Source organism: Acidovorax sp. Leaf78, from assembly GCF_001422735.1.
GTDB lineage: Bacteria > Pseudomonadota > Gammaproteobacteria > Burkholderiales > Burkholderiaceae_C > Acidovorax.
This window is the reverse complement of record NZ_LMLZ01000012.1, coordinates 455,193-555,952: the sequence shown is the minus strand read 5'-3', so window position 1 is coordinate 555,952 and position 100,760 is coordinate 455,193. Positions and strand designations below refer to the sequence as shown.

The 100,760-nt window shown below is 65.9% G+C and carries 93 protein-coding genes and 1 pseudogene (1 of these 94 only partly in view); 60 read left to right on the top strand and 34 right to left on the bottom strand.

The annotated features are described in order from the left end of the window. Positions 1 to 43: 43 nt before the first annotated feature. Complete coding sequence (locus ASF16_RS10955) at positions 44 to 1,138, bottom strand: IS5 family transposase (RefSeq protein WP_082516853.1); 1,095 nt, start codon at positions 1,136 to 1,138, stop codon at positions 44 to 46. Between the two features lie 305 nt (positions 1,139 to 1,443). On the opposite strand from ASF16_RS10955, the pseudogene ASF16_RS10950 reads away from it, so the two are divergent. The 3 genes and pseudogenes from ASF16_RS10950 to ASF16_RS25440 all read left to right on the top strand — a co-directional run. Beyond that, a pseudogene (locus tag ASF16_RS10950) lies at positions 1,444 to 2,610 on the top strand (pyridoxal phosphate-dependent aminotransferase); the annotation flags it as partial. Positions 2,611 to 2,694: 84 nt separating this feature from the next. After that, a complete protein-coding gene (locus ASF16_RS10945; RefSeq protein WP_156372024.1) occupies positions 2,695 to 3,411 on the top strand; it encodes a hypothetical protein in 717 nt (238 codons plus the stop codon). Between the two features lie 62 nt (positions 3,412 to 3,473). Continuing rightward, positions 3,474 to 4,064: a MalM family protein gene (locus ASF16_RS25440; protein WP_082516852.1), complete on the top strand. Its 591-nt coding sequence runs from the start codon at positions 3,474 to 3,476 to the stop codon at positions 4,062 to 4,064. A 77-nt stretch (positions 4,065 to 4,141) separates the two neighbouring features. Here ASF16_RS25440 and ASF16_RS10940 read toward each other — a convergent pair whose 3' ends face one another. The 4 genes from ASF16_RS10940 to ASF16_RS10925 form a co-directional block, all read right to left on the bottom strand. Then, positions 4,142 to 7,999: an EAL domain-containing protein gene (locus ASF16_RS10940; protein ID WP_056166403.1), complete on the bottom strand. Its 3,858-nt coding sequence runs from the start codon at positions 7,997 to 7,999 to the stop codon at positions 4,142 to 4,144. A 157-nt stretch (positions 8,000 to 8,156) separates the two neighbouring features. After that, the gene (locus tag ASF16_RS10935; protein WP_056166400.1) at positions 8,157 to 9,083 is read right to left on the bottom strand and encodes a DMT family transporter; all 927 of its coding nucleotides are present in this window, start codon (positions 9,081 to 9,083) and stop codon (positions 8,157 to 8,159) included. Then, the gene (locus ASF16_RS10930) at positions 9,080 to 9,679 is read right to left on the bottom strand and encodes a methylated-DNA--[protein]-cysteine S-methyltransferase (protein WP_082516851.1); all 600 of its coding nucleotides are present in this window, start codon (positions 9,677 to 9,679) and stop codon (positions 9,080 to 9,082) included. Before ASF16_RS10930 ends, ASF16_RS10935 begins: the two co-directional genes overlap by 4 nt. Before the next feature lie 64 nt (positions 9,680 to 9,743). Further along, complete coding sequence (locus tag ASF16_RS10925) at positions 9,744 to 11,369, bottom strand: DNA-3-methyladenine glycosylase 2 family protein (protein WP_235507332.1); 1,626 nt, start codon at positions 11,367 to 11,369, stop codon at positions 9,744 to 9,746. 158 nt (positions 11,370 to 11,527) lie between these two features. Between ASF16_RS10925 and ASF16_RS10920 the strand changes: the two genes are divergently transcribed. The 3 genes from ASF16_RS10920 (at position 11,528) to ASF16_RS10910 (ending at position 15,159) form a co-directional block, all read left to right on the top strand. After that, the gene (locus ASF16_RS10920) at positions 11,528 to 12,916 is read left to right on the top strand and encodes a phosphomannomutase/phosphoglucomutase (RefSeq protein ID WP_056166396.1); all 1,389 of its coding nucleotides are present in this window, start codon (positions 11,528 to 11,530) and stop codon (positions 12,914 to 12,916) included. 72 nt (positions 12,917 to 12,988) lie between these two features. After that, the gene (locus ASF16_RS10915; protein ID WP_056166394.1) at positions 12,989 to 13,780 is read left to right on the top strand and encodes a carbon-nitrogen hydrolase family protein; all 792 of its coding nucleotides are present in this window, start codon (positions 12,989 to 12,991) and stop codon (positions 13,778 to 13,780) included. Beyond that, positions 13,777 to 15,159, top strand: coding sequence for a 3-deoxy-D-manno-octulosonic acid transferase (locus tag ASF16_RS10910; protein ID WP_056166389.1), 1,383 nt, complete (start codon positions 13,777 to 13,779; stop codon positions 15,157 to 15,159). The genes ASF16_RS10915 and ASF16_RS10910 overlap by 4 nt, the downstream gene beginning before the upstream one ends. A gap of 112 nt (positions 15,160 to 15,271) precedes the next feature. Here ASF16_RS10910 and ASF16_RS10905 read toward each other — a convergent pair whose 3' ends face one another. The 6 genes from ASF16_RS10905 to ASF16_RS10880 all read right to left on the bottom strand — a co-directional run bounded on the left by ASF16_RS10905 (position 15,272) and on the right by ASF16_RS10880 (position 22,936). After that, a complete protein-coding gene (locus ASF16_RS10905; RefSeq protein ID WP_235507331.1) occupies positions 15,272 to 16,579 on the bottom strand; it encodes a TolC family outer membrane protein in 1,308 nt (435 codons plus the stop codon). Positions 16,580 to 16,705: 126 nt separating this feature from the next. Continuing rightward, positions 16,706 to 17,047, bottom strand: coding sequence for a rhodanese-like domain-containing protein (locus tag ASF16_RS10900; RefSeq protein ID WP_056166381.1), 342 nt, complete (start codon positions 17,045 to 17,047; stop codon positions 16,706 to 16,708). 35 nt (positions 17,048 to 17,082) lie between these two features. Beyond that, on the bottom strand, positions 17,083 to 17,796 hold the full coding sequence (locus tag ASF16_RS10895; RefSeq protein WP_056166378.1) for a protein-L-isoaspartate O-methyltransferase: 714 nt from the start codon (positions 17,794 to 17,796) through the stop codon (positions 17,083 to 17,085). A 41-nt stretch (positions 17,797 to 17,837) separates the two neighbouring features. After that, the gene (locus ASF16_RS10890; RefSeq protein WP_056166373.1) at positions 17,838 to 21,032 is read right to left on the bottom strand and encodes an efflux RND transporter permease subunit; all 3,195 of its coding nucleotides are present in this window, start codon (positions 21,030 to 21,032) and stop codon (positions 17,838 to 17,840) included. Between the two features lie 15 nt (positions 21,033 to 21,047). Continuing rightward, positions 21,048 to 22,223 carry an efflux RND transporter periplasmic adaptor subunit gene (locus ASF16_RS10885; protein WP_056166370.1) on the bottom strand — a complete coding sequence of 392 codons (1,176 nt, stop codon included), beginning with the start codon at positions 22,221 to 22,223 and terminating at the stop codon, positions 21,048 to 21,050. 2 nt (positions 22,224 to 22,225) lie between these two features. Beyond that, positions 22,226 to 22,936 (bottom strand): TetR/AcrR family transcriptional regulator, encoded by a 711-nt coding sequence (locus ASF16_RS10880; protein WP_056166367.1) that lies wholly within the window; start codon positions 22,934 to 22,936, stop codon positions 22,226 to 22,228. A 347-nt stretch (positions 22,937 to 23,283) separates the two neighbouring features. Here ASF16_RS10880 and ASF16_RS10875 point away from each other — a divergent pair, with 347 nt between their 5' ends. From ASF16_RS10875 to ASF16_RS10755, 25 genes are all read left to right on the top strand, one after another. Next, positions 23,284 to 24,084 carry a GntR family transcriptional regulator gene (locus tag ASF16_RS10875; RefSeq protein WP_056166567.1) on the top strand — a complete coding sequence of 267 codons (801 nt, stop codon included), beginning with the start codon at positions 23,284 to 23,286 and terminating at the stop codon, positions 24,082 to 24,084. Between the two features lie 43 nt (positions 24,085 to 24,127). Further along, entirely contained in the window at positions 24,128 to 25,330 is a 1,203-nt protein-coding gene (locus tag ASF16_RS10870) for an ABC transporter substrate-binding protein (RefSeq protein WP_056166363.1), read from the top strand. A 98-nt stretch (positions 25,331 to 25,428) separates the two neighbouring features. Further along, a complete protein-coding gene (locus tag ASF16_RS10865; RefSeq protein ID WP_056166360.1) occupies positions 25,429 to 26,301 on the top strand; it encodes a branched-chain amino acid ABC transporter permease in 873 nt (290 codons plus the stop codon). Next, positions 26,298 to 27,269 carry a branched-chain amino acid ABC transporter permease gene (locus ASF16_RS10860; RefSeq protein WP_056166357.1) on the top strand — a complete coding sequence of 324 codons (972 nt, stop codon included), beginning with the start codon at positions 26,298 to 26,300 and terminating at the stop codon, positions 27,267 to 27,269. Before ASF16_RS10865 ends, ASF16_RS10860 begins: the two co-directional genes overlap by 4 nt. After that, positions 27,259 to 28,032 carry an ABC transporter ATP-binding protein gene (locus ASF16_RS10855; protein WP_056166355.1) on the top strand — a complete coding sequence of 258 codons (774 nt, stop codon included), beginning with the start codon at positions 27,259 to 27,261 and terminating at the stop codon, positions 28,030 to 28,032. The genes ASF16_RS10860 and ASF16_RS10855 overlap by 11 nt, the downstream gene beginning before the upstream one ends. After that, on the top strand, positions 28,029 to 28,745 hold the full coding sequence (locus ASF16_RS10850; RefSeq protein ID WP_056166353.1) for an ABC transporter ATP-binding protein: 717 nt from the start codon (positions 28,029 to 28,031) through the stop codon (positions 28,743 to 28,745). The genes ASF16_RS10855 and ASF16_RS10850 overlap by 4 nt, the downstream gene beginning before the upstream one ends. Positions 28,746 to 28,760: 15 nt before the next feature. Next, positions 28,761 to 29,720 carry a tripartite tricarboxylate transporter substrate binding protein gene (locus ASF16_RS10845; protein ID WP_056166350.1) on the top strand — a complete coding sequence of 320 codons (960 nt, stop codon included), beginning with the start codon at positions 28,761 to 28,763 and terminating at the stop codon, positions 29,718 to 29,720. Beyond that, positions 29,717 to 30,994, top strand: coding sequence for a 3-isopropylmalate dehydratase large subunit (locus tag ASF16_RS10840; protein WP_056166347.1), 1,278 nt, complete (start codon positions 29,717 to 29,719; stop codon positions 30,992 to 30,994). Before ASF16_RS10845 ends, ASF16_RS10840 begins: the two co-directional genes overlap by 4 nt. Then, on the top strand, positions 30,991 to 31,494 hold the full coding sequence (locus ASF16_RS10835; protein ID WP_056166340.1) for a 3-isopropylmalate dehydratase: 504 nt from the start codon (positions 30,991 to 30,993) through the stop codon (positions 31,492 to 31,494). Before ASF16_RS10840 ends, ASF16_RS10835 begins: the two co-directional genes overlap by 4 nt. Next, positions 31,487 to 33,193, top strand: coding sequence for a hydantoinase B/oxoprolinase family protein (locus ASF16_RS10830; RefSeq protein ID WP_056166338.1), 1,707 nt, complete (start codon positions 31,487 to 31,489; stop codon positions 33,191 to 33,193). Before ASF16_RS10835 ends, ASF16_RS10830 begins: the two co-directional genes overlap by 8 nt. Then, positions 33,190 to 35,232 (top strand): hydantoinase/oxoprolinase family protein, encoded by a 2,043-nt coding sequence (locus ASF16_RS10825; protein ID WP_056166335.1) that lies wholly within the window; start codon positions 33,190 to 33,192, stop codon positions 35,230 to 35,232. The genes ASF16_RS10830 and ASF16_RS10825 overlap by 4 nt, the downstream gene beginning before the upstream one ends. Further along, on the top strand, positions 35,229 to 35,867 hold the full coding sequence (locus tag ASF16_RS10820) for a cysteine hydrolase family protein (RefSeq protein ID WP_056166332.1): 639 nt from the start codon (positions 35,229 to 35,231) through the stop codon (positions 35,865 to 35,867). The genes ASF16_RS10825 and ASF16_RS10820 overlap by 4 nt, the downstream gene beginning before the upstream one ends. After that, positions 35,864 to 37,270: an FAD-dependent oxidoreductase gene (locus ASF16_RS10815; protein ID WP_056166330.1), complete on the top strand. Its 1,407-nt coding sequence runs from the start codon at positions 35,864 to 35,866 to the stop codon at positions 37,268 to 37,270. The genes ASF16_RS10820 and ASF16_RS10815 overlap by 4 nt, the downstream gene beginning before the upstream one ends. A 5-nt stretch (positions 37,271 to 37,275) precedes the next feature. After that, a complete protein-coding gene (locus ASF16_RS10810) occupies positions 37,276 to 38,139 on the top strand; it encodes an oxaloacetate decarboxylase (RefSeq protein WP_056166564.1) in 864 nt (287 codons plus the stop codon). A gap of 93 nt (positions 38,140 to 38,232) precedes the next feature. Beyond that, a complete protein-coding gene (gene msrA, locus ASF16_RS10805; RefSeq protein WP_156372023.1) occupies positions 38,233 to 38,775 on the top strand; it encodes a peptide-methionine (S)-S-oxide reductase MsrA in 543 nt (180 codons plus the stop codon). 102 nt (positions 38,776 to 38,877) lie between these two features. After that, positions 38,878 to 39,141, top strand: a complete 264-nt coding sequence (locus tag ASF16_RS10800; RefSeq protein WP_056166325.1) for a DUF1778 domain-containing protein — start codon at positions 38,878 to 38,880, stop codon at positions 39,139 to 39,141. A gap of 14 nt (positions 39,142 to 39,155) precedes the next feature. Beyond that, positions 39,156 to 39,635 carry a GNAT family N-acetyltransferase gene (locus ASF16_RS10795; RefSeq protein ID WP_056166561.1) on the top strand — a complete coding sequence of 160 codons (480 nt, stop codon included), beginning with the start codon at positions 39,156 to 39,158 and terminating at the stop codon, positions 39,633 to 39,635. Between the two features lie 213 nt (positions 39,636 to 39,848). Beyond that, positions 39,849 to 40,274 carry a hypothetical protein gene (locus ASF16_RS10790; RefSeq protein WP_056166323.1) on the top strand — a complete coding sequence of 142 codons (426 nt, stop codon included), beginning with the start codon at positions 39,849 to 39,851 and terminating at the stop codon, positions 40,272 to 40,274. After that, on the top strand, positions 40,271 to 40,951 hold the full coding sequence (locus tag ASF16_RS10785; RefSeq protein WP_056166318.1) for an ABC transporter ATP-binding protein: 681 nt from the start codon (positions 40,271 to 40,273) through the stop codon (positions 40,949 to 40,951). The genes ASF16_RS10790 and ASF16_RS10785 overlap by 4 nt, the downstream gene beginning before the upstream one ends. Continuing rightward, the gene (locus tag ASF16_RS10780) at positions 40,948 to 42,183 is read left to right on the top strand and encodes an ABC transporter permease (protein WP_056166314.1); all 1,236 of its coding nucleotides are present in this window, start codon (positions 40,948 to 40,950) and stop codon (positions 42,181 to 42,183) included. Before ASF16_RS10785 ends, ASF16_RS10780 begins: the two co-directional genes overlap by 4 nt. Positions 42,184 to 42,257: 74 nt before the next feature. Continuing rightward, positions 42,258 to 42,515, top strand: a complete 258-nt coding sequence (locus ASF16_RS10775) for a hypothetical protein (protein WP_056166311.1) — start codon at positions 42,258 to 42,260, stop codon at positions 42,513 to 42,515. 218 nt (positions 42,516 to 42,733) lie between these two features. Beyond that, on the top strand, positions 42,734 to 43,330 hold the full coding sequence (locus tag ASF16_RS10770) for a DUF3299 domain-containing protein (protein ID WP_056166310.1): 597 nt from the start codon (positions 42,734 to 42,736) through the stop codon (positions 43,328 to 43,330). 78 nt (positions 43,331 to 43,408) lie between these two features. After that, a complete protein-coding gene (locus ASF16_RS10765; protein ID WP_235507330.1) occupies positions 43,409 to 43,960 on the top strand; it encodes a hypothetical protein in 552 nt (183 codons plus the stop codon). 318 nt (positions 43,961 to 44,278) lie between these two features. Then, positions 44,279 to 46,417, top strand: coding sequence for a TonB-dependent receptor domain-containing protein (locus ASF16_RS10760; RefSeq protein ID WP_056166560.1), 2,139 nt, complete (start codon positions 44,279 to 44,281; stop codon positions 46,415 to 46,417). An 874-nt stretch (positions 46,418 to 47,291) separates the two neighbouring features. Then, complete coding sequence (locus ASF16_RS10755; RefSeq protein WP_056166557.1) at positions 47,292 to 47,654, top strand: hypothetical protein; 363 nt, start codon at positions 47,292 to 47,294, stop codon at positions 47,652 to 47,654. A 99-nt stretch (positions 47,655 to 47,753) separates the two neighbouring features. On the opposite strand, the gene ASF16_RS10750 is transcribed toward ASF16_RS10755, so the two are convergent. After that, positions 47,754 to 48,536: an SDR family oxidoreductase gene (locus ASF16_RS10750; RefSeq protein WP_056166306.1), complete on the bottom strand. Its 783-nt coding sequence runs from the start codon at positions 48,534 to 48,536 to the stop codon at positions 47,754 to 47,756. Continuing rightward, positions 48,533 to 48,862 (bottom strand): nuclear transport factor 2 family protein, encoded by a 330-nt coding sequence (locus ASF16_RS10745; protein WP_056166304.1) that lies wholly within the window; start codon positions 48,860 to 48,862, stop codon positions 48,533 to 48,535. The genes ASF16_RS10750 and ASF16_RS10745 overlap by 4 nt, the downstream gene beginning before the upstream one ends. A gap of 101 nt (positions 48,863 to 48,963) precedes the next feature. On the opposite strand from ASF16_RS10745, the gene ASF16_RS10740 reads away from it, so the two are divergent. From ASF16_RS10740 to ASF16_RS10710, 7 genes are all read left to right on the top strand, one after another. Next, positions 48,964 to 49,896, top strand: a complete 933-nt coding sequence (locus ASF16_RS10740) for a LysR family transcriptional regulator (RefSeq protein WP_056166301.1) — start codon at positions 48,964 to 48,966, stop codon at positions 49,894 to 49,896. Between the two features lie 95 nt (positions 49,897 to 49,991). Then, entirely contained in the window at positions 49,992 to 50,414 is a 423-nt protein-coding gene (locus ASF16_RS10735) for an MAPEG family protein (RefSeq protein WP_056166298.1), read from the top strand. Between the two features lie 13 nt (positions 50,415 to 50,427). Then, positions 50,428 to 50,736, top strand: coding sequence for a hypothetical protein (locus tag ASF16_RS10730; RefSeq protein WP_156372022.1), 309 nt, complete (start codon positions 50,428 to 50,430; stop codon positions 50,734 to 50,736). Between the two features lie 132 nt (positions 50,737 to 50,868). Next, positions 50,869 to 51,570 (top strand): response regulator transcription factor, encoded by a 702-nt coding sequence (locus ASF16_RS10725; RefSeq protein ID WP_056166292.1) that lies wholly within the window; start codon positions 50,869 to 50,871, stop codon positions 51,568 to 51,570. Next, entirely contained in the window at positions 51,567 to 53,045 is a 1,479-nt protein-coding gene (locus ASF16_RS10720) for a HAMP domain-containing sensor histidine kinase (protein ID WP_235507329.1), read from the top strand. Before ASF16_RS10725 ends, ASF16_RS10720 begins: the two co-directional genes overlap by 4 nt. Before the next feature lie 13 nt (positions 53,046 to 53,058). Further along, entirely contained in the window at positions 53,059 to 54,165 is a 1,107-nt protein-coding gene (locus ASF16_RS10715) for an ABC transporter ATP-binding protein (protein WP_056166284.1), read from the top strand. A gap of 31 nt (positions 54,166 to 54,196) precedes the next feature. After that, positions 54,197 to 54,883 (top strand): HAD family hydrolase, encoded by a 687-nt coding sequence (locus ASF16_RS10710; RefSeq protein ID WP_056166274.1) that lies wholly within the window; start codon positions 54,197 to 54,199, stop codon positions 54,881 to 54,883. 383 nt (positions 54,884 to 55,266) lie between these two features. On the opposite strand, the gene ASF16_RS10705 is transcribed toward ASF16_RS10710, so the two are convergent. Continuing rightward, positions 55,267 to 55,809 (bottom strand): DUF1697 domain-containing protein, encoded by a 543-nt coding sequence (locus ASF16_RS10705; RefSeq protein WP_056166272.1) that lies wholly within the window; start codon positions 55,807 to 55,809, stop codon positions 55,267 to 55,269. A gap of 307 nt (positions 55,810 to 56,116) precedes the next feature. Here ASF16_RS10705 and ASF16_RS10700 point away from each other — a divergent pair, with 307 nt between their 5' ends. Next, positions 56,117 to 57,073 (top strand): AEC family transporter, encoded by a 957-nt coding sequence (locus tag ASF16_RS10700; protein WP_056166555.1) that lies wholly within the window; start codon positions 56,117 to 56,119, stop codon positions 57,071 to 57,073. Between the two features lie 71 nt (positions 57,074 to 57,144). On the opposite strand, the gene ASF16_RS10695 is transcribed toward ASF16_RS10700, so the two are convergent. Further along, a complete protein-coding gene (locus tag ASF16_RS10695) occupies positions 57,145 to 57,705 on the bottom strand; it encodes a hypothetical protein (protein ID WP_056166268.1) in 561 nt (186 codons plus the stop codon). A 230-nt stretch (positions 57,706 to 57,935) separates the two neighbouring features. After that, the gene (gene pdxH, locus ASF16_RS10690) at positions 57,936 to 58,577 is read right to left on the bottom strand and encodes a pyridoxamine 5'-phosphate oxidase (RefSeq protein ID WP_056166266.1); all 642 of its coding nucleotides are present in this window, start codon (positions 58,575 to 58,577) and stop codon (positions 57,936 to 57,938) included. Between the two features lie 115 nt (positions 58,578 to 58,692). On the opposite strand from pdxH, the gene ASF16_RS10685 reads away from it, so the two are divergent. The 3 genes from ASF16_RS10685 (at position 58,693) to ASF16_RS10675 (ending at position 62,228) form a co-directional block, all read left to right on the top strand. Then, positions 58,693 to 59,265: a TetR/AcrR family transcriptional regulator gene (locus tag ASF16_RS10685; RefSeq protein WP_056166258.1), complete on the top strand. Its 573-nt coding sequence runs from the start codon at positions 58,693 to 58,695 to the stop codon at positions 59,263 to 59,265. A gap of 189 nt (positions 59,266 to 59,454) precedes the next feature. Further along, positions 59,455 to 59,916 carry a (2Fe-2S)-binding protein gene (locus ASF16_RS10680; protein WP_056166251.1) on the top strand — a complete coding sequence of 154 codons (462 nt, stop codon included), beginning with the start codon at positions 59,455 to 59,457 and terminating at the stop codon, positions 59,914 to 59,916. Positions 59,917 to 59,939: 23 nt separating this feature from the next. Continuing rightward, positions 59,940 to 62,228, top strand: coding sequence for a xanthine dehydrogenase family protein molybdopterin-binding subunit (locus ASF16_RS10675; RefSeq protein WP_056166249.1), 2,289 nt, complete (start codon positions 59,940 to 59,942; stop codon positions 62,226 to 62,228). A 174-nt stretch (positions 62,229 to 62,402) separates the two neighbouring features. Here ASF16_RS10675 and ASF16_RS25430 read toward each other — a convergent pair whose 3' ends face one another. After that, entirely contained in the window at positions 62,403 to 65,390 is a 2,988-nt protein-coding gene (locus ASF16_RS25430) for a TIGR03032 family protein (RefSeq protein WP_082516848.1), read from the bottom strand. Between the two features lie 85 nt (positions 65,391 to 65,475). On the opposite strand from ASF16_RS25430, the gene ASF16_RS25425 reads away from it, so the two are divergent. After that, positions 65,476 to 67,023: a CSLREA domain-containing protein gene (locus tag ASF16_RS25425; RefSeq protein ID WP_162241069.1), complete on the top strand. Its 1,548-nt coding sequence runs from the start codon at positions 65,476 to 65,478 to the stop codon at positions 67,021 to 67,023. A gap of 224 nt (positions 67,024 to 67,247) precedes the next feature. Then, positions 67,248 to 67,802 carry an NTP transferase domain-containing protein gene (locus ASF16_RS10655; RefSeq protein ID WP_056166226.1) on the top strand — a complete coding sequence of 185 codons (555 nt, stop codon included), beginning with the start codon at positions 67,248 to 67,250 and terminating at the stop codon, positions 67,800 to 67,802. A 134-nt stretch (positions 67,803 to 67,936) separates the two neighbouring features. On the opposite strand, the gene ASF16_RS10650 is transcribed toward ASF16_RS10655, so the two are convergent. Both ASF16_RS10650 and ASF16_RS10645 read right to left on the bottom strand, forming a co-directional pair. Then, the gene (locus ASF16_RS10650) at positions 67,937 to 68,464 is read right to left on the bottom strand and encodes a superoxide dismutase family protein (protein ID WP_056166223.1); all 528 of its coding nucleotides are present in this window, start codon (positions 68,462 to 68,464) and stop codon (positions 67,937 to 67,939) included. Positions 68,465 to 68,589: 125 nt separating this feature from the next. Then, complete coding sequence (locus ASF16_RS10645; RefSeq protein WP_056166218.1) at positions 68,590 to 69,183, bottom strand: gamma-glutamylcyclotransferase; 594 nt, start codon at positions 69,181 to 69,183, stop codon at positions 68,590 to 68,592. Positions 69,184 to 69,312: 129 nt separating this feature from the next. Here ASF16_RS10645 and ASF16_RS10640 point away from each other — a divergent pair, with 129 nt between their 5' ends. After that, on the top strand, positions 69,313 to 69,864 hold the full coding sequence (locus ASF16_RS10640) for an OmpA family protein (RefSeq protein ID WP_056166216.1): 552 nt from the start codon (positions 69,313 to 69,315) through the stop codon (positions 69,862 to 69,864). A gap of 151 nt (positions 69,865 to 70,015) precedes the next feature. Here ASF16_RS10640 and gloA read toward each other — a convergent pair whose 3' ends face one another. Together gloA and ASF16_RS10630 are read right to left on the bottom strand one after the other, a co-directional pair. Then, the gene (gene gloA / locus ASF16_RS10635) at positions 70,016 to 70,429 is read right to left on the bottom strand and encodes a lactoylglutathione lyase (RefSeq protein WP_056166212.1); all 414 of its coding nucleotides are present in this window, start codon (positions 70,427 to 70,429) and stop codon (positions 70,016 to 70,018) included. Beyond that, positions 70,426 to 70,977: a PaaI family thioesterase gene (locus ASF16_RS10630; protein WP_082516846.1), complete on the bottom strand. Its 552-nt coding sequence runs from the start codon at positions 70,975 to 70,977 to the stop codon at positions 70,426 to 70,428. The genes gloA and ASF16_RS10630 overlap by 4 nt, the downstream gene beginning before the upstream one ends. An 82-nt stretch (positions 70,978 to 71,059) precedes the next feature. Here ASF16_RS10630 and ASF16_RS10625 point away from each other — a divergent pair, with 82 nt between their 5' ends. The 4 genes from ASF16_RS10625 to ASF16_RS10610 are packed head-to-tail and all read left to right on the top strand — an operon-like array spanning position 71,060 to position 74,822. Further along, positions 71,060 to 71,542 carry a MarR family winged helix-turn-helix transcriptional regulator gene (locus ASF16_RS10625; RefSeq protein WP_056166208.1) on the top strand — a complete coding sequence of 161 codons (483 nt, stop codon included), beginning with the start codon at positions 71,060 to 71,062 and terminating at the stop codon, positions 71,540 to 71,542. After that, entirely contained in the window at positions 71,532 to 72,812 is a 1,281-nt protein-coding gene (locus ASF16_RS10620) for an MFS transporter (RefSeq protein WP_056166205.1), read from the top strand. Before ASF16_RS10625 ends, ASF16_RS10620 begins: the two co-directional genes overlap by 11 nt. A 55-nt stretch (positions 72,813 to 72,867) precedes the next feature. Then, positions 72,868 to 73,392, top strand: a complete 525-nt coding sequence (locus tag ASF16_RS10615; protein WP_082516845.1) for a MaoC family dehydratase — start codon at positions 72,868 to 72,870, stop codon at positions 73,390 to 73,392. Continuing rightward, positions 73,389 to 74,822 carry an MATE family efflux transporter gene (locus ASF16_RS10610; protein WP_056166203.1) on the top strand — a complete coding sequence of 478 codons (1,434 nt, stop codon included), beginning with the start codon at positions 73,389 to 73,391 and terminating at the stop codon, positions 74,820 to 74,822. Before ASF16_RS10615 ends, ASF16_RS10610 begins: the two co-directional genes overlap by 4 nt. 127 nt (positions 74,823 to 74,949) lie before the next feature. Here ASF16_RS10610 and ASF16_RS10605 read toward each other — a convergent pair whose 3' ends face one another. Then, positions 74,950 to 75,753 (bottom strand): SDR family NAD(P)-dependent oxidoreductase, encoded by an 804-nt coding sequence (locus ASF16_RS10605; RefSeq protein ID WP_056166198.1) that lies wholly within the window; start codon positions 75,751 to 75,753, stop codon positions 74,950 to 74,952. Positions 75,754 to 76,274: 521 nt separating this feature from the next. On the opposite strand from ASF16_RS10605, the gene ASF16_RS10600 reads away from it, so the two are divergent. Next, positions 76,275 to 76,607, top strand: a complete 333-nt coding sequence (locus ASF16_RS10600; protein WP_235507328.1) for a helix-turn-helix domain-containing protein — start codon at positions 76,275 to 76,277, stop codon at positions 76,605 to 76,607. Here the strand turns inward: ASF16_RS10600 and ASF16_RS10595 are convergent, their stop codons facing one another. Further along, complete coding sequence (locus ASF16_RS10595; protein ID WP_056166191.1) at positions 76,608 to 77,603, bottom strand: DNA-binding protein; 996 nt, start codon at positions 77,601 to 77,603, stop codon at positions 76,608 to 76,610. Between the two features lie 130 nt (positions 77,604 to 77,733). On the opposite strand from ASF16_RS10595, the gene ASF16_RS10590 reads away from it, so the two are divergent. Then, positions 77,734 to 78,786 carry a site-specific integrase gene (locus ASF16_RS10590; protein WP_056166188.1) on the top strand — a complete coding sequence of 351 codons (1,053 nt, stop codon included), beginning with the start codon at positions 77,734 to 77,736 and terminating at the stop codon, positions 78,784 to 78,786. Positions 78,787 to 79,112: 326 nt separating this feature from the next. Here ASF16_RS10590 and ASF16_RS25420 read toward each other — a convergent pair whose 3' ends face one another. The 3 genes from ASF16_RS25420 to ASF16_RS10575 form a co-directional block, all read right to left on the bottom strand. Next, positions 79,113 to 80,030 carry a hypothetical protein gene (locus tag ASF16_RS25420; RefSeq protein WP_082516844.1) on the bottom strand — a complete coding sequence of 306 codons (918 nt, stop codon included), beginning with the start codon at positions 80,028 to 80,030 and terminating at the stop codon, positions 79,113 to 79,115. Beyond that, the gene (locus tag ASF16_RS26115; RefSeq protein WP_056166183.1) at positions 79,993 to 80,265 is read right to left on the bottom strand and encodes an ATP-binding protein; all 273 of its coding nucleotides are present in this window, start codon (positions 80,263 to 80,265) and stop codon (positions 79,993 to 79,995) included. The genes ASF16_RS25420 and ASF16_RS26115 overlap by 38 nt, the downstream gene beginning before the upstream one ends. Positions 80,266 to 80,858: 593 nt before the next feature. Then, entirely contained in the window at positions 80,859 to 81,761 is a 903-nt protein-coding gene (locus ASF16_RS10575; protein WP_056166180.1) for a LysR substrate-binding domain-containing protein, read from the bottom strand. Positions 81,762 to 81,925: 164 nt separating this feature from the next. Between ASF16_RS10575 and ASF16_RS10570 the strand changes: the two genes are divergently transcribed. From ASF16_RS10570 to ASF16_RS26110, 4 genes are all read left to right on the top strand, one after another. After that, positions 81,926 to 82,909, top strand: a complete 984-nt coding sequence (locus ASF16_RS10570; RefSeq protein WP_082516843.1) for a tripartite tricarboxylate transporter substrate binding protein — start codon at positions 81,926 to 81,928, stop codon at positions 82,907 to 82,909. Positions 82,910 to 82,931: 22 nt separating this feature from the next. Continuing rightward, on the top strand, positions 82,932 to 84,092 hold the full coding sequence (locus ASF16_RS10565; RefSeq protein ID WP_056166174.1) for a PLP-dependent aspartate aminotransferase family protein: 1,161 nt from the start codon (positions 82,932 to 82,934) through the stop codon (positions 84,090 to 84,092). Positions 84,093 to 84,134: 42 nt separating this feature from the next. Further along, a complete protein-coding gene (locus ASF16_RS10560) occupies positions 84,135 to 85,448 on the top strand; it encodes an aminotransferase class V-fold PLP-dependent enzyme (protein ID WP_056166171.1) in 1,314 nt (437 codons plus the stop codon). A 110-nt stretch (positions 85,449 to 85,558) separates the two neighbouring features. Further along, positions 85,559 to 85,831, top strand: a complete 273-nt coding sequence (locus ASF16_RS26110; protein WP_156372021.1) for a hypothetical protein — start codon at positions 85,559 to 85,561, stop codon at positions 85,829 to 85,831. Between the two features lie 137 nt (positions 85,832 to 85,968). On the opposite strand, the gene ASF16_RS10555 is transcribed toward ASF16_RS26110, so the two are convergent. Next, positions 85,969 to 86,445 (bottom strand): GNAT family N-acetyltransferase, encoded by a 477-nt coding sequence (locus ASF16_RS10555; protein WP_235507327.1) that lies wholly within the window; start codon positions 86,443 to 86,445, stop codon positions 85,969 to 85,971. Positions 86,446 to 86,904: 459 nt separating this feature from the next. On the opposite strand from ASF16_RS10555, the gene fusA reads away from it, so the two are divergent. The 4 genes from fusA (at position 86,905) to ASF16_RS10535 (ending at position 92,425) form a co-directional block, all read left to right on the top strand. Continuing rightward, positions 86,905 to 88,950 carry an elongation factor G gene (fusA, locus tag ASF16_RS10550; protein ID WP_056166168.1) on the top strand — a complete coding sequence of 682 codons (2,046 nt, stop codon included), beginning with the start codon at positions 86,905 to 86,907 and terminating at the stop codon, positions 88,948 to 88,950. Between the two features lie 254 nt (positions 88,951 to 89,204). Continuing rightward, positions 89,205 to 89,606, top strand: a complete 402-nt coding sequence (locus ASF16_RS10545) for a hypothetical protein (protein WP_056166165.1) — start codon at positions 89,205 to 89,207, stop codon at positions 89,604 to 89,606. Positions 89,607 to 89,860: 254 nt separating this feature from the next. After that, positions 89,861 to 90,532 (top strand): DJ-1/PfpI family protein, encoded by a 672-nt coding sequence (locus ASF16_RS10540; RefSeq protein ID WP_056166162.1) that lies wholly within the window; start codon positions 89,861 to 89,863, stop codon positions 90,530 to 90,532. A 54-nt stretch (positions 90,533 to 90,586) separates the two neighbouring features. Then, positions 90,587 to 92,425 carry a bifunctional diguanylate cyclase/phosphodiesterase gene (locus ASF16_RS10535; RefSeq protein ID WP_082516841.1) on the top strand — a complete coding sequence of 613 codons (1,839 nt, stop codon included), beginning with the start codon at positions 90,587 to 90,589 and terminating at the stop codon, positions 92,423 to 92,425. A 134-nt stretch (positions 92,426 to 92,559) separates the two neighbouring features. Here the strand turns inward: ASF16_RS10535 and ASF16_RS10530 are convergent, their stop codons facing one another. The 4 genes from ASF16_RS10530 to ASF16_RS10515 form a co-directional block, all read right to left on the bottom strand. Continuing rightward, a complete protein-coding gene (locus ASF16_RS10530) occupies positions 92,560 to 92,979 on the bottom strand; it encodes a cupin domain-containing protein (protein ID WP_056166542.1) in 420 nt (139 codons plus the stop codon). Positions 92,980 to 93,017: 38 nt separating this feature from the next. Next, positions 93,018 to 93,890, bottom strand: a complete 873-nt coding sequence (locus ASF16_RS10525; protein ID WP_056166159.1) for an AraC family transcriptional regulator — start codon at positions 93,888 to 93,890, stop codon at positions 93,018 to 93,020. Between the two features lie 237 nt (positions 93,891 to 94,127). Beyond that, positions 94,128 to 94,610 carry a GreA/GreB family elongation factor gene (locus ASF16_RS10520; RefSeq protein WP_056166156.1) on the bottom strand — a complete coding sequence of 161 codons (483 nt, stop codon included), beginning with the start codon at positions 94,608 to 94,610 and terminating at the stop codon, positions 94,128 to 94,130. 232 nt (positions 94,611 to 94,842) lie between these two features. Further along, positions 94,843 to 95,907 (bottom strand): YihY/virulence factor BrkB family protein, encoded by a 1,065-nt coding sequence (locus ASF16_RS10515; RefSeq protein ID WP_056166153.1) that lies wholly within the window; start codon positions 95,905 to 95,907, stop codon positions 94,843 to 94,845. Between the two features lie 260 nt (positions 95,908 to 96,167). Here ASF16_RS10515 and ASF16_RS10510 point away from each other — a divergent pair, with 260 nt between their 5' ends. Further along, on the top strand, positions 96,168 to 96,776 hold the full coding sequence (locus tag ASF16_RS10510; protein WP_235507326.1) for a hypothetical protein: 609 nt from the start codon (positions 96,168 to 96,170) through the stop codon (positions 96,774 to 96,776). A gap of 183 nt (positions 96,777 to 96,959) precedes the next feature. Here ASF16_RS10510 and paoC read toward each other — a convergent pair whose 3' ends face one another. The 3 genes in view from paoC to paoA are tightly spaced (at most 4 nt apart) and all read right to left on the bottom strand, a layout consistent with a single transcriptional unit that may run on beyond the window. After that, positions 96,960 to 99,212 carry an aldehyde oxidoreductase molybdenum-binding subunit PaoC gene (gene paoC / locus ASF16_RS10505; protein ID WP_056166147.1) on the bottom strand — a complete coding sequence of 751 codons (2,253 nt, stop codon included), beginning with the start codon at positions 99,210 to 99,212 and terminating at the stop codon, positions 96,960 to 96,962. A gap of 4 nt (positions 99,213 to 99,216) precedes the next feature. Beyond that, entirely contained in the window at positions 99,217 to 100,167 is a 951-nt protein-coding gene (locus ASF16_RS10500) for a xanthine dehydrogenase family protein subunit M (RefSeq protein WP_056166143.1), read from the bottom strand. Then, positions 100,164 to 100,760, bottom strand: the 3' portion of a protein-coding gene (gene paoA / locus ASF16_RS10495) for an aldehyde dehydrogenase iron-sulfur subunit PaoA (protein WP_056166541.1). It continues 48 nt past the right edge of the window; 597 of the gene's 645 nt are visible here — the last part of the coding sequence; its start codon lies beyond the right edge, outside the window; the stop codon is at positions 100,164 to 100,166. Before paoA ends, ASF16_RS10500 begins: the two co-directional genes overlap by 4 nt.

The following is a 100,760-nucleotide window of genomic DNA, read 5'->3' as shown; positions in this document are numbered from 1 at the left end:
GCCCTTTCTTTRGTGACTTTCTTTCGGAGGGTGTAGAAGAAATCTACTTCAGCCGGCTCAACAGCATCCTGGACTGCGCGAGCCATACCCATGCCTGCGCATAAAACGGCTTGCGATCATGGTGCATCACAAGCCTTCGGTTGCGCTCCAGCCATGCGTGGGTGCGCTCCACCACCCAGCGCTTCTTAGGCATGACTACCGGTTTCTCTTCGCTCCACAACGATTGCTGCGCGTCATCCCAACGGTGCCGTGCGCTGTGGCGCACGATCTGAACCCGCACACTGTGCGCCTTTTCGATCTCTTGAGCACATTGCCCAGCGTACGCGCTGTCGGCCCACAAAACCTTCAACGAGCCGCCCGTGCGTGCGCATGCCTGTGCCACTGCCTGCCCAGCCGCTGCCCGGTCCTGTACAGCGGCACTGGTAACCACCACGGCCAGCAGCAAGCCCAGCGTATCCACCACCAAGTGGCGCTTACGCCCTCGGACCTTCTTGCCAGCATCAAAGCCCAGCGTTCCGCCTTGAGGGCTGCCACGGTTGGACTGGGAGTCGATCACGCCTTCGCTCGGTTGTGCGGCACGCTCCACACGTAGGCGCCACTGCTGGCGCAGGCGCTCGTGCAGCGCTTCAAACTTGCCCTGCCGAGCCCAGCGTACAAATGCCTTCTGCACCGATTGCCAAGGCGGATAGATCTGGGTGGGCAGGTTGCGCCAGGAAGAGCCTGTACGCAGCACATAGCAACACGCTTCGACAACGCTACGCCGGCTGTAGGTTGCGGGCCTTCCGCGCAAGCCTGGCTCTGGCTCGAACAGGTCCTGGGCCAGCGCCCATTCGGCGTCGGTGAGCGCACCCGCCATGCCCGAGGAACTGCCGGGGCGATGTTGGGCGGTGTAGCCGTAACGCGTGCCCAACTGTTGGGGCTGGGCGCGAGCGAGCTGTTGCTTGGGTCGTGTCCGTTGCAAACCAGCAGCCTTCAAAGCAGCGCGCATGGTCACAGTGCTGGGGGCATTGCGGCCCATGCGCTCACCCCACGCCAGAGCCAGTTCGGGAAGGGTCGCCTGCGAGTTATCGCGCACCACTTCTCGCAGGGCTGCGTACTCCCCAGGAGATATCACTGGGGGCCGGCCAGTCTTTGCCATCGTATTGCTCCTGTGGAATCGGCACGATGGGATCATAATTTATTTCTTCTACACCCTCTTAAAGAAAGTTACTCGCACGCCGGGCGACTCCCGGCCTCCGCCCTCAACAAGGGCATGCGGCCAATCAGCGAGCCTGCGAGCAGCGCCCAGGTTTCGACAGGCTCAACCCAAACGGCCGTGGGTCCAAGTACGCAGGTTTCGACAAGCTCAACCTAAACGGTTGGGATCGGCAGGCGCCAAGGCGCCATTCCCATCGCACCTGAAGCTATGCTCAACCATCCTCCTCCCCCAGCCCGCCCAAGGACCCCTCCATGCGCCCAGCCGTACAAAACCTAGAAGCCTCCAAAATCCGCGAAGTCGCCAACGCCGGCATGGGCCGCGCCGATGTCCTGGCCTTCTGGTTCGGCGAGAGCGACGAAGTCACCCCTGAACCCATCCGCCAAGCTGCTATCGAATCCCTGCAACGCGGCGAAACCTTCTACTCCCACAACCTCGGCCTGCCCGACCTGCGCCAGGCCATAGCCAGCTATGCCAGCACATTGCACGGCCCCATCACTGCAGACCGTATCGCAGTGACCTCCGGCGGAGTCAGCGCGCTGATGATCGCCATGCAGGCGCTACTCGATGCGGGCGACGAGGTGGTGGCCGTCACACCCGTGTGGCCCAACCTCACCGCTCAGCCCGCCGTGCTGGGTGCGCGTGTGCATTGCGTGCCACTGCGGGCCGAAAGCGGTGCGTGGACGCTGGATCTGCAGACGCTGCTCGACGCCATCACACCCGCCACTCGGCTGCTCATCGTCAACGCGCCCAACAACCCCACGGGCTGGACGCTCACTCGGGCGGAGCAGCAGGACATCCTGGACCACTGCCGCCGCACCGGCACCTGGATCCTGGCCGACGAGGTGTACGAGCGCCTGTACTACGAGCCCACGCCCAACGGCTGCGCGCCGAGCTTTCTGGACGTTTCTGACGCCGAAGATCGGCTGATCGTGGTGCAGAGCTTTTCCAAAAGCTTCCTCATGACCGGCTGGCGTCTTGGCTGGCTGGTGCTGCCGCCCACGCTGGTGGATGCCGTGGGCAAGCTGATCGAGTTCAACACCTCCTGCTCCAGCGTGTTCACCCAGCGCGCGGGCCTGGCGGCACTGGAGCACGCGGGCGAGATCACGCCGCCCCTGGTGGCTCACATGCGCCGCTGCCGCGACACGCTGCTGCCCCGGCTGGCTGCACTGCCGCAGGTAGAGGTGGCAAGCCCGCTGGGCGGGATGTATGCCTTCTTCCGCCTGCACGGCTTCGATGATTCGCTGGCAGTGGCGCAGCGGTTGGTCAGCGAGGCCGGGCTGGGCCTGGCGCCCGGCAACGCGTTCGCCCCGGAAGCCCAGGGTTGGCTGCGCTGGTGTTTTGCGTCCAAGGAACCGGCGCGACTGGAGGCCGGTGTGCAGCGCTTGCAGGGTTGGCTTCAGTCCCAAACGTGACTTGTTAAGGCACCTAAATCGACATTTTGTGCTTGCAATTTGCAATACAATAATTATTTGGTTTCAAATAAGAGAGGGGTTCGCGTGTTCAGAAAAATCAGCGTAGCAGGTTTGGTTTTGGTAGCCACGTTATTAACAGGTTGTATTCAGGCGCCAAAAAAGACGGCTTTCAATCAGGCAATGGCCACTAATTTGAAGACGGTCCTCATTGTTCGCGATCCTGATCAAGACCGGTATGAAGCAGTCATGATTGGCCACCCGGGTGCGGGCTTCGGCCTGATAGGCGCACTGGTCGCCACGGCGGACATGCATGCGAAAGGTTCACGATTGACTGAAGCGATCGACGTCAACAAGACAACCCTCAGAGATCGTTTCGAAAAGGTTCTGGCCGAAAAACTGCAAGCACAGGGCTACACCACTGCACGTTTGGTCTTGCCGAAAGACGTAAAAGAAGAGGATATGCTGGCCACGGCACGGAAAATGGGCGTTCAAGCAGATGCTGTTTTATGTTTTCGCTTGAATGGAGGATATGTGGCTGCGGGACCCACTTCTGATTATTTTCCATCTGTAGGTGTAAAGGTTGTCCTCTCCGATCAACTCGATAAAGAGCTTTATGCCGATACCTTCAGCTATGGGTACACTGCGCCCCAATCCAAGGCGATTCATTTCACTTCGGACGAACAGTATCGGTTCTCCAACATAGATACTTTGATCAGCGATCCCCAAAAAACGCGGCAAGGTCTTATCGCAGGGCTTGATGTGCTGGCAACGCAAATCTCCCTGGATCTGAAGCGGCCGTGATACACCAGAAAAGTCGCCTTGTAACCGCTGGCATTGCGTTGTCTCTGGCGGGCTGCCAGACCATGCAGACCGGCGAAAAGATTGTGAGCGATGGCGTTGCTGCCTTGGACAAAACGCCGTTGTGTTGTTCCGATCTGAGTGAAGCCAAGCGAATTCCGCTTCCGCTATTGCCCACGGATATTGCTGTGGATGCAAAATCTCAGGCCCGCAAGTTTGATGGCACAAAAGCATTCTTCGTGCTTTTGGAACTTCCAGTTTATGAAAAGCCCTATGCCCTCACACTGACCAGCAGTGCAAAAGGTGTGGTCAACGACAACGCACTTTTTATTCCCCGAGTGACGGTGTATGACGCTGAGTACACAGCGACTAGAACCTTTGATGAAAAAAGCTTGCGTAATCGAGGTAATGACTTAGAGCGAACCATCTTCATCAATCCGCAGAACAACAGCGAACGATACATCGCCATTTACGGATCGGATCTTTCTGCCTCCATCGTGCGGCCATACTCCGAAGTGACCTACAACACCGTGGTTGTCGGGACGATCATGTTCAATGTCGTTGGCGGTCGTGATGGAAAATCAACGCTACGCTCTTCGCCCACCGGAAGCCTGCACATAGAGGTTTCGGGGCTCGACAAGCCCCAGAAAAAATGAGCGACAGAATCCAGCCAGCCCCAGCCGCTTAACAACAAGCGATGAGGTGGCTGGGTTATCCACTTACCCGTGCCACGTCAGGGTTGAACGAGACGATGCCGCTGCCACCCTGGAGGCGGCTGCCACTCCGACGCCCAGCTCAGAAAATCGCCCAGCGGCATTGGCCGCGCAATACAGTACCCCTGCGCCTGTGTGCAGCCCAGCTGCAGCAGCATCTGTCCCTGCTCGACGGTTTCCACGCCTTCGGCGATCACGCGATAGCCGAAGGAGCGGGCGAGGCCGATCACGCCTTGCACGATGGCCAGGTCGCCGGGGTCGCCCATCATGCCGTGCACGAAGCTCTGGTCGATCTTGAGCGTGTCCATGGGCAGGCGGCGCAGGTAGGTGAGGGACGAGTAGCCGGTGCCGAAGTCGTCGAGCGACACTGCCATCCCCAGGGCGCGCACTGCGTGCAGGGTGTGCGCCACGGCGGCCAGGTCGTACAGCGCGGCGCTTTCGGTGATTTCGATCTCGACCAGGCGGCCGGGCACGCTGGGGTGACGCTCCAGGCATTCGGCCATCCATTCCGCAAACCGCGGGTGCTGCAGGTGCTGTGCGGCGATGTTCACGCTGATGGGCAGGCCTGGCGGGTTCTTGCGGGCCTGCATCTGTTCGAGCACCTGGAAGGCGGCTTCGATGACCCATTCCCCAAAGCCGATCTCAAGCTCGGTGCCTTCCAGCATGGGCAGGAACTCGCCGGGCGAGACCACGCCGCGTTGGGGGTGCTGCCACCGGGTGAGCGCTTCGGCACCCACCACGGTGCCGCTTTTCATGTCGACCTTGGGCTGCAGGTACAGCGTGAACTGGGCGTCCGCCAGCGCGCCTTGCAGGTGGCGCCCCTGTTCGCGCAGCAGCTGCAGCGCGCGCTCCTGGGCGGCGTCGAACTGGTGGAAGCGGTTGCGCCCGGCCTGCTTGGCCGCGTACATGGCCTGGTCGGCGTGGCGCAGCAAGGTGTCGGCGTCGGCGTCGTCCTGCGGGAACAGGGTGTAGCCGATGCTGGCGGTGACCACCACGCGCTCGGTGTCCAGCGTGTAGGGGGCCGAGATGCTGTCCATCACCTGGCGCAGCATGCGTTCGCAGTGCTGCACGGACTCCAGCTGGGGCATCAGGATCACGAACTCATCGCCGCCCAGCCGGGCCACCGTGTCCAGCGGGCGCAGTGCGCGCGTCAGCCGGCCGGACACCACCACCAGCAGGCGGTCGCCCGCGCCGTGACCCAGGCGGTCGTTCACGGGCTTGAATCCGTCCAGGTCGAGGTAGGCCACGCCCAGCTGGGTGCCGCCGCGGCGTGCCTGGACCATGGCGTCCTGCAGCTTGCGCGCCAGCAGCACGCGGTTGGGCAGGCCGGTGAGCGCATCGAACAGCGCCAGCCGCTGCAGCAACACCTCTTGCTCGCGCTGCGGGGTGACGTCGATGGCCACGCCCAGCATGCGGTCGGGGCGGCCGGTGGCATCCACGCCGACGATCTTGCCCAGGCTGCGCACCCAGCGCACGGCGTCGCCCGCTTGGTTCACGCGCCAGGTGGCGTCGAACGGTGTGCCGGGGTGGGCGATGTGGCGCGCCATCTCGGCGGTGATGCGGTCGATGTCGTCGGGGGCGATGCCGCTCGTCCACTGGATGGTGGCTGGCGTCGCTTCGTGGGATTCGAGCGGGGGCAGCCCGCGCATGGAGCGCCAGCGGTCGTCGCCGCTCACGGTGCCGGTCGGCAGGTTCCAGTCCCACAGGCCCAGCGATGCGGCCGAGATGGTGAGCGACAGCAGCTCCTCGCGCTCGCGCACCTGCTCTTCGCTCTTCTTGCGGTCGGTGATGTCGTGCACCGAAAACAGCCAGCAGGGCTCGCCGTCGAACTCGGTCGCGCGCATGGACTGCAGCACGGTGCGGGGCGTGCCGCCGCGCACTTTCAGCGTGATTTCGTGGCTGCTCAGGTGCCCGGTGCCACCCTCGGCCTCCAGCAGGCGCGCGCGGTCGGCTTCGGTGAAGATGCCCAGCTCGATGGCGGTGCGGCCGATGGCTTCTGCGCGCGGTATGCCCAGCATGTCGACCCACGCGGGGTTGATGTCCACATACCGCCCGTCGCTTCGGTGCGACAGGCCCATGGGGTAGGGCATGAGGTGAAAAATGCGCGAGAAACGCTCTTCGGACTGCCGCAGGCGCTGGTCGGACCGCTTGGCCTCGTCGATGTCCTGCATCACGCCGCGCACGCGGGCGACGCGGCCGTTCTCGACCACCGGCTCGCCGCGCGCGCGCACCCAAACCAAGCGGCCGTCGGTGTGCAGCACTTCCATCTCCATGCTCCACTCGGTGCGCTCAAGGATGCTCTGGCGGATGCGCTCGCGCAGCGGCTCGCGGTAGTCGGGTGCCACCAGGCGGTCGATGTAGTCGTGCGGCAGCGGCGAGCCCGGGGGCAGTCCGTGGATGTCAAAGCACACGTCCGACCAGTAGACGAGGCCTTGGCCGCGTTCGTCCTCCCAGGCGCCCAGGCGCGCCATGCGGCCCGCCTGCTGCAGCAGGCTGTTGAGGGCCCGCAGCTCGTCGCTGGTGCGATGGGCTTCGGTCATGTCGTGGAAGATGAAAACAAAGCAGTTCTCGCCATCCACAAGCACGGAGCGTGCCGACATGAGGCCCGGGATGCGCGCACCGCGGCCCTGGGCCACCAGCGGCAGGCGGTCCACCCGGCCATCGCGCCGGAAGGTGTCGACCAGCCGGGCGCGCTCTTTGTCAGAGGCCCAGATGTCGAGCTCGGTGGATGTGCGGCCGATCACGTCCTCGCGCGGGCGGCCCAGTACTTCGCAAAACGCCGGGTTCACGTCGATGTAGCGCCCGTCCGAGATGCGCGAGATCCCTGCCGGGTCGGGCAGCGTCTGATAAAAAGTCGTGTACTTGGCCTCGGACGATCGCAGGGCGTCTTCCACCTCGCGGTGGGCGGTGATGTCCACGTCCATGCCGATCAGGGCAGTAGGCTTGCCCTCGGCGTCGCGCCGGGCCACGGTGCCGCGCGACATCAGCCAACGCCAGCGGCCGTCGGTGTCCAGCACGCGAAACTCGGCCTCGTAGGTTTCGTCCAGCCCGTCCATGGCACGGGCCAGCCGGGCGGCATTGCGTTCGGCGTCCAGCGGGTGGCGGCGCTGGTACCAGCGTTCCCACAGCCCCTGGGCATCGGCCTCGTCGCAGCTCACGCCGAAGGCCTCGTAGAACTTGCCGTGGCAGCGGAACTGGCGCTCCACCACGTCCCATTCCCACCGACCTCCGCCCAGGGAGTCCATGGCCAGTTGCAGCTGCTGCTCGCGCTGCACAAGTGCCTCCTGGGTGCTGGTGCGCGCCAGCTCTGCCCGGGCCTTGCCGGCCAGCAGCAGGCGGCCCACGCCCAGCATCAAAAAGCCCGCGCCGTGGTGCCAGGGCAGGGTGGTGGGCCACGGCCCCAAGGTGGCGGGCGCCTGGTTGGCTAGCCACAGGCAGGCCGATACCGTCACCGGCAGCGTCACGGTCATGCCCGCCAGCGATATCCACGCCGCAGAGCGCAGCGGCAGCCGCCGTGACGTCCGCCGCCAAGCCCAGGCCAGCGCCCATGTGGCGCCCAGCACCATCACCGCGGGCGGTGTGGCCGCCGGCGCCATCAGCACAACGGCCAGCAGCGCCGCCAGGGCCGTGATGGCCGCAGGCAGACCGCCAAAGTACATGCCCATGAACGCGACGACGGTGGGGTAGGCGACGATTCCCAGCTCGGGTGCGTTCCAGTGCAGGGCGGTGAACGCCGTTGCCGACACCGCGCCGCCTGCGGCGCCCAGCAGCCAGAGCGATCGGCGCGAGGGGCGCAGGGCCTCTTTGGGCGGCAGCCACTCCAGCACCAGCAGGAGCGTCATCAGCACCGTGCCCGCCATCAGGGTGTTGTTACCCATGGCGGTATGCGGTGGTGTGGCAGATCGGGAGGGAGCAGATGGCTGTGCCGGCTGTCAGGGCCGGTGGCCTGGGGCAGCCTGCGTCGGCGCCGCAGCCTGCGCTGTCAAGCACAGGGGTCGGATCGCAGCAGCCCAAAGAAAAAACCATTCCCCGAGTTTATGGCCGTTCCGGCTGGGCGCGCCCGGGGCGCAGCGTCCTGATAAGCCCCGTTGACAGCAGCGTGCCGCAAACGATCACCAGCGCGCAGCCCACCATCCACGGCGTGATGCGCTCGCCCAGGAAGACGGAGCCGTACAGCACGGCAAACACCGGCGCGATGAAGGTCACCGCCAGCGCCCGGCTGGGGCCTGCACTCGCGATGAGGCGGAAGTACAGGATGTACGCAATGCCGGTGCACAGCACCGCCATGGCCACGATGGCGCCCCAGGCGCGCAGGCCTGGCAGTTGCGCCGGCCACAGCCACAGCGTGGGCAGCGCCAGGCCCAGCGCCGCGCCGAGCTGGCTGCCGGTGGCCGTGGCCAGCGGCGGGATGCCGGTGAGGTGGCGCCGCGCGAAGCTGGCCGACACCCCATAGAAGCACGACGCCAGTAGGCAGGCGGCAATGGCCCATTCAGCGCTGTCGGTCTTGAAGCCCGTGCCCGCCGGCGCGCGCCAGGCCAGCAGCGCAACGCCCACGAAGCCGAGCGCCAGGCCCGCCCATCGCAGCCGGTTGATGCGGTCACCCAGCCAGGCCCAGGCGATCAACGCGCCGAAGAGCGGCACCGTGGCGTTCAGGATGGACGACAGCCCGGTGGCGATGTGCAGCACCGCCCAGGAGAACAGCGCGAACGGGATCGCCGAGTTGATGACGCCCGCGAACATGATGGGCCGCCAGTGCTGGCGGAAGGCGGGCCAGTGGCCCTGGCGCAGCATGATGGGCCACAGGAACACCGTGGCCAGCGCCACGCGCAGCCCGGCGGTGGGCAGCGGGCCGAACTCCGAGGCGCCCAGGCGCATGAAGAGGAAGGATGACCCCCACAGCGCCGCCAGCAGAGTGAATTCGCCGATCCAGGCGGTGACGGGTTGGGTTCCCGGGCTGTTCATGCGTGCTCTTTCAGGGTTTGAATGTCGTGGTCGTCCGGCAGCCAAGGCTGCTGCCGCAGGTGCAGTGGCTGCGGGTGGTCGTGCCGGTGCGGCGCATGTTCCAGCGCCAGCAGGGCCGTTTTGCGGTCCAGCCCTCCAGCGTAACCGGTCAGGCTGCCGTCTGCACCGAGCACGCGGTGGCACGGCACGATCACGCTGACCGGATTGCGCCCCACGGCCGCGCCCACGGCGCGCACCGCCAGCGGCCGGCCCAGTTGCTGGCCGAGGCGCCCGTAGCTGGTGGTGCCACCGCGGCCGATGACCAGCAGCGCGCGCCATACGTCCCGCTGAAACGCCGTGCCGCCCGACAGGTCGAGCGGCAGGTCGAAGCCGTCGCGCTCGCCCCGCAGGTACTGCTGCAGCTGGCCTGCGGCCTCTTGCAGCAGGGTGTGGCCGGCCGCCTCGGCCCAGGCGCGATCGCCGTGCAGCAGGTGGACGGGCTCGTGCCGCTGGCCCTCGAACCAGACGCCGCACAGGCCCGCGGGCGACGCGGCTAGGCGCACCGGCCCGAGCGCTGTGCTGGCACGTGCCTGCACGGTGTGGGGATGAAAGAGCATGGGGTTGATCCGATAAGTTCTGAAGAAAATAGGCCGCTACCGCTTGCCAGGTGAGCGACAGTAGCTATTGTTTTGGTAGCGTTTCGATGGAGGCGCCAGCCACGGGTTGCGGCATCTGCGCGGTGGTGCCTGCCGACCAGGCCCGAAGCACCGCATAGCTGCGCCAGGGGCGCCACGCCTCCGACGCCCCGCTGGCTGCGCGTGCCGGATTCTTTTGGCCCTGCACGTTGAGCGCCTTGTGCAGCGCCACATCACCGGCAGGGAAGGCATCCGGCCAGCGCAGCACGCGCATGGCGATGTACTGCGCCGTCCAGTCGCCGATGCCGGGCAGGGCGCACAGCGCGGCGGTGGTAGCGGCCACGTCGGCGCCCGCCTGCAGCGCCAGGCCCCCGCCGTCCACCGCGCGGGCCAGCGCCACGATGGCGGCCTGCCGCTGGCGCACGATGCCCAGTTGGCCCAGGGTGTCGCCATCGGCCATGGCGAGCGTGGCGGCGGTGGGGAACAGCCGGTTCAGCGCAGGCCAGGGCGTGTCGATGGGCTCGCCCAGCCGCTCCACCAGGCGCTGCCCCAGCGTGCGCGCCGCGGCCACGGTGATCTGCTGGCCCAGCACGGCGCGCACGGCCAGCTCGAAGCCGTCGAACGCGCCGGGCACGCGCAGGCCGTCGCCGTCCGGAAAGTGCGGGTGCAGCACCGCGTTGATGGCGGCCGGGTCGGCATCCAGGTCCAGCATGGCGCGCACGCGGCGGATGACGAGCGGCAACACCGGGTACAGGCTGTCGCTGGTCTGCAGCAGCACGTGGTGGCGGGCTGCGTCGAAGCGTGCGCTGAACCAGCCGGTGGTCTCCTGCGCCATGCCGGTGCAGGCGGCCGGCAGCCGCACGGTGCGCCGCAGCGTGGCCTCGTGGGGCAGCACCCATTCGACGCCATGGAACTGCCGCCGCTCGAAGAACGCCAGCAGAGCCGCCACATCGAACGGCGGGCGCCAGGCCAGGCGCAGTGTGCTGCCTGCGCCGTGTGACCCGGTTGTGCCTCCCTTGCTGGCTGGTGTGCCGCTGCGCCGCAACTGGGTGGGGTTGAGCCCGTAGTGCCCCACAAAGGCCGCATTGAAGCGGCGCACGCTGGCAAAGCCGCTGGCCAGCGCCACCTGGGTCACGGGCATGCAGGTGTCGGTGAGCAACTGCTTGGCGGTCAGCAGGCGGCGGGTCTGCAGGTACTGCAGGGGCGACACGCCCAGGGCGGCTTCGAAAATGCGGCGCAGGTGCCGGTCGCTCACGCCCAGCCGCTCGGCCAGGCGGGCCACCGTGGCGCCGCTGTCGGCTTGGGTGGTGGTTGCGGGCTGGGCGGGCCAGAGGTCCGGCGCATCCAGCAGCCTTACCGCCTGCTGCACCAGGATGCTGCTCGCATCCTGCACCGACCACACCAGGGCCTGGGGCGCCAGCTCGGGCCGGCAGCGCAGGCAGGGGCGAAAGCCCGCATGCTCGGCCTGGGCGGCCAGTGCGAAAAAGCGGCAGTTCTCGCGCCGCGGCGTGCGCACCGCGCACACCGGGCGGCAGTAGATGCCGGTGGAGGTCACGCCGGTAAAAAAATGCCCGTCGAAACGCGCATCCCGCGCCATCACCGCCAGGTAGCGGCCTTCGTCCAGGGCGGGATCGGCGGCGGCAGCAACTGAGGGCGGGGCAGGGGAGGTCATGGGCCCGATCATAGGCAGTGGGCGCGTGCGCACTGGCCGTTTTCGGACATGTGCCTCCCGGGGCGGTTTTGGGGCGTGGGGGTGATTACCCTAGGGCACGGAATGCCCCGCCTACAATGTGTCGGACTCCCTCTTATCCCTTCGCGAAAGGCCCTTACGTGCAACCCACGCCCGCCATTTTCAAAGCCTACGACATCCGCGGCATCGTGCCGTCCACCTTGAATGAAGAAGTGGCCCTGGGCCTGGGCCGGGCCTTTGGCACCGCCGCCCGCGCCGAAGGCCAGACCACGGTGGCCGTGGGCCGCGACGGGCGCCTGTCGGGCCCCGCCATGTCGGCCGCGCTGATCCAGGGGCTGGTGGAAGCGGGCATCGAGGTGATCGACGTGGGCCTGGTGACCACGCCGCTTTTGTACTTTGCGGCCAGCACGCTGTGCCACAGCGGCATCCAGGTCACGGGCAGCCACAACCCCAAGGACTACAACGGCTTCAAGATGGTGCTCAACGGCCGCGCCATCTACGGTGAAGAGATCCAGGGCCTGCGCCGCACCATGGAGCAGGAAAGCTGGCAACTCCAGGCCGGCGGCTCCGTGCGGCACGTGGACGTGCTGCCGGCGTACACCGAGCGCATCGTGGGCGACATCAAGCTGGCCCGCCCGCTCAAGGTGGTGGTGGACTGCGGCAACGGCATTGCCGGCGCGTCGGCCCCCGGCATCTTCCGTGCGCTGGGCTGCGAGGTGGTCGAGCTGTTCTCCGAGGTGGACGGCAACTTCCCCAACCACCACCCAGACCCCAGCAAGCCCGAGAACCTGCGCGACCTGATCGAGGCCCTGAAGACCAGCGACGCCGAACTGGGCCTGGCCTTCGACGGCGACGGCGACCGACTGGGCATCGTGACCAAGGACGGCACCAACATCTTCCCCGACCGCCAGATGATGCTGTTCGCCCAGGACGTGCTCTCGCGCGTACCCGGCGGCGAGATCATCTTCGACGTGAAGTGCACCCAGCGCCTGGCGCCCGCCATTGCGGCGGCCGGCGGCGTGCCGGTGATGTTCAAGACCGGCCACTCGCTCATCAAGGCCCGCATGAAGGAGACGAATTCTCCGCTGGGCGGCGAGATGAGCGGCCACATCTTCTTCAAGGAGCGCTGGTACGGCTTCGACGACGGCACCTACGCGGGCTGCCGCCTGCTGGAGATTCTGAGCAGGTCGCAAGACCCGAGCGCCGTGCTCAACGCCCTGCCCACCAGCTTCTCCACGCCCGAGCTCAATGTCTCGTGCGCCGAGGGCGAGCCGCACCGCCTGACGGCCGAGCTGCAGGGCCTGGCTGCAGGTACCTTCTCGGCGCCCGCCACGGTGAGCACCATCGACGGCCTGCGGGTCGACTGGCCAGACGGCTTTGGCCTGATCCGCGCCAGCAACACCACGCCGGTCCTGGTGCTGCGCTTTGAGGGACATACCGAAGAGGCGCTGGCGCGCATCGAGGCGGCCATGCTGGCGCTGCTGCACAGGGTCAAGCCCGACGCCCATGTGGGCGCTGCCAGCCATTGATGGGCACCCTGGCTGTGGCTTTCACTGCCACTGCCACCTTCTTTCACCGTTGATTTTTAGCGAGTTGCCTGCGTGAACCCACAGTTTTCGACCCCCTTACGCGTTGCCGCCGCACAGTCGCCGTCCGTCCCTGGAGACGTGGCGCGCAACGTGCAGACCCACCTGGCCTTTGTGCGGGTGGCGGCGAGCCAGGGGGTGCAGGTGCTGGTGTTTCCGGAGCTCTCGCTCACCGGCTACGAGCCGTCCGTGCTGGCCGCCAACGTGCTGCATGCCGACCACGCGGCGCTGGCGCCCCTGCGCCAGGCTGCACGCGACCATGGCATGGCCCTGGTGGTGGGCGGCCCTGCCGCGCCGGTGCAGGACGGCGCACTGCCCGCCATCGGCGCCTGGGTGCTGAATGGGGACGGCAGTACCGCGCTGTACCGTAAGCGCCACCTGCATGCCAGCGAAGAGTCCTTTGCCAGCCCGGGCACCGACGACGCGCAGGTGCACCTGCTGGCGGGCGAGCCCACGGGCATGGCGGTGTGCGCCGACATCACCCACCCCGAGCACGCCCGTGCCGCGCACGCTGCCGGTGCCACGCTGTACGCCGCCGGGGCGCTGGTCAGCCACCAGGGCTACGGCCCTGAATCCGAGCTGCTGCAGGGCTATGCGCGCGACCACAGCATGGCCGTGCTGCTGGCCAACTACAGCGGGCCGTCCGGCGGCTACGTCAGCGCGGGCGGCAGTGCCTTCTGGGAGGCGGGTGGCCGCTGCGTGGTGGCGGCCGATGGCGATGTGCCCTGCATCGTGTGGGCGGCACGCGGCGACAGCGGCTGGAGCGGCGGTGTGGTGTCGGTCGACCTGCACCTCGCCGCGGCATGAACCCCGCCCGCGCGCTCTATTCAGTGGTCACCTGGGGCGCACAGCCCCTGCTGCGCCGCAAGCTGCGCCGCCGCGCCCAGGCCGAGCCCGGCTACGGCCACGCGATCGGCGAGCGCTTTGGCCGCTACCCGGCGCCCATCGACAGCCTCATGCCGCACAGCAGCTCCGACCCGCTGGGCCGGTTCGTGTGGATCCATGCCGTCTCGCTGGGCGAAACCCGCGCCGCCGCCATCCTGCTGGCCGCGCTGCGCCAGGAGCTGCCCGGCATGCGCCTGTTGCTCACGCACGGCACAGCCACCGGCCGCGCCGAGGGCGAAAAGCTGCTGCTGCCCGGCGACGTGCAGGTCTGGCAGCCCTGGGACACGCCCGGCGCGGTGGCGCGATTTCTGCGCAGGTTCCGCCCGGCCATCGGCATCCTCATGGAAACCGAGGTCTGGCCCAACCTGGTGGCCGGCTGCCGCCGGCGCGGCGTGCCGCTGGTGCTGGCCAATGCCAGGCTGAACGCCAAGTCGCTGCGCAACGCCCAGCGCCTAGCCCCGCTGGCGCGCCCCGCCTACGCAGGCCTGACGGCGGTGTGGGCCCAGACCGAGGACGACGCCGACCGCCTGCGCGCCATCGGCGCCAAGGTGCGCGGCGTGTTCGGCAACCTGAAGTTCGACGTGGTGCCAGACGCCCGGCAGCTCTCGCAAGGCCGCACCTGGCGCGACCAGGCCGCGCGCCCGGTCGTCATGCTGGCCAGCAGCCGCGAGGGCGAGGAAGCCATGTGGCTGGAGAATTTCAAGCAAAAAACGGCGCTACCGCTGGCTGGGAAAGCGCAAGGCGCTATCAATAATGAAGCATCGGGCGATGGTGACGCCACCGCCCGCAGCGTGCAGTGGCTCATCGTGCCGCGCCACCCGCAGCGCTTTGACGAGGTGCACCAGTTGTTGCTGCACGCTGGCCTGACTGTGTCCCGCCGCAGCACCTGGGCAGGTGCCCCCCCGGCCGCCGACGTGTGGCTGGGAGACTCACTGGGCGAGATGACGCTGTACTACGGCCTGGCCCACGTGGCGATGCTGGGCGGCAGCTACGCGCCGCTCGGTGGGCAAAACCTCATCGAAGCCGCCGCCTGCGGCTGCCCGGTGGTGCTGGGCCCGCACACCTTCAATTTTGCGCAAGCGGCAGAGCAGGCATGCGCAGCAGGTGCTGCCCGCCGGGTGCCGGACATGGCTGGCGGCGTGGCACAAGCAGTTGAGCTGGCGCTCGACCCCGAGCTGCAAAAGAGCGCCAGCTACCGCGCCAGCCGCTTTGCCGACGACCACCGGGGCGGGGCGTTGGCCACGGCGCAGGCCGTGCTGGGCATCGTGTTGCCCGCCAGGTCCGTGGCCGCTGGCGGCTGACACGACCGTGCGCGCCACCGCTGTGGCTGTCGCTGCCGGCTGCTGCCGGTGCCTGCCCGTGAAGACGATCTTCGGCGGGCGACGCGGCGGCTTGACTTATGCGACCAGCGACTTAGCGGACCAGCAACGCGTTGATCGCCTCGACATCCTGCTGCGTCAGCGTGCCGGCCGCCTGGCGCAGCTTCAGTGTGCCCAGCAGCACGTTGTAGCGGGCCTGGGCCAGGTCGCGCTTGGTCTGGAACAGCTGGCTTTGGGCGTTCAGCACGTCGATGTTGATGCGCACCCCCACCTGGTAGCCCAGCTTGTTGGCGTCCAGCGCGCTCTGGCTGGAGGCCTCGGCGGCTTCGAGCGCCTGCACCTGGCCCTGGCCGGACTGCACGCCGAAGAACGCTGCGCGCGTGGCCTGGGCCACGTTGCGGCGGGTGGTTTCCAGGTCGGCGGCGGCCTTGTCTTCCAGCGCCAGGGTTTCACGGATGCGGTTTTGCACCGAGAAGCCCGCGAACAGCGGCAAATTGAACGCCACGCCCACGCTGGCACTGTTGGTGCGGCTGTTCACGCCCGGAGAGGTGACCGTACCGTTGGGGTTGCGCGTGACGTTGTAGCCCGCCTGCAGGTCCACCGTGGGCAGGTGGCCGGTCTCGGCCTTTTTGGTCTCCAGCCGCGCGATGTCGAGCGCGATGACCGCCTGGCGCACGCCGGGCTGCTGGTCGCGGGCCGTGTCCACCCACAGGGCGACGTTGTCCGGTTGCACGGTGGGCAGCGGTGCGGGCAGGGCCAGCGGCTTGGGGGTGGTGCCGGCTATGCCGACGAGCTGGTCGAGCGCCAGGCGCTTGACGCGCAGGTCGTTCTCAGCCGCGATCTCCTGCGCGATCACCAGGTCGTAACGGGCCTGGGCTTCGCGTGAATCGGTGACGGTGGTGGTGCCCACCTCGAAATTGCGCTTGGCAGACGCCAGTTGCTCGGACACGGCGGCTTTTTGCGCCTGCACGAAGGTCAGCGTGTCCTGTGCGGCCAGCACGTCGAAGTACGCCTGGCTCACGCGCACCAGCAGGTCCTGCGTGGCGGCGTCGAGCTGCGCCTGCGCCACATCGATACCGCGCTGGCTCTGCTGCAGGTTGATGCGGTTGGCGGGGCGGAACAAGGGCTGCGATGCCTGCACACCCAGCGTTTGCTGGGTGCCGGTGTTCTCGACCGGGGGCCGGTTCAGTTCCACATTGGCCCGGTTCAGGCCGGCCGTCAGCCCGGCGGTGGGCAGCAGGCCCGCGCGCGCCTGGTCGGCACGGCGCGCTGCCGCGTCCAGCTGCGCACGGGCCGACTGCCAGGCCGTGTCGTACGTGCGGGCCGACTCCACCACTTCCAGCAGGCTCTGGGCGTGCACGGGTGCACACAGGGCCGTAACCAGCAAGGTTCCCAGCGCCATGGACAGGGGTGACAGAGGATGTGGCCGTAGCGGGGTCGTCATGAAAGTCCTTCGGAGATAGAAGTCTGCGGATCGATGGGTGGGAGACGGAACAAACAGGGAGCGTCGGTGCGGTGGCAGCGGGCTTCAGTACCGGGGCACAGCCGGGTCGGCTTCATGCGACCACACGTCGATGCCGCCCGTGATGTTGGCCAGGCGCTCGAACCCGTGGTGCTCCAGAAAGGCCGCCACGCGCAGGCTGCGGGCGCCGTGGTGGCACAGGCAGGCAATGGGGCGCGTGGGGTCCAGTTCGTCCAGGCGTCCGGTCAGCTCACCCATGGGGATGGCGACCAGCTCGAATCCATCGGCGCGCACGCTCGCGGTTTGCAGCTCCCACGGCTCGCGCACGTCCAGCACCACGGGCTGGCTGCCTTCGGGGGCCGAGGCGAACCAGGCAGACAGCTGGGCGGGGCGGACGTGGTCGATCATGCAGAACTCCGAAAGGAAAAATCAGACGCTGAAAATCAGAACGTGAAGCCGGATGGCTCGGGGAAGCCGACCAAGCGCGGCGCGATGGTGTCCCAGGGCGACGTGGTCTCGAACCGGTCACCGGTGCGGCGCGTCAGGGTGAAGCGCATCACGGGCTCGCTGCCCACGATGGCGCCCAGGCGGCCGCCGTCGCGCAGTTGGGAGAGCAGGGCGGCAGGCACTTCGGCCACGGAGCCGCTGAGCACGATCACATCGAACGGGCCATCAGGGATGGGGTCGCGGGCGCCGTCGGCCTGGCGCACGTCGGCGTTCTGGATACCGGCATCGCGCAGGTTCTCGCGGGCCATCTCGGCCAGCTCTGCGTTGATTTCGAGCGACACCACGCGCTCGGCGCGGTGGGCCAGAAGGGCGGCCATGTAGCCCGAACCTGTGCCGATCTCCAGCACGCGGTCGGTCGGCTTGATCTGGAGGTCCTGCAGGATGCGGGCTTCCACGCGGGGCTGCAGCATGCTGTGGCCCAGGCGCACCGCCTCTTCTGCGTCGTTGCCCAGCAAGGGCACTTCGATGTCCATGAACGCCATGCTGCTGTAGGCCGGCGGCACGAACTGTTCGCGGCGCACCACGGCCAGCAGCTCCAGCACGTCGAAGTCGAGCACGTTCCACGGACGGATCTGCTGCTCGATCATGTTGTAGCGGGCCTGGGCGACGGGGTCGCTGATGTTGGCAGAGGTGTTCAGGGGCATGTTCATGGGATTTCTCCGTGGGGCGGGTGCAGGGCCGATCGGAACGATCAGGACAAACCCTCGATTTTAGGGGGCGTTGCGCGGGCGTTGCCGAATTTGCGGCGTGCCCAGCCTGCGAGGTCGTCCATGTAGCAATAAACCACCGGCACCACCACCAGCGTGAGCAGCGACGAGGTGATGACACCGCCGATCACCGCCTGGCCCATGGGGGCACGCTGCTCGGAGCCCTCGGACAGCGCAAATGCCAGCGGCACCATGCCGAAGATCATGGCCAGCGTGGTCATGAGGATGGGGCGCAGCCGCACGCGGGCGGCCAGCAGCAGGGCGTCTGCACGGGGCAGGCCAGGCACGGTGCGGCCCTCGTCGTTCACGTGTTCCTCGCGGGCACGGATCGCAAAGTCCACCAGCAGGATGGCGTTCTTGGTCACCAGGCCCATCAGCATCACCACGCCGATGATGGAGAACATCGACAGCGTGGAGCGGAACATCAGGAGCGCCAGCACCACGCCGATCAGCGTGAGCGGCAGCGAGGTCATGAGCGCCAGCGGCTGCAGGAAGCTCTTGAACTGGCTCGCCAGGATCATGTAGATGAAGATGATGGCCATGGCCAGGGCCGAGATCGCGTAGCCGAACGATTCGGCCATGTTCTTGGTGGAGCCGCCGAACTGGTAGCGGTAGCCGGGCGGAAAGCTCACGCCCTCCAGCGCTTTCTTGATGTCGTTCGACACTTCGCCGGCCGAGCGCTGTGACACGTTGGCGTTCACCGCCACCTCGCGGGTCAGGTCGCGCCGGTTGATCTGGTTGGCGCCGGTGGATTCGGTCACGCTGGCCACCTGGTTCAGGCGCACGATGCGCGTGGTGCCGTCGGCGTTGGCCAGGGCGAACGGCAGTCGCTCCAGGTCCTGCGGGGCGGTGCGGGCCTCCGGGGCCAGGCGCACGTTCACGTCGTAGGTCTGGTCGTCCGGCGCGCGCCAGTTGCCCACGGTGGTGCCGGCCACCAGCGTGCGCAGCGATGCGGCCATCTGCGCCACCGACAGGCCCAGGTCCGACGCCGCATCGCGTCGCACGTCGAGGGCGATGACCGGCTTGTTGGGCTTGGCGCTGGTGTCCAGGTCCACCAGGCCGGGGATGTCGCGGATCTTCTCGGTGACCACCTTGGTCAGGCGCTCCAGCTCCTGCAGGTCCGGGCCCTGCAGCGAGAACTCCACCTGTTTTTGCCCGCCCACGGCGTCCAGCAGGCCCACGTGGGTGATGGTGATGCCAGGCACGGTCTTCAGGCGCTCGCGCAGCACGTCGGACATCTGGTCCACGCTGCGGCTGCGGTCCTTGCGGTCCACCAGGCGCACGTAGATGTTGGCGTAGATCTTGCCCTGCGCGCTGCCGGTGTTGATGGTGGACAGCGTGTAGCGCACCTCGGGCATCTCGCGCAGGATGCCTTCCACCTGCCGTGCCTTGGCCTCGGTGGCTTCCAGCGACGAGCCGACGGGCGTGTAGAAGTTGAGCGAGGTTTCGGAGAAATCGGCCTTGGGCACGAACTCGGTGCCCAGCAGCGGCACCATGAAGATGCTCAGCACGAAGACGGCCAGCGCTATGGCCATCGTCGCCACCTTGTGCACCAGCGACCAGCGCAGGATGCGCTGGTAACCCTCGGCCAGCGACTCGGTGGCACGGTCGAACCAGCCGGTGACGCGGCCGATGGTCTTGTCGTAGAAGGTGACGGGCCCGGTCTTGTGGCCATGCCCGTGGATGCTGGGGTCGTGCCAGATGCTCGACAGCATCGGGTCGAGCGTGAAGCTCACGAACATCGAGATCATCACCGCCGCGACGATGGTGATGCCGAACTCGTGGAAGAACTTGCCGATGATGCCGCCCATGAACCCGATGGGCATGAACACCGCCACGATGGACAGCGTGGTGGCCAGCACCGCCAGGCCAATCTCCTGCGTGCCGTCCATGGCCGCGTTGTAGGCCGACTTGCCCATCTGCACGTGCCGCACGATGTTCTCGCGCACCACGATGGCGTCGTCGATCAACAGGCCCACGCACAGGCTCAGCGCCATCAGCGTGATCATGTTGATGGTGAAGCCGAACATGTTCATGAACAGGAACGTGCCGATCAGCGCGATCGGCAGCGTGAGCCCGGTGATCACGGTGGAGCGCCAGGAGTTCAGGAACAAAAAGACGATCAGCACCGTGAGGATGGCGCCCTCGATCAGCGTCTGGCGCACGTTGTTCACCGCCACGCGGATGGGGCGGGCGCTGTCGCCGATGGTCTCCAGGCGCACGCCGGGTGGCAGCTGGTTCTTGAGCTCTGCCACCGCCGCGGTGAGGCCGTCCACCACCTCGATGGTGTTCTCGCCCTGCGACTTCTGCACCGACAGCAGCAGCGTGCGCTGGCCGTTGTACAGGGCGAGACTCTCCACTTCCTGGGCGCCATCGTTGACCCGGGCGACCTGGTCCAGCCGCACGGGGGCACCGTTCTTGCGGGCGACGATGATCTTGCCGAAGTCTTCGGGCCGCTCCATGCGCGCGTCGATCTGCACCACGCGGTCCTGCGCCAGCGACCGGATGGAGCCCACGGGCAGGTCCTGGTTCTCGTTATGCACGGCCTGGGCCACCTGGTCGGGCGTCACGCCGAAGGCTTCGAGCGCCTGCGGGTTCAGGTAGATGTTGATCTCGCGCTTGGTAGCGCCCACCAGGTTCACCGCGCCCACGCCGCGCACGTTCTCCAGGCGCTTTTTCAGCACCTGCTCGGACCAGGTGGTCAGCTCCACCGCACTGCGCTGCGTGCCGCCCGCCTTGTCATCGGGCAGCACGGCCAACGACCACACGGCGCGGCTGGCGGGGTCGAAGCGCAGCACGCGCGGCTCCTTGACCTCGGTGCGCAGCAAGGGGCGCACGGTGGCCACCTTCTCACGCACGTCCTCGGCGGCCTTGCGGCCGTCGATGTGCAGCTGGAACTCGATGATGACCACCGCAGTGCCTTCGTAGCTGCGCGAGGTCAGGGCGTTGATGCCGGCGATCGAGTTGACGCCTTCCTCGATCTTCTTCGTGACCTCGCTCTCCACGATCTCGGGCGATGCACCGGGGTAGTCCACGGTGACCACCACCACGGGGAAGTCGATGTTGGGAAATTGATCAACCTTGAGGCGCTGGTACGAAAAGAGACCCAGCACCACGATGGCGAGCATCACCATGGTGGCGAACACAGGGTTCTTGAGGCTGACTTGGGTGAACCACATGGCGGTGCGGGCGGGTCAGGGAGCAGCGCGGGGCGCCGATGCGGGCGCGCCCGCCGGGGCGGCTGCGGCAGTGGTCACCGTCGTGCCTTCACGCAGTTGCCCGATGCGCCCGTCGATCACCGGCGTGCCTTCTGCCACGCCCTGGACGGCGACCCAGGTCTGGCCGTTGACCACCGACCGCGCGCCGGTCTTGACCTCGGCGTAGGCGATACGGCCGTCCTTGAGCGTCTGCAGATAGGGCGCGGGCTTGTCGGTGCGCACGGCGTCGAGCGGCACGGTCAGCACTTCGGCGCGGCCAGTGTCGAGCGTGCCCTGCACGAACAGGCCCTGGCGCAGCGGCGTGTCGCCCTTGGCCTGGTCCACCCGCAGGTACACCGGCACGGTGCGGCTGCCCGCCTGGGCGCTGGGGCTGATGCGTGCCACGGTGGCAGGCACCGGGGTCGCTGTGCCGTCGACGGTCAGCAGCGCCTTCTGGCCCACGCGCACGGCCAGCGAATCGGCCGGGGTGAGCAGTGCTTCCAGTTCCAGCCGCGACAGGTCCACCACTTCGATGATGCGGGCGTCCACGGCCACGCGCTCGCCCGGCTGGGCCAGGCGCTGGGCCACCAGGCCGGTGATGGGACTCTTGAGCACGGTGTCGTCCAGCGACTTGCGCGCCACGTCGGCGGCCGACACGGCGGCCTGGTAGCTCGACTGCGCGGATTCGAGGCTGGCCTGCGATGTGACCAGCGCGGTGGGCGAGATGAAGCCCTGGTCCACCAGCGCGCGGTTGTTGGTGTACTGGCGCTGGTTGATGTCCACCTGCGACTTGGCCGCGTCGGCCTGCTGCTGCGCCTGTCGCAGGCGGGCCCGGGCCTCGGTGGGGTCGATGCGGGCCACTTCCTGCCCGGCCTTGACGCTGTCGCCCTCGCGCAGCGTCAGGCCTTGCAGCTCGCCGCCCACGCGCGCCTTGACCATGGCGGAGTCGACCGCACGGAGCGATCCGGACACGGGCACGCCCAGCATCAGGTTCTGGCGCCGCACGGTGATGATCTCGTCGGCAGCCAGTTGAAGCGGTGCCTGCGCTTTTTGCGCCGTGGTCTCGCTCAGCGCCTTTTGCTGCGCCTGGCGGGCCGCCATGGCACGCCACACGCCGCCGCCGAGCAACACGATGACGATGGCTGCGGCCACCCAGGGAATCCAGCGTTTCATGGTCAGGCGCCGCGTCGGGGCGATGCAGAGAAAGAGGAGGGGGAGGGGGCAGGGGGTGTATCGGGCCGCGTCAGCAGCCCGTGCAGCACGTTGTCGATCTGCGCTTCGATGAATTTCTCGGGGTCGAGGTCCATGCCTTCAGGAATGCAGACCGACACCGAGTGCTTCCACATCATGAGGAAGATCATCGGTGCAAGCACCACGTGCACGATGTAATCGAGCGACACGGGGCGGAACTCGCCGCGCTCGATGCCGCGCTCGATGATGCGGCGCACCAGCCCCTGGCCGGGCAGGATCACCTCCTGCCGGTAGAACTGCATGATTTCCGGGAAGTTCTGCGCCTCGCTGAACATCAGCTTGGTGATGCCCGACGCCTTGGTGGAGCCGATGCGCTCCCACCAGACCTGGTAGCAGTAGCGCAGCAGCTCGGTGGTGCTGCCCTCGAAGGTTTCGAGCTCCTGCGTCCACTCTTCGAAGCGGCCCGCGATGTTCTGGCGCACCACGGCCTTGAAGAGTTCTTCCTTGCTGGGGAAGTACAGGAACAGCGTGCCCTTGGACACTCCGGCCCGCGCGGCGACCTCGTCCACACGCGTGGCCGCAAAGCCTTTTTCGACAAAAAGGTCCAGCGCTGCCTCCAGCAATTCGCCGGGGCGGGCTTCCTTGCGGCGCTCGCGTTTGGTTCCGGCTGAAGGGGGTGGGGAGGCTGAGGTCAAAGGGGTGTTTAGTTAATGACTGACTGGTTAGTAATGTAGCAAGGGTGTGTGCTGGCGTCAATTCGTTGGTGCCCGGCAGACCGCAAAACCGGCACGCAGGCGACACCCGCGGGTAAACCCCGAGCGTGCGGATTTTGGGCCGCGAAGGCACCCTGGCAGGGGCGTTCATCGACGCCCCGTGGTGGTGCGCCGTGCTGCTGCAGGCCCTGTCTTTGTGCAAAAGCGTGCTCCAAAAAAGGGAGCGCCTTGCGGGCTGTGGCTCTCTGGCGCAAATGTCCTTAAAACAGGACCAAACGACCCTAAATGTCTTATTGACAGGACATTACCGATGCTTGACGATGAACCCCATGTCGCCCAAGCTGCCACTGCCCAAGTACCACCAGATCTACCTGGTGCTGCGCGAGCAATTGCAGGAAGGCCACTTCGCCGCGGGCCTGCCGGGCGAGCTGGCGCTGATGGAGCAGTTCTCCGTGGCCCGCGTCACCGTGCGCCGCGCGCTGGAGCTGCTGCAGGGCGAAGGCCTGATCTCTCGCCAGCCCGGCCGCGGCACCCGGCCTGTGCCGCAGCCCGACGCAGGGCAGGGCAGCGCGGAAGGCTCCCCCCACAGCAACCGCGCGCAACTCACAGGCCTGCTCGAAAATCTGGTCAGCATGGGTCTGCGCACCTCGGTCAAGGTGCTCGATGTGGAGACGGTGACCGCATCGCGCGCCGTGGCCGGTGCGCTGCAGATCGCCGTGGGCGACTCGGTGCAGAAGGCAGTGCGGGTGCGCAGCACGCGTGAAGGCCCTCTGTCGCACATCACCACCTACGTGCCCGCCGACATCGCCCGCCAGTTCGGCCGGCGCGAGCTGGCCCGCAAGCCCATCCTGGTGTTGCTGGAGGAATCCGGCGTGAAGGTGGGCCGCGCCCACCAGACGATTTCCGCCAAGCTGGCCGATGCCGTCGTCGCCCGCCACCTGGATGTGGCCGTGGGCTCGGCCCTGCTGGCGGTGCGCCGCCTGATCCTGGACGACCAGGAGCGGCCGGTGCAATGGCTGCACGGCCTGTACCGGCCGGACCGCTACGAATACGAGATGCAGCTGTCGCGCGTCGGCAGCATCGACGCCAAGGTCTGGGTCAGCAAAGAGCTGTCCGCCCAGTTCCACTGATCACAACGACCGCCCCCCGACCCACCCCCCAAGGAGAACGCCCATGAGTAACCGCCGCCATTTCCTATCCCAGTCGGCTGCCGCCGCATCGGCCCTGGCCTTCCCCCTGGTGGGCGGGGCCCAGGCCAAGGCCATCAAGGTGGGTGTGCTGCACCCGGTGACGGGCGCGCTGGCGTACTCGGGCCAGCAGTGCCGCGAGGGCGCGATGATGGCCATCGAGGACATCAACAAGGCCGGTGGCATCAAGTCCCTGGGCGGCGCCAAGCTCGAGGCCCTGCTGGGCGACGCGCAGTCGCAGCCCCAGGCCGGCGCGGCCGAGGTCGAGAAGATGAACGAGGCGGGCGTGTCCGCCGTGGTCGGCGCCTTCGCGTCGGCCATCTGCCTGGCCACCACGCAGGCCGCCGCCAAGTACAACCTGCCGCACATCGTGGACGTGGGCGTGGCCGACCAGATCGTGGAGCGGGGCCTCAAAAACACCTTCCGCTTCGGCCCCGGCTACAAGAAATGCACCGAGACGGCCATGGCCAACCTGCACGTGCTCAACACCGCCGCCGGCAAGCCAGCCAAGACGGTGATGATCATCCACGAGGAATCGCTGTTCGGCTCCGGTACGGCCCAATTGCTGTCGCGCGAGCTGCCGGGCTACGGCTACGAGGTCAAGGAAGTCGTCAAGCACGCCAACCCCACGCGCGACTTCAACAACATCGTGCTGCGCATGAAGGCGGTCAACCCCGACATCGTGATCCCCGCCAACTACTACAACGAGTACGCGCTGCTGGTGCGCACCATGCAGCAGCAAAAGGTCACGCCCAAGGCCATCTACTCGGTGCTGGGCGGCGCCGCGTCGAGCTACAAGTTCGTCAAGGAGTTTCCGGACGCAGCCAACGGCATCATCGACTGCAACCACTGGTTCAACCCCAAGGACAAGCGCGCGCAGGACCTCAAGAAGCGGGTGGAGGCCAAGGGCCTGTTCTTCAGCTACGAACTGTTCATGACCTACACGTCCATGTGGCTGCTGGCCGATGCCCTGGAGCGCGCCAAATCGATGGACCGCGCCGCCCTGATCGACGCGCTGGAAAAGAGCACGTTTGCCGACCACATCATGCCGTACGGCCCCACCAAGTTCGTCGCCGGACAGAACCAGGGAGCCCAGCCACTCATGACCCAGGTGCTGAACAAGGACATCAAGGTCATCATCCCGCGCGACTACCGCGAAGCAGACCCGCTCTTCCCCTTGAAGGCCTGAGAAACCCACCTCCGGCCATGCCTGCAACGGCCAGCGCGGCGCCAGAGCACCTGGTGCCAGGCCGCGCCTTTGCCTGAACAGCCGGACACACCACACCCATGTTCGATCTCAGCATCCTCTTCCCCTCGGTCCTGAACGGCCTGACGACCGGCGCGGTCTACGCGCTGATCGCCCTGGGCCTGACCTTGATCTACGGCGTGCTGCACATCATCAACTTCGCGCACGGCGCGTCGCTGATGTTGGCGCTGTACGCCGTCTACCTGCTCAAGCAGCACTGGGGGATCGACCCCTACCTGGCGCTGCCCATCGTCGTGCCGGGCATGTTCGCCCTGGGCTACGTGCTGCAGCGCGTGGTCATCAACCGCGCCAGCCACGGCAAGCACGAGAACATCCTGCTCGTCACTCTGGGCATCTCCATCGTCATGGAGAACCTGGCGCTGCTGTTCTTCAAGTCCGACACGCGCACCATCGAGACCAGCTACACCCTCACCACCGTGGCCATCGGCCCGGCGATGATCGCGCTGCCCAAGCTCGTGTCCTTTGCTGGCGCGCTGGTCGTATCGGGCCTGCTGCTGTGGATCGTGGGGCGCACCGACCTGGGCCGGGCCATCCGCGCGGTGGCGCGCGAGAAGCACGGCGCCAAGCTCATGGGCATCCATGTGGACCATGTCTACGCCATGAGCTTCGGCATCGGCCTGGCCTGCCTGGGCGCGGCCGCGTGCTTTCTGCTGCCGGCCTACTACGTCAACCCGCAGGTGGGCAGCGGCTTCGTGCTGGTGGCCTTCACCATCGTGGTGCTCGGCGGCATGGGCAGTTTTGCGGGCGCGCTGGTCGGCGGGCTGCTGATCGGCGTGGTGGAGTCGCTGGGCGGCCTGTACCTGGGCGAATCGCTGGGGCAGATCGGGATCTTCGCCATCTTTATCGCCGTGCTGCTGTTTCGCCCGCAGGGCCTGTTTGGAGCCCGTCAATGAAGCAGCTCGCATCCATCGCGCTCTTCGCGCTGGCCGTGTCGGCCATCACCTTCGCGTCCGACTCCGGCGTGCTGCTGAACTTCATCATGATGGCCCTGTATGCCGCCTTGCTGGCGCAGGCCTGGAACATCCTGGGCGGCTTCGGCGGGCAGTTCTCGTTCGGCCATGCGCTGTTCTTCGGCACGGGCGCCTACATCCAGGCCATTGCGCAGATGCAGGGCGGCATCAACGCCTGGGTGGCGCTGCCCATGGCCGTGGGCGGCAGCGCGCTGGTGGGGCTGTTCGTGGGCGGGCTGTCGTTCCGCTACGGGCTTAAGGGATCGTACTTCGCGCTGGTCACCCTGGCTTTTGCCGAGGTGTTCCGCATCCTGGCGCTGTCGGTGCCCTTCACCGGCGCGGGCGTGGGCCTGATGCTGCCGCTCAAGGAATCGGTGGCGAACATGCAGTTCGGCTCGCGCAAGGGCTATGTCTTCCTGATCCTGGCGCTGGTCACGCTGGCGCTGCTGGCCAGCTGGTGGCTCAAGAACTCTCGCTTCGGTGCCTGGCTGCAGGCCGTGCGCGACAACGAAGACGCGGCCCGCGCCATCGGCGTCAATCCGTTCACCGTGAAGATGGGTGCCATCGCGCTGTCGGGCGGCTTCATGGGCGCGGCGGGGGCGTTCTATGTGCAGGTCTTCCAGTACATCGACCCGGGCATCGCCTACGGCTCGGTGACCTCGGTGGAAGCGCTGGTGGCGGCCATCGTGGGCGGCATCGGCACCATCTGGGGGCCAGTGCTGGGCGCCCTGGTGCTGCACGTGCTGGCCGACCTCACGCGCAACCTGTTCGGCCAGCTGCCCGGCATCAACATGGTGATCTACGGGGTGGTGCTGGTGGTCATCGTCATGTTCCTGCCGCGCGGCATCGCGGGCCTGGGACAGTCGGTGGTGCATCTGTGGAAACGTTCGGGAGGCCGCCATGGCCAATGACCTGCTGACTCTGACGGGACTGGGCAAGTCCTTCGGCGGCCTGAAGGCCGTGCAGAACGTGAGCCTCACGGTACCCGAAGGCTCGCTCACCGCGCTGATCGGCCCCAATGGCGCCGGCAAGACCACGCTGTTCGCGCTGATGACCGGTTTCGTGAAGCCCGACGCGGGCACGGTGCAGTTCGCCGGGCGCGACATCACCGGCCAGGCGCCGCACCTTAATGCCCGCCTGGGCATGGCGCGCACCTTCCAGATCGTGCAGCCCTTTGCCGCCCAGACCGTGCGCGAGAACATCGCCGTGGGCGCCCATCTGCACGAGCCGCGCCGCGCGGCAGCGCTGGCGCTGGCCACCGAGGTGGCGGCGCGCGTGGGCTTGACGGCGCAGCTCGACAAGCCCGCATCCGACCTGACCGTGGCCGGGCGCAAGCGGTTGGAGCTGGCGCGGGCGCTGGCCACCCGGCCGCGCCTTTTGCTGCTGGACGAAGTGCTGGCCGGCCTCAACCCCCAGGAGATTGCCGAGATGATTCCCGTGGTGCGTGGCATTGCCCAGGGCGGCGTGACGGTGCTGATGATCGAGCACGTCATGCAGGCCGTGATGAACCTGGCCGAGCACGTGTGGGTGCTGGCGCAGGGCCAGTTGATCGCCGAGGGCAGCCCGGGCGTGGTGACGTCCGATGAGCGCGTGATCGAGGCGTATCTCGGCCACGGCACCGCAGCCCGCCTGCGCGCGGCTGCGGCCTCCTCCTCCTCGAAGGAGGCCGCATGAGCACGGGCCCACTGCTGGATATTGCGGGCCTGCGCGGCGGTTATGGCCGTGTGGAAGTGCTGCGCGGGGTGGACCTGCAGGTGAACCCGGGAGAAACCGTGGCCTTGCTGGGCAGCAACGGCGCGGGCAAGTCCACGCTCAACAATGTGGTCTGCGGCATCTACCCGGCCTGGGCCGGGCGCGTGGCCTTTGGCGGCGCCGACCTGAGCGGTGCGCACTACACCGAGGTCGTCAAGGCCGGGCTGATCCAGGTGCCCGAGGGGCGCAAGATCTTCCCGAACCTGAGCGTGCTGGAGAACCTGTCGCTCGGCAGCTTCTCGCGCGCCCGGGAGCGCCGAGCCGAGAACATCGACAAGGTGTTCGCCACCTTCCCGCGCCTGAAGGAGCGCACCGCACAGCTGGCCGGCACCATGAGCGGGGGCGAGCAGCAGATGCTGGCCATCGGCCGCGGCCTGATGGCCGAGCCGCGCCTGTTGATCCTGGACGAGCCCTCGCTGGGCCTGTCGCCCCTGCTGGTCGAAGAGATGTTCGGCCTGATCCGCCAGTTGCGCTCCACGGGCCTGGCGGTGCTGCTGGTCGAACAGAACGTGGGGCAGTCGCTGGAGATCGCCGACCGCGCCTACGTGATGGAAAACGGGAGCATCCGCTTTTCCGGCGCGCCCGACGAACTGCTGCGCAGCGACGAACTGCGCCGGGCCTATCTGGGCCTTTGAGAAGGAGACAACCACATGACCATTCCACGCCGAAAACTGCTGCTGGCGTTGCCCGCCGTGCTTCCGCTCGGGCGGGCCCTGGCCCAGGGCAGTGCCCCCATCCGCATCCTGGTGGGCGCGCCTGCCGGTGGCTCCACCGACACGCTGGCGCGCAACCTGGCCACCGAGATGGGTCGCCAGCTCGGCCGCACCGTGGTGGTGGAAAACCGCCCGGGCGCGGGTGGCAACATCGCGGCCGACGCGGTGGCCAAGGCCGTGCCGGACGGCAACACGCTGCTGATGAGCTTCACGAGCCACGCCATCAATGCGAGCCTGTACCCGTCGCTGCCGTTCGACCCCATCAAGGACTTCACGCCGCTGACCTGCGTGGCGACCTCGCCGTCCATCCTGGTGGCCAACCCCGCGGTGCCGGCCAAGGATGTGCGCGAGCTGATCGCACTGGCCAAGGCCAGGCCGGGCCAGCTCAACTTCGCCATCGGCGCCGTGGGCTCGTCGCTGCACCTGGCGGGCGACGCTTTCAAGATGCAGTCGGGCGCGTACATCGTCAACATCCCGTACAGAGGCACCGCGCCCGCGCTGCAGGACGTACTGGCCGGGCAGGTGGAGCTGATGTTCGCCGCCGTGGGCAACGCCCAGTCGCAGATCCGCGCAGGCAAGCTCAAGGCGCTGGGCGTGACCAGCGCCAAGCGGCTGCCGGCCTTTCCGGACGTGCCGGCCATCGCCGAGGTGCTGCCCGGCTACGAGTCGAGCGCCTGGTTCGGCTTGTTCGGCCCCGGCAACATGAACCCCGAGCTCGCCAAGAGGTTGAGCGACGCGGCCCGCCAGGCGATTGCCACGCCCGAGGTCAAGAAGCGCCTGGAGACCGAAGGCGCCGTGCCCGTGGGCAACAGCCCTGAGGAATTCGCGCGCTTCGTGCAGGCCGAGATCACGCGCTGGGCCAAGGTCGTGCGTTTTGCCGGAGCCAAGCCCGAATGACCACCGCCCTCAGTACCCTGGCGCAAAAGCTGGTGGCCCGCGCCAGCGGTCGCAACGCCGTCACGCCCGGGGAGATCGTCAACTGCCAGGTCGACCTGGCCATGTTCCACGACTCGTCCGGTCCCCGGCGCCTCAAACCCATGCTCGACGAGCTGGGCGCGAGCATCTGGGACAAGTCGCGCGTGGTGCTGGTCATGGACCACTACCTGCCCGAGCGCGACGACGAATCCCGCCGCATCGTGCGCATTGCCCGCGACTGGGCCAAGGAGCAGGCGCTGCCCCACGTCTACGACGGCCAGGGCATCTGCCACGTGGTGGTGCCGCAGCACGGCCACATCCGCCCGGGCATGTTCTGCGTGGGGGGCGACTCGCACTCGCCCACGGGCGGGGCGTTCGGTGCCTACATGTTCGGCATCGGCAGCACCGAGATGCTGGGCGTGGTGGTCACCGGCGAGATCTGGCTGCGCGTGCCCCACACCCTGCAGATGCACTGGAGCGGGCGCCTGGCCGCTGGCGTCACCGCCAAGGACATGATGCTGCACATGGTCGGGCGCTTCGGCATGAACGGCGGCCAGTACCAAGCTGTGGAGTTTGCCGGGCCTGCGGTACAGGCCCTGTCGATGCAGGAGCGCATGACCCTCTCCAACATGAGCGCGGAGCTGGGCGCGCAGGCCGGCCTGATTGCCCCCGACGCGACCACACACGACTGGCTGGCCGTCCACGGCGTGCCCGAGGTCGACCTGCAAGGCCTGGACACCTGGGTGACGGACCCCGGCGCGCCGCTGACCCGGCACGACTTCGACGCCTACACCCTGGCGCCCCAGGTAGCCGCGCCCCACAGCCCCGCCAATACCGGTGCCGTGGGCCAGCATGCCGGCACGCGCATCGACGTGGCCTACATCGGCGCCTGCACGGGTGCCAAGCTCGACGACCTGCGCGCCGCCGCCAGCGTGCTGCGCGGCCACCGCGTGGCCAGTGGCGTGCGCCTGATGGTGGCGCCCGCCAGCCAGCAGGACCAAGCCGCCGCGCGCGCCGAAGGCGTGCTGCAGGTGCTGGAGGACGCGGGGGCAGAACTCTTTCCGACCACCTGCGGCGCCTGCGCCGGCTATGGCGACACGGTGGGCGACGGCACCACCGTGATCTCCAGCACGGCGCGCAACTTCAAGGGGCGCATGGGCTCGGCCACCGCTCAGGTGTACCTGGCGTCGCCCTACACCGTGGCCGCATCGGCCCTGCAGGGGCACATTGCCGACCCGCGGGAGGTGCTGGCATGAGCGCCGCACCACACAGGGTCTGGAAGCTGGGCGCCGACATCGACACCGATGTGCTGGCCCCCGGCCATGCCATGAAGCACGGCATTGATGTGCTGGCCCGCCACTGCCTTGAATCGGTACGCCCGGACTTTGTGGGCGGCGTGCGCCATGGTGACGTGATCGTGGCCGGCCCCAACTTCGGCATCGGTTCGTCGCGCGAGCAGGCAGCTGCCGTGCTGGTGCGGCTGGGCATCGTGGCAGTCATCGCGCCGTCGTTCAGCGGCCTGTACTTTCGCAATGCCTTCAACCTGGGGTTGCTGCTGCTGACCTGCCCCGAGGCGGACAGGGTGGCCGAGGGCGAGCAAGTCGCGCTCGACTGGCAGGTCCCGGCCGTGATCACTGCGGATGGCACGCGCCTGGCGTGCGATCCGATTCCCCCGTTTCTCATGGACATGGTGCGCGCCGGCGGTTTGCTGAACCAGCTGCGCGCCCGATTTGGCAAGGAGGCCGTCAATGGCTGACAACAAGGTAGCAACATCGATGGACCCGGTCACGCTGGCCGTGCTGCGCGGGCGGCTGGAGCAGGTGGCCGACGAGATGGATGCCACGCTGTACCGCAGCGCATTCAACCCCATCATCGCCGAGGCGCACGACGCCTGCCATGGCCTGTACGACGCGGCCAGCGGCGACACCCTGGTGCAGGGCAAGTCGGGCCTGCCGGTGTTCGTGGGCGCCATGGCCTTTGCGGTGCGCGCGGCCATGCGCATCGCCGCAGAGCGTGGCGGCATGGCGCAGGGCGACACCTGGCTGTTCAACGACCCGTACGAGGGCGGCACGCACGCCAACGACTTCAAGCTGGTGCGGCCGTTCTTTCGCGACGGCCGGCTGTACTGCTTTCTCGCGTCGGCCGCGCACTGGCACGACGTGGGTGGCAATGTGCCCGGCAACTACAACCCCGCCGCCACCGAGTGCTGGCAGGAGGCGGTGCAGATTCCGCCCGTGCGCATCGTGCGCGGCGGTGCGCTGGACGAGGACGTGCTGGCCATCCTGAAAGCCAATACCCGCCTGCCCGACAGCCTGTGGGGCGACCTGAACGGACAGCTCTCCGCGCTGGACCTGGGCGAGCGCCGCCTGAACGACCTGCTGGACCAGTATGGCGACGCCGTGGTGCTGCAGGCCATGGGTGAGCTGCGCACGCGCGCCGTCAAGCTCATGCGCTCGCATATCGCGGCGCTGCCCGATGGGCGCTACAGCTTCAGCGACATGCTGGACAACGACGGCGTGAAGGACGAGGCGCTGACCATCGCCCTGGACATGACTGTCGCAGGCGACCGGCTCACGCTCGATTTTTCGCGCACCTCGCCGCAGTGCGCCGGGCCGGTGAACATCTCGCGCGCCACGGCCATCGCGGCCTGCTACGTGGCCTTGAAGCACCTGTTCCCGGACGTGCCCGCCAATGCCGGCGTGCTGGATGCGGTGGATTTCGTGCTGCCGGACGGCCTGGTGATCAGCGCCGCTCGGCCACGCCCGGTGGGCGGTTACACCGAGACCATTTTGCGCATGATCGATGTGATCTTCAGCGCCACGGCCCTGGCCGCGCCCGAGCGCGCCATGGCCCAGGCCTACGGCACCATCAATGCGCTGTCCATCGCCGGACACCGCACCGATGCGGCACGCAAAGGCCAGCGCTGGGTGATGTTCAGCTTCTTCGGCGGTGGCCACGGCGGGCATTCCGATGGCGACGGCATGAGCCACGGCAACGCGCCCATCTCCACGGCGACCATCCCGCCACTCGAAATTCTGGAGGCCGCGTACCCCGTGCGCTTCACGCAATGGGCGCTGCGCCCGGGCTCGGGCGGCGACGGCCAGCACCGCGGTGGCCTGGGCGCCATTTACGAGATCGAGCTGCTGGAGCAGGACGCCGAGGTCTTCATCTTCGGCGAGCGCGGCAAGGCCGCACCGCAGGGCATCGCCGGAGGCGGAGAGGCCGCGATGAACGTCTTCAGCTACGAGAACGCGGGCGAGTGGAAGACGCCGCCCATGCGCTCCAAGATGATCGGCATCCAGCTGAAAAAAGGCGAGCGTGTGCGGCTGGAAACACCCGGCGGCGGCGGTTACGGCGCCCCGTCGGCGCGGGCCGCAGCAGCGCGCCACAGCGACGAGGCGATGGGTTATGTGGTGGCGGACAACAGCGCAGCAGCAATGAAAGGCGCAGCATGAGCGGCAAGGCTTCCTTTGTGGTGGGTGTGGACGTGGGTGGCACCTTCACCGATCTTTTTGTGCTGGACGAGTCCGACGGCAGCGCCCGCATCGTCAAGGTGCCCTCGACCCGCGGGGAAGAGGCCCGCGGCTTCATGAACGGCGTGGCACGGGTGGCGGATTCGGCATCGGCCATCGCCACCATCGTGCACGGCACCACCGTGGGCACCAATGCGCTGCTGGAGCGCAAGGTGGCACGCACCGGCATCATCACCACGCGCGGCTTTCGCGATGTGCTGGAGATGCGCCGCCGCGACCGGCCCCAGACCTGGGGCCTGCGCGGCAGCTTCGAGCCCATCGTGCCGCGCGACCTGCGCCTGGAGGTGGACGAGCGCGTGCTGGCCGATGGATCGGTGCACACACCGGTCGATCTGGACCAGGTGAAAGCCCAGGCCCAGGCCTTGCTGGACGCTGGCTGCGAGGCGGTCTGCGTGTTCTTCATCAACACCTACGCCAACCCGGCCAACGAGCAGGCGGCCGTGGCCGCGGTGCGCAGCCTGTGGCCCAACCCGCACGTGACCGCGGCCAGCGAGGTGCTGCCCGAGATCCGCGAGTTCGAACGCTGCTCCACCGCCACGCTCAATGCCGCCCTGCAACCCGTGGTGGGCAGCTACCTGGAGCGGCTCGAGGGCGACCTGCGCACCCAGGGCTTTGGCGGCGAGCTGCTCATCGTGCAGAGCAACGGCGGCGTGATGTCGCGCCAGACGGCGTGCGACGTGCCGGTGCGCACCGCGCTGTCGGGCCCGGCGGCTGGGGTGATCGCCTGCGCAGCCATTGCGCGGGCGGCCGGCTTTCCGGATGCGATCACCGGCGACATGGGCGGCACCTCGTTCGACGTGTCGCTGGTGGCGGGTGGCGAGGCGGCCCTGGCCGCGCAGACCGCCATCGAGTTCGGCATGGTCGTGCGCTCGCCCATGATCCAGATCGAGACCATCGGCGCGGGCGGCGGCTCCATTGCGTCGGTGGACGCCAGCGGCATGCTGCAGGTGGGCCCCGAGTCGGCGGGCAGCGTGCCCGGCCCCGCGTGTTACGGGCGCGGCAACACCCGCCCCACGGTGACCGATGCCAACGTGCTGCTGGGCCGCATCGCGGCCGACCGGCCGCTGGGTGGCGGGCTGCTGGCCGCCATGGATGCGGCCAAGTCCCGCGACGCCATCAACACCCACGTGGCCCAGCCCCTGGGCCTGGACGTGATGGCCGCAGCCGAAGCCATCCTGACGGTGGCCAACGCCAAGATGGCCGGCGCCGTGCGGGTGGTCTCCATCGAGCGCGGGCACGACCCGCGCCAGTTCGCCTACATGCCGTTCGGCGGTGGCGGCGCTTTGCACGTGTGCGCCATGATGCGCGAGGTGGGCGTGGGCACGGGCATCGTGCCGCGCTACCCCGGCGTCACCTCGGCCCTGGGCTGCGTCATGGCCGACATGCGCCACGACGCGGTGCAGACCCTGAACAAACCCCTGGCCGAGCTGGACGTGGCCGACCTTCGCGAGCGCGTGCAGGCCCTGTCGGCCGCCTGCCAGCAGCGCCTGGACTCGGCGGGCGTGCAGTTCGTACAGGTGCAGGAAATCATTGCGCTGGACATGCTCTACGCCGGGCAGACGCACACCGTGCAGGTGCCGCTGGCGGCGCAGGCACTGAGCCGCGAAGGCATCCAGGCCGCTTTCGAGGCCGCCTACCGCGCCGCCTTCGGCCGGGTGCTCGACGGCATCGCCGTGCGGGTGATGAACCTGCGCTACGCCCGCGTGGGCGTGCGGCCCAAATTCGACCTGACGGTGCTGGCACCGCAATCGATCACACTGAACCCCTCCCTGGGCGTGCAGCGCGTGTTCCACGCCGGCCAGTGGTGGGACGCGGCGCGCCACGCGCGGCTGGACCTGCCGGTGGGCACCCGCATCGACGGCCCCGCCATCCTGGAGCAGCCCGACACCACGGTGTGGCTGGAGCCGGGCTTTCATGCCACGGTGGACACGCTGGGCAACCTGCTGGTGCGTGCAGCATGAGCAGCAGCGCCACACCGTTGTCCCCGCTGAACCTGCGCCGCACGGCCCTGGTCATCATCGACCTGCAGGACGACTTCCTCGCACCCGAAGGCGCCTATGCCCGGGGCGGTGCGGTGAGCGCTGCCGCACAGGCCCTGCCGCCGCGCGTGGCCGCCGTGGCCCAGGCGCTGAAAGCGGCGGGCGGCATGGTGGTGGGCAGCCAGTTCACCCTGTGGCCCGATGCGCAGGGCGAACCCATGATCTCGCCCCACCTCAAAACCCTGCGCCCGTTCCTGCGCCGCGGCGACTTCGCGCCGGGCAGCGCGGGTCAGGCGATGGTGTCCGACATTGCGCCGTGGGTCGATGTGGCGGTCTGCAAGGTGGCGTACTCGGCCTTTTTCAACACCCAGCTCGACTGGGTGCTGCGCCGCGCGGGCATCGACACCGTGGCGGTTTGCGGCATCGTCACCAACGGCGGCGTGGCCAGCACGGTGCGCGACGCCCACATGCGCGACTACCGCACCCTGGTGTTGTCCGACGGTTGTGCTGCCTTCCGCCAGGAGGTGCACGACACCGCGCTGGCGGACATGGGCACCGTGGCGCAGGTGCTGACCTGCAACGACTTCACCGCCGCATTGGCTGCAGGCACGCCATGAGCAGCACGCTGCCGACCATCCGCCGCGCCGACAGCATGCCGGCGGCCGCGCAGGACAACCATGTGCCTGTCGCCATCGTGGGCGGTGGCGCCTGCGGCCTGACCGCGGCGCTGATGCTGCACGACCTGGGTGTGGACTGCGCCGTGCTGGAGCGCGACGCCACGCCCACGGGCTCATCAGCGCTGTCCTCAGGCTTCATCCCGGCACCGGGCACACAAGTGCAAAAGGATCTGGGCATTGCGGACAGCGCCGAACGTTTTGCCGCCGACATCACCGCCAAGGCCAAGGGCAGGGCAGCGCCGCAACTGGTGCAGGCCTACGCCCGCGCCATCGGCCCCGCGCTCGATGCGCTGCAGGACCGCCATGGCCTGGAATGGCAGGTGCTCGATGGATTCTTGTACCCCGGCCACAGCGTGCGCCGCATGCACGCGGTGCCCGAGAAGACCGGTGTGGGCCTGATGGACCGGCTGGCCAACGCGGTGGCGGCCGCCGACATTCCCCTGGTCACCGACGCCGCCGTGCGCGAGCTGTGGGCCGACGACACCGGCCTGCTGCTGGGCGTGGGCTACGAGCGGCCGGACGGCACGCTGGAGCATCTGTCGTGCGATGCGGTCATCCTGGCCTGCAACGGCTTCGGCGGCAATGCCGCCATGGTGCGCGAACTGTTGCCCGAAATGCGCGACGCCCTGTTCGCCGGCCACACCGGCAACGACGGCAGCGCCATCGCCTGGGGCCGCGCACTGGGCGCGCGCCTGGCGGACCTGGGTGGCTACCAGGGCCACGGCTCGTGGGCCATACCGCAGGGCGCGCTGATCTCGTGGGCGCTGATGATGGAAGGCGGAATGCAGGTCAACGCGCAGGGCCGTCGCTTTCATGACGAGACACAGGGCTACTCCGAGGCCTCGGTGCATGTGCTGGCCCAGCCGGGCGGCGTGGCCTGGAACGTGTTCGACGCGCCCATTCTGGCCCTGGCGCGCGGCTTTCCGGACTTCGTCGACGCCGAAGCCGCGGGCGCGGTGAAGCACTGCGACAGCGTGCAGGCGCTGGCGGCCTTGATAGGCTGCGACGACACCGCGCTGGCGGCCACGCTGGCAGGGCAGGGCCCGTACCCCCGCCCGGGCACGCGAGCGCTGCAGGCGCCGTTTTGCGCCGTCAAGGTCACCGGCGCGCTGTTCCATACCCAGGGCGGGCTCGACATCGACGCGCAGTGCCGCGTGCTCGACACCCAGGGCCGCCCGTTTCCCAACCTGCTGGCCGCAGGCGGCGCGGCGCGTGGTGTCTCGGGCGATGCCGTCTGGGGTTACCTCTCGGGCAACGGCCTGCTGAGCGCCGTGGCCGGCGGCTACCTGGCGGCCTACACCGCCGCCCATCTGCTTCGTCCCCCTACGGGTTCCAAACCATGACCGCCATGACTGCCATGACCCTGCACGAACGGCTGCAGCAGCCGAACATCCTTCTGGCCCCAGGCATCTACGACGCGTTGAGCGCCCTGGTGGCCGAGCAGGCCGGCTTCGAGGCGCTGTACCTCTCCGGCGCCTCCATCGCCTACACACGGCTGGGCCGCTCCGATGTGGGCCTGACCACCTACACCGAGGTGGAAGACACCCTGGCGCGCATCACCGAGCGGGTGCGCAAGCCCGTCATCGTGGATGCCGACACCGGCTTTGGCAACGCGCTGAACGTGCAGCGCACGGTGCGCGGCTTCGAGCGCGCGGGCGCGGCCATGGTGCAGATCGAGGACCAGGGCTTTCCCAAACGCTGCGGCCACCTGGACGGCAAGACCGTGGTGCCCGCCGCCGAGATGTGCGGCAAGCTGCGCGCCGCGCTCGACGCCCGCCGCGACGCCAGCACCCTGATCCTGGCGCGCACCGACGCGCTGGCGGTCGAGGGCATAGAGGCCGCGTTCGACCGGGCCGAGCGCTACCTGGAGTGCGGCGTGGATGCGCTCTTCATCGAAGCCCTGCGCACGCCCGAACAGATGGACGCCGCCTGCCAGCGTTTCGCCCACCGCATCCCCTTGCTGGCCAACATGGTCGAGGGCGGCAAGACCCCGGTGCAAAGCGCGCAGGAGCTGGGCGAGCGCGGTTTTCGCATCGCCATCTTCCCCGGTGGCACAGCACGGGCGGTGGCCCATACCCTGCAGGGCTACTACGCCAGCCTGCACGCGCACCAGACCACGGCGCCGTTCAAGGACCAGATGCTCGATTTCGACGGGCTCAACGCGCTGATCGGCACGCCCGAGCTGATGGAGCAGGGCAGACAGTACGAATGACGAACCAGCGGGCGGCCCAATGCCCCCGCCCGCACTGCGTTACCGGGCGCCGCGTACCATGCCCCTGAAACCATTCATCGCATGGAGACCCACATGGCACAGAACCTTCAAACCATCACCCTGGGCGGCGGCTGCTTCTGGTGCACCGAGGCCGTGTTCGACCGCGTGCGCGGCATCACCGACGTGGAAAGCGGCTACACCAACGGCCAGACCATCAACCCCACCTACGAGCAGATCTGCCAGGGCGACACCGGCCACGCCGAGGTGGTGCGGCTGACGTACGACGCTGACGAGATCAGCCTGGAAGAAGTGCTGGAAATCTTCTTTCACACCCACGACCCGACCACCCTCAACCGCCAGGGCAACGACGTGGGCACGCAGTACCGCAGCGGCATCTACTTCGACAAGCCCGAGGATGGCGAGGCAGCCAACGCGATGATCCGCCAGATGTCGCAGGACAAGCTGTTCGGCGCGCCCATCACCACCGAGGTCAAGCCGCTGCAGAACTACAGCACGGCCGAGGCCTACCACCAGGACTACTTTGCGCGGAACCCGAATGCGGGTTACTGCGCGTTTGTGGTGGGGCCGAAGGTGGAGAAGTTCAGGAAGACGTTTGCGCGGTACGTGAAGGGTTGAGCTGGGACTGCGGTCGTGCAATGATGCGCTGGCGTATGTATTGACAACGGATATACATTGATCTAAAGTTTGTGTATCTATTGCATACACACAGGAGTTGCCATGCGCGACGCTGCCATCAATCTCAGGGCGCTGCCCGAGCAACGTGACTTGATCGACCATGCGGCCAGCCTGCTCGGCAAAAACCGCTCCGATTTCATGCTGGAAGCGGCTTGTGACCGCGCGCAGGCTGTGGTGCTCGATCAGGTGTTCTTCAGCCTGGATACAGACAAGTTCAAGCAGTTCACAGCCCTGCTGGACGCCCCCCGTACCTCCAACGAAGGTTTGGAACGACTCATGGCCGTCAAGGCTCCCTGGACCGCGTAAGCAGCATGAGCGGCATGGGTTTGCAGTGCAGTGCGCCACAGCCTCTGGCCACCCACCATCAGCTCGACGGTTTTGCCTGCGGAGAGCCTACGCTCGATGACTGGCTCAAGCGCCGCGCTCTGGCCAATCAATTGAGCGGGGCAAGCCGCACGTTCGTGGTGGCAGGCGCTGACGGGCGTGTCGTGGGTTACTACGCCATGGCGGCAGGCGCTGTGTCGCACCAGATGGCGACCAGCGGCGTGCGCCGCAATATGCCGGACCCCATTCCTGTGATGGTGCTGGCGCGGCTCGCGGTCGCCCGGCAGGCCCAGGGCCTTCAACTGGGGGGCGCACTGCTGCAGGATGCCGTGCACAGGGCCGTGGCGGTGTCGCAAAACGCCGGGGTTCGTGCCGTTCTCGTCCACGCGTTGCATGAGAAAGCCAAGCGTTTTTACGAGCACTACGGGTTCAAGGAATCGCCCCTGCATCCCATGACGCTGATGCTGCGCATCTAGCCACTCGCCCCGGGCGCCTGAAGCGCTGCGACCTGCGTGGCCCATGCGGATGTTGCAAAGTGCCCTTGCAGTTCCTGGGTACACCCAGGTTCAGCGACGAACACGGCAGGCATAATGCAACCCGATTGCGTTATCCACTCTGCTTGCCCATCGCTGTCCATGCCTGCCACGTCTTCACGCCCATCCAGCCCCACTTGGTCGCTGCCCGCAGGTATGCGTGCGACCCGTGCCACACGCGCACTGGCAGCGCTGTACGCAGCCCGCCCAGACGCAGCCTTCTCCGAACCCGAAGTCGAGGCCGCCCTGGCCACTGCCGGCGCCCCGGTCAACAAAGTCACCGTCTATCGCATGCTCGACCGTTTTGCCGCGGCCGGACTGCTGCACAAGCAGGTGGATGCCGCCCGCGTGACGCGGTATGCGCTCGCACCCCAAGGCGAGGACGGCGCTGCACCGCGCTTTGAATGCGACGACTGCCACCGCCAGTTCCGCCTGTCGCAAGGCTCTGCCAAGGTGCAGACAGCGTTGAAGCAGGTGCTGCAGGCGCTGGCCACCGCAGGGCACGAGAGCCTGGCGGTGGACATCGCCGTGCGGGGCCGCTGCGCGGGCTGCGCGCACCCTGCCGAGGGCGCGGCGGCATGATCCGGACCCGAGGGCTTGCCTACACCTACCCCACGGGCGATGCGCCGCTGCGCTTTCCGGATGTGGACCTGAACCAGGGCGGCACGCTGCTGCTGCGCGGCCGTTCGGGCACGGGCAAGTCCACCTGGCTGTCGCTCATTGCCGGCCTGCGCGGCGCGAGCGGCGGTGACCTGTTCGTGGGCGGCCTGCAGCTGGGCACGCAGCGCGGCGCGGAGCTCGATGCCTGGCGCGCGCGCAGCATCGGGTTCTTGCCGCAAAAGCTGCACCTGTCCAGCGCGCTCACCGTGGCGGACAACCTGGGCCTGGTCTACTTTGCAGCCGGGCTGCCGCGCGACGACTCTGCAATAGCCCGCGCGCTGGCGCAACTGGGTGTGGCAGAGCTGGCCGCGCGCAAGCCGCACCAGATCTCGGGCGGGCAGGCGCAGCGCGTGGCGCTGGCGCGGGCGGTGCTGCTGGCGCCCGAGCTGCTGCTGGCCGACGAACCCACCGCCAGCCTGGACGACGAAGCCGCCGCCGACGCGCTGTCCCTGCTGCAGCGCAGCGCCGCCGCGTGTGGCGCCAGCCTGGTCATCGCCACGCACGACCAGCGCGTGGTGCAGGCGCTGGCCGGCGCGCAGCAGCTGGATTTGAATGAAACAGCGGCCCACCGCGCTCTGGACGGGCGCAACCAGCTATGAAAAACATAGTAAAGCTCGCATCCCTGTCATGGCGCTACCTGTGGTCCCGTCCGCTGGCCGCCGTGCTCAACCTGCTGGTGCTCACGCTGGGCCTGGCCGCCATCACGCTGGTGCTGCTGGTGGCCACGCAGCTCGACACAGCTTTTGAGCGCGACCTCGACGGCATCGACCTGGTGGTGGGCGCCAAGGGCAGCCCGCTGCAACTGATCCTGGCGGGCGTGTTCCACATCGACGTGCCCACGGGCAACATCCCGCTGCAAGAGGTGCAGGCGCTGCAAAAGAACCCGCTGGTGGCGCAGGTCATCCCGCTGAGCCTGGGCGACAGCTACCAGGGCTACCGCATCGTGGGCACCACGCCGGACTATGTGTCGCACTACGGCGCCACCCTGGCCGAAGGCGGCTTGTGGCAGCAGCCCATGGACGCCGTGCTGGGCGCCAGCGTGGCGCGCGGCATTGTCAAGCCCGACCACGGCGGTGCGCCGCTGGTGGGCGCCACCTTCATCGGCAGCCACGGCCTGGGCGGGGGAGGGCACGCGCACGGCGACCATCCCTACCGCGTGAGCGGCGTGCTGGCGCCTTGCGCCTGCGTGCTCGACCGCCTTGTGCTGACCAGCACCGAATCCGTCTGGATGGTGCACGAGACCGCCACGGCCACCGAGCCCGAGGACCTGGAGATATTGAAGGAAGAGCGCGAAGTGACCGTGGCACTGCTGCGCTACCGCACGCCCCTGGCCGCCGTCACGCTGCCGCGCCAGATCAATGCCGACACCGCCTTGCAGGCCGCCGCGCCCGCCATCGAGGTGACGCGCCTGCTGCGCCTGCTGGGTGTGGGAGCCGATGTGCTGCGCGCGTTTGGCGGCGTGCTGCTGGCCGTGGCCGCGCTCAGCGTGTTCATTGCGCTGTGGAACGCGGTGCGCGAGCGCCGGGCCGACCTGGCCATGCTGCGCATGCTGGGCGCCCCCCCCGGCCGCGTGGCCGGGCTGGTGCTGTGGGAGGCGCTGTGGCTGGCCGCCATGGCGTCGGCCCTGGGCTTGCTGATGGGCCACGCCCTGGCGCACACGCTGGGCTGGGTGCTGCAGTCTCAAGGCCTGCTGCCGGTCAGCGGCCTGGTGTGGCTGCCGGCCGAGGCGGGCGTGCCGCTGCTGGCCGGTGCCGTGGCGGCGCTGGCGGCGCTGTTGCCAGCCATGCAGGCCTACCGCACCGAGGTGGCGGACCTGCTGAGCCAGCCCTGAGCTTCCTCTTCTTCATTTCACGTCAGTTCATTTCGTTTCATTCACTTCACTCCCCATCCTTCGAAAGGTTCTTCATGAAAAAACTGTTCACCACCCTGGCCCTGGTGCCATTGCTGCTGTTGGCCGGTGCCGTGGCCAACGCGCAGGGCGCGCATTCCGACAAGGAAACCAAGGCCGACATCGAGCGCCACCGGGCCATGGCCGCCGCGCACGAGGCCGCTGCCAAGTGCCTGGAATCCGGCAAGGACCACGACACCTGCCAGAAGGAACTCCAGACCGCGTGCAAGGGTCTGGGGATTGGCAAGTATTGTGGGATGCGCCACGTGCACTGATGCTCCCCCTGAGGCGCTACGCGCCTTCCCCCTGAGGGGGACGCCCCCGGTGGCCCGGCGGAGCCGGTTCCACGGGGGCACTGGTATGGGGGCGCGCCGGTTTTGCAGTGCGCAGCCGCAAATAAGCTCGGGGGGAATCAAGCCGCTGATCGACAGCGTTGATGCGGTGATGGAATGGCTGGCCTTGTGTTTGCAGGGCGTTCACGGAAGGGATTTATATGCACCATCGTTTGTTGCCTCGGTTTGTGCCCGGGCGCTCTATCGCTCTGCCTTTGGCCCTGGCGTTGGGTGTCGGTGTCTCTGGCACCGCGCTGGCACAAGCCAAGCCTTCCGCAGCGCCCGTGCTCAGTTCGCCGTTGCCGGCGGGTGCTGGTGGAGCGCCGGTGGCGGGTGTGCCGTCGGGCTCGGGGGCGGGGTATCACAGCCCGAACAGTCCCATCGCGCCGCTGCCCCAGCGCACGGATGTGATTCCTTGGTCGGTGCTGACCGACCTGACCAAGAAGACCACCAAGGACGGCATCCTGCCCGTGTTCAGCGATGCGCAAAAGGGCATGGACAAGACCACGCAGCGCATCCAGGGTTTCATGATGCCGCTGGATGCCAAGGCCACGCAGACGCACTTTCTGCTCACTTCGGTGCCGCTGACCTGCTCGTTCTGCCTGCCGGGGGGGCCCGAGAGCATGGTCGAGGTGAAGGCCAAGACCCCCGTGCGCTATTCGATGGAGCCCGTGGTGGTCGAGGGCAAGTTCACCGTGCTCCACAATGACCAGTACGGCCTGTATTACCGCGTGGTGGAGGCCGTGCCGGTGAAATAATCGCAGGGGCGCAGCGTTTTGCGCCATGCGCCTTGCCTCAATGGTGGATTCCCTTTCGTTTTTGCACTGCATCTTGTCGTGACTGTTCCATCCCGCCCACGCCGGCATCTGCCATCGCCTGCCCGCCGCAGCGCGGGGCAGGGTGCGCCTTGGCAGATGCCGGGCGGTGTGGGCCGGTGGACGGGCCGCCTGCAGACCCAGGCCCTGGTGCGGCTGGCGCTGGCGTGGCTGCTGCTGGCCCTGGTGGTGGTGCCGACACTGGGGCGGCTGCACCAGGTGGCGCACGGCGGCGCGTTGGACCGGGTGCATGCCGGGCAGGCGCTGGCGCACAGCGCGGCCCTGGCGTCTTCGTTGCCCTTGGCATCGGCAGCGACAGCCTCTGGCACGGCCAATGCCGCGCCGCTGCCCGCTGCGTCCCACGGCCACGGGCTCTGGTCGCTGTTCCTGGGGCAGCACGCGCCCGTGGATTGCCTTTTGCTCGACCAGCTTGCGCTGGGCGATGCCCTGCACAGTGCCACCCTGGCGCTGCCCGACGCGGTGCCTGCGCACGCACCGCCTGCCGACCATGCGCTGCGCACCGCCGCTGCGCATGTCGCGCTGTTCCAGGCGCGCGGCCCGCCTCGGGGCTGAGAAGCACCACGCCCCAGGCTCTTTGGCGGCTGGCCCGTCCAGTGCCTGCCTGAGCCTTGTCGCCTGACAGCACTGCACCGCACTTGATCGGATGGGATCGCCGTGCAGCCGTAGGCGCGACCACGGGCCGCCGTTTATCGCGGCCGTCACTGCTTCTTCCTTCAGTTAACTCCTGATTTCATAGCTGCTAGCGCTTGACCATCAAGCGCTGGAGGCCATTTTTGTTCATGGCTTTACGCCCCATGGCGTAAAGCCGCGCGCCGCACACCTGGCTTTGCCATTGCGGTGCGCACCTGCCCGTTGCAAGCAAGCACCACCATGACACACACCCTTCTCGCCCCCCGTTCTGCCGCCCACCGCAGCTGCCCAGCCCTTCGTCCCGTGGCCTTCGCGGCCATGCTGGCGCTGTCGGGCACCGGCATCGCGCATGCGCAGGCCGCACCTGCTGCGGCACCATCGGCACCGGTGTCGGCCGATACCGCGCCCAGCCTGCCGCCCGTCACCGTGTCTGCCAGCGGCCTGCAACTGGGGGCCACGGAGATGACCACGCCCGCCACCGTGCTGGAAGGCGACGAGCTTGTGCGCCGCCGTGAGGCCACGCTGGGCGAGACGCTCAACAGCGAGCCCGGCATCACCAGCAGCCATTTCGGCGCGGGCGCCAGCCGCCCCATCATCCGCGGCATGGACGGCCCGCGCGTCAAGGTGCTGTCCGATGGGGCCGAGCTGCACGATGCCTCCACCATCAGCCCAGACCACGCGGTGGTGTCCGAGCCCTTGCTGGCCACGCAGATCGAGGTGCTGCGCGGCCCGTCGGCCCTGGTCTACGGCAACGGTGCCGTGGGCGGCGTGGTCAACGTGCTGGACGGCAAGATCCCCACCGCCGTGCCGGAGAAGGGCTACGAAGGCAGCGCCGAGCTGCGCGCCAACACCGGCGCGCGCGAAGGGGCAGGGGCCTTTTCGCTCACGGGCGGCACTGGCAACCTGGCCGTGCACGTGGAAGGCGTCTCGCGCGACGCCAGCGACTACCGCGTGGGCAAAGGCTGGGCGCCCAATGGCGAGCCCGCCCGCAAGGTGCTGGGCAGCTTCAACCGCACCGACACCGGCAGCGTGGGCCTGTCGTGGGTGGGCGACCGCGGCTACCTGGGCGCGGCCTACACCCGCCAGACTGCCAAGTACGGCCTGCCGGGCCACAACCACAGCTTCGAGGGCTGCCACACCCACGGCGACCACCTGCATTGCGGTGCCCATGCCGACGAAGGCGAGGACGGCCACGACCATGACCACGGCGCCGAGGCCGGTGACGTGCCGGTGGTGGACCTGCGCAGCGAACGCTTCGACATCCGCGGTGAGCTGCGCAACCCCTTTGCAGGCTTCTCGGCGCTGCGCCTGCGCGCCGGCGTCACCGACTACGTGCACGACGAGGTCGAGGACGGCGCCATCAGCACCACCTTCAAGAACAAGGCCTACGACACCCGCATCGAGCTGCAGCACGAGCCCATCGCCGGCTTCAAGGGACTGATCGGCCTGCAGACCTCGCAGCGCAAGTTCAGCGCCGAGGGCGACGAGGCCTATGTGGAGCCCACCATCACCCGCAAGCTCGGCTTCTTCGCACTGGAGGAATACCGCCTGGGCGACTGGCGCTTCGAAGCCGCCCTGCGGCACGACCGCCAGACGGCCGAGGCGCAGACCAGCGGCATCGAGCGCAGCCACAACGGCACGTCCGCGTCGCTGGGTGCGGTGTGGAAGTTCACGCCCGGCTACCAGGTGGGCACCTCGTTCACCCGCGCCAGCCGGGCTCCGTCGGCCGAAGAGCTGTACGCCCAGGGCCTGCACATGGCCACCAGCACGTACGAGCGCGGCAACCCCGACCTGCGCTCCGAGATCTCGCAGAACATCGACGTCAGCCTGAAGAAGACCAGCGGCGACACCACCTTCGGCGTCAGCGTGTTCCGCAACCGTATCAGCAACTACATCTACGGCCGCACGCTGGACGAGGTCGATGGCCTGCAGCTGCTTCAGTACAGCCAGGCCGACGCCACCTTCACCGGCATCGAAGGCCAGGTGCGCCAGCGCCTGAACCGCCACTTCGGCATCACCCTGTTCGGCGACACCGTGCGCGCGCGCCTGGCCGGCGGCGGCCTGCTGCCCCGCATCCCCGCCACCCGCGCCGGCCTGCGCCTGGACGGCAACTGGAACGCCTGGGAAGGCCAGGTCGAATGGGTGCAGGTGGCCCGCCAGGGTCGTGTGGCGGAGTTCGAAACCGCCACGCCCGGGTACGGCATGCTGAATGTGGGCGTGAGCTACAGCGGCCAGTTCAGCGGCGGCACACCGTGGCAGGTGTATGTGAAGGCGAACAACCTGACCGACCGCCTGGCGTATGCGCACACCTCGTTCATCAAGAACGCGGCGCCGCTGATGGGGCGCAACGTGACGGTGGGGGTAAAGGTAGCGTTTTGATGGACGGGCCCGGGCGCCATGCGGGTTGGCAGCCCGCGCCCGGGCCGTGTTGAGCAGGAATGGATGGGAAGTCTCGCCAGTTCATTCCAATTGTTAACAAAATTCAACTGTTTGCAATAACTGGATACAAGTCATAAAATCCTAGGTGAAAACCCTGGTTTGAGACCCAGCACCTGATCAAAAACCGATCGTCCCCACGGCGTCCCGCGCCGGGCGTTGGGGGATCGGGCCACCCGGACACCCACCCGCGCCGCTGACGAAGCTTCGTGGGGGTCTGTCCGCCGACATCCGGCACTGCCACATGGGGCGAGGGGATAAGTCCCCGTCCACCAACCCCGATGTCCAGATCAGCCACTTTCCCTCTTTATTACCGAGCCGACCGTCGATGCCCGTACCCGAAATTGCCGTCCTGGACCTGACTTCACGCATTGGCGGCTACGCGCTGGCCCAGCTCGGTGTGACCGGCACCACCGGCCACGGCGCCTGGGAAAAGATGCCACTGGGCGGTGTGGCGGGGTCTCCGGAGATCAGCTGGTACCGGCCTGCCAACGTGCCGGATCTGTCCCAGCTGCCAGCCCAGCCCGACGCCGTGGCCATCCTGGTGGGCCCCGGCGCCTTCACCATGCTGCCGGCGGTGCTGGCGCTGCAGCCGCTGCTGGACGCGCGGGCGGTGTGGTTCTTCCTGCTGCCCAACGCCGTGATGGAAGACATGGAGATCGCCAAGTTCCTGCGCACCCACCCGCGCGCGGGGGTTCACAAATACCAGTTGCCCAACAGCGACCCGCAGACGCTGTGGTTCGTGCTGATGGAGCAGGTGGGCAAGGTCAAGACGGTCAATGAGTATTTCAACGAAGAGAAAAAAGGCACAGACGGTATGAGTTCGAATCTGAAGAGTTCCATGGACGCAGCCATGACGATCGACGGCGCGCTGGCCGTGGCGGTGGTGGACTACCGCAGCGGCATGTGCCTGGCGCAGGCCGGCAGCGGCATGAACCTGGACCTTGCCGCCGCAGGCAACACGCAGGTTGTGCAGGCCAAGCTCAAGACCATGGAATCCCTGGGCATCCGCCGCGGAATCGAAGACATCCTGATCACGCTGGCCGAGCAATACCACCTGATCCGCCTGATCCCCAACAACGAAGGCCTGTTCCTGTACCTGGTGCTTGACCGCAGCAAGGGCAACCTGGCCCTGGCCCGCTACCGGCTGACTGACCTGGAGCGATCGCTGAAGGTTTGAGACCCCGTGTCTGGCCACAACACCCACAGTCCGCATTGACCGGGCCGCAACAGCGGCCGCTGTGTTGCCGCTTGTGATGCGCCCGCTACCGGCGCCCCTCTACACCGTAGGCACCGTGCCCCCATCGATGATGTGCTCCGAGCCCGAGATCGCTGCGGCCCTCGGCGAGACCAGGAAGGTGATCAGGTCTGCCACTTCCTGCGGCCTAGCTGGCCGGCCGAGCGGGATGCCGCCGAGCGACTGCATGATGATCCGTTGCCCGCCCGCGTAGTCGGTACCGGCCTGATCGGCCAGGCGCTGGGCCAGTGCCACCGAGGCCTCGGTCTCGATCCAGCCGGGAGCGACGCTCAGCACCCGCACGCCCTGGGGCGTGACCTCTTTCGACAACGCTTTGCTGTACGTGGACAACGCCGCCTTGGCCGCCGCGTAGGCGGTGGTGGATTCCGGCAGCGGCAGCAGCCGCTGGATGGAGCTGACGTGGACGATGACGCCCGAGCCGCGGGCCAGCATGCCGGGCAGCAGGGCGCGGTCCAGCCGCACGGCCGGCATCAGGTTCTGGTTGATTTCGCTGAACCACTGCACATCGTCCAGCGCGGCAAAGCCGCCGCCCGGGGCGCTGGAGCCGCCCACCACGTTGACCAAAGTATCGACACTGCCCCAGTGCTGCAACACCGATTGGGCGACTGTTTCCACGCCCTGCGCGGTGGTGATGTCGGCTGCCACATAGAGCACGCCGTCGGCCGGTTGCACAGGCACCGCGCGCGCGGTGGCCATGACCTGCGCACCCGCACTGCGCAGCGCGCTGACGACGGCGGCTCCGACCCCTTTGGTGCCGCCGGTGATCAGGGCGCGTTGCCCTTGCAGTTGAAGGTCGAAGCTCATACCGTGACCTCCAGCGAGGCGATCAGGCCACGCTCGAGGCGAAAGTAGTAGCGCAGGTCCAACGGGCTGCCAGGGAAGTTGCCCTCCACACGGCTCGTCACCACGTGCTGCCCGTGGTGCTGCTCCAGCGCCACAGGGCTGGCCGTGTACGTGTACTTGGCAGACGCTGCTGTGCGCCACGCCGCGATGGCCTCGCGGCCTTGGTGGGTGTGGCCCTCATCCTGGACGACGGCCCCTGGCGTGAAGCACTGGGCCAGGGCTTCGGAGCTCTGCCTGTCGGCCGCGAAATAGGCGGCAATGGGGTCGGGAAGGTGCAATTTGGTCATGGCGACAAACTCCTGAGTGGTGGAAGCCGTGAGATTGACGCCTCTGAAGAGTTTAGTGAATGGCCTAGAATACGAATGAGCTATGTAGAAACGAATACACAATGCGTGGAGCGGAGTTTGCGGAACTGAAGGCCTTTGCCGCAGTGGTGGAGCGGGCGAGCTTTGCCCGGGCGGCGGAACACCTGGGCCTGTCGCCGTCGGCGTTGAGCCAGACCATCCGCCTGCTCGAAGCCCGCATGGGCGCCCGGCTGCTCAACCGCACCACGCGCAGCGTGGCGCCCACGCCCACGGGAGACCTTCTGTACGCGCGACTGGCGCCCTTGTTTCGGGACATGGCCGATGCCGTGGCCGAGGCCAGCGCGGCGGCCGGCCAGATGCGCGGAAAACTGCGCATCAACACCCTGGGCATGGCGGCCCGCCAGGTCATTGCGCCGCGGCTGGGGCGGTTTCACCGGGCGCACCCGGATGTGCAGCTGGACATCGTGGTGGACGACGGCTTGAGCGATATCGTGGCGGGGCGTTTCGATGCCGGGATTCGCGTGGGCGGGCGGCTGGAGAAGGACATGATTGCCGTGCGCCTGACCCCGGACATCCACATGATTGCCGTTGCGTCCAGAGACTACCTAGCGCGACGCGGCGTGCCCCAGTCCCCCGACGACCTGCATCACCATGCCTGCATCAACTGGCGCCTGCAGGCCGATGGCAGCGCCTACCGGTGGGAGTTCGAGCAGGCCGGAAAACGCGTGGAGGTGGCTGTGGACGGGCCTCTGGTCACCAACCATTCGGACCTGGGGGTGGCCGCGGCCCTGCAAGGGCTGGGGATCGCCTATGTGTTCGAACGCGACCAGATGGACGAGCACCTGCGCCAGGGGCGGCTCGTGCAGGTCCTCGCCGATTGGTCCGTCACGCGTCCCGGCCTGTTTCTCTACTACTCGAACCGGCGGCACCCGTCGCCGGCCCTGGCCGCGTTGATCGACTGCCTGCTCGACAGGGAGCCACTGGCGTCCGAGCGCCCGTTCCAGGCTGGCCACTGATGCGGCGGGGTGCAGGCGCCATACCGCAAACATGCAGCTTGCCAACGCACAATCGCCGACACTGGTTTTTTGTCATCCCTTCGCCGCGCCCCACCATGTCCCACCTTTCCCACCTGTTGCTCTACCCCATGGCACTGCACGTCGCCCTTGCCACGGTGCTCTACATGCTGCTCACCGCAGTGCGCGCCCCGTCGGTCTGGGGCATTGGCCGCAGCGCCGATGGCTCCAACCCCTGGGCGGCGCTGGAGCGCAGGGTGAGCGCCAATCTCTCCAACCAGTTCGAGTGGCCGCTGTTTTTCTACGCCGCTTGCCTGGTGCTGTGGCAACTCCAGGCGGTCGACGGAGTGCAGCTTGCGCTGGCGTGGGTGTTCATCGCGGGGCGGGTTGCGCACAGCGTCGTGCAGGTGGGGACGACCAACGTGCGCTTGCGCGGCCTGGTCTTCACCATCAACTTTCTGGCGGTGCTGGGCATGTGGGGCTGGCTGGTGGCCGGGCAGTCCGGTCTGGTGGGCCGTTAGCTTGCAGCAGACCATGACGCGCCAGCAGCTGCATGACTGGCTGGTGGCAACCGCAGGGCTGGTGCCGGAGCCGGCGGTCAACTCTGTGTCGCGCACCTACTTCTATAAAACTGTGGAGTGGCATCCGGCGCGCAGTTCCCGCGTGCTGCGTGTTCTCTTCGGTGCCGACGGCCAGCCCAACCGCATCCAGCTGTGTGCATCGTCCGACAATAACAACGCGGTGCTGATCGCGGGCCCGTTCACTGTCCAGGGCCTGGGCGCACGGGTGGCTCAGGAGGTGGAGAGGGTGAGGGAGCGGCTGGGCGCTTGCAGCGGCGGGTAGTGCACCGTAGCAGGCCAACCGGTGGCCTTGTCGTGCATCTCATCTGGTCCACCCGCTTTCGACTTGCTTTCACCCGCCCTTGGTGAAAGCACAATGGCAGCCCCTGTGCGCACGCGGCATGATCCCCTGCTTATGAAACTCCTCTTGGTCGAAGACGATTTTGATCTGGCCGGCGCCCTGAGCCGCAGCCTGGCGGCGCGCGGCTTCGAGGTGCTGTGCTGCGCGGACGGCAAGGAGGCGCTGGCGGCAGCCCGTCGCACCGTGTTCGACGTGATCACGCTCGACCTGTCGCTGCCCGGGCTGGACGGCCTGGAGGTGCTGCGCCGCCTGCGCGACGGCGGCAGCACCACGCCTGTGCTGGCGCTCACGGCCCGCGCGGCGGTCACGGACCGGATCGCGGGGCTGGAGGCGGGCGCCGATGACTACCTGGCCAAGCCGTTCGACCTGGACGAGCTGGTGGCGCGCCTTCGGGCGCTCACGCGGCGGGTGGGGCGCGACGGGCAGTTGCGCTGCGGCGCGCTGTACCGCGAGCCCGGCACCGGGGTGTTCTACAACGATGCGCTGCCGCTGGACCTGTCGCAGCGCGAGGCCGAACTGCTGCGGCTGCTGATGTCCCGCGTGGACCGGGTGGTGAGCAAGGAAGAGCTGCGCACACAGGTGTTTGCCGACACGGGCGAGCAGCAGGTGCAGGCCGACGCGGTGGAGGTGGTCGTACACCGCCTGCGCAAGAAGCTGGTGGGCACCAATGCCGAGATCGTGACCCTGCGCGGCGTGGGCTACCTGCTGTGCGACGGCGACAGCATGGCCGCGCAAAAGGGCGGGGCGCCCCGGTGACGCTGTGGCTGCGGCGCCGGTGGGGTGCGTGGCATGGGCCAAAGCGCTGGCAGCCGCGCGGCGGCTCGCTGCGGCGGCTGCTGGTGGTGTGGCCGCTGGCGGCGCTGTGGGGCCTGGTGGCGCTGTTCATCGGCGTGCATGCGGTGCAACAGATGCGTACCAATGCCGACTGGCAGGACAACACCCTGCGCGTGGCCCTGCTGGCCTGGCCCACAGGGCAGGGCACCGACAGCGACGCCGATACCGGTGCGCCAGCCTACGCCACCCCATCGGTCCGGCCGCAGTGGCTGCGCGAGACCCGGCTGGGCGGCGAGCGCCTGGCCGGCAGCGCGGCGGTGCCGCCCTTGCTGTCGGTGCACGAACTCGGCGCGCCCGGGCAGGTGCACTTCTACCTGGCAGAGATTGATGGCCAACTGGCCCGCGTGGGCGCCACGCTGTACCAGCCCGCAGGGGTTGCCGCTGGCGGCGAGCCCGTCGTGCGGCAGGTGGCGCGCCGCTGGAACGAGCGCCTGCCCACCGCGGGGCAGATGCTGGACAACCCGGTCTTGCGCGCCGTCTACGCCCTGGCGCTGGCGATGAGCGCCGTGTCGGTGGCGCTGGCGCATGTGGCGTCCGCCTGGCTGCGCCGCGCGGATGCGTCGCTGGAGCGGCCGGCGGGCGCGGCCGTGGCGCCGTACGAAGGGCCGTCGGAACTGGCGCCTGCCGTGGTGCACCTGCGCACGCTGCAGGCGGGGCAAAGCCGCTGGATCGAGGAGCAGCGGCGCTTTCTGGCCGACGCCACGCACCAGCTTCGCACCCCCATGGCGGTGCTGCGCACGCAGCTGCAGTCGGCCATCCATGGCGACGTGTTGCCGGCCGACGCCTTGCAGCAGATGCTGCACACGGTGGACAGGGCCTCGGGCCTGGCCAACCAACTGCTCAGCCTGAGCAAGGTGGAGCAGCTCAAGCGCATGGGCGAGCTGCCCTGCGTGGACCTGAACGCCGTGGCGCGCGAGGCGGTGATGGAGCTGGCACCGCTGATCGCCGCCAAGCGCCTGGACTTTGCGCTGGAGGGGCCTGACCTCTCAGTGCCCGGCGACGCTGCCTTGCTGGGCGAGCTGATGCGCAACCTGCTGGCCAACGCCATTCACCACACACCGGCGCACGGCCGGCTGGGCGTGCTGCTGCGCGACAGCACCGGCTGGCGCGAAATGCTGGTGTGGGACGAAGGCCCCGGCATCGAGGACGGGGTGCGCCAGCGCCTGTTCCAGCCGTTTTCTGCGGGCAAGGGCGGCGTGGGCCTGGGCCTGTCGATCTGCAAGCAGATCGCCGAGTCGATGGGCGCCGAGGTCACCCTGTTCAACCGGCAGGACGCGGGGCGGGTGGTGGGCGTGGATGCACTCGTGACCTGGGGGCCGTCGGCGGCGCCGGGGGACACCGGCGCCACGCTGGCCCCGGGCGGCCTGCCGGCAGCGCCAGGCGCCGCGCCTGCCTGAGGAAACCACTGCTATGACCCTGTCTTCATTCCCACCGCCCCTGGCGTCCCACGGCATCGAGTTCCAGGGCGTGTGCAAGCGCTTTGGCCCCGCCGACAGCGACCCGTTGGTGGTGGACCACATCAGCTTTGCCGTGCCCCGAGGCACGCTCACCACCATCCTCGGGCCGTCGGGCTGCGGCAAGACCACCACGCTGCGCATGATCGCCGGGCTGGAGTCGCCTACGGCCGGGCGCATTTTCATCGACGGCCACGACGTGACCACCCTGGGCCCGGCCCAGCGCAATGTGAGCCTGGTGTTCCAGAGCTACGCGCTGTTTCCGCACATGAACGTGATCGACAACGTGTGCTATGGCCTGCGCATGTCGGGCCTGGGCAAGGCCCAGGTGCGCGAGAAGGCGCGCGCCATGCTGGATACCGTGGGCCTGCACGGGCTGGACCAGCGCCGGCCCGCGGAGCTGTCGGGCGGCCAGCAGCAGCGGGTGGCGCTCGCCCGGGCGCTGGCGCTGGAGCCGGCGGTGCTGCTGTTCGACGAGCCGCTGTCCAACCTGGACGCCCGCCTGCGCCGCGCGATGCGCGAAGAGATCCGCACGCTGCAGCAGCGGCTGTCGCTCACCGTGGCGTACGTGACGCACGACCAGAGCGAGGCATTGGCGGTCAGCGACCAGATCATCGTGATGAACAAGGGCGCCATCGCCCAGCGCGGCGCGCCCAGCGAGCTGTACGAGCAGCCCGCGTCGGAGTTCGTGGCCGGCTTCATGGGCGAGGCCATGCTGTTCGAGGGCACCAACCAAGCCAGCCAGCGAAGCCATGCGGATGGCGGCGCCCCGGGCCATGCCGACCTGGGCCCGCTGCGCGTGCCGTCTCCGCCCTCGCTGCCGTCCGGCCCCGTGAAGATCGCCGTGCGGCCCGAGGCCTGGATCATCGGCCCGGCCACCACGGCGGGCCTGGCCGCCCGGCTGACCAAGCGCACCTACCTGGGCAGCATCATGGAATACACGTTTGCCAGCGCGCTGGGCGAGATCTTCGTCGTCTCGCCCCTGGTCAAGGCACCGCTGGATGTGGGCGCGCCGGTGAGCCTGACGCTGGCGGACCACGGCGTGTCCGTGGTGGCTGGCTAGACCCAGATGAACTGCAACAACGAACCCCGCAATGACTGAGCCCATCCCCCTCGTGCCCGCCCACCGCAAGCCCTGCACCGTGGCGATTTTTGATCTGGACAACTGCCTGCTGGACGCCCGCGCCATGGGCACGCTGTTCGAGTCGGCCTTCGTGGCCATCCGTAAGGCCAACCAGGGCACCCTGTCGCCCGAGGTGCTGGAAGAAGCCATTGGCGAGTGCTGGTACACGGCCTTCGACCTGGTGGCCGAGCGCTTCGGCTTCAGCGCCGCGATGCGCGACGCGGGCTGGCAGGAGTTTTGCCGCATGGAGATGCGCCCGCCGCTGTCGGGCTACGCCGACATCGGCCAGTTGCCCGGCTTGCCGGTGCGCAAGTACCTGGTGACCAGCGGGTTTCGGCGGCTGCAGCAGAGCAAGATCGACGCGCTGGGCATTGCGCCGTGGTTCGAGCGCGTGGTGATCGACGCGATCGACGAGCCCGGGCCGCACGGCAAGGGCCGCATCTTTGCGGACATCCTGGCCCAGGAAGGGTGTGCACCCCGGCAGGTGCTGGTGGTGGGCGACAACCCGCTGTCCGAGCTGGGCGCGGGGCGCGCGCTGGGCATGGTGACGGTGCAGACCGTGCGGCCCGGCGTCAGCCCCTGGGACGGGGCCGACCACCAGGTCATGGGCCTGGAAGGGGTGGCGCGGCTGCTGTCGGCGGCGCCGGCACCGCAGTAACGGCTGGGCGCTACCGGCCGGGCCACGCTGGCCGCAGCGTCAGCAGCGTCAGCAGATGGCCGAGAGCGAGTCCACGATGTGCTGCTGGCGCCGGGTCAGCGCCGCGTAGCCTTCGCGGATCAGCCGCTTCACGGCCGCGTGGATCTCAAGTTCTGTGTACAGCATGGAGCCCTCCGGATGTCGTGGTGTACGCCCGGCTCCACCGCCCGTCACCAACGGGGGCAGGGAAGGGCGCCCTGTGCGCGCTGACTTGTGGCGGTGCCGAAGCGCCCAGGGGGCGGGCCGCGGCAGGCGCCCAGTCAGCCCCGCCAGCTTGCCAGCCTGCGCGCAGGGCAAACGGCCAAGGAGACAGGCAAACCCCGGGCAGTTCGTTCCACGGGCAGTCACGCATGGCGCTCCAGCAGCCGGCACAGCGTGCCCCAGGTGCGGGTGGTGGCGGGCAGGCCGAAGAGCTTTTCGGCCCACACGTTCGGGCTGCCCATGGTCAGGCCGTGCGCGTGGCTCACCGACAGCAACGCGGTGTCGGTGTACAGCAGCACCTGCACATCGCCGCGGGCGTTGCTCTGCGGCAGGCCGGGCACCACCTGCGCGTCGTCGTGCAGAAAGGTCACGTAGAAGTCGTACACGGGCGGGCTCTTGCTCAGGCCGGTAAACGGGTCGCGGAAGCGCAGGGACAGCAGGCCGGGCATGTCGCGCAGAAAGACGGGCTCGTCGAACCCGCGCTCGTGCACCAGCATCGCCTGCACCGCCCGCAGGACCTGGCGCGCGGGCCGCACACCGCGTGCGGTGAAGGCCACCGTGCCGTTGGTCTGGAACGATGCCGCCTCTCCGGCGCCGGCTCGCGTGAAGATGCTCTCGAGTTCAGCGCGCGACGGCGCGGCGCCGTGGCCCAGGTTGAGGTTGCGAAAGAAGGCGGCGAACTTCATGTCGATGCACGCTGTGGCGGATGCTGGCTGGCACTATAGGGCGCTCCAAAGCGTGTTGCACCTGTGGCGCCGGCCCCTTCAGCGGGCGGCGCATGCTGGCCTGTGGGTGGCTGCATGCCCGGGTGAATGCCAAAAACTGAAGAAAAATGGCACCTACCGCTTGATGGGATTGCGGGAGCAGCTATTCAATTCATAGCAAAGGCTGTGATGCACCTGCGGCAGAGGCCACAATACCGGCCGCGGCCACCACCGGCCGCGCTGTCGTCCACCCCTTTGCCGGCCGCCCCAGCGCGCCGTGCCGCCCACCGTGAACTCGCCCGTCGTCACCTCGCTGCTCCCCGTCATCCTGTTCATCGTCATCGGCTTCTACACGGGGCGGCGCGGGTGGATACGGGCCGAGGCCGTGAAGGACCTGGCCAACCTCGTGTTCATGGTGCTCACCCCCGCGCTGCTGTTTCGCACCATGAGCTCGGTGCATGTGCAGGACCTGGACTTCGGCCCCATCGCCATCTACTTCGCGGCGGCGATGCTCGTCTTTGGCGTGACCATGGCGGTGCTGGGCTTCTCCAGCCTGGCGGCGGCGCGCGCGCTGGCCAACACCTTCAGCAACACCATCATGATCGGCGTGCCGCTGGTAAGCCTGGTGTTTGGCGAGGCCGGGCTGGTGACGCTGTTCACCCTGATCTCGGTGCACGCGCTCATCCTGCTGACCGCCGCCACCGTGGTGTTCGAGCTGGCCTCTGCGCGCGAGCATGCGGGCCGCGCCGGGGGCACGCAGCAGGCCATGTGGCGCACCGTGCTGCAGGCGGTGCGCAACGGCATCGTGCACCCGGTGCCGCTGCCCATCATCGCGGGCCTGCTGTTTGCGCAGACGGGCCTCGCCATCCCGGCCGTGGTGGACAAGCCCATGCTGCTGCTGGGCCAGGCGCTCGGGCCCATCTCGCTGCTGCTGGTGGGCGTGACGCTGGCGTTCACCAAGGTGGGCCACCATTTCAAGGCGGCCCTGCGCATCGCGGTGGTCAAGTGCGTGGTGCACCCGCTGGTGCTGGTGGCGCTGGCCTGGGCACTGGGCCTGTCGGGCATGCCGCTGGCGGTGATGATCGTGGCGGCGTCGCTGCCGGTGGGCGCCAACGTGTTCCTGTTCGCCCAGCGCTACCAGGTGGCCGAGGACGAGGTGACCGCCAGCGTGGCGGTGTCCACGGCGCTGGCGCTCATCACCATGCCGGTGGTGATCCTCGGGGTGACGAAGTTCTTCGCCGTGTAAGGCGCGGCCGGCGCAATGGCTACCTGTAGGCAGCAAGGCAAACCGGCCGGGCCGGTGCGATGCGATGCGCCTTATCGGGCCGCGTACGGCAGCGACGAGTGGTGCACCACGATGCGCAACTGGCCCGCATCGTCCTTGGCGAAGCTCCAGGTCTTGTCCACCGTGGTGACCGTGCCGTCCGGCCCGGTGAAGCGCACGTTGCCCATGGTCATGGCCACGTCGCCAGAGATGTAGACCGCAGCATTGTCGACATCGCACTTCTTCCAGCCCTTGAGCGCAAAGCCGGTGTCGTTGGGGTAGCTGGGGTTGCCGCCCACAAAGTACGCCAGCGCACCGGCGCGGTCGGTGCGGAAGGTCTGCGGCGCCACGGTGAGCGTGGGCTTGAACAGTACGGCGCCGAACTGGTAGCCGTAGGCGCTGTCGATCACCTTGGCCGCGAGCGCAGTGGCGGCAGCGACGCCGTCGCGCTGGTGGACGGCACTGATGTCGAGCAGCGCCTTGCACCAGTTCTGCTGCGCGGTCAGCACTTCGGCCTCATTGATCGCGTGGTTGACCACGGGTGTCTTGGCGTGGGCTTGCAAAGAAGCGGCGGTGACGAGGAAAGCGGCCAGTGCCAGGCGGTTGATTTTCATGGAAGTTCAATGGTTGTGAGTTGTTGACGCCGACTGCGAAGTCAGCGGTTCCCATTGAACCGGGCAGGGGTGGACAGAACGTGATGCGCCCATGAACCGCGACGAAGCGGGACATGAACGGAAGATGAACAGGGCCCCCACCGCCCTTGGGCTCCCGTGCGCTCCTGTGTGCTCCTGTGTGCTCCTGTGTGCGCCCTTGGCGCGCCCCGGGTGGGGCGGCCAGGCCTCGCTCAGGGTGCGAGGCGCTCCCGCACCCACTCGCCCTGGTCCAGGCGGTAGCGCAGGCGGTCGTGCAGGCGGCTCTTGCGGCCCTGCCAGAACTCCCATTGCTCGGGCTTGAGGCGGTAGCCGCCCCAGTGCGGCGGGCGCGGCGGCTTGAGCAGGAACTGCGCGCCGTACTTGGCCGCATTGGCCACCAGCACGCTGCGGCCTGCGATCACCTGGCTCTGCGGGCTGGCCCAGGCGCCGATGCGGGAGTCGAGCGGGCGGCTGTGAAAATACGCGTCGCTTTCCTCGTCGCTCACTTTCTCCACCGTGCCTTCGATGCGCACCACGCGCTCGAGCTCCACCCAATGGAACTGCAGCGCGGCGAACGGGTTGCCGCCGATCTGGCGGCCCTTGCGGCTGTCGTAGTTGGTGAACCAGACGATGCCGCGCTCGTCGTAGCCCTTGATGAGCACGATGCGGGTGCTGGGGCGCAGGTCGCTGCCCACGGTGGCCAGCGTCATGGCGTTGGGCTCGGGGATCTCGGCCTTGATGGCCTCTTGCAGCCACTGGTCGAACTGCTGCAGCGGCGCGGCGTGCGAGGCGTCTTCGTTGAGTTCTGCGCGCTCGTAGCTCTTGCGCAGGTCGGCGATGGAGTGCGTGGTCATGGCAGCGATTGTGCATCGCCCGTACCATCACGCCTTGCGCTACGGCAGGCGTTTGCGCCGGGCTTGGCACCCGCTGGTTGTGGCCGAATGATTATTCGCTTATAGTCGCCCCGCCATGAAACCCAAGGACGATGAGAAACAGCGCGCCATTGCGCAGGCCACCTTCGACCTGGTGGCCCGCACGGGCCTGAGCGGCCTGACCATGGCCGAGATCGCGCGGGCCGCGGGCATTGCTACCAGCACGCTCTACGTGTACCACCCGTCCAAGGACGAACTCATCAGCCAGCTCTACCAGGACGCCAAGACCGTGACGGCCACGCGCCTCATGGAGGGCGTGCTGCCCGACATGCCCTACCGCGCCCGCGTGCGCCGCAGCTGGTGCAACCTGCTGCGCCACCGGCTGGACCAGTATGCCGAGGTGGTGTTCCAGGAGCAGTACTACAACTCGCCCTGGTTCACCGACGGCAACCGCGAATTCTCCACCCGGCTGATGGCCGGTTTTTTTGCGCTGATGGCCGAAGGGCAGCAGCAAGAGATCCTCAAGGCCGTGCCGGTGCCGCTGCTCACGGCCAGCTTTGTCGGCTCGGTGCGCGAGACGGCCAGTCTGATCCGATCGAAGACGCTGCCCGACGACGACGCCGTGCACCAGATGGCGTTTGGCCTGTGCTGGGATGCACTCAAGGCATGAAGGCCCTGGCCGCCCGTGAATGCAATGCGCAACACCGCCCCGCCAGCCTGACCGCCAGCACAAACTCAGAATTTCGGATTTAATCGAATAAATATTCTCTTAAAAAAACGAAAAAACCAAGCGGCGATACAGCCGCACCTGATTGCGCCGTCTTTTGCAGGCGCTGACCTTCACCCCTGGAGTCCCACGATGCCCACCCTGAACATCAATGGCAAAGACACGCCCGTCGACGCCGACGAATCCACCCCCATCCTCTGGGCCCTGCGCGACACGCTGGGCATGACCGGCACCAAGTTCGGCTGCGGCCAGGCCTTGTGCGGTGCCTGCACGGTGCACCTGAACGGCGCGCCGATCCGCTCGTGCATCACGCCGATCTCGGCGGCGGCGGGGCAGAAGATCACCACCATCGAGGCCGTCACGGAGAGCGACAAGGTGGGCAAGGCCGTGCACGCGGCCTGGGTCAAGCACGACGTGGCCCAGTGCGGCTACTGCCAGAGCGGCCAGATCATGAGCGCCACCGCACTGCTCAAGGGCAAGAAGAAACCGAGCGACGCCGACATCGACTCCGCCATGGCCGGCAACGTGTGCCGCTGCGGAACCTATGTGCGCATCCGCGCCGCCATCCACGACGCCGCCAAGACGCTGGCCTGACCCAAGCACCGAAGGAGAACACCATGCATTTCGACCCTCAAGTGGTAGAGGCAGCGCGCAGCAGCATGCCCAAGAACCTTCTGGCGCTCATGGACAGGGCGCAAGGCGCTACTGATTCAGGAGCAGACGACGCCATCGACGGTGCCGGCGGCTTTGCACGCCGCACCTTCCTCAAAGTCACCGCAGCCTCTGGGTTTGCGCTGGGCGCCTTCCCGCTGGCAGCCACCGCGCAGGGTGCGCCAGCTGCGGCACCCGCCGGGCTCAAGCCCTTCGAGCAGCCCTCGGCCTTCGTGCGCATCGATGCCGACGGCATCGTCACCGTCACCATCAACCGCCTGGACTTCGGCCAGGGCGTGCAGACCGGCCTGCCCATGATCCTGGCCGAAGAGCTGGACGCGGACTGGTCCAAGGTGCGCAGCGTGCATGGAGACGCCAACCCGGCCTATGTGGACCCGGCTTTCGGCATGCACATCACCGGCGGCTCCGGCTCCATCAAGAACTCGTACACCCAGTACCGCGAACTGGGCGCGCGCACCCGGGCCATGCTGGTCGGCGCCGCTGCCGCGCAGTGGGGTGTGGACGCATCGGCACTGCGCACCAGCAACGGCTTTGTGGTCGGCCCCGGCGGCAAGAAGCTGGGCTACGGCGCGCTGGCCGAGGCCGCGATGAAGCAGCCCGTGCCCGAGAAAGTGGTGCTCAAGGACCCCAAGCAGTTCCGCCTGATCGGCAAGCCCACGGGCCGGCTCGACGCCAAGGCCAAGTCGAGCGGCCGGCAGGACTACGGCATCGACGTGCGCCTGCCCGGCATGCTCACCGCCGTGGTGGCGCGCCCACCGGTGTTCGGCGCCCGGCTCAAGACGCTGGACGACTCGGCGGCCAAGGCCGTCAAGGGCGTCAAAGCCGTGCTGCGCGTGCCCACCGACCGGGGCGGCGAAGGCGTGGCGGTGGTGGCCGATGGCTACTGGGCTGCCAAGCAGGGGCGCGATGCCCTGAAGGCTGAATGGGACAACAGCGGCGTCAAGCCCACCGACTCCGCGCAGCAACTGGCGCAGTACCGCGAGCTGGCCGCCAAGCCCGGCCTGGTCGCGATGCAGGCCGATACGGCGCCATTGGCAGGCTCATCGCACAAGATCAGCGCCGAGTTCGTCTTTCCGTACCTGGCGCATGCGCCCATGGAGCCGCTCAACTGCACCGTCAAGCTCGACGGCGATAAAGCTGAGCTGTGGATGGGCACGCAGATGCCGGGCCTGGACGCCATGGCCGCTGCCAAGACGCTGGGGCTTGAGCCGCAGAACGTCAAGGTCCACACCCAGATGGCCGGTGGCGGCTTCGGCCGCCGCGCCATCCCCACCAGCGACTACGTGGTGGAAGCCTGCGGCGTGGCCAAGGCCGCACGCACGGCGGGCATCACGGCCCCGGTGCGCACGCTGTGGAGCCGCGAGGACGACATCAAGGGCGGCTACTACCGCCCCATGCACGTGCACCGCGCCGAGATCGGCTTCGACGCGCAGGGCAAGATCCTGGCGTGGGACCACACCATCGTCGGGCAGTCCATCACCAAGGGCTCACCGTTCGAGGCCTTCATGGTCAAGAACGGCATCGACGCCACCGCCATCGAGGGCATGAAAGAGCCCTACAACGTGCCCATGAAGCTGTCGGTGCACCACCCGGACGTCAACGTGCCCGTGCTGTGGTGGCGCAGCGTGGGCTCCACCCACACCGCCTACGCGATGGAGACACTGATCGACGAAGTGGCCCGCACCACCCAGCAAGACCCGGTGGCCTACCGCCTGGCCCTGATGGGCGACAAGCACCCGCGCCACAAGGCGGCGCTGCAGCTGGCCGTGGCGCAGTCGGGCTACGGCAAGAAGAAGCTCGCCGCCGGCCGCGCCTGGGGCGTGGCGGTGCATGAGTCGTTCCAGTCCGTGGTGGCCTATGTGGTCGAGGCGTCGGTCAAGGACGGCACCCCCAAACTGCACAGCGTGACCGCGGGCGTGCACTGCAACCTGGTGGTCAACCCCAGGAGCGTGGAAGCGCAGGTGCAGGGCGGTGCGCTGATGGGCCTGTCGATGTGCCTGCCGGGCGCGGCCATCACCCTCAAGGACGGCGTGGTGGAGCAGAGCAATTTTGGTGACTTCGCCGTGCCGCGCATCACCGACATGCCCCAGGTGGCCGTGCACATCGTGCCTAGTGCCGAGCCGCCCACGGGCATGGGCGAGCCAGGCCTGCCACCGCTGGCGCCGGCGTTCGCCAACGCGGTAGCGCGGTTGACCGGGAAGACACCGAGGGCGTTGCCGTTTCAGCTGGCGTGAGAGGGCCCAAGCGCCGGGCCGGGAGCGAATAGGCGGCCGAGTCTTTCGGGCGTCAGGTGGCCGCGCGCCCGGCGCGCCGCCCTTTGTCCAAGGTGCGCACGCTGGACAGGCGGAGGGACACGCCGCCGCCCCCGCGGCTGGATTCAGCCGCCTGCCCCGTGCGCGTTCGCCATCTCAGTCCCTCGCCACATCCTTCATGGCCTCGTCCGACAGGACGAACGAGCCGCCAATGACATCGGCATCGGGCTCCAGCACCTCGGGGTAGCGCAGGTCGGGCAGTATCTGGATGTCGAAGATCTCCTGCACGATGCCCTCGAAACGGATAAAGCCCACCGTATTGCCGGTATTCAGGTCAATGACCCAGACGCCACAGCTACGCTCGTCAGGCTTGAGGCGCTGGCTCAAGGCAATGCCGTCGAACACGCTCTCGCGCACCTGGGACAGTCCCACGAAGGCCAACGAACCATGCATGGCCAGGCCGCGGGTAAAGCCGGGCATGTGGGCGACGGTTTGTGTTTTTCCGGTGGCCGGATCGAACGTGATGAGCGTGCCTTTGGCGCTCTCGAGCAACCACCATTGGCCGTTATGCCAGCGCGGGGAGTGCGGCATGCCAAGGCCTTGGGTGACGATTTCGTTGCTGGCGATGTCCATGACGATGCCGCCTTGGGCTTTGTGGTGCCGCCAGCCTTCAGGGGTGTTGGTGCTGCCCAGGGCCGTGACCAAGGTGGGGGTGCCATCGCGCATCCCCAGGCCATTGAGGTGGCATCGGTCTTCGGCCGCCAGCGCGGTGACAAACGATGGTCGCCAGCGCGGCACAAAGCTGTGGTCGCGATCGAGCGTGCACAGCGCCGAAAACCGGGTGTTGACCACCCATAGTTCTCCACCCGCATCAAAAGCCAGCTCATGCACTCTGATGTCGCCAGTGACGTGCATGTTGCGCGGTATGAAGCAGCCGTCGTGCTTGTTGGGGTGCAGACGGGAGGCGACGTCGGGCATGTTTCGGTAGTCCCAGACGGCTTGCAGCGTGCCGATGGCCAAGCGGTTGCCGTCATAGGCCATGCCCATGGGACTGGGAAAGTAGGTCAGGTGGGTGTTGAGCTTCGGGCCATCTGCACGCAGGGTGATGAGGCGGCCGCTTTGGTACGTGGTCACCAGCAGCGATGCGCCCAACTCATTGAGCAGTTGCGGCAAGGATGTGGTGTGAACGCTGCGAAAGTCCTGGTGGTCGTGCGGCTGGGCGGGGGCGGCGCTGGGGGCGGGCGTTGGCATGGGGTGGGCAGTGGCCGGGTGGGGGCCGGCGGCAGGCATGGGAGCGGGAGCGACGGGCGCCACCGGCGTAGGGGGGCGGCGCAGGGGCTCGTGGGCAAACAGTGCCCGGGCGCGCTCGGCAGTGGCCGAGACCAGGTGCATCAGAGGCTCGATTTCGGTGGCGTTGGCTCGCCATTTGTCGGGGTTGGCTGGCGTGAGGGTATGCCGCGAAGGCGGCAGCGGTGCGGTCAAGTTGCGATCCCACGGCAAGCGAACGAACTGGCTGAGCCTGCGCACTTCTTGCTCCGGGTGAGCCACCAGTTGGTCGTAGCTGGCCACGCACCAGCTGTCGGGTGGCAGCGTCTGCAGGTCATCCAGCACGGTGCGGGTAATGGACTCCCATTGGCGCACGGCAACCTCTGCCGTGGACATGCCAGCCATGTCACGCCATCCTTGTACCAAAGCCAGCGACCAAGGTGTGCCGCGCCAGCCAGGCAAGTCGTAGGTGACAAAGTGCCCGGAGCGCCAGGCGTCCAGCATGCTGCTGATGGTGGCGCGTTCATCGCGGTACAGGTAGATGAACATGGCATCCGGAAACATGGCGCGCAAAAAAGGAATGCGCAGGCTGTTTTTCGGGGTTTTTTCCAGAAACCGAAAGCTATCCCGGTCCGCCGTGGGCCGCCCTTCGCGGTCATGGGCAGCGGTGGCAAATCGGGATGCAAGCTCCTGCATCACCTCGGGGGTGGCATCTGCGCTGCCCAGTTGGTTGGAGTGCCATTGGTGGGCGGCGGGATGCAGCGCCTCGATGCCCTCGATCAGTGCATGGCTCTCACCGCCGATGGAGAACACGTCCTTCGCCTGGCTCAGCGTCTCAAACAGCAGCGACGACCCTGAGCGCGGAGACGAAACGATGAAAACGGGCCGGTCGAATCGCGTCTGGGCGCCGCGCACCGACGGCACCACCCGATCGGCGAGATCGGTGTTGAGGGCGGGTGCCAGTAATATCTGCTGCACCGCGAACGCGCCGTCCACCCCGTTGGAAAGCGTCACGCTGCTGCGCAGTCGGCCCATCCTGTCGCCGGTACTTTCCAGCAGATCGGCATAGGCGCGCCAACCCGAAGGGGCTGACTGGTGCCGGTCCCAGAGCTGCCGCCATTGGTCGAAAAAACCGGCCACTTCGGCACGCAGGGCTTCGCCCGAATTTGTGCTGGGCAGCTCGGCCTGGATGTTTGCAAACAGCGTTTGCTGCTCTGCAGGCGACATCACCACAGGAAAATTGTCGACCTCATGCCAAATTTTCGGATGGGCGCCGGGCTCGAAGGCCACCGTGCGGACCGGGCCCATGGCTGGCGCTTGCGGATCCGTGGGGCGGCCGCCTTGCGCGAGCAGTGCCGACAGTGCCGCCGAACCCGTGGTGTCGATCACCAGGTGGATGCGCTGCAAGTGGGTGGGATTGATGACGTTGTGCTCCCGCCAGGTATCGAACACCCAGGCTTGACCGGCTGCCATGTGCAACGCTTGGCCGCCGCAGATAAATTGCACCGCAGGATCGGTCACGATGGGCACATGCACGCGCATGTGCTGCTGCCAGTAGTAATTGACATCCACATGCAAGCTGGCCTCGGCCCGGCCATCAATGCGCATCAGGCGGGTGCGGCCGATGGGGGCTTGCAGTACCGACATCACTTGTCGCAGGTACGGGCAATCAAGCAGTTGCGGCGTGGGTTGCATCACCCCTTTGACACCGTTGTTCAGAGGGTCGCCCTCCACAGCCATCAGCGGCAAGGCCGCATTGCCGGCGTGCCCTTCGGGGTGTGGCTGCCACGCCACTTCGGGCAGGGCGCGGATCTCGCTGGCCAAGCGGGCCGCATCGAAGGCCAGGGGGAGTCGGATGAATTCTGTGTTCAGGCGCATAAGGGTCAGGCACCGGTTACTTTCGTGCCCATTGTTCGTAGAATCTGGCCAACAGCAAAGTTAGCATCACTAAGGGATGAGGGATATGGCGGTATACCTGACACAGGGTGGTGCATGGGATCGTAAGTCCGATGCAAAACGGACAGGAAAAAGCGCGGTACTGGCTGCGGGCGCGGCGCTCGCAGCCATGGGCGGGCACGCATCGGCAGCGGTCATCGAAGTGGATTCTCTGGCTGACGATGTCACGGCAGGCGACAACTTGTGCACGCTGCGCGAGGCGGTGAACAATGCCAACACCAACAGCGACACCACCGGGGGAGATTGCGTTGCAGGCGCGGGCACCGACACCATTGACCTGTCTGCGTTGACCGGCACCATCACATTGGGTGGTACCCATCTGCGTCTTACCGATTCGGTCACGGTGCAAGGACCCACGACAGGGACACTGAGCATCAATGGCAATAGCACTTCCCGCATTTTTTATGTCAGAAGTGCCGGTGTAAACGTCACCATCAGCCGTCTGACGCTGACGGCGGGTAGAAATAGCAGTGGCGCTGCTATTCGTTTTGAGCAATCGGGAAGCTTGACGATCGACCAGTCCGTCATCACGGGCAATGTGTCGACCAGCAAAGGTGGCGCGCTGTTTTTCAGATCCAATGCAGGTGGGGTCAACATCAGCAACACCAGGGTCAGCAATAACACCGCAACTTCTGGTGGCGCGGGATTGTTTTTGTATAACGTAGCTGGCTCCAGCAGCATCACCAGTTCCACGATTTCAGGAAATTCCGGCGGATCTCGGGGCAGCGGCATCTTTTTGTATAAAATTAATGCGCCATTGACGATCAGTGATACTACGATTTCCGGTAATAGCAACGCCAATGGTCGTGGTGGTGGCGTGTTCTTTTATAAATCGTCCGCACTTGGCACACTGACCGTTGATCGTTCGACGATCAGTGGTAACACTGCAGGCCAAGGGGGCGGCTTCTTTTTTTACAGAACCAACTCCACGTTGCGTCTGGAAAATACCACCATATCGGGTAACGCCGCCAATGCGGGAAAGGGTGGCGGCATTTATTTGAAGGGTTCTTTTGGCGGTAGCCAGTTGACCGACATACGTTCCTCCACGCTGGCATCCAACACGGCGAGCACATCGGGGGGTAATCTCGACGGAGGGAACAGCGCCAACACCATCAACATCACGAATTCCATATTTGCTGGTGGCACCGCGCCGACGGGCCCCGATATCAACACGGGAAACGCCACCATCAATATGAACTACTCGCTGCTGCAAAGCACATCGGCCGCTGTGGTGGTGGGTGGCAATAATATCGGTAACGTGGACCCCCAATTAGGATCGCTGGCCAACAATGGTGGCGCCACGCTCACACGCTTGATTGCCAGTACGAGCCCGGCACGCAATGCAGGCTCAAACACGTTCGTGACCGTGGCTTCAACCGACCAGCGAGGATTGACGCGCATCGTGGGCGGCACCATCGATATGGGTGCGGTGGAGATTCAACCCTTTGTACCAACCGATACTGCCAGCAAGATTCCTACTTTATCGCAATGGGCTTTGGTGCTGCTGGCGACCTTGCTGGCGTGGTTGGGCATCCGCCGTTATCCAAAGGTCTAAAAGGCCACTCGGGCGCATTGGCGGGCGGCGCTTACGGTGGCGTGCCTTGGGGAAAGTTGAGGCAATCGAGCAGGCCATTGGGGCCGAAGCCTGAATTGACCAAGCGTGCGTAGATCACTGGCGCTCGCAAGCGATGGGCCATTCATTGCTGCGTTGCTTCGCATTTTCTGCCGTACGGGAAACTGGCGAGAACATCTTTTTCGATCCCACAGGCAATTGCGTCCATGCGACACCACCTTCCCACGGTCCTGATCCTCGCCTCCGGCCGGGGCGAACGGTTTACCGCATCGGGCGGCGCGGTACACAAGCTGCGCGCGCCCTTGGGCAGCACTACCGTGCTGGAGCACACCCTGGCTGCCGTGCGGGCCAGTGGTTTGCCTTGGCATGTGGAGGACGAGGGCCACCCCGGCATGGGCGATTCGATTGCAGCGGCGGTGCGCGCGACGGCAACGGCGCCGGGTTGGCTGGTACTGCCCGGAGATTTGCCGCTGGTGCTCCCCGAAACGCTAAGTTCCATCGCCGCCGTCTTGGCGGACTGCGCCGTGGCGGTGCCGGTGCACCAGGGCAACCGCGGCCACCCCGTGGGTTTTGCCGCCGAATGCCTGTCTGGACTGCTGGCCCTGGCGGGAGAGCAGGGCGCTGCCAGCGTGGTGCTCCATCAGGCGCAGCAAGAAAGAGTGCGTTGGCTGGAAGTGGAAGACGTAGGCACGGTGACGGACATCGACACCGTGCAGGATCTGGCGCGCGCCGAAGGCCTGCTGGCGGCGCGCCGGACCTGAGGGCTCCCCAAAAAGCAAACCCGCCGGCCGATGCATTGGGGCGGGTTATGGCCAGCGCAACGGCGGGCAAAAGCTTTGCAGGCAGGCAGGCGGGCGGATCGGTGCGGCTCCAGCGCCCTGCCTGCGTGCGACCGTTACTTGGCCGCGATCACGGCACAGGCCAGGCGGGGGCCGGCGTTGCCCGTGGGCTGGGTCTTGTAGTCGTCGGGGTCGCGGTGCACGATCAGGCCCTTGCCCACGATGTCGTTGGCGGTGCTGCCCACGCGGATGGTGCGCGACTCGAAGCTGAAGGTGGCCACGCCGTTGGCGTCGGCATTGAGGCTGGGCAGGTCGCCCGTGTGGTGCTCGCCCGCGCCGTGGTGGCCGTGGGGCTTGCCGCCAGGGTTGAAGTGGCCGCCGGCGCTCATGCCGTCGCCGCTGGAGCAGTCGCCTTTTTCATGGATGTGAAAGCCGTGCTCGGCACCCGCCTTGAGGCCACGGATTTCGCCGGACACCTTCACCACATCGCCGGCTTGCACGAACTTCACCGTACCGGTGGTGGTGCTGCCGCGCGTGGGCTCCAGCGTGGCGCTGGCCGTGGGGCCGGAGGAATAACCGGCGCAGCCCATCAGGGCGGCAGCGGCGATGAGGGACAGAACTCCGGCTGAACGAACATTTTTCATGGGTCAGGCTCCTTGGCTGAGGGGTGAGAGACCGCCGCATTGTGCACCCGCCGCGCCGCGCCGCGCCGCGCCGCAGGACACGGCGCCGTCCGCACATGCTGCCGAGGCACCCGATGCCAAAGCGTCTAAGCCTCTTTGCGGGCCAGTGCAATCAACTTGGCCAAGGCGCGGTCATGGATACCGTGCCTGCGCAGCTCGTCGTACGTGGCCTGGGCGTAGTCCCGCGTGGTGCCAAAACGCCCGCAGGCCTGCTCGAAGATGCGGCAGTACTCTTCGTCAGGCAGCTCGCCCGTGTGGTTGGGGCTTTTGCGCGACAGGGTGAAGGCCAGCGCCTGCACGGTGCCCTGCGGTGTGCGGCAGGGCAGCCAGCGCGGGTCGTACACGGCGGTGACCATCTCGCGCTGCCACAGGTTGATGAGCACCTGCCGCGCCTGCGCCTTGTCCACCCGGAACACCATGCCCCGGCAGCTGCCGCCGGACAGCATGCCGAACACCAGCCCTGGGCACTCGGGCGTGCCGCGGTTGATGCGGCTCCACATCTTGAGCGCCCGGTGCCAGCCGTGCACGGTGGCCGGGCGGCGCTCGGTGAAATCGAAGTCGGGCCGCCAGATCAGCGAGCCATAGCCGAACACCCACAGGTCGGTGTCGCCGCCCCACTCATCCAGTGCACGCTCCAGCATGGGAGCCGGGTCGCGAAGGGGCGCGGGAAGATTCGTCATGGGAGCACTTTACAATTGAAGGCTTTGGTGCGGCATGCCAGGGTCTTGTACCCGCCACAGACAGTGCAGCGGCATGGGCACACCGGACCTTTTTCAACATCAATCAACATCACGACTGCGGGAGTTTTCATGTCCAGTTCCGACGACGATAGCCAAGAACGTTTTGCTTTGGGTTTCCTGTTTGCGCTCATCGCGCTGGTGATCTCTGCCGTGGTCGGCACCGTGGTGGTCAAGCGCGTGGGCGCTGCCGGTGCCGCCAAGCCGGTGGCGGTGGCAGCAGCAACCTCGGCTGCACCTGCCGCACCCGCTGTTGCAAGCAACGCGCCAGCGGCCCTGGTCGCTGACGATGCGGCCAGCGTGCGGGTGGACAACGGCGTGGTGAAGTTCTACTTTGCCAGCGCCAAGGCCGACCTGGCTGTCGGCGCCAACGAAGCGCTGGCCGACGTGGTCAAGGGCGTGGCCGAGGGCAAGAAGGCCGTCGTGTCGGGCTTTCACGACGCCACGGGCGACGCCGCGCTGAACGCCGAACTGGCCAAGCAACGCGCCTTTGCGGTGCGTGATGCCCTCAAGGGCCTGGGCGTGGCCGACGACAAGATCGAGCTGAAGAAGCCCGAAGAAACCACGGCCAGCGGCAACAACGCCGAAGCCCGCCGCGTGGAAGTGGCCCTGAGCGCGCAGTAATTCAGCGGCGGTCCACCGCCGACCCAATGAAAAGCCCGGCAATGCCGGGCTTTTTTACGGGCGCTCAATGGGCCACTGAATTGAATAAAAACTGGCTCTACCGCCTGTCTGGCAAGCGCTGCCAGCTATTAGTTCAATAGCAACCGCCAATTCATCGCAGACCACCGCCTGCCGAACCCTCGGCCCTTTGTATCAATTCAATTTTGTACCCGTCCGGGTCCGTGACGAAGGCGATGACCGTGGTGCCGCCCTTCACGGGGCCCGCTTCGCGCGTCACGTTGCCGCTGGCTGCCTTGATCTTCTCGCAGGCCGCATAAGCGTCTGGCACGCCCAGGGCAATGTGGCCGTAGGCCGTGCCCAGGTCGTAGCTCTCGGTGCCCCAGTTGTAGGTCAGCTCGATCTCGGCCTGGCCGGGGTTGCCGCCGTCAAAGCCCAGAAAGGCCAGCGAGTATTTGTACTCGGGGTTTTCGGACTGGCGCAGCAGTTGCATGCCCAGCACCTGGGTGTAGAAGTCAATCGAGCGTTGAAGGTTGCCAACGCGCAGCATCGTGTGGAGGAATCTCATGCCTTCGATTGTGCCGGCAGATCAAAGACCAAGCAGGTGGTGGTGGCGTGGGCGTACAGCGTGCCGTCCGGGCCCACCAGGCGGGCTTCGGCCGTGGCCAGTTGGCGGCCGCAGTGGATCACCCGGCCTTCGGCGCGCACGCGCTGCACTTTGGGCGTGAGGGCCTTGACCAGGTTCACGCCCAGCTCGGCGGTGGTGTAGCCGCGGCCGGGCAGCATGCGGGTGTGCACGGCGCAGCCCAGGGCCGAGTCCAGCAGGGTGGCAAACCAGCCGCCGTGCACGGTGCCCATGGGGTTCAGGTGGGCCGGCCCCGGCGTGCCCTGGAAGACGGCCAGCCCTTCGTCCACCTCCATCAACTGGAAGTCCAGCGTGCGGGCGATGGGCGGGTAGGGCAGCTCTCCGCGCAGCATGGCCTGCATCATCTGCAAACCCGTCAAGCCCGCCACCTGGTCGGGGCGCGAGACGCCCGGTCCCACGCCGGCCTCCAGCCGGGCGGCGATGTCGCGTTCCTGGGCGAGCCATTGTTCAAGCTGGTTGTTCTGCGTCATAGGTACGGTGCCTTGGATGGGAGTGGGGTGAAAGCCAAACGAATAACTTGCATATGCAATTATTGCAGATACAATTTATAGCATGCAAGCTGAAATCACTCCACCCGAAGCTGTCGCCGGTGCGCTCCCCCAGGGCTGCACTAACTTCAAACTGCGCCAGCTGATGCGGCGGGTGGCGCAGCACTACGACACCGAGATGGCGCGGTGCGGCCTCAAGACCACGCAGTATTCGCTGCTGTCGCATGTGCTCAAGCTGGGGCCGATTCGCCCGGGGGATCTGGCCGCGGCGATGAAGATGGACGCCTCGACGCTAACCCGCAACCTGCGCCCGCTGGTCGATGTCGGCTGGGTCACGCTCGAAGCTGGGGCCGATGCACGCAGCCGGCTGGTGCACATCACCGATGCCGGCCGCGACAAGCGTGCCGAGGCCCAGCGCCACTGGAAGGCCGCGCAACTGGCGCTCAACGACACCCTGGGGGCAGGGCGGGTGAACGCGCTGCACGCCTTGGTCGACGATTCCCTGGCCCTGCTGGCCAGTGCCCAGGAGCCCGGCGATGACCAATGACACCCGTAACACCGCCCCCGCAGGGTCCGCACGCGCTGCTGCGCCCGCGCTGCCCTTGTCCCTGTGGCTGGTGCTGCTGGCCGCAGCGGGCGCCTTTGCACTGACCATGGGCACGCGCCAGACGATGGGCCTGTTCCTGTCGGCGCTCAACACCTCCACCGCGCTGGGCATTGGCAGCATCAGCCTGGCGTTTGCGTTCGGCCAACTGTGGTGGGGGCTGACCCAGCCCTTTGCGGGTGCGGTGGCCGACCGCATCGGTACCGGCCGCGTGATCCTGCTGGGCGTGGCGCTGGTGGCGCTGGGCACTTTCATCACGCCCTACATGACCACGACCGTCGGCCTTATCTTCGCCATTGGCGTGCTGGCCGCGGGCGGGGCAGGGATGGCGGGGCCGTCGGTGCTGATGGCCGCCACCTCACGCCTGGTTCCGGCCCACCAGCGTGGCCTGGCCACCGGCATCGTGAACGCGGGCGGCTCTTTCGGCCAGTTCATCATGGCGCCCATCGCCATCAGCCTGACCGCCGCGCTGGGCTGGGCCAGCGCCATGCAGTGGCTGGGTGTGCTGGTGCTGCTGGCGCTGCCAGCGGTGTGGGTGCTGAAGGGCAACTCCAAGGCGCTGGCCGCACAGGCCGCTGCCGCGTCGGGCCAAAAGGCATTGACCGCCCGCGAGGCCGTGGCCCAGGCGCTGGCCACGCCGAGCTACCGCTACCTGGCCATCGGATTCTTGGTGTGCGGCTTTCATGTGGCCTTTCTGGCCACGCACCTGCCCGGGGTGATTGCTGCGTGCGGATTGCCGCCGCAAGTGGGCGGCTGGGCGTTGGCCGTGATCGGCCTCTTCAACATCGTGGGCAGCCTGGCGATGGGCTGGGCCGTGGGGCGCTGGCGCATGAAGTCGCTGTTGTCGCTGCTGTACGCCGTGCGCGGCTTGGCGGTGCTGGTGTTTTTGTTCGCGCCCAAGACGACCCCTGTGGTGATGATTTTTGCGGCGGTGATGGGCGTGACGTTCCTCTCCACGGTGCCGCCCACCGCGGGCCTGGTGGCCAAGATGTTTGGCACCGCCAACATGGCGATGCTGTTTGGCGTGGTGATGCTCTCGCACCAGATCGGCGGCTTTCTGGGCGCGTACCTGGGCGGCAGCGTCTTCCAGGCCACCGGCAGCTACGACTGGGTCTGGTACATCGACATCGCCCTGGCTGCAGGTGCGGCGCTGGTGAACCTGCCCATCCGCGAGGCCCCGCTGGCGCGCAGCCCTGCAGCTGCTGCGGCCTGAGCCAAGCCGAGCCAAGCCATTTCATCCGTTGATCCTTAGCTGAAAGCAAACTGCCATGACAACCACCCTGGCGGCAGCCGCCGCATTGCCCGACTCCACACAACCCCAACCCCTGCCGCTGTACCTGGACGACCTGGCCGTGGGCGACCGCTTCACCAGCGGTGAACATGCCATGGACGAAGCCCAGATCAAAGCGTTTGCAACCCAATTCGACCCGCAGCCTTTTCACCTGGACGAGGCCGCGGGCCGCGCCACGCTGTTCGGCGGCCTGGCCGCCAGCGGCTGGCACACAGCGGCCATCACCATGCGCTTGCAGGTGACCACGGGCCTGCCGATTGCCGGCGGCATCATCGGCGCCGGGGCAGAAATCAGCTGGCCGCGACCCACCCGCGCCACTGACGTGCTGCACGTGGTGAGCGAGGTGCTGGAGATCCAGCCGTCCCGATCCAAGCCCGACCGCGGCATGGTCACCGTGCGCAGCGAAACCCGCAACCAGCAGGGCGATGTGCTCCAGCTGTCCACCGTGCGCATCGTGGTGCCGCGCAGGCAGGTGGCAGTGACCCCGGGGGCGGCTTCATGAGCAGCGCAGCCACGGCGCCAGCCGCGCCCGCGCCGCTCGACGTACGCACCCGCATGCTGCTGGAGGCGCCCATTGCGCCCACCTTGCTGCGCCTGGCCATGCCCAATGTGCTGGTGATGCTGGCGCAGGCGGGTGTGGGTCTGATCGAAACCTATTTCGTGGGTCAACTGGGCACCGATGCGCTGGCGGGCATGGCGCTGGTATTCCCCGTGGTCATGCTGATGCAGATGACGTCGGCAGGCGCCATGGGCGGGGGCATTGCGTCGGCCATTGCGCGGGCGCTGGGGGCGCGCCGGCGTGACGATGCCGATGCGCTGGTGCTGCACGCGCTGGCCATTGCGGCGGTGTTTGCGCTGGTGTTCACGGTGGCGGTGGTGGGAGGAGGGCGCTGGCTGTACACCCGCATGGGTGGCACCGGCGGCGCGCTGGAGGCTGCGCTGATCTACTCCAACTGGGTTTTCGCTGGGGCGTTTCTGGTCTGGCTGTTCAACACGCTCTCGGCCGTGATCCGCGGTACCGGCAACATGGCGGTGCCCGCGTATGTGACGGTGCTGGGCGCGGTGGTGCTGGTGCCGCTGTCGCCGTTGCTGATCTTTGGCTGGGGCCCTGTGCCGGGCCTGGGCATTGCAGGCGGCGCCATCGCGCTGATGGCGTACTACGCCGTGGGCAGCGCCGTGCTGGCCGCCTATTTGTGGTCGCCGCGCAGCCTGCTGCGGCCGTCGTTGGCGCAGATCCGGTTTCGCTGGGCACTGTTCAAGGACATCTTGCGGGTGGGCCTGGTGGGAACGGTGTCCACCGTGGCTACCAACCTGGCGATCGGCGTGACGACGGCGCTGGTGGGCGGTTTCGGCACCGCAGCCATCGCGGGCTACGGCACCGCGTCGCGGCTCGAGTATTTGCTGGTGCCGCTGGTGTTCGGCCTGGGCGCACCGCTGGTGGCCATGGTCGGCACCTGCATCGGCGCGGGCCAGCGCGAGCGGGCCCTGCGCGCCACCTGGATCGGCGCTGCCATCGCGTTTGCCATGGCCGAGGCCATCGGACTGTGGGCCGCCGCCTTCCCGGGCACGTGGTTGCGGCTATTCAACAGTGACCCGGCCATGCTGGAGGCCGGTGCGCTGTACCTGCGCACGGTGGGCCCGGTGTACGGGTTCTTCGGGCTGGGCCTGGTGCTGTACTTTGCCTCGCAAGGGGCAGGGCGCCTGTTGTGGCCGGTCATCGGCAACATCGCCCGGCTGGTAGTGGCGGTCACGGGTGGCTGGCTGGCCTTGCGCTGGGGCGGCGGGTTGACCGCCGTGTTCGCCGCGCAGGGCGTGGCGCTGGTGCTCTATGGGTTGATCAACGCCTGGGCCATTGCGGGCGGCGCCTGGTTCGGCCGGGTGGGATGGCCACGCAGCATGTCGGGCCTGCTCAGCCGCGTGCCGCAGGGCTGAATCGGTTTGCACAGGGCTGCGCAGGGTCCGGGTGGTGCCGAATTGGCCTAAAAACAGGCCCTACCGCGCACTAGGCTTGCGCTAGCAGCTATTGATTTGATAGCTACTGGTGCAGCGGGTCTTAGCGTTACACCGGCACGGTGTAGTTCAGCGTCATCCGCCCGCCATCCACCGTGACGATCTCACCTGTGACGTAACTGGCCGCGTCACTCGCCAGCCAGGCCACCACATCGGCAATTTCCGACGGCTCGCCCAGCCGCTTCATGGGCGTGCGGCTCAGGATCTTGTTCTTGGCGTCATCGCTGGTCAGCACGGCCTTGGCAGCCAGCTCGGTAGCGATGGTGCCCGGCGCGACGGCATTCACGCGGATGTTCTTGTCCGCCAGTGCCAGGGCCATGACGCGGGTCAGCTGGTTCACGCCGCCCTTGCTCACGTTGTAGCTGGAGATGCTGGGAATGGTCAGCACGCCGTTCACCGAGCTCATGTTGACGATGGACCCGCCGCCGGATGCCACCATGGCCCGCGCCACGGCTTGGCCCACCAGGAAGGAGCCCTTGAGGTTGACGCGCAGCACAGCGTCGAAATCCGCCTCGGTCACATCGAGAAAGTCCGCAGCCCTGAAGATGCCGGCGTTGTTCACCAGCACGTCGATGCGCCCGTGGGCGGCCAGCACCTGTGCCACCAGGGCGTCCACCTGGGATTTTTCGCCCACATCGCAGTGCACGTACAGCACACCCAGTTCCTGCGCCAGCGCCGCGCCACGAACATCGTCCACATCCACAATGACCGGCTTGGCGCCTTCGGCCGCGAACCGCCGCACGCAAGCCTCGCCAATGCCTTGCGCGCCGCCCGTGACGATGCAGACACGGCCCTGGTGGCCGAAGTGAATTTTGGATGGGTGTGCAGGAGCGGGCTGGGAAGTTATGGTCATGGCTTGATGGTAGCGGTGATGGCACGAGTCCAGACAGTTGGCGGTGAAGTCAGATGCATCATGTTTTACTTTATACGATGTATATTATGTTAAATGACGTGAACACATTGGCATCCTGTACGGCATCGACAACGAGTACCTAAGCAAACTTGTACGCTAAAAGCACAGGAAAGTTGTACGTTAAAGCGGTATCTAGGACGTACCCTCAGATAAGCCAGCGGCGTCGGGAGACGGCCGACAGAAATTGGGCCGGAAACTTGAACCTCTTTCGTGTCGCACGCGGACTCGGCGTGGGAGCCCAATCTTGTCGCGATCTTTTGGGACACGGGAACAGAGATCGCTCCTCAACGCTAGATGCCGGAGAAGTCGCATCCACGTTTAGCCCATCGTGTAATCTCGGCAGAATGACGGCTCCGCCAGATAACTTCTCGACCGATAAAAGTCGCTCATCGGCTTGCTACGCGTCCGCAGCACAGTCGGCGGGTTTTTTGCGCGCTGGCGACAAGTATCGGCGCGACCGCATGGACGCAGCCGACATGCTCTCGATTGAGGAAGCGGCCGAGGTGGCTGGGACTAGTCGGAATGAGATTGAGGAGTGGATCAAGTCGCATCGCTGCATTGCCGTTTTCGATCGATGCCGTCAGTACAAATTGCCTCGCTGGCAGTTAGAGCCCAACGTGTGGAATGTTCTGCAGTCTCTGACATCGGCTCTTTGCGCGACTGATGGCTGGCAGGTGCTGGTCTTTTTAGAGACACGAGCACTGGCTTTAGGCGGAGAGACGCCGCGGACCGCACTAGAACAAGGCGTGAATGCGCAGCGCATCTTGGCACTGGCAACTGCGGAGGCTCATTGATTAACTAGTGCGATTACTCGCTCTTGCTTTGCGAGTTTTCACGGTGGGCTTCACCGAATCGCTAGTCGGCAATCGATCGCGAAGTTCGTTGAGGACGGCGAACATCTCAGTGCTGCGCTGTTCAAGCTTTCCTCGCAAGTCCTTCGTCTCGTCTCTGGCCGCGTGCAGATCTTTGACCAGACCTGCTTTCTCCGCCTGCAGTGCCCCCACGAGGGCCTCCAGCTCTCGAGCTTTCTCCAGCGAAGCCGACAAGGACTTGGCAGACTCCCGGGCGTCGCCCTCCAGTTTGAGTGTCAGCCGCTTCGATTCTTGGCGCGCACGGTCCACCTCTGCATTAAGTCTGCGCTCCTGAGCCTGCGCACGCTCCTCTAGACGCGTGCGTTCTCCCCGGTGGTTAATCTCCATTTCCTCTTGGCGCCGACGCTCTGCATCCGCTGCCAGTCGGAGCTGCTTGCTCTCTGAGCGTGACGCAGCCAGCATTTCCTGGGTTCCAGCAAGTTGCTGCTGCAGCTCCTGGATAAGACGGCTCATCTCGGCGATCTGCGCATCCCTGGCCTGCATTGCCAGATCATAGGCTTCGCTTCGGTCGGTCAGGCGCTGTGTTTCCTGTGCCAGGAGGTCTTGCGCCTGGCGTAACGTCTCGGCTTGCGCACTCAGCTCTTTACGAGCTTCAGTGAATTGAGCCGTTGCACGCTCGTCTGCGTGCTGGAGGGCCCTGCCCCAGATGGCTTTTGCAGCCCTGACAACCGGCGCGGGCAAAGGGATTTCGGCGCCGCCATCTTGCTCAAATGCATCCACCGGCGAATGCAGCCGCTGGGCCAGCGAGCCATACCAACCATCAAGCATTGGTCCCACAGTATTGGGGGAACCACGGCCGAGCTGTTGGCGCACGCGCTCGATCGTCGGCCGCTCCCCGAGTCTGAGAACGGTGTCGGCGGCTGCCCAGACCTCTTCCGTTTGCACACCACGCGGGCCTCGCACAATTTTTGACTGCATCGCCCTACTCCACTAAAATTTTACCCACGATAATCGATGCTTATCATGACTTATCAACAAAAGTTGTTGTAAACAATACATCATATTTAGTGTTTATGGAAATTTTACTTACACAAGACTGATTTCAACCATGCGCCTGCCGTCTCTGAGAAATAGCTCCTCGCTGGAGCCCTCTTCACTGTCGCAAGTGACCGCGAAGGCTGTTGAGGAGTTGATGCGCGAGGGCGAGTCCGTGAACACGCTGGCCAGCTATCGCTCTGCGCTGCGCTACTGGGTTGCCTGGTTTGGCGTTCGGTACGGGCAAGGCATCACGCTGCCGCTGCCTGCGAACGCCGTCCTGCAGTTCATCGTGGATCACGCACAGCGGACGACCGCCGATGGCCTGGCTCACGAGCTACCGCCAGCCATTGACCAAGCGCTGGTGGATGCGGGATTCAAAGGCAAACCGGGCCCGATGGCGCTCAATACCTTGATCCACCGGATTGCCGTGCTGTCCAAGGCCCACCAGCTCCGAGAGCTGAAAAACCCTTGCCAGGACCCCAAAGTCCGCGAATTGTTGGCCAAGACTCGCCGGGCCTACGGTAAACGCGGCGAGCTTCCTAAGAAGAAGGATGCGCTGACCAAGGACCCATTGATGGCCATCCTCGACACCTGCGACGAATCACTCAAGGGCATCCGTGACCGCGCCCTCCTCCTCTTTGCCTGGGCGTCGGGCGGGCGCCGCCGCTCTGAAGTGACCGGGGCGACGATGAAGAATCTTCACCGCGTGGGGCCGAGCAGCTTCACCTACACCCTCGCCTATTCCAAGAGCAACCAGACTGCGGCGGATCGTCCGGAGAACGTGAAGCCGCTGGAGGGCATTGCAGGTGAAGCTCTGCAGACCTGGTTGACGACTTCGGGCATCGTGGACGGAGCAATATTCAGGCAGGTCAGGAAAGGCAGTCACCTTGGTGAACCCCTCTCCCCTGCCGCCGTGCGGGATATTGTTCGAGAGCGAGTAAAACTTGCCGGGCTGCCGGAGGTGTTTTCTGCGCACTCGCTGAGGTCTGGATTTGTGACTGAGGCGGCTGTCCAGAAAGTGCCTTTGGCAGACACGATGGCGATGACGGGGCACAGGAGCGTTGCCAGCGTTGTGGGCTACTACCGCCCTTCCAATGACAACCCAGCTGCGAAGTTGCTTTGACAAACGGTATCTGTTGTTCTCCTGGTGGCCTCAGCGCAGCGGAAGCGCTCTTACTCGGCAGGTCGCTAACTTCACGCTGCGGCGCGTGAAGCCGTCATACGTATGCGTGCAGCAGTGCCAGTAGCGACGACCGTTTTCGTGCGCGATGCAGCCGGCCAAGTGGCCTGTCGGCCGCTCGACGGGTAAGTGTCCGGCGAAGTCATCTTGACTTAGCCGAGCTGGCAGTGAGCCACAGCCAAGGGTGCCCAGCGATGCGGCAACAGTTCCTTGATCCGACTGGTGGGCTATGTGGATAGCCGCTGCAACTGTATGCGATGCGCTCTTAATTAATATCCGATTGGGACGCGATCACTCATCAAAAGTCCCCGAAGGAACTCCGAACTTGTAAAGACAGAATACTCGTGGAAATCATCGCTTTTCTTATCGTCTCCAAAGTCGCACACGGATTTAAGCGACAAAACAAGAGGCTGCGGATTTCCCGCATATTCGGCTGCGCAAAAAACAGCATAGCTTTCCATCTCGATGCCGACCAGATTCTTGTGCTGAGCACGAACCTCATCCATCGCTTGCTGGGATTGAAGGACTGCGGCGCCGCTCGCCATAGCATCAATTATTACCTTGGGCGGCGAAGCAGGCTTTCCCCCCTTAAACGAGGCGTGCACGTCCGCCATTAGCTCCGCATCGTCACCAGCGGCGCGCACCGCCGAGCGCACAGACTCATTCAATCTCCATTGGTACGGCGCCGGCAAAAAACTCTGCTTTCCAGAAAGCTTGTCAAATATCCACTTACCGCCACCCCAATCGAAACATGGGTCTGCAACCAAAATATCGCCAAGAGCCGACTTTCCTCGAACGCCAGCACATATTCCGGTCATCACAAGCATACGCGGCCTAAATAAAGAAATGAGCTTAGTTGCTGTTATTGCCGCAGGAGTCAGTCCCATCCGCGGAGACGCTACTGCGACAATCCTCAACGAGCGAGTGGGCGTGACAACCGTACCGATGAAATAACGAGAGGGGTCGTGTGCAACGGGACATTCCGTCCAGTCAAAAGGTAGCTTCCGGATGCCCTCGAGCTCCTCTCCTTCGAGAGCAACCACCACTCCAACGTCATAGTGATAGGTCCTTCCATCGTTGAAGTAGGGTGGAGCACGCTTCAGCCCTAGATAACGAACCGCCTCTTGAACGGATGACTTCCAGGTATCGTTAGAAAAGGAGAATACCAAAAGTTTCCAAAGCGGCATCGAGAACGCCGATTGTGCCGCCGCAGCACCATCTGCATACGCTGTCAGCCCAATAACGTAGGTTGCGCCATAGAAGAAGAGGGATCAGACGCAGAAAAGTGGTCTTGCCCACCCCGTTGTCGCCCACCGCCAGAACACCGCCGCGTGGGTCCAGCTCCGAGATCCGCCCTGAAGGGTTGCTGTCGCTGGGGTTCCTGATGTTGATCGCGATGATGCGGCGAAGCTGATGGGGCATGTGGGTTGATCCCTCAAATTAGGTTTTCTTTGTTAATTCATTGTGCCTTCACTCAAAAACCGCGTCGGGAAACCGATGCACCGCAACATGTGGGAGCTGCCTTTGATGGGAAAAGAGTCGGATCCGCAAGGACAATCGTGACGCGTGTCATTCCGATAGGACTCTTATGTCGCTGATCGCGACAGAATTCACCCTCTTCCGTAAGTAACGGCAGCAGCTAAGTGATTGTTTTTATTAGTTGCTCCTTTGTGGATGGACAGGGAAACTCATGTCGGACAGCTTCGACAATGAGTCCACCGCCCACCACATCATCAACGCGCGTGAGCTGGGTCGGCAAGCGTTCTTACAGGACGCGCCAGCGTCATCAAGTAAAAGCTAAAGCGCCACCGCCCAAAGCACAACGGGCGGGCCTTCTGCGATCAGAGGCAGTCTCAGTTTCTTGCAACAACAGAAAAACTGCAGAAAAAATCTCATTTGCGGGAGCGCCATAGTTCATATTGACTTTGTGTGCGTTGCCAGCTGAGATTCAGGGCATCCTCGTGACTTCTAGGAAGTAGGCACCAGCCCAGAAGCAGGCCCTTCTTCTAAGTGGTTTATCCCCCTGCCCTATCTGCCCGCTCATTGCGCGCACTCAGCAGATAAGCCGTAAAGTCACGCACGATGCGAGACTTCGGAAGATCCGGTCGGAATATCAGCAATGTCCGAAAGTGCACAGCGGCAGAGAAGGGCCGGAACACCACACCCCGCTGTGCATAACCGTCCGTGGCATAGGGATTGACCAGCCCCAGGCCCAGTCCCTCCATGGCGAGCGCGCACACGGTGGATGAGTTGGGTGTCTCTGCTACCACCTTCGGCCTGACGTTGCTTCCCTCCAGAATTTGCGTCAGCTTTCTGCGCGCCGTGTCCTCCGGCGAGAGCGCTATGAAGGCCTCGTCGTGAAGGTCTTCGGGCTTGACCACCTTGCGTGCGCACAGCCTGTGCCCTGCGGGCATGGCGCAGACTGCTTTGGGCGTGGCAAACAGCTGATGCTCCAGCCCCGCTACATCGATCTCGTCTGCTGCCAGACCCACATCGAAACGGCTGCTCACCACGAGCTCGCGCACGGTGGCTGAGCTGGCCACCTGCAGAGTGACCGCGATCGAAGGGTACTGTTCCCGGAACAAGCGAAGCGCATGGGGTACCAGCGTCGACCCCATAGCCGCCAGGCTCGCAATCCGAATGTCTCCCGTACCAAAGTCGCGAATGCGCGCTGCGCTGATGCGCAGCCTGTCCAGGCCCTGGAAGGTGGTCTCCACATCCCGAAAGAAGAGATGGCCTTCTGCGGTGGGCACCAGTCGCCCACGCACCCGATCAAACAGTGCAAACCCTGTGATCTTCTCCAACTCCAGGATGCTGCGGCTGATGGCCGGTTGGCTGATCTGCAGCAGGTCCGCCGCGCGGGACGCAGAGCCCGTCACCATCACCGCGCGAAACGCTTCAACTTGACGAAAGTTCATTCAGCACCTATCAGCTTTTGACATAGATCATGTCAATCAGATCATTGATTGATATCGACTTGGATTCTAAAGTCCTCTCCTCTCCTCTACCGACCCACGGGCCCTGGCGCACTGATCCATGGTGATGGCGGGACGGCCCCACAGCCCTTGAAAGGACCAGAGCCATGAATCGTCGATCGTTACTACAGAAGGCCGGTGCCGCCACCGCAGCGATGTGGCTACCCGGTAGGTCGCTGTGGGCGCAGACGGCATACCCCGACAAACCTATCAAGCTGATTGTTCCGTGGTCTGCGGGAGGTAGCACCGATGTTCTGGCCCGTGCGGTCGGCCAGAACATGGCTGATGGGCTTGGCAAACCTGTGGTGATTGACAACCGCCCCGGCGCTGCAGGGCGCCTGGGTGTGGACGCGATGGTGAAGTCGGCAGCGGACGGATACACGGTCGCCATCATCGAGTTGGCGCACGCGATTGCACCGTCGATCTATCAAAAGATGCCCTACGACATCATGAACGAAGCGGCGGCAATCTCCACCCTCGGTGTGTCTCCCCTGGTTCTCTTCGTGAATGCGCAGAAGTACCAGGCGGGACAGCACCAGAAGTTTGTGGCAGATGCGAAAAAGGCGACCGAGCCTCTGAGCATTGCCACCAGCGGTACGGGCAGCATCAGTCACCTGGCGGCGGGCCTGTATGCAAAAGAGGCCAAGCTGGAATTGCAGATGGTTCCGTACAAAGGCTCTGCGCCCGCATTGACCGATGTGGCGGCAGGCGTTCTGAGCGGTCACTTCTGCACTTTGGCAAGCGCCAGCAGCCTGTTCAGCGCCGGAAAGATCGTGCCCCTGGTGGTGACGGGCAGCCGGCGCGTGCCACAGCTTGCGAATGTGCCGTGCGCCAGCGAACTGGGGCTGAACACCATGGACTTTGGACAGTGGTGGGCGTTGATGGCGCCGGCCAAAGTGCCCAAGCCCATCATCACCACACTGCACAAAGCGACGGCCACTGCATTGGCGGACAAGCAGGTGCAGTCCCGCATTTCCAGTCTCGCCATCCTGCTGGGTAGTCGCTCGCCCGACGAAACCCAGGCATTCATTCGCGCCGAGGCCATCAAATGGGCCAAGGTAGTCAACAGCCTGGGCATCAAGCCCGAATGAGCAGCACAGCAAGAGCCTCCGTATGACGCCACAAGCCAACGTTTCTCCCGAAGCGCCCAGCGATCAGTTTCGCAGCCTGTCACCCGCCGTGTGGCGGGCTTCCACCGTGCTGTTCGACACCGTTGCAGACTTCACGTCCCGAAAAGACCGTCTGTTTGACGGCTACACCTACGGCGTTACTGGTACACCCACCACGCGCGCTTTGGAAGAACGAGTGGCGGCGCTGGAAGGAGCCCACCATTGCGTCGCCATGCCTTCCGGGCAGGCGGCGCTGTGTTTGATCGCCCTGTCTCTGCTCAAGGCGGGGGACCATGTGCTCATCGCAGACTCCGCCTATGGGCCGCTGCGCACCTTCGCCCGCGACTACCTGCAGCGCTTTGGCATTGAGCACGAAACCTTTGATCCATCAGCCGGTGCAGACCTTGCGGCCTTGCTGCGCCCCCAGACCCAGCTGGTGTTTCTCGAATCCCCCGGCTCCGTCACGATGGAGATGCAGGACATTCCGGCCATCGTGAAAGTGGCCCAGGCTGCGGGTGTGCGCACGGTGCTCGACAACAGCTGGGCCTCGCCCCTGGGGTTTCGCGGAATTCCAGCGGGGGTGGACATAGTTGTGGAAGCGGCATCGAAACTTCTGAGCGGCCACTCCGATCTGCTGTTGGGCACCATCGCAACGGACAACCGATCGCTGTACGAGGCGTTCAGGACGACGCAGAGCGTCTTGGGACAGGCCGTAAGTGCCGAAGACTGCTTCCTCGCCTTGCGGGGCATGGACACACTGGAGGTGCGCTACACCCGCCAGTGCGCCAGTGCGCTGGCTGTCGCATCAACACTCGACAGCCATGACGCGGTGGCGGAAGTCCTCTTTCCTCCGCGGCCCGGGGACCGCAGCCACGCACGCTGGGCAGCATCGTTCGCCGGTGGTGGGTGCGTGCTTTCTTTGGTACCTCGCTTCCATAGTGATACAGCGGTTCACCAGTTCTTCTCGGCCCTGCGCGTGTTCCAGATCGGGGCCAGCTGGGGCGGGGTTCACAGCCTGGCAGCCTTCTACCCCGTAGCAGAGCAACGCAAGCGCAAGCACTGCGCATTCAGTGCGGGCATCGTCCGCCTGTCCATCGGTGTCGAGTCCCCTGACAAGCTCATCGCAGATCTTGAGCAAGCCCTGCAAGCCGCTTCAGCGCAATGACGTCCTGACCCGTTACCCCCAGAAAGAGAGAGAGAGCCATCTATGACCGAACGACGCGAATTTTTCCGCTACGCCTCTGCCAGCTCACTGGCGATGGCCATGGGCACTGCATCAGCAACCACTTCTGTCACAGCAATAACTGGCGAAACCTCGATGTCTGCAGCTGCCGGTTCCAGCACACTGCAAACGGAACTTTCCGGACTCTACGACGTGGACCGCACGGTGATCAATCTGGACGCGGCGTACTACGGCGCGATGACCCGCGAAGTCCAAACGCACTACTTAGAGCGACTGATGTGGGTCAACCGGTACAACTCCACGTTCTTGCGCAGCGCCGTGCAAGGCATTCCGAGGGATCCTGAACTCAACAAGTCCCGTGCAGCAGTGGCGCACCTCATCGGTGCGACACCCGACGAGGTCACGCTGTGCGGCGGGGGAACGGAAGCACTGTATTCACTCATCGTCAACTACCGGCCACTCAAGGCGGGCGATGCGGTGATCTACGCCGACACCGACTACGACGAAATGCAGTACGCCATGGACTACCTGGAGCAAAGCCGGGGTGCCAAAGCCGTGCGCTTTGATCTGCCTGAGCCTCATACGCGCGCCAATGTGCTGGAAGCGTATGACCGCGTCTTGCGCAACACACCGCGCGCCAAGTTGCTGCTGCTGACAAATGTCTCCAACCGCAATGGCCTTGTGCCACCGGTCGCGGAGATTGTGGCCATGGCCAAAGCGCGGGGCGTGGATGTGATTCTGGACAGCGCCCAGGCTGTAGGCCACATGCCTTTCGATGTCAAAACCTATGGCGCGGACTTCGTAGGTTTCTCACTGCACAAGTGGGTGGCTGCGCCGCTGGGCACCGGCGCCATTTACATCAAGAAGGAAAGGCAGGCAGACATTCAGCAGTGGCTGGGCAACAAGCTCTACAAAGCAGAGGACCTCCGCTCGCGCATTCCAACCGGTACCGTGGACGTGGCCGCCCGACTCACCATTCCCAAAGCCTTGGCCGTGCAAGAGCGCATTGGTCTGGAGCGTAAGTTTGCGCATCTACGCGCCCTTCGTGACTATTGGGTCAACAGGGTTCGGGACGTGCCAGGTGTCGAACTCATGCTGCCGCAGGAGCGCGACAACTATGGCGCGATCAGCGCATTTCGCTTGGCGGGCCTGCGGACCATGGAGCAGGCGCGCCAAGTGCAAGCGCGCTTTATTTCAAAGCACGGCGTTTTGGTCGTAGCTAAGTCAGGGTTAGCTTCCGGACCTGTCATGCGAGTCACCCCCTCGCTGTTTAACACCACCGACGAGCTGGACCGCTTGGTAGCCGCCATTCAAGCAGAGCGAAATCTGTTCACCTGAGCCGTGGCCTGCTTATTTTTGACCTCCGCCGACTAGCCACATTCTCCTCGCGTCAGCATTGGTCTGGTGTACCTCATGCTGCCGTTTCTTGTAGCCCACCTTGCCCCGCCGTGTACGCCGCGGCCGCTGCGCTGCTGTGGCTGGGCGCGATGAGCCAGGTTCTGGCGGCAACGCAAAACATTTTCATCGGCTTGCTGCGCGGCCTGGGCAACACCGCATCAGGTCTGACTCGCACCGCCGCAGGCTATGGCGCGATCGGCTTCCGGCCATCTTCGTTGGCAGCGAAGGGTTGGGCCGGGGTGCAGAGGGAGCGTGGCTGGGGATGTGCATCGCTTTTGGCGCGACGAGCCTGCTGCTTGGGCAACACTTTGCTGCAGACCTGAAGCGTCTGACGAAGGCTCCGTGAACGCCACCTCGCAGTCAATCCCCATGTCGGAATCACGGCGGCCATGTGTAGGGTTAGCGACGGCACCAGGCCGGGAAATGCATTACATGGGAGTGCTTTGCTAACCCAAGGCCATCATGCTCGCTGCTTTTCCAGTCGGATGTCTCCGCCACCAATCTCGCTCTCGTTACCCCATCCCAGATGCCGATAGAGCTGCGCGGCGCGGCTACCATTCGCAGTCTCAAGCCACGCGGTGGAGTGTTGTTCAAACAGGGCAAGTTCACAGGTCTTGGTCAGGCTCGTGCCAATCCCGCGACCCTCATATTCGGGGAGCACAAACAAGGCAAAGAGGCACGCACTATCCAAGTCGACCATTGCGAAACCAACGACTTCCTCATCAACAGTCGCTACCCACGCACACTGTGCGCTTTCCACTGCGAACGCGATGGCTTCCGGAGTGATACCTATTGCTGACAGCTCGGCAGGAGTCATGGTGTTTTCACCAACCGACGCTCTGACCTTGAACATTGCGCTCACATCCGTGACGGCTGCAGGTCGAATTTGTGGCAAAGATATCTTCATGGCGGAATAGTCGCACCGAATGGCAATCATGGCCGTTAGTACTCGTTTGTTTGCGGTCAGCGCATGACTGCAACCCGTCTGAAGGCGACAACTCCCGACGGGTCGCTTGCAAGCTTTCTGCTCGAGGAGGATAATTCGCACTTATGAAAATTCTCACCAACGTGATCAAGGCATCGTTCGCCAGCTAGTTGCGCCCCTCGATCGCGTGTCGGAGGGCTTTGCGCCTTCCGGTCCAGGAAACCCCGGCAGGCTCCCCCTCCGGGGTTTTTTGTTTTCTGACTTCTCATCACCAACCTATGCGTACCTACGACAAGTTGATCGCCACGATTCCCGACCGCCGGAGCTTGAGTTCCGTGCGCCCGGGCTCCGGCGACAGCACAACTTCCCATCGACGCTAGCCATCAGGCGAATCCATCGCCTGGGCTGGCGTAATGCCAACCAGGCGGCAGCTGCTCGCAGAGACGAGTGCAGCCGCAAGAAAGATTCGCCATGAGAAATTCACGCAACACCAGCAACGCCCATCTGCGCAACCTCGGTGTCATTGCCCATGTAGACGCGGGCAAGACCACGACCACCGAACGCATCCTTTTTTATACAGGCGAAAGCCATCGCATCGGCGAAGTGCACGACGGCACGGCGCACATGGACTTCGACCCGCAAGAGCAAAAGCGCGGCATCACCATCAACAGCGCTGCCGTCACCGTGCACTGGAAGGGCACGCAGCTGAACCTGATCGACACGCCCGGCCACATCGACTTCAACATCGAGGTGAACCGCTCGCTGCGCGTGCTCGATGGCGCGGTCGTCGTGTTCGACGGCGTGGCCGGCGTGGAGCCGCAGACCGAGACCAACTGGCGCCTGGCCGACAAGTACCGCGTGCCGCGCATCGCCTTCATCAACAAGCTCGACCGCGTGGGTGCCGACTTCCACCGCGTGGTGGCCATGATGGAAGACCGCCTGGGCGTGCGTGTGGTACCGCTACAGATCCCCATCGGCGTGGAAGGCGACTTCCGCGGCGTTGTGGACTTATTAAGCCTGCGCGCCCGCATCTGGGACAAGGACGACGCGAGTGCCCCCTACCGCGAAGTCGATGTGCCCGCCGACCTGCTTGAGCAGGCAGTGCTTGCCCGCGCGCGCTTGGTAGAGGCTGCTGCGGAGCAAGATGAAGCGGCCCTGCAAGCCTACGTAAACGGCGAAGAGATTGCTGTGGACGTGCTGCGCGCCAACCTGCGCCGTGGTGTGCTGGCCGGCGCCTTCGTGCCCGCGCTGGCCGGCTCGGCCTTCAAGAACCGCGGTGTGGAGCCCTTGCTGGACGCTGTGGTGGACTATCTGCCGTCGCCCGACGACATCGTGCGTGAAGGTGGTGCCAAGGCGGCAACCGCTGCCGACCCGTTCGCGGCGCTGGCGTTCAAGGTCGTCACCGACGACCATGGCGCCAAGGTGTTCGTGCGGGTGTACAGCGGCCGGCTGGGCCGGGGCGATGTGGTGCTCAACACCAGCACGGGCAAGACCGAGCGGGTGTCGCGCCTGTACGAAGTGCATGCCGACCAGCATATCGAGCGCGACGAGCTGGTGGCGGGTGACATCGCCGCCGTCGTGGGCCTGAAGGACACGCTGACGGGGCACACCCTGAGCGACCCCGCACACCCCGTGGTGCTGGAGCAGATCAGCGTGCCCGAGCCGGTGATTCACGTGGCCATCGAGCCCAAGGCGAGCGCGGACCAGCAAGGCCTGTCCAAGGCCCTGCAGTCCTTGCTGCGCGAAGACCCGAGCCTCAGGCTGCAGCATGACGCCGAATCCGGCCAGACGATTCTGTCCGGCATGGGCGAGCTGCAGCTCGAAGTCTCGATCGAGAAGCTGCGCGCACGCCACGGCGTCAACGTGTCGGTGGGCCGCCCCCAGGTGGCCTACCGCGAAACCATTTCAAAGAGTGTGGAGGTGAGTCATGTGCACAAGAAGCAATCGGGCGGCCCCGGCCAGTTCGCCGAGGTGAGGCTGCAGCTAGCGCCGTTGCCGCGCGGCGAAGGTATCCAGTTCGAGAACCGCATCGTCGGCGGCGCCGTGCCGCGCGAGTTCATTCCCGCGGTGGAGGCCGGCATCCGCCGCGCCGCCTTGGCAGGCGTGGTGGCCGGCTTCCCCGCCGTGGACTTTGTCGCCACGCTGGTGGATGGCAGCTTCCATGAGCGCGACTCGTCCACGCTGGCCTTCGAGCTGGCAGCCATGGCTGCCTTCCGCGAGGCATTCGCCAAGGCCGGGCCGCAGGTACTGGAGCCCGTGATGGCTGTGGAAGTCATCACGCCGGCTGAGTACCTGGGCGACAGCATCGGCGACCTGAACCGACGCCGAGGCATCGTGCGCGGCCAGGGCCAGCGCGGCAACGCGGCTACGGTCGAGGCCCAGGTGCCTCTGAAGGAGATGTTCGGCTACATCGGCAGCCTGCGCGCACTGTCCTCAGGGCGTGCGCAGTACTCGATGCAGCTGGACCACTACGAGGTGGTGCCTGCGGCGGAGATGGCTGCCTTGGCGCAGCAGTGAGCTGACCCACGCCGGGCCGGGCGGGATGGCCTGGGCGTGCCAGCGACAAGAAGAATGGGGCGCAGACGCATGTCTGCGCCCTTTTTTCTCTCTGCGATGGAAGCGGACCCGATGCCTGCCTCCTGGCGCTCAATCACACCCCGCAGCGCTTGTTCCCTCGTCTGGCCATGCAGTACTGCCCGCCCCTCAGCCCTGCGCATACCTGGTCTCCGGCTATCGCCACGCCGAAACGCGCTGGCCGATAATCCGCGCTCATGAGCACACACGCCGCGATCCACACGCATGCGCCCACCTCGGGGATACGGCGTCCTGCATCCGGCCTGATTCAATGGGTGCTGCTGTGGTTCGCACTGTCGCTCGGCTCGGCCATTGCATCTCCGATGGTCCATCCGCAGACCCTGGAGCTGGTCTGCTCGGCGGCTGGCTTGGTCAAGGTCATCGTGCACACTGATGACGGCGTGCAAGAACTCGGGGCTAGCCACATGGACTGCCCACTGTGTGTGCAGGTGGGCACCCCACCCTCGACAGCAGCCTTTGAACTGCCGACGCTTATGCCGGTCGCTGATGGGGTGCGGACGATCGCAGCCACCCACATCGCAGCGGCTGCCGCGGCTCCCATGCCAGCGCGCGGGCCCCCTCCCCCTTCGCTCTTCTGACGCTTCTTCTTCAGTTCGTACGCGCGTGATGCCGCCTTCAGGCGCGCTTTGCGTTGCGCGTTTCGCATCAAGTCGGCGCCCGCCGTTGGGCGCCAGAGAGTCTTTCATTCATGAATCCCCATCGACGCCACGCCTTGTCTGCGCTCAGTGCACTTTCCGCACTGGCGTCCCTCCACGCTACAGCGGCGACCGACACCGTCGCGCCAACACCGCCACTTCCCACCGCTACCTCGCGCCCACGGCTGCAGATTGTGATGATCGTGCACCCCGACATGACCGCCCTGGATCTGGTCGCACCCCAGCTTGTCTTCGCAACCATGGGCGATGCAGACACACACCTGGTCTGGAAAGACCTATCCCCAGTCACCACCGACAGTGGCTTGAAAATCTTGCCGAGCACGACCTTCGCAGACGCGCCCGCTGCGCCGGACATCCTCTTCGTGCCCGGCGGGCTCAAGGGCACGACTGCGCTGCTGCGGGACGAAGACACGTTGCGCTTCCTGCGCGAGCGTGGCGAAGTCGCGCGTTGGGTCACCGGCGTGTGCACCGGGGTCCTGCTGCTCGGCGCGGCCGGCCTGCTGCGAGGGCACCGCGCCACGGCGCATTGGTATGTGCGGGACCTTTTGCCCATCTTTGACGCGACTCCGGTGGCGCAGCGCGTCGTGGTCGACCGCAACCGTGTGACCGGCGGCGGCGTGACTGCGGGCATGGACATGGCACTAACTCTTTCCGCGCTGCTGCGCGGCGAGGCACGTGCGCGTCTCCAGACGCTGCTCTTTGAGTACGACCCTCAGCCGCCCTTTCCATCAGGTACGCCCGAGCTGGCCGGTAAGGTGCTGACGGCCACGGTCCGCGAGCGACGGGGCATCGCCATCGAGACGGCCCGCCAGGCGGCGCAGAAAGCTCGTGACCGCTGGCCCAATTGAACGGGTGAACACCACATGTGAGATAAAGTAACCAGTCGACCTTCCGGACACGCCATGAGACAAACACCCCTCAATCCCTCTCCCCCGCGGGATGGTGAGCATGAGCAGGAGCGGATTTACGTACTTGAGTGCACCCAGCTTCTGGATACTGAAGACAGCGAGGCGTTCGACCGCATCACCAGGCTTGCAACGCACGTGTTCAACGCGCCCATCGCTCTGGTCTCCCTGGTTCATCAAGACCGTCAGTGGTTCAAATCCCGTTGCGGTTTTGATTTGAAAGAGACTGATCGAGACACCGCTTTCTGCGACCGCACCATCGAACTGGGCGATGTGCTGGTGGTGGAAGACACGACCCAGGACGAACGGTTTCATGACAACCCTTTGGTCGTCGGTTACCACGCCATTCGCTTTTATGCAGGGGCGCCGCTCGTATTGACCTCTGGCCACGCACTGGGCAGCCTGTGCATTCTTGACCGGCGACCCAGGACGTTTGACAGCGCGCAGCGCCAGCGGTTGGCGGAACTGGCCGCGATGGTGGTAACGCAGATCGAACTTCACCAGCGCGCGGGTCGCGTCAATGAGGTGACGCGTCTGCCGAACCGTGCACAGTTGGTCGACGATCTTGAGAGGCTGTGCCAAGACTTCGCAGGACAAAGGCGGGTACTCGTGCTCCTGGATGTCATCGGGCAAGCGACCCTTCAGGCGGCGGTCCGGGCCATGGGCATCGAGCCGCTGGAGCATGCCCTGCGCAACATCGCTGCGCGCCTGGCTGCTGCATTGCCGCCAGGCGCAATGCTTCACCACGTCAGCGAAACCCGATTTTCGATCCTGCTCGGAGCTGGGTCGCGGGAGTGCAGCGAGCACGCCGCCATCGAACTACTCACCCATATGAGGGAGCGGTTTGACAGCGGTGGTGTGTCCATTGAACTGCGGATTCAGGCCGGCTTGGTAGATTTTGAACTCGACGCTGTTAGCGCTGCCGATGCGCTGCGCAAAGCCAGCTCGGCGATGCACGAGGCCGCCTCCAGCGAGCAAAGCCACATGTGGCACGACCCTTGTTTCGATACGGCGCACCGGCGTGCGTTCAACCTCGCCCGGGGCGTCTCGATCGGGTTGGTGCGTGGTGAATTCCGACTGGTGTACCAGCCCAAGCTCAACCTTTCCATGGGAGCTTTCTCTGGCGTGGAAGCGTTGATACGCTGGACCCACCCTCGATATGGTGTCGTACCCCCGGGCGACTTCGTACCGCTGGTGGAGGAAACAGCCCTGATCCACGAGTTCACTGAGTGGGTGTTGAACTCTGCGCTGGCGCAACTGGCCCAGTGGGAGGCCAAAGGCATTTCGCTGACGATGGCAGTGAACGTCTCGTCAAGGAACCTGGAGCGGCCCGGGTTCGTGGACTTCGTCAGTGAGGCTTGCGCACGCCATGGCGTATCGCCCGTGCATCTGCACATCGAGTGCACCGAGAACGCCATCATGACCAGCCAGGCGACGTTGGATGCCCTGGGACGCCTGAAGGCGCTGGGAATCCAGATTTCGCTGGATGACTTCGGCACCGGCTACTCGAATCTGGCCTGCCTATTCGACTTGCCGGTAGGAATGTTGAAACTGGACCAGTCGCTGGTCATGCCGATTGAAAGCAGCCCGAGGGCGCTGAAACTGGTCCGGTCGCTCATCGACCTGGGCCACTCGATGGGCTACCGGATGTTGGCCGAGGGCGTCGAAACGCAAGGCGTGCTCGACCTGCTGATAGCGGCTGGATGCGACGCCATCCAGGGGTACTTCCTGTCCAAGCCATTGGAGGCCGACAACATTCCAACGTTTCTCGGTACGAATCGTGTGGGAGACCTGCTCACATCCTCAGGCAGCTCTGTCGATTCACGGGGCTCATAAACATGATCGCGGCTCCCAGTACTGAACCCTGGGGAGCCTACCCAGCGCCTTGCTCGGCGCATCGCTCCCCTCCCCCGCTCCGAGCACCCGTTAACCCGATGCATGGCCGCCCGTCATTGCGCGCGGGTCTCGTCTCAGATCCACTGATCATTCTGTACCGTGCGTGGTCCTGACGCACCATCACCGGCGTTCACCACACCTCGCGGCTCTATCAGCAGCATTTTCACTTGCGCAACGGCAGACGGCTGATGCTCGACCCCCTTGGGAACCACCGCCATGTTTCCCGCGCGCAGCACAATGACCCCTTCGCGGCCGGTGTGGCCCCGGTAGGTGATCTTCAGCTCACCCTCCAACACCACGAATGTCTCGTCGGTCTCGGCATGCACGTGCCATGGAAACTCGCCTTGCACCTTCACCACCTTGAATTGGTAGTCGTTCATTTCAGCAACCACGCGCGGCTCCCAGTGACCATCGATGCTGTCGATCTTCTGAATCAGGTCGATTGCTTGGCATTGGCCACGCTCGGCAGGCGCTGCCGCAGGGTTGTGAGGCATGGACATGGATCGCTCCTTCTATGTGAAAGAAGGCGAATCTACGCAGCGCTTTGACCCGTGTATTGAACGTTTGTGGCCGGTGGCTTCGCAGCACGTCCACCGGATGCCATTCGAAGCCACCGTCCAGGCGTCAGTCCGAAGGTCTTGGTGAAGTGGCGGGTCATGTGGCTCTGGTCGGCAAACCCAGCTGTCGCAGCTGCGTCCGCCAGAGACGCACCGCCCATCAACATGCACCGCACCACGTCAAGCCGCCGCATCGTCTGAAAGCGATAAGGGCTCGTGCCGTAGAAAAGGCGAAAGTCATGCGACAGGCTCCACCGGTCGAGCCCGGTCGCTGCCTTGAGCTCGTCCAGCGCGACGACTTGTGCCTGGTTGGCGTGCAGGTAGTCGTAAGCACGTTGCGCGGCAAGAAAGTCGCCCTTGGGCCGTGGTACGGAGTCCCCTGCCCCGGATTCCATGGCCAACGCCAATTCGGCAATGGCATTGCTGTGTTCCAGTGGCTCCGGCCGCGTGTCCATGTGCCACAGCAAGTTCTGGGTTGCCATCGCCAAGCGCGGATCCGTGGTCACGCCCCCTTCGATGAAGGGCAATGCACGCCCCCGGAGCACCGCTTGGATGAGGGACGGCTCCACATAAACCATGCGGTATTCGAAACCCTCTTTGGTACCAGCTTGACCGTCGTGCGGTTCATCGGGATGCAGCACCATCGTGTGGCCAGGCAGGCTGTCACGTCGGGTGCGTCGGTAATTGAAGCTTTGGACACCTGCCAGGGTGCTACCGACGGCGTATGTGTCGTGGCGGTGCATGGCGTAGGCCTTGCCATGAAAGCGCGCCTCGATGCGTTTCATGCCGTCGATGGGTTCGGCGTGCCTCACCCAATCAACGGGGGCTGGTACCAATGGCCGACTCATGCGGGCATTGTATTCAGTGCATGTTTGCCAGCGAGTTAGGCAGCAAGAACGGATCAAATATCGGAGCACGGATGGATGCCACCCATGCAGACATGCTCATCGCAATAAGGATTGCCGGCGAACTTTTCCTATACGTGCAAAAGAATTATCAGCAACTCCCTCGCCAGCCAAGCCGGTGCGTTGCCAACGCCTGAACGTTTGCTGGCGTCGGCCCGTCGGCGCGAATTAGCTTGCGGCTTAGTGAACCCACAGCACCTCAAACTGCTGTCGGATTGCAGCGATCTGTATCGATACCTCGTCACCCTCGCATTTACCCAGCATGGCACGGCCCAACGGGGCCTCAGAACTGATGACCTGAACGGCTTGCGCGCCGCTGAACAACTTCATGCTGCCGCCATCCAGGCCGAGAAAGAACTGGTGCTGCTTGTCGTCAGAATCGATGAGGCAAATCAGGGCGCCCAGCTCTATACCTTTGCTCGCGTCATAGGGGCGCGCGCGGAATTGGCGCCAATGGGCTATTGCTTGACGGATGCCCTCAGCGCGCCGAGCTTGCCCGGTGGCCAGGTACGCGGCTTCCAGTCCCAAGGTGTCATATTTGTTTTCGGCGATGTTTTCTTCGTGCGTGGCCGTCTCATGGGCCGCCCGCATCGCCTGTTCGGCCTGCAGCAGGTCTTCAGCGAGCCGTTCCAGCACCTGATACTGCAGCAAAAGTTTATCCATGCGAGAAGTATGCATGTCGAGACGCTGGTGGCAGTCACGACACCGAAGCTGCGACCCAACTTAGCCCTACGACGTCCGAGGAATCCCGTAGCAATCCACGATCACTTTGCTGGATGCACATCGCTCGGCGCGCGTGGTCTAGCGCTTTTCCCGCGGGCAGGTTCGGCGATGCAGACTGCAAGCGGGAAGTCTGTATGGCGAATGTAGTGCGGTCGACGAGATAGCGCTGGTATCAGTTCGCAGAGCCTGCCCCTGCTTTCTTGTGTCTAACTCGCGCGTCAGCAATCCGCAGGCCCACGAGGGTGGCCGCAAGTCCAATACGCAATGCAAGCGGCAAGGGTGCTTCAGTGCCTCGCTCTGCATGCAAGAGACGTTCATCGAGCAAATAGCCGTGGTCGATAGGCGCTGGCTCTACTACCGGGCCGTCGTCTTTGACCTGCCGTGAGACCTGCCTGTGAGAACCACGTTCGCGAGCATATACCTTGGTGAATTCTGCGCCGAGAAGAAAGATCTGCGCTGCGTAGTAGACCCACACAAGAATGACCGCGATCGATCCTGCGGCCGCATAGGTGGAGCTAACCCCCGCCTTCCCAACATAGAGCGCGATAAGCACCTTGCCAATTTCAAACAGTGCGGCAGTCACCGCAGCGCCAATCCACACATCGCTCCACGCGATCTTGATCGAAGGCATGAGCTTGAAGATCATCGCAAAAATGACGGCTTCCAGGCCGAACGACAGCGCCAGATTCACGCCTTGAAGAACAAACTCCCAACCAGGAAGCAGCGTGGAAAAAAGCTTTCCAGTGGCAGCAACGGCAGCACTGACAACCAGGGATGCTGTCAGAAGGAATGCCAGACCGAGAATCAGGCCGAACGAGAGAAAACGCGCCCGCAGCAGGCCCCAAAGACCGCTGGGCTTTGCCTTCTCTGGAACGTGCCAGATTCGATCGAGGGCGCTTTGCAGCTCGGCGAACACCGTCGTCGCGCCAACAATGAGTAAAACGATGCTGATACTGCTGGCTACGATGCCTTGCGTAGGCTCTCTTGCGCTGCTGATCAACCCTTGGATGGCAGCCGCGCCGTCCGAACCGACGAGCCCGGAAATCTGGCCATGAAGTGAGCCGCGTACAGCCTCTTCTCCAAACACATAACCTGCCACCGCGATGACGATGATCAGCAGTGGCGCAATCGAGAAAGCTGTGTAGTACGAGATGGCAGCTCCCATGCTGGGAGCGTAGTCATCAATCCACTCGCTTACCGATTGTTGAAGGATCTTGAAAATTTGCTGGATTGCCATGGTTGTGATGACTGGAGTGCACAGTGGAGATCAAAGCCGGATGGCCACATCGACTGCGCCAGGGTCATGCTGGCGATGCAGTGGACTATCGACGTAGGGCGACTCGAAGGTCAACGGAGATGATGGTGTTGTATTTTTCTTGTGGAGCCTCAAAGTTTCTGTAGGACGGACCCACCGGCGCGCCCCCATTTGATCAGCGCATGTACTGGCGCTGATCCGGCAAGCACTGAGGGAGGTGCAGACGAGTCGAATCAAATGAAATGACTTCGGATCTGTCCTCAGCAACCAACGGGCTTCAGATTCCGAATTCCTACACCGATATGCGAGTTCCATTCACCCCGTCAGCACACGCACCCATTCAGCATTCCCCCATCTACATTGATGGGAAAGAAATGAAAACTCCAGCTCTACTTTGGTCCGCGCTGATCGGTGCGGTGGCCAGCGCTCGCTCGATGACGCCAATGGCCACCCTGGCAGCAGCACGACTTCTGGGCCGCTCTACGCCGGGACAGCTTGCACTGCTGGATCGCCCGTTGTTTAAATACGGGGCACTCGCAATGGGTGCCGGTGAACTTGCCGGCGACAAGATGAAGACGGCGCCGGACAGAACGGTGGCGCTTGGCCTGCTGGCCAGGGTCATGAGTGCTGGCATTGCGGGTGCGGCTCTGGCGCCCCGTGGGAGCGAGCAAGCGGGTGCACTGGTAGCGGTAGCCACCGCAGTGCCTCTCGCGTACATCACCTTGGATGCCAGGAAAGCCGCCATGAAACACATCGGTCAGACCCGAAGCGGGCTGATCGAGGATGCACTCATCATCGCCGGGGGCATCGCCATCGTCGCGCTGGCCGTCAAACCCAAGAGCCGTTTCTGAACATTGCGCACCAGGGCCGCGGTAGTAACGGGGGATCAGCTACCTCGATCCCTGGCACCAAGTACGCCTCACGTCTTAAGGTGCACGAGTAGGGATCAAAGGCTCCGTCGCATCCGGTGCAATCACATTGATGCCGGGCGAAGGTTGGCTATTTGATTTATCCGGGATGGAAATCGACACGCATCACACCCTGCCCATACCCGCCAGCAGCTTGTCCAGTGTGATCGGATAGTCACGAACACGCACGCCGGTAGCGTTATAGATGGCGTTGGCAATGGCCGCGCTCACACCGCAGATGCCCAGCTCGCCGACACCCTTGGCCTTCATGGGAGACGCTATGGGGTCCACCTCGTCGAGGAAAATCACCTCTTGATGCGGAATGTCGGCGTGCACAGGCACTTCGTAACCGGCCAGGTCGTGATTCACGAAAAACCCGTGCCGCGTATCCACCGCCAGCTCTTCCATTAGCGCGCTGCCCACCCCCATGGTCATGGCGCCAATGACTTGGCTGCGCGCTGATTTGGGGTTGAGAATGCGACCGGCTGCGCACACGGCCAGCATGCGGCGTACCCGGATTTCTGCGGTGTATGCGTCCACCGCTACCTCCACAAAATGCGCGCCAAAGGTGGACTGCTGCGTCTTCTTGTCGAGCACCCCGAACTCGATAGTGTCTTCGGCTGTGATGTCTCCGCCCGACGCAGCCTGGGCCAGGGGTACGCGGCGGTCTCCTTGATGTACCTGCCCATCAGAAAACTGGGCGGTGGCTGCGTCCATGCCCAGTTGGCGTGCAATGGCCTCACGGAGCTTTACGCAGGCCGCATACACGCCAGATGTGGAACTGGCCGCTCCCCACTGTCCGCCCGAGCCTGCCGACACCGGGAAGTCAGAGTCGCCCAACCGCACGCGCACCCTGTCGAGGGGCACGCCCATCATCTCGGCAGCAGTCTGCGCAATGATGGTGTAGCTGCCGGTGCCGATATCGGTCATGTCCGTTTCTACCGTGATGAGGCCCGCGGCATCCAAGCGCACACGGGCCGCAGACTTTTCGACCGGCGCTCCGCGGTAGGCCGCGGCGACACCCAATCCAACGAGCCATCGGCCTTCGCGGCGCTTTGCTGGCTCGGCGTTGCGGTCCTTCCAGCCAAAACGCTCCGCGCCGGTGCGCAAGCACTGCACCAGCTCGCGGCGAGAAAACGGCTTGGGGGGTTGATCGCCCTCCTCGCCCGCTTTCTTTTGGCCTGGGTCTTTTTTGCCAAGGTCAGGCACTACCTGGGTGTCGTTGAGAATGCGCAGCTCCACAGGGTCAATGCGAAGCTTTTCGGCCAGTTCGTCCATGGCGACCTCCAGGGCCATGTGCCCCGTGGCCTCGCCGGGTGCGCGCATGGCATTCGCTTCGGGCAAGTCCAGCACCGCCAGTCGGGTGGCAGTCATGCGGTGGGCGCCGGCATACAGCCTTCGGGTCTGGTCCACTGCTGAGTCTGCGGACCCTTTGGGCTGATCTCCTGACCAGCTTTCGTGGCCAATGGCTGTGATGCGGCCATCCGCTGTCGCGCCGATACGGACCCGCTGTATCGTTGCCGGCCTGTGGGTGGTGTTGTTGGCCATCAGTGGCCGCTGCAACGCCACCTTGACTGGACGGCCGGCAGCGCGGGCGCCCAGCGCGGCCAGCAATGCATCGGCACGAAGAAACAGCTTGCCGCCAAAACCGCCGCCGATAAAGGGCGACACCAGCCGTACTTTGTTCTTGGGAATGCCCAAGGTGGCGGCCAACTCGCTCTGCCCCCAAGCAATCATCTGGTTCGCTGTCCAGACCGTGAGTTCGCCGCCCTTCCAAGCGGCCAGTGTGGCGTGCGGCTCCATCATCGCGTGCGTCTGGTCGGGTGTGGTGTACATGGCGTCCATCTTGACCGGCGCGGCAGCGAACGCTCCGTTGAAGTCGCCGATGGCGGTGTCCGGCGCATCACCGTTGATGCTGTCGGGCCGGGTGGCTGAGTCCTTGGCAGCGGCGAGGTCGTAAACACCGTCAGCCCGCTCATAGTTCACGCGCACCAGATGGGCGGCGGCACGTGCCTGCTCGAACGTTTCGGCCACGACCAGCGCCACGGCCTGGTGGTAATGCGCTACCTGTGAGCCTGCCAGTAGCGGCACGGTGTTCATCTTGCCTTGCCCCAGTTTGCCTGCCGTTGTGGCCGTGACGATGGTGATCACGCCAGGTGCCCGCTGCGCTTGTGCCAGGTCGATGTTGCGGATGCGCCCCTTGGCAATGGCTGCGCCTACCACGTAGCCATAAGCGCAGTGTTGGGTCACGTCATGCCGTTCGTAGGCGTAGGGGGCGGTGCCGGTGGTCTTGAGCAAGCCGTCGATGCGGTTCACTGGCTTACCAATGATCTTGAGTTGATCAATCGGATTGACGGTGGCTGGTGTGTCGAATTTCATGGCATCAGCTCCTGGCCTGTTGCAGCGCGGCGGCGAGCGTCCGCTCAGCCAACGGCAGTTTGAATGCGTTGTCGTGCGTGGGGCGCGCGCCCGCCAGCAGTTGGTCGGCTACGGCCTTGGCGCCGCGCGGCAAATGCTGCTCGGCCGCTTCCACCCGCCACGGCTTGTGGGCCACCCCACCCAAGGCTACCCGGCCACTGCCATCGCGCTGCACGATGGCAGCGACCGACACCAGCGCAAAGGCATAAGACGCGCGGTCGCGCACTTTGTGGTAAATGTGCACCCCGCCCACGGGTGCAGGCAGCGTGACGGATGTGATGAGTTCCCCGGGCTGCAGAACTGTCTCGACCTGCGGAGTGTTGCCGGGCAGACGGTGAAAATCCGCAATAGGGATGACACGCGCTGTTCCGTGGGCGTTGACGGTCTCCACCGTGGCATCGAGCACGCGCAGCGCCACGGCCATATCGCTCGGGTGGGTGGCAATGCACTCCTGGCTTCCACCAATGACCGCATGTTGGCGGCTTACCCCGCCGATCGCCGAGCAGCCGCTGCCAGGCCGCCGCTTGTTGCAGGGCATGTTGGTGTCGTAGAAGTACGAACACCGTGTGCGCTGCAGCAGGTTACCCCCCGTGGTCGCCATATTCCGCAACTGGCCTGAAGCGCCCGCCACCAGGGCGCGCGTCAGCACACCGTAGTCGCGCCGCACGCGCGGGTGGGCCGCCAGGTCGCTGTTGCGCACCATCGCTCCAATGCGCAGCCCACCTTGCGCCGTAGGCTCCACCGTCCCCATACCCGCGCCATTCACGTCCACGAGGTGCATGGGGGCTTCTATCTGAAGCTTCATCAAATCGAGCAGATTGGTGCCGCCTGCGATGAACCGGGCGCCCGGCCTGGCGGCCACTGCGGCGGCGGCGTGCGCGGGCGACGTCGCGCGCTCGTAGGTGAACGGGGTCATGTGCGTGCCCTCCCGGAAACCTCGGTGATCGCATCCACGATGTTGGAATACGCTCCGCAGCGGCAGAGGTTGCCGCTCATGCGCTCGCGCAATTCGGCGGCCGATACCAGCGGCTGCGCAACGATGTCCTGGCTGGCATGGCTGGGCATTCCCTGCTTGATCTCGTCCAGCACCCCCACCGCCGAGCAGATCTGCCCCGGTGTGCAGTAGCCGCACTGGTAGCCGTCGTGCCGCACGAAAGCCACCTGCATCGGGTGAGGTGACTGCGGCGTGCCCAGGCCCTCGATGGTGGTCACGCTGGCGCCCTCGTTCATTACCGCCAAACTCAGGCATGAAACCACACGCCGCCCGTTGACCAGTACGGTGCACGCGCCGCACTGACCGTGGTCGCAACCCTTTTTAGTGCCCGTGAGATGCAGGTGTTCGCGCAAGGTGTCGAGCAGCGTGGTGCGTGTGTCGAGATCAAGCACGTGATCCCTTCCGTTCACTTGCAGCGTGATGGACATGTTGGTGGCCTGCATAGGCTGTGCTGGAGGATTGACGGTGCTGGTCTGTCCGGACACTGTCGACGCAGCGGCGGTAGAAGCGCCCGC

Coding starts and splice junctions, on each gene's coding strand:
- ASF16_RS10940 (WP_056166403.1), bottom strand. CDS start 7,999: ATGGGTAACAACACCCTGATGGCGGGCACGGTGCTGATGACGCTCCTG.
- ASF16_RS25430 (WP_082516848.1), bottom strand. CDS start 65,390: ATGCGCCTGAACACAGAATTCATCCGACTCCCCCTGGCCTTCGATGCG.
- ASF16_RS10650 (WP_056166223.1), bottom strand. CDS start 68,464: ATGAAAAATGTTCGTTCAGCCGGAGTTCTGTCCCTCATCGCCGCTGCC.
- ASF16_RS10910 (WP_056166389.1), top strand. CDS start 13,777: ATGAACCCCGCCCGCGCGCTCTATTCAGTGGTCACCTGGGGCGCACAG.
- ASF16_RS10895 (WP_056166378.1), bottom strand. CDS start 17,796: ATGAACATGCCCCTGAACACCTCTGCCAACATCAGCGACCCCGTCGCC.
- ASF16_RS10695 (WP_056166268.1), bottom strand. CDS start 57,705: ATGAAAATCAACCGCCTGGCACTGGCCGCTTTCCTCGTCACCGCCGCT.
- ASF16_RS10725 (WP_056166292.1), top strand. CDS start 50,869: ATGAAACTCCTCTTGGTCGAAGACGATTTTGATCTGGCCGGCGCCCTG.
- ASF16_RS10610 (WP_056166203.1), top strand. CDS start 73,389: ATGAGCAGCGCAGCCACGGCGCCAGCCGCGCCCGCGCCGCTCGACGTA.
- ASF16_RS10875 (WP_056166567.1), top strand. CDS start 23,284: ATGTCGCCCAAGCTGCCACTGCCCAAGTACCACCAGATCTACCTGGTG.
- ASF16_RS10870 (WP_056166363.1), top strand. CDS start 24,128: ATGAGTAACCGCCGCCATTTCCTATCCCAGTCGGCTGCCGCCGCATCG.
- ASF16_RS10570 (WP_082516843.1), top strand. CDS start 81,926: ATGAATCGTCGATCGTTACTACAGAAGGCCGGTGCCGCCACCGCAGCG.
- ASF16_RS10930 (WP_082516851.1), bottom strand. CDS start 9,679: ATGCTCTTTCATCCCCACACCGTGCAGGCACGTGCCAGCACAGCGCTC.
- ASF16_RS10755 (WP_056166557.1), top strand. CDS start 47,292: ATGAGTTCGAATCTGAAGAGTTCCATGGACGCAGCCATGACGATCGAC.
- ASF16_RS10510 (WP_235507326.1), top strand. CDS start 96,168: ATGACTTCGGATCTGTCCTCAGCAACCAACGGGCTTCAGATTCCGAAT.
- ASF16_RS10595 (WP_056166191.1), bottom strand. CDS start 77,603: ATGCAGTCAAAAATTGTGCGAGGCCCGCGTGGTGTGCAAACGGAAGAG.
- ASF16_RS10575 (WP_056166180.1), bottom strand. CDS start 81,761: ATGAACTTTCGTCAAGTTGAAGCGTTTCGCGCGGTGATGGTGACGGGC.
- ASF16_RS10845 (WP_056166350.1), top strand. CDS start 28,761: ATGACCATTCCACGCCGAAAACTGCTGCTGGCGTTGCCCGCCGTGCTT.
- ASF16_RS10860 (WP_056166357.1), top strand. CDS start 26,298: ATGAAGCAGCTCGCATCCATCGCGCTCTTCGCGCTGGCCGTGTCGGCC.
- ASF16_RS10515 (WP_056166153.1), bottom strand. CDS start 95,907: ATGGCAATCCAGCAAATTTTCAAGATCCTTCAACAATCGGTAAGCGAG.
- ASF16_RS10835 (WP_056166340.1), top strand. CDS start 30,991: ATGAGCGCCGCACCACACAGGGTCTGGAAGCTGGGCGCCGACATCGAC.
- ASF16_RS10655 (WP_056166226.1), top strand. CDS start 67,248: ATGCGACACCACCTTCCCACGGTCCTGATCCTCGCCTCCGGCCGGGGC.
- ASF16_RS10830 (WP_056166338.1), top strand. CDS start 31,487: ATGGCTGACAACAAGGTAGCAACATCGATGGACCCGGTCACGCTGGCC.
- ASF16_RS10555 (WP_235507327.1), bottom strand. CDS start 86,445: ATGATTGCCATTCGGTGCGACTATTCCGCCATGAAGATATCTTTGCCA.
- ASF16_RS10760 (WP_056166560.1), top strand. CDS start 44,279: ATGACACACACCCTTCTCGCCCCCCGTTCTGCCGCCCACCGCAGCTGC.
- msrA (WP_156372023.1), top strand. CDS start 38,233: ATGGCACAGAACCTTCAAACCATCACCCTGGGCGGCGGCTGCTTCTGG.
- ASF16_RS10705 (WP_056166272.1), bottom strand. CDS start 55,809: ATGAAGTTCGCCGCCTTCTTTCGCAACCTCAACCTGGGCCACGGCGCC.
- ASF16_RS25420 (WP_082516844.1), bottom strand. CDS start 80,030: ATGCCGCTTTGGAAACTTTTGGTATTCTCCTTTTCTAACGATACCTGG.
- ASF16_RS10890 (WP_056166373.1), bottom strand. CDS start 21,032: ATGTGGTTCACCCAAGTCAGCCTCAAGAACCCTGTGTTCGCCACCATG.
- ASF16_RS10530 (WP_056166542.1), bottom strand. CDS start 92,979: ATGCCTCACAACCCTGCGGCAGCGCCTGCCGAGCGTGGCCAATGCCAA.
- ASF16_RS10715 (WP_056166284.1), top strand. CDS start 53,059: ATGACCCTGTCTTCATTCCCACCGCCCCTGGCGTCCCACGGCATCGAG.
- ASF16_RS10630 (WP_082516846.1), bottom strand. CDS start 70,977: ATGACGCAGAACAACCAGCTTGAACAATGGCTCGCCCAGGAACGCGAC.
- ASF16_RS10600 (WP_235507328.1), top strand. CDS start 76,275: ATGGACGCAGCCGACATGCTCTCGATTGAGGAAGCGGCCGAGGTGGCT.
- ASF16_RS10795 (WP_056166561.1), top strand. CDS start 39,156: ATGGGTTTGCAGTGCAGTGCGCCACAGCCTCTGGCCACCCACCATCAG.
- ASF16_RS10685 (WP_056166258.1), top strand. CDS start 58,693: ATGAAACCCAAGGACGATGAGAAACAGCGCGCCATTGCGCAGGCCACC.
- ASF16_RS10590 (WP_056166188.1), top strand. CDS start 77,734: ATGCGCCTGCCGTCTCTGAGAAATAGCTCCTCGCTGGAGCCCTCTTCA.
- ASF16_RS10680 (WP_056166251.1), top strand. CDS start 59,455: ATGCCCACCCTGAACATCAATGGCAAAGACACGCCCGTCGACGCCGAC.
- paoC (WP_056166147.1), bottom strand. CDS start 99,212: ATGAAATTCGACACACCAGCCACCGTCAATCCGATTGATCAACTCAAG.
- ASF16_RS10820 (WP_056166332.1), top strand. CDS start 35,229: ATGAGCAGCAGCGCCACACCGTTGTCCCCGCTGAACCTGCGCCGCACG.
- ASF16_RS26115 (WP_056166183.1), bottom strand. CDS start 80,265: ATGCCCCATCAGCTTCGCCGCATCATCGCGATCAACATCAGGAACCCC.
- ASF16_RS10825 (WP_056166335.1), top strand. CDS start 33,190: ATGAGCGGCAAGGCTTCCTTTGTGGTGGGTGTGGACGTGGGTGGCACC.
- pdxH (WP_056166266.1), bottom strand. CDS start 58,577: ATGACCACGCACTCCATCGCCGACCTGCGCAAGAGCTACGAGCGCGCA.
- ASF16_RS10750 (WP_056166306.1), bottom strand. CDS start 48,536: ATGAGCTTCGACCTTCAACTGCAAGGGCAACGCGCCCTGATCACCGGC.
- fusA (WP_056166168.1), top strand. CDS start 86,905: ATGAGAAATTCACGCAACACCAGCAACGCCCATCTGCGCAACCTCGGT.
- ASF16_RS10545 (WP_056166165.1), top strand. CDS start 89,205: ATGAGCACACACGCCGCGATCCACACGCATGCGCCCACCTCGGGGATA.
- ASF16_RS10775 (WP_056166311.1), top strand. CDS start 42,258: ATGAAAAAACTGTTCACCACCCTGGCCCTGGTGCCATTGCTGCTGTTG.
- ASF16_RS10675 (WP_056166249.1), top strand. CDS start 59,940: ATGCATTTCGACCCTCAAGTGGTAGAGGCAGCGCGCAGCAGCATGCCC.
- ASF16_RS10955 (WP_082516853.1), bottom strand. CDS start 1,138: ATGGCAAAGACTGGCCGGCCCCCAGTGATATCTCCTGGGGAGTACGCA.
- ASF16_RS10935 (WP_056166400.1), bottom strand. CDS start 9,083: ATGAACAGCCCGGGAACCCAACCCGTCACCGCCTGGATCGGCGAATTC.
- ASF16_RS10625 (WP_056166208.1), top strand. CDS start 71,060: ATGCAAGCTGAAATCACTCCACCCGAAGCTGTCGCCGGTGCGCTCCCC.
- ASF16_RS10865 (WP_056166360.1), top strand. CDS start 25,429: ATGTTCGATCTCAGCATCCTCTTCCCCTCGGTCCTGAACGGCCTGACG.
- ASF16_RS10740 (WP_056166301.1), top strand. CDS start 48,964: ATGCGTGGAGCGGAGTTTGCGGAACTGAAGGCCTTTGCCGCAGTGGTG.
- ASF16_RS10565 (WP_056166174.1), top strand. CDS start 82,932: ATGACGCCACAAGCCAACGTTTCTCCCGAAGCGCCCAGCGATCAGTTT.
- ASF16_RS10800 (WP_056166325.1), top strand. CDS start 38,878: ATGCGCGACGCTGCCATCAATCTCAGGGCGCTGCCCGAGCAACGTGAC.
- ASF16_RS10770 (WP_056166310.1), top strand. CDS start 42,734: ATGCACCATCGTTTGTTGCCTCGGTTTGTGCCCGGGCGCTCTATCGCT.
- ASF16_RS10540 (WP_056166162.1), top strand. CDS start 89,861: ATGATCGTGCACCCCGACATGACCGCCCTGGATCTGGTCGCACCCCAG.
- ASF16_RS10850 (WP_056166353.1), top strand. CDS start 28,029: ATGAGCACGGGCCCACTGCTGGATATTGCGGGCCTGCGCGGCGGTTAT.
- ASF16_RS10645 (WP_056166218.1), bottom strand. CDS start 69,183: ATGACGAATCTTCCCGCGCCCCTTCGCGACCCGGCTCCCATGCTGGAG.
- ASF16_RS10790 (WP_056166323.1), top strand. CDS start 39,849: ATGCGTGCGACCCGTGCCACACGCGCACTGGCAGCGCTGTACGCAGCC.
- gloA (WP_056166212.1), bottom strand. CDS start 70,429: ATGAGATTCCTCCACACGATGCTGCGCGTTGGCAACCTTCAACGCTCG.
- ASF16_RS10520 (WP_056166156.1), bottom strand. CDS start 94,610: ATGGATAAACTTTTGCTGCAGTATCAGGTGCTGGAACGGCTCGCTGAA.
- ASF16_RS10730 (WP_156372022.1), top strand. CDS start 50,428: ATGACGCGCCAGCAGCTGCATGACTGGCTGGTGGCAACCGCAGGGCTG.
- ASF16_RS10885 (WP_056166370.1), bottom strand. CDS start 22,223: ATGAAACGCTGGATTCCCTGGGTGGCCGCAGCCATCGTCATCGTGTTG.
- ASF16_RS10735 (WP_056166298.1), top strand. CDS start 49,992: ATGTCCCACCTTTCCCACCTGTTGCTCTACCCCATGGCACTGCACGTC.
- ASF16_RS25440 (WP_082516852.1), top strand. CDS start 3,474: ATGCAGACCGGCGAAAAGATTGTGAGCGATGGCGTTGCTGCCTTGGAC.
- ASF16_RS10605 (WP_056166198.1), bottom strand. CDS start 75,753: ATGACCATAACTTCCCAGCCCGCTCCTGCACACCCATCCAAAATTCAC.
- ASF16_RS10500 (WP_056166143.1), bottom strand. CDS start 100,167: ATGACCCCGTTCACCTACGAGCGCGCGACGTCGCCCGCGCACGCCGCC.
- ASF16_RS10815 (WP_056166330.1), top strand. CDS start 35,864: ATGAGCAGCACGCTGCCGACCATCCGCCGCGCCGACAGCATGCCGGCG.
- ASF16_RS10745 (WP_056166304.1), bottom strand. CDS start 48,862: ATGACCAAATTGCACCTTCCCGACCCCATTGCCGCCTATTTCGCGGCC.
- ASF16_RS10525 (WP_056166159.1), bottom strand. CDS start 93,890: ATGAGTCGGCCATTGGTACCAGCCCCCGTTGATTGGGTGAGGCACGCC.
- ASF16_RS10780 (WP_056166314.1), top strand. CDS start 40,948: ATGAAAAACATAGTAAAGCTCGCATCCCTGTCATGGCGCTACCTGTGG.
- ASF16_RS10840 (WP_056166347.1), top strand. CDS start 29,717: ATGACCACCGCCCTCAGTACCCTGGCGCAAAAGCTGGTGGCCCGCGCC.
- ASF16_RS10620 (WP_056166205.1), top strand. CDS start 71,532: ATGACCAATGACACCCGTAACACCGCCCCCGCAGGGTCCGCACGCGCT.
- ASF16_RS10560 (WP_056166171.1), top strand. CDS start 84,135: ATGACCGAACGACGCGAATTTTTCCGCTACGCCTCTGCCAGCTCACTG.
- ASF16_RS10640 (WP_056166216.1), top strand. CDS start 69,313: ATGTCCAGTTCCGACGACGATAGCCAAGAACGTTTTGCTTTGGGTTTC.
- ASF16_RS25425 (WP_162241069.1), top strand. CDS start 65,476: ATGGCGGTATACCTGACACAGGGTGGTGCATGGGATCGTAAGTCCGAT.
- ASF16_RS10535 (WP_082516841.1), top strand. CDS start 90,587: ATGAGACAAACACCCCTCAATCCCTCTCCCCCGCGGGATGGTGAGCAT.
- ASF16_RS10710 (WP_056166274.1), top strand. CDS start 54,197: ATGACTGAGCCCATCCCCCTCGTGCCCGCCCACCGCAAGCCCTGCACC.
- ASF16_RS10785 (WP_056166318.1), top strand. CDS start 40,271: ATGATCCGGACCCGAGGGCTTGCCTACACCTACCCCACGGGCGATGCG.
- ASF16_RS10810 (WP_056166564.1), top strand. CDS start 37,276: ATGACTGCCATGACCCTGCACGAACGGCTGCAGCAGCCGAACATCCTT.
- ASF16_RS10905 (WP_235507331.1), bottom strand. CDS start 16,579: ATGGCGCTGGGAACCTTGCTGGTTACGGCCCTGTGTGCACCCGTGCAC.
- ASF16_RS10925 (WP_235507332.1), bottom strand. CDS start 11,369: ATGACCTCCCCTGCCCCGCCCTCAGTTGCTGCCGCCGCCGATCCCGCC.
- ASF16_RS10855 (WP_056166355.1), top strand. CDS start 27,259: ATGGCCAATGACCTGCTGACTCTGACGGGACTGGGCAAGTCCTTCGGC.
- ASF16_RS10900 (WP_056166381.1), bottom strand. CDS start 17,047: ATGATCGACCACGTCCGCCCCGCCCAGCTGTCTGCCTGGTTCGCCTCG.
- ASF16_RS10615 (WP_082516845.1), top strand. CDS start 72,868: ATGACAACCACCCTGGCGGCAGCCGCCGCATTGCCCGACTCCACACAA.